Annotated in this window: 100 protein-coding genes, 1 tRNA gene and 1 pseudogene (2 of these 102 only partly in view); 56 read left to right on the forward strand and 46 right to left on the reverse strand. The window is 67.6% G+C overall.

All coding sequences use genetic code 11. The features are described 5' to 3' along the window. On the reverse strand, nt 1-1,630 hold the 5' portion of the coding sequence (locus AC6IW9_RS12905; RefSeq protein WP_497764118.1) for a TonB-dependent siderophore receptor. It extends 524 nt beyond the left edge of the window; the window shows 1,630 of its 2,154 coding nt (coding positions 1-1,630); it begins with the start codon at nt 1,628-1,630; its stop codon lies off the left edge, out of view. A 209-nt stretch (nt 1,631-1,839) separates the two neighbouring features. Here AC6IW9_RS12905 and AC6IW9_RS12910 point away from each other — a divergent pair, with 209 nt between their 5' ends. Continuing rightward, nucleotides 1,840-2,607, forward strand: a complete 768-nt coding sequence (locus tag AC6IW9_RS12910; protein WP_497764119.1) for a TetR/AcrR family transcriptional regulator — start codon at nt 1,840-1,842, stop codon at nt 2,605-2,607. 321 nt (nt 2,608-2,928) lie between these two features. Here the strand turns inward: AC6IW9_RS12910 and AC6IW9_RS12915 are convergent, their stop codons facing one another. After that, a complete protein-coding gene (locus tag AC6IW9_RS12915) occupies nt 2,929-3,240 on the reverse strand; it encodes a hypothetical protein (protein WP_497764120.1) in 312 nt (103 codons plus the stop codon). A gap of 600 nt (nt 3,241-3,840) precedes the next feature. Here AC6IW9_RS12915 and AC6IW9_RS12920 point away from each other — a divergent pair. Further along, nucleotides 3,841-5,244: an outer membrane protein gene (locus AC6IW9_RS12920; protein ID WP_497764121.1), complete on the forward strand. Its 1,404-nt coding sequence runs from the start codon at nt 3,841-3,843 to the stop codon at nt 5,242-5,244. 380 nt (nt 5,245-5,624) lie between these two features. Here AC6IW9_RS12920 and AC6IW9_RS12925 read toward each other — a convergent pair whose 3' ends face one another. The 3 genes and pseudogenes from AC6IW9_RS12925 to AC6IW9_RS12935 form a co-directional block, all read right to left on the reverse strand. After that, a complete protein-coding gene (locus tag AC6IW9_RS12925; protein WP_497764122.1) occupies nt 5,625-5,867 on the reverse strand; it encodes a hypothetical protein in 243 nt (80 codons plus the stop codon). 409 nt (nt 5,868-6,276) lie between these two features. Next, nucleotides 6,277-7,377, reverse strand: a pseudogene (locus AC6IW9_RS12930) (tyrosine-type recombinase/integrase); the annotation flags it as partial. A 187-nt stretch (nt 7,378-7,564) separates the two neighbouring features. Next, nucleotides 7,565-7,649 (reverse strand) — tRNA-Leu (locus AC6IW9_RS12935). A gap of 230 nt (nt 7,650-7,879) precedes the next feature. Here AC6IW9_RS12935 and AC6IW9_RS12940 point away from each other — a divergent pair. Further along, on the forward strand, nt 7,880-8,215 hold the full coding sequence (locus AC6IW9_RS12940; RefSeq protein WP_497764123.1) for a con-10 family general stress protein: 336 nt from the start codon (nt 7,880-7,882) through the stop codon (nt 8,213-8,215). Between the two features lie 39 nt (nt 8,216-8,254). On the opposite strand, the gene AC6IW9_RS12945 is transcribed toward AC6IW9_RS12940, so the two are convergent. Genes AC6IW9_RS12945 through AC6IW9_RS12955 form a run of 3 tightly spaced genes read right to left on the reverse strand, consistent with a single transcriptional unit; the run spans nt 8,255 to nt 11,309 of the window. After that, nucleotides 8,255-9,400, reverse strand: coding sequence for an ABC transporter permease (locus AC6IW9_RS12945; RefSeq protein WP_497764125.1), 1,146 nt, complete (start codon nt 9,398-9,400; stop codon nt 8,255-8,257). After that, a complete protein-coding gene (locus AC6IW9_RS12950; RefSeq protein ID WP_497764127.1) occupies nt 9,397-10,326 on the reverse strand; it encodes an ABC transporter ATP-binding protein in 930 nt (309 codons plus the stop codon). Before AC6IW9_RS12950 ends, AC6IW9_RS12945 begins: the two co-directional genes overlap by 4 nt. Continuing rightward, nucleotides 10,323-11,309, reverse strand: coding sequence for an HlyD family secretion protein (locus AC6IW9_RS12955; protein ID WP_497764128.1), 987 nt, complete (start codon nt 11,307-11,309; stop codon nt 10,323-10,325). Before AC6IW9_RS12955 ends, AC6IW9_RS12950 begins: the two co-directional genes overlap by 4 nt. A 375-nt stretch (nt 11,310-11,684) precedes the next feature. Between AC6IW9_RS12955 and AC6IW9_RS12960 the strand changes: the two genes are divergently transcribed. After that, nucleotides 11,685-13,361: an electron transfer flavoprotein-ubiquinone oxidoreductase gene (locus AC6IW9_RS12960; protein ID WP_497764129.1), complete on the forward strand. Its 1,677-nt coding sequence runs from the start codon at nt 11,685-11,687 to the stop codon at nt 13,359-13,361. 17 nt (nt 13,362-13,378) lie between these two features. Here the strand turns inward: AC6IW9_RS12960 and AC6IW9_RS12965 are convergent, their stop codons facing one another. Further along, a complete protein-coding gene (locus AC6IW9_RS12965) occupies nt 13,379-13,678 on the reverse strand; it encodes a hypothetical protein (protein ID WP_497764130.1) in 300 nt (99 codons plus the stop codon). Nucleotides 13,679-14,057: 379 nt separating this feature from the next. Here AC6IW9_RS12965 and AC6IW9_RS12970 point away from each other — a divergent pair, with 379 nt between their 5' ends. After that, nucleotides 14,058-14,441: a hypothetical protein gene (locus AC6IW9_RS12970; RefSeq protein ID WP_497764131.1), complete on the forward strand. Its 384-nt coding sequence runs from the start codon at nt 14,058-14,060 to the stop codon at nt 14,439-14,441. Nucleotides 14,442-14,520: 79 nt separating this feature from the next. After that, nucleotides 14,521-15,171, forward strand: coding sequence for a DedA family protein (locus AC6IW9_RS12975; protein WP_497764132.1), 651 nt, complete (start codon nt 14,521-14,523; stop codon nt 15,169-15,171). Nucleotides 15,172-15,269: 98 nt separating this feature from the next. Here the strand turns inward: AC6IW9_RS12975 and AC6IW9_RS12980 are convergent, their stop codons facing one another. Continuing rightward, nucleotides 15,270-15,869 carry a methylated-DNA--[protein]-cysteine S-methyltransferase gene (locus AC6IW9_RS12980; protein WP_497764134.1) on the reverse strand — a complete coding sequence of 200 codons (600 nt, stop codon included), beginning with the start codon at nt 15,867-15,869 and terminating at the stop codon, nt 15,270-15,272. A gap of 109 nt (nt 15,870-15,978) precedes the next feature. Between AC6IW9_RS12980 and AC6IW9_RS12985 the strand changes: the two genes are divergently transcribed. Continuing rightward, nucleotides 15,979-17,412 (forward strand): homospermidine synthase, encoded by a 1,434-nt coding sequence (locus AC6IW9_RS12985; protein WP_497764136.1) that lies wholly within the window; start codon nt 15,979-15,981, stop codon nt 17,410-17,412. 360 nt (nt 17,413-17,772) lie between these two features. Here the strand turns inward: AC6IW9_RS12985 and AC6IW9_RS12990 are convergent, their stop codons facing one another. The 7 genes from AC6IW9_RS12990 to AC6IW9_RS13020 form a co-directional block, all read right to left on the reverse strand. Then, the gene (locus AC6IW9_RS12990) at nt 17,773-18,141 is read right to left on the reverse strand and encodes a VOC family protein (RefSeq protein WP_497764137.1); all 369 of its coding nucleotides are present in this window, start codon (nt 18,139-18,141) and stop codon (nt 17,773-17,775) included. 54 nt (nt 18,142-18,195) lie between these two features. Further along, a complete protein-coding gene (locus tag AC6IW9_RS12995) occupies nt 18,196-19,554 on the reverse strand; it encodes an O-linked N-acetylglucosamine transferase, SPINDLY family protein (RefSeq protein ID WP_497764140.1) in 1,359 nt (452 codons plus the stop codon). 128 nt (nt 19,555-19,682) lie between these two features. Further along, nucleotides 19,683-20,753: a sulfate/molybdate ABC transporter ATP-binding protein gene (locus AC6IW9_RS13000; RefSeq protein ID WP_497764141.1), complete on the reverse strand. Its 1,071-nt coding sequence runs from the start codon at nt 20,751-20,753 to the stop codon at nt 19,683-19,685. Nucleotides 20,754-20,775: 22 nt separating this feature from the next. Beyond that, nucleotides 20,776-21,654, reverse strand: coding sequence for a sulfate ABC transporter permease subunit CysW (gene cysW / locus AC6IW9_RS13005; protein ID WP_497764143.1), 879 nt, complete (start codon nt 21,652-21,654; stop codon nt 20,776-20,778). Then, entirely contained in the window at nt 21,647-22,513 is an 867-nt protein-coding gene (cysT, locus tag AC6IW9_RS13010; RefSeq protein WP_497764144.1) for a sulfate ABC transporter permease subunit CysT, read from the reverse strand. The genes cysW and cysT overlap by 8 nt, the downstream gene beginning before the upstream one ends. 10 nt (nt 22,514-22,523) lie before the next feature. Beyond that, nucleotides 22,524-23,561, reverse strand: coding sequence for a sulfate ABC transporter substrate-binding protein (locus AC6IW9_RS13015; protein WP_497764145.1), 1,038 nt, complete (start codon nt 23,559-23,561; stop codon nt 22,524-22,526). Nucleotides 23,562-23,682: 121 nt separating this feature from the next. After that, a complete protein-coding gene (locus tag AC6IW9_RS13020) occupies nt 23,683-24,483 on the reverse strand; it encodes a hypothetical protein (RefSeq protein ID WP_497764147.1) in 801 nt (266 codons plus the stop codon). A 132-nt stretch (nt 24,484-24,615) separates the two neighbouring features. On the opposite strand from AC6IW9_RS13020, the gene AC6IW9_RS13025 reads away from it, so the two are divergent. Then, nucleotides 24,616-26,529, forward strand: a complete 1,914-nt coding sequence (locus AC6IW9_RS13025) for a methyl-accepting chemotaxis protein (protein ID WP_497764149.1) — start codon at nt 24,616-24,618, stop codon at nt 26,527-26,529. Between the two features lie 361 nt (nt 26,530-26,890). Then, on the forward strand, nt 26,891-27,799 hold the full coding sequence (locus AC6IW9_RS13030; RefSeq protein WP_497764151.1) for a hypothetical protein: 909 nt from the start codon (nt 26,891-26,893) through the stop codon (nt 27,797-27,799). A 42-nt stretch (nt 27,800-27,841) separates the two neighbouring features. On the opposite strand, the gene AC6IW9_RS13035 is transcribed toward AC6IW9_RS13030, so the two are convergent. After that, nucleotides 27,842-29,695, reverse strand: coding sequence for a M3 family oligoendopeptidase (locus AC6IW9_RS13035; protein WP_497764152.1), 1,854 nt, complete (start codon nt 29,693-29,695; stop codon nt 27,842-27,844). Nucleotides 29,696-29,960: 265 nt separating this feature from the next. Between AC6IW9_RS13035 and AC6IW9_RS13040 the strand changes: the two genes are divergently transcribed. From AC6IW9_RS13040 to ftsH (AC6IW9_RS13060), 5 genes are all read left to right on the forward strand, one after another. Further along, entirely contained in the window at nt 29,961-31,448 is a 1,488-nt protein-coding gene (locus AC6IW9_RS13040) for a sigma-54-dependent transcriptional regulator (protein ID WP_497764153.1), read from the forward strand. 116 nt (nt 31,449-31,564) lie between these two features. Further along, complete coding sequence (locus AC6IW9_RS13045; protein WP_497764155.1) at nt 31,565-32,044, forward strand: glutathione peroxidase; 480 nt, start codon at nt 31,565-31,567, stop codon at nt 32,042-32,044. Nucleotides 32,045-32,116: 72 nt separating this feature from the next. Continuing rightward, nucleotides 32,117-32,608, forward strand: a complete 492-nt coding sequence (locus AC6IW9_RS13050) for a glutathione peroxidase (RefSeq protein WP_497764156.1) — start codon at nt 32,117-32,119, stop codon at nt 32,606-32,608. Further along, nucleotides 32,605-32,898, forward strand: a complete 294-nt coding sequence (locus AC6IW9_RS13055; RefSeq protein WP_497764157.1) for a hypothetical protein — start codon at nt 32,605-32,607, stop codon at nt 32,896-32,898. The genes AC6IW9_RS13050 and AC6IW9_RS13055 overlap by 4 nt, the downstream gene beginning before the upstream one ends. Nucleotides 32,899-33,343: 445 nt before the next feature. After that, on the forward strand, nt 33,344-35,272 hold the full coding sequence (gene ftsH / locus AC6IW9_RS13060; protein WP_497764159.1) for an ATP-dependent zinc metalloprotease FtsH: 1,929 nt from the start codon (nt 33,344-33,346) through the stop codon (nt 35,270-35,272). A 599-nt stretch (nt 35,273-35,871) separates the two neighbouring features. Here the strand turns inward: ftsH (AC6IW9_RS13060) and ftsH (AC6IW9_RS13065) are convergent. The 3 genes from ftsH (AC6IW9_RS13065) to ybgF form a co-directional block, all read right to left on the reverse strand. Then, nucleotides 35,872-37,797, reverse strand: a complete 1,926-nt coding sequence (gene ftsH, locus AC6IW9_RS13065) for an ATP-dependent zinc metalloprotease FtsH (RefSeq protein ID WP_497764160.1) — start codon at nt 37,795-37,797, stop codon at nt 35,872-35,874. Nucleotides 37,798-37,963: 166 nt separating this feature from the next. Next, nucleotides 37,964-38,992 carry a tRNA lysidine(34) synthetase TilS gene (gene tilS / locus AC6IW9_RS13070; RefSeq protein WP_497764162.1) on the reverse strand — a complete coding sequence of 343 codons (1,029 nt, stop codon included), beginning with the start codon at nt 38,990-38,992 and terminating at the stop codon, nt 37,964-37,966. 9 nt (nt 38,993-39,001) lie between these two features. Beyond that, a complete protein-coding gene (ybgF, locus tag AC6IW9_RS13075) occupies nt 39,002-40,042 on the reverse strand; it encodes a tol-pal system protein YbgF (protein WP_497764165.1) in 1,041 nt (346 codons plus the stop codon). A 160-nt stretch (nt 40,043-40,202) separates the two neighbouring features. Between ybgF and AC6IW9_RS13080 the strand changes: the two genes are divergently transcribed. The 3 genes from AC6IW9_RS13080 (at nt 40,203) to AC6IW9_RS13090 (ending at nt 43,548) form a co-directional block, all read left to right on the forward strand. Continuing rightward, nucleotides 40,203-41,000, forward strand: coding sequence for a thermonuclease family protein (locus tag AC6IW9_RS13080; protein ID WP_497764166.1), 798 nt, complete (start codon nt 40,203-40,205; stop codon nt 40,998-41,000). Further along, on the forward strand, nt 40,963-42,480 hold the full coding sequence (locus tag AC6IW9_RS13085) for a M48 family metalloprotease (protein WP_497764167.1): 1,518 nt from the start codon (nt 40,963-40,965) through the stop codon (nt 42,478-42,480). Before AC6IW9_RS13080 ends, AC6IW9_RS13085 begins: the two co-directional genes overlap by 38 nt. Nucleotides 42,481-42,678: 198 nt before the next feature. Further along, a complete protein-coding gene (locus tag AC6IW9_RS13090) occupies nt 42,679-43,548 on the forward strand; it encodes an RNA polymerase factor sigma-32 (protein ID WP_497764169.1) in 870 nt (289 codons plus the stop codon). A 147-nt stretch (nt 43,549-43,695) separates the two neighbouring features. Here AC6IW9_RS13090 and AC6IW9_RS13095 read toward each other — a convergent pair whose 3' ends face one another. Together AC6IW9_RS13095 and fdxA are read right to left on the reverse strand one after the other, a co-directional pair. Continuing rightward, the gene (locus AC6IW9_RS13095; protein WP_497764170.1) at nt 43,696-44,937 is read right to left on the reverse strand and encodes a CarD family transcriptional regulator; all 1,242 of its coding nucleotides are present in this window, start codon (nt 44,935-44,937) and stop codon (nt 43,696-43,698) included. Nucleotides 44,938-45,692: 755 nt separating this feature from the next. Further along, entirely contained in the window at nt 45,693-46,031 is a 339-nt protein-coding gene (gene fdxA / locus AC6IW9_RS13100) for a ferredoxin FdxA (protein WP_497764171.1), read from the reverse strand. Nucleotides 46,032-46,175: 144 nt separating this feature from the next. Between fdxA and AC6IW9_RS13105 the strand changes: the two genes are divergently transcribed. Continuing rightward, the gene (locus tag AC6IW9_RS13105; RefSeq protein ID WP_497764172.1) at nt 46,176-47,006 is read left to right on the forward strand and encodes an RMD1 family protein; all 831 of its coding nucleotides are present in this window, start codon (nt 46,176-46,178) and stop codon (nt 47,004-47,006) included. An 87-nt stretch (nt 47,007-47,093) separates the two neighbouring features. Here the strand turns inward: AC6IW9_RS13105 and miaA are convergent, their stop codons facing one another. Beyond that, complete coding sequence (gene miaA, locus AC6IW9_RS13110; protein ID WP_497764174.1) at nt 47,094-48,095, reverse strand: tRNA (adenosine(37)-N6)-dimethylallyltransferase MiaA; 1,002 nt, start codon at nt 48,093-48,095, stop codon at nt 47,094-47,096. Between the two features lie 30 nt (nt 48,096-48,125). On the opposite strand from miaA, the gene serB reads away from it, so the two are divergent. Both serB and AC6IW9_RS13120 read left to right on the forward strand, forming a co-directional pair. Then, a complete protein-coding gene (serB, locus tag AC6IW9_RS13115) occupies nt 48,126-49,034 on the forward strand; it encodes a phosphoserine phosphatase SerB (protein WP_497764176.1) in 909 nt (302 codons plus the stop codon). 95 nt (nt 49,035-49,129) lie between these two features. Beyond that, nucleotides 49,130-50,488 (forward strand): S53 family peptidase, encoded by a 1,359-nt coding sequence (locus tag AC6IW9_RS13120; protein WP_497764178.1) that lies wholly within the window; start codon nt 49,130-49,132, stop codon nt 50,486-50,488. A 9-nt stretch (nt 50,489-50,497) separates the two neighbouring features. On the opposite strand, the gene AC6IW9_RS13125 is transcribed toward AC6IW9_RS13120, so the two are convergent. After that, on the reverse strand, nt 50,498-51,658 hold the full coding sequence (locus AC6IW9_RS13125) for a DUF3611 family protein (protein ID WP_497764180.1): 1,161 nt from the start codon (nt 51,656-51,658) through the stop codon (nt 50,498-50,500). 123 nt (nt 51,659-51,781) lie between these two features. Here AC6IW9_RS13125 and AC6IW9_RS13130 point away from each other — a divergent pair, with 123 nt between their 5' ends. Then, a complete protein-coding gene (locus AC6IW9_RS13130; protein ID WP_497764182.1) occupies nt 51,782-53,170 on the forward strand; it encodes an MmgE/PrpD family protein in 1,389 nt (462 codons plus the stop codon). Continuing rightward, nucleotides 53,167-53,988, forward strand: coding sequence for a phosphosulfolactate synthase (locus AC6IW9_RS13135; RefSeq protein WP_497764185.1), 822 nt, complete (start codon nt 53,167-53,169; stop codon nt 53,986-53,988). Before AC6IW9_RS13130 ends, AC6IW9_RS13135 begins: the two co-directional genes overlap by 4 nt. On the opposite strand, the gene AC6IW9_RS13140 is transcribed toward AC6IW9_RS13135, so the two are convergent. The 6 genes from AC6IW9_RS13140 to AC6IW9_RS13165 form a co-directional block, all read right to left on the reverse strand. After that, the gene (locus AC6IW9_RS13140; RefSeq protein WP_497764188.1) at nt 53,989-54,372 is read right to left on the reverse strand and encodes a GtrA family protein; all 384 of its coding nucleotides are present in this window, start codon (nt 54,370-54,372) and stop codon (nt 53,989-53,991) included. It abuts the gene before it with no gap. A 116-nt stretch (nt 54,373-54,488) separates the two neighbouring features. Next, nucleotides 54,489-55,031: a retropepsin-like aspartic protease family protein gene (locus AC6IW9_RS13145; RefSeq protein ID WP_497764190.1), complete on the reverse strand. Its 543-nt coding sequence runs from the start codon at nt 55,029-55,031 to the stop codon at nt 54,489-54,491. A 125-nt stretch (nt 55,032-55,156) separates the two neighbouring features. Beyond that, complete coding sequence (locus AC6IW9_RS13150; RefSeq protein ID WP_497764192.1) at nt 55,157-55,816, reverse strand: pentapeptide repeat-containing protein; 660 nt, start codon at nt 55,814-55,816, stop codon at nt 55,157-55,159. A gap of 89 nt (nt 55,817-55,905) precedes the next feature. After that, complete coding sequence (locus AC6IW9_RS13155; RefSeq protein WP_497764193.1) at nt 55,906-56,940, reverse strand: glycosyltransferase family 4 protein; 1,035 nt, start codon at nt 56,938-56,940, stop codon at nt 55,906-55,908. Then, nucleotides 56,937-57,335, reverse strand: a complete 399-nt coding sequence (locus tag AC6IW9_RS13160) for a 6-pyruvoyl trahydropterin synthase family protein (RefSeq protein WP_497764194.1) — start codon at nt 57,333-57,335, stop codon at nt 56,937-56,939. Before AC6IW9_RS13160 ends, AC6IW9_RS13155 begins: the two co-directional genes overlap by 4 nt. Before the next feature lie 12 nt (nt 57,336-57,347). After that, on the reverse strand, nt 57,348-58,319 hold the full coding sequence (locus AC6IW9_RS13165; protein WP_497764195.1) for a zinc-dependent alcohol dehydrogenase: 972 nt from the start codon (nt 58,317-58,319) through the stop codon (nt 57,348-57,350). Nucleotides 58,320-58,392: 73 nt separating this feature from the next. Here AC6IW9_RS13165 and mdoH point away from each other — a divergent pair, with 73 nt between their 5' ends. Next, nucleotides 58,393-60,168, forward strand: a complete 1,776-nt coding sequence (mdoH, locus tag AC6IW9_RS13170) for a glucans biosynthesis glucosyltransferase MdoH (protein WP_497764197.1) — start codon at nt 58,393-58,395, stop codon at nt 60,166-60,168. On the opposite strand, the gene AC6IW9_RS13175 is transcribed toward mdoH, so the two are convergent. After that, the gene (locus AC6IW9_RS13175; RefSeq protein WP_497764198.1) at nt 60,157-60,543 is read right to left on the reverse strand and encodes a hypothetical protein; all 387 of its coding nucleotides are present in this window, start codon (nt 60,541-60,543) and stop codon (nt 60,157-60,159) included. The genes mdoH and AC6IW9_RS13175 overlap by 12 nt on opposite strands. 170 nt (nt 60,544-60,713) lie before the next feature. Here AC6IW9_RS13175 and AC6IW9_RS13180 point away from each other — a divergent pair, with 170 nt between their 5' ends. Together AC6IW9_RS13180 and AC6IW9_RS13185 are read left to right on the forward strand one after the other, a co-directional pair. Continuing rightward, a complete protein-coding gene (locus tag AC6IW9_RS13180; protein WP_497764200.1) occupies nt 60,714-61,124 on the forward strand; it encodes an NADH:ubiquinone oxidoreductase subunit NDUFA12 in 411 nt (136 codons plus the stop codon). 101 nt (nt 61,125-61,225) lie between these two features. Then, the gene (locus tag AC6IW9_RS13185; RefSeq protein ID WP_497764202.1) at nt 61,226-61,924 is read left to right on the forward strand and encodes a DUF2155 domain-containing protein; all 699 of its coding nucleotides are present in this window, start codon (nt 61,226-61,228) and stop codon (nt 61,922-61,924) included. A gap of 4 nt (nt 61,925-61,928) precedes the next feature. On the opposite strand, the gene aat is transcribed toward AC6IW9_RS13185, so the two are convergent. After that, nucleotides 61,929-62,594, reverse strand: coding sequence for a leucyl/phenylalanyl-tRNA--protein transferase (gene aat / locus AC6IW9_RS13190; RefSeq protein ID WP_497764204.1), 666 nt, complete (start codon nt 62,592-62,594; stop codon nt 61,929-61,931). 272 nt (nt 62,595-62,866) lie between these two features. Beyond that, nucleotides 62,867-64,813 carry an acyl CoA:acetate/3-ketoacid CoA transferase gene (locus AC6IW9_RS13195; protein WP_497764205.1) on the reverse strand — a complete coding sequence of 649 codons (1,947 nt, stop codon included), beginning with the start codon at nt 64,811-64,813 and terminating at the stop codon, nt 62,867-62,869. 417 nt (nt 64,814-65,230) lie between these two features. Between AC6IW9_RS13195 and AC6IW9_RS13200 the strand changes: the two genes are divergently transcribed. From AC6IW9_RS13200 to AC6IW9_RS13230, 7 genes are all read left to right on the forward strand, one after another. Continuing rightward, a complete protein-coding gene (locus AC6IW9_RS13200; protein WP_497764207.1) occupies nt 65,231-66,142 on the forward strand; it encodes a flagellin N-terminal helical domain-containing protein in 912 nt (303 codons plus the stop codon). Between the two features lie 149 nt (nt 66,143-66,291). Continuing rightward, nucleotides 66,292-67,944: a flagellar basal-body MS-ring/collar protein FliF gene (gene fliF / locus AC6IW9_RS13205; RefSeq protein WP_497764208.1), complete on the forward strand. Its 1,653-nt coding sequence runs from the start codon at nt 66,292-66,294 to the stop codon at nt 67,942-67,944. Beyond that, nucleotides 67,944-68,576, forward strand: a complete 633-nt coding sequence (locus AC6IW9_RS13210) for a hypothetical protein (protein ID WP_497764210.1) — start codon at nt 67,944-67,946, stop codon at nt 68,574-68,576. The genes fliF and AC6IW9_RS13210 overlap by 1 nt, the downstream gene beginning before the upstream one ends. Next, complete coding sequence (locus tag AC6IW9_RS13215) at nt 68,573-69,718, forward strand: MotB family protein (RefSeq protein ID WP_497764212.1); 1,146 nt, start codon at nt 68,573-68,575, stop codon at nt 69,716-69,718. Before AC6IW9_RS13210 ends, AC6IW9_RS13215 begins: the two co-directional genes overlap by 4 nt. Further along, nucleotides 69,718-70,854, forward strand: a complete 1,137-nt coding sequence (locus AC6IW9_RS13220; protein ID WP_497772516.1) for a MotC family chemotaxis protein — start codon at nt 69,718-69,720, stop codon at nt 70,852-70,854. Before AC6IW9_RS13215 ends, AC6IW9_RS13220 begins: the two co-directional genes overlap by 1 nt. Continuing rightward, nucleotides 70,851-76,583: a flagellar hook-length control protein FliK gene (locus AC6IW9_RS13225; RefSeq protein ID WP_497764213.1), complete on the forward strand. Its 5,733-nt coding sequence runs from the start codon at nt 70,851-70,853 to the stop codon at nt 76,581-76,583. The genes AC6IW9_RS13220 and AC6IW9_RS13225 overlap by 4 nt, the downstream gene beginning before the upstream one ends. 46 nt (nt 76,584-76,629) lie before the next feature. Next, nucleotides 76,630-77,121 (forward strand): transglycosylase SLT domain-containing protein, encoded by a 492-nt coding sequence (locus tag AC6IW9_RS13230; RefSeq protein WP_497764214.1) that lies wholly within the window; start codon nt 76,630-76,632, stop codon nt 77,119-77,121. 40 nt (nt 77,122-77,161) lie between these two features. Here AC6IW9_RS13230 and AC6IW9_RS13235 read toward each other — a convergent pair whose 3' ends face one another. Continuing rightward, on the reverse strand, nt 77,162-78,364 hold the full coding sequence (locus AC6IW9_RS13235) for an ATP-grasp domain-containing protein (protein WP_497764216.1): 1,203 nt from the start codon (nt 78,362-78,364) through the stop codon (nt 77,162-77,164). A 163-nt stretch (nt 78,365-78,527) separates the two neighbouring features. Between AC6IW9_RS13235 and AC6IW9_RS13240 the strand changes: the two genes are divergently transcribed. Then, on the forward strand, nt 78,528-79,061 hold the full coding sequence (locus AC6IW9_RS13240) for a hypothetical protein (RefSeq protein WP_497764217.1): 534 nt from the start codon (nt 78,528-78,530) through the stop codon (nt 79,059-79,061). Between the two features lie 50 nt (nt 79,062-79,111). Here the strand turns inward: AC6IW9_RS13240 and AC6IW9_RS13245 are convergent, their stop codons facing one another. From AC6IW9_RS13245 to flgF, 3 genes are all read right to left on the reverse strand, one after another. Then, nucleotides 79,112-79,570 (reverse strand): hypothetical protein, encoded by a 459-nt coding sequence (locus AC6IW9_RS13245; RefSeq protein ID WP_497764219.1) that lies wholly within the window; start codon nt 79,568-79,570, stop codon nt 79,112-79,114. Between the two features lie 72 nt (nt 79,571-79,642). After that, complete coding sequence (gene fliI, locus AC6IW9_RS13250; protein ID WP_497764221.1) at nt 79,643-80,983, reverse strand: flagellar protein export ATPase FliI; 1,341 nt, start codon at nt 80,981-80,983, stop codon at nt 79,643-79,645. Then, nucleotides 80,983-81,705, reverse strand: coding sequence for a flagellar basal-body rod protein FlgF (flgF, locus tag AC6IW9_RS13255; protein WP_497764222.1), 723 nt, complete (start codon nt 81,703-81,705; stop codon nt 80,983-80,985). Before flgF ends, fliI begins: the two co-directional genes overlap by 1 nt. Nucleotides 81,706-81,861: 156 nt before the next feature. On the opposite strand from flgF, the gene motA reads away from it, so the two are divergent. The 13 genes from motA to rdgB all read left to right on the forward strand — a co-directional run bounded on the left by motA (nt 81,862) and on the right by rdgB (nt 91,443). Then, nucleotides 81,862-82,731 carry a flagellar motor stator protein MotA gene (gene motA / locus AC6IW9_RS13260; protein WP_497764224.1) on the forward strand — a complete coding sequence of 290 codons (870 nt, stop codon included), beginning with the start codon at nt 81,862-81,864 and terminating at the stop codon, nt 82,729-82,731. 1 nt (nt 82,732) lies between these two features. Further along, nucleotides 82,733-83,752 (forward strand): FliM/FliN family flagellar motor switch protein, encoded by a 1,020-nt coding sequence (locus AC6IW9_RS13265; protein ID WP_497764226.1) that lies wholly within the window; start codon nt 82,733-82,735, stop codon nt 83,750-83,752. A 142-nt stretch (nt 83,753-83,894) separates the two neighbouring features. Beyond that, nucleotides 83,895-84,173 (forward strand): flagellar motor switch protein FliN, encoded by a 279-nt coding sequence (gene fliN, locus AC6IW9_RS13270; protein ID WP_497772517.1) that lies wholly within the window; start codon nt 83,895-83,897, stop codon nt 84,171-84,173. 30 nt (nt 84,174-84,203) lie between these two features. Continuing rightward, a complete protein-coding gene (locus AC6IW9_RS13275) occupies nt 84,204-85,214 on the forward strand; it encodes a flagellar motor switch protein FliG (RefSeq protein WP_497764227.1) in 1,011 nt (336 codons plus the stop codon). A 13-nt stretch (nt 85,215-85,227) separates the two neighbouring features. Then, nucleotides 85,228-86,304, forward strand: coding sequence for a flagellar biosynthesis protein FlhB (gene flhB / locus AC6IW9_RS13280; protein WP_497764228.1), 1,077 nt, complete (start codon nt 85,228-85,230; stop codon nt 86,302-86,304). 71 nt (nt 86,305-86,375) lie between these two features. Further along, nucleotides 86,376-86,759, forward strand: coding sequence for a flagellar basal body rod protein FlgB (gene flgB / locus AC6IW9_RS13285; protein WP_497764230.1), 384 nt, complete (start codon nt 86,376-86,378; stop codon nt 86,757-86,759). A gap of 4 nt (nt 86,760-86,763) precedes the next feature. Continuing rightward, nucleotides 86,764-87,183 carry a flagellar basal body rod protein FlgC gene (gene flgC / locus AC6IW9_RS13290; RefSeq protein WP_497764232.1) on the forward strand — a complete coding sequence of 140 codons (420 nt, stop codon included), beginning with the start codon at nt 86,764-86,766 and terminating at the stop codon, nt 87,181-87,183. Beyond that, nucleotides 87,180-87,503, forward strand: a complete 324-nt coding sequence (gene fliE / locus AC6IW9_RS13295) for a flagellar hook-basal body complex protein FliE (protein WP_497764233.1) — start codon at nt 87,180-87,182, stop codon at nt 87,501-87,503. The genes flgC and fliE overlap by 4 nt, the downstream gene beginning before the upstream one ends. A 17-nt stretch (nt 87,504-87,520) precedes the next feature. Further along, nucleotides 87,521-88,309 (forward strand): flagellar basal-body rod protein FlgG, encoded by a 789-nt coding sequence (flgG, locus tag AC6IW9_RS13300; RefSeq protein ID WP_497764235.1) that lies wholly within the window; start codon nt 87,521-87,523, stop codon nt 88,307-88,309. Next, nucleotides 88,306-88,755 carry a flagellar basal body P-ring formation chaperone FlgA gene (flgA, locus tag AC6IW9_RS13305; RefSeq protein WP_497764237.1) on the forward strand — a complete coding sequence of 150 codons (450 nt, stop codon included), beginning with the start codon at nt 88,306-88,308 and terminating at the stop codon, nt 88,753-88,755. The genes flgG and flgA overlap by 4 nt, the downstream gene beginning before the upstream one ends. Continuing rightward, complete coding sequence (gene flgI, locus AC6IW9_RS13310) at nt 88,752-89,852, forward strand: flagellar basal body P-ring protein FlgI (RefSeq protein ID WP_497764238.1); 1,101 nt, start codon at nt 88,752-88,754, stop codon at nt 89,850-89,852. The genes flgA and flgI overlap by 4 nt, the downstream gene beginning before the upstream one ends. Nucleotides 89,853-90,085: 233 nt before the next feature. Beyond that, entirely contained in the window at nt 90,086-90,799 is a 714-nt protein-coding gene (rph, locus tag AC6IW9_RS13315) for a ribonuclease PH (protein ID WP_497764240.1), read from the forward strand. Next, nucleotides 90,796-91,443, forward strand: a complete 648-nt coding sequence (gene rdgB / locus AC6IW9_RS13320; protein WP_497764241.1) for an RdgB/HAM1 family non-canonical purine NTP pyrophosphatase — start codon at nt 90,796-90,798, stop codon at nt 91,441-91,443. Before rph ends, rdgB begins: the two co-directional genes overlap by 4 nt. On the opposite strand, the gene AC6IW9_RS13325 is transcribed toward rdgB, so the two are convergent. Beyond that, nucleotides 91,430-92,647, reverse strand: coding sequence for an OmpA family protein (locus tag AC6IW9_RS13325; protein WP_497764242.1), 1,218 nt, complete (start codon nt 92,645-92,647; stop codon nt 91,430-91,432). The genes rdgB and AC6IW9_RS13325 overlap by 14 nt on opposite strands. Nucleotides 92,648-92,939: 292 nt before the next feature. Between AC6IW9_RS13325 and AC6IW9_RS13330 the strand changes: the two genes are divergently transcribed. Both AC6IW9_RS13330 and hemW read left to right on the forward strand, forming a co-directional pair. After that, complete coding sequence (locus tag AC6IW9_RS13330) at nt 92,940-94,679, forward strand: MEDS domain-containing protein (RefSeq protein ID WP_497764244.1); 1,740 nt, start codon at nt 92,940-92,942, stop codon at nt 94,677-94,679. 59 nt (nt 94,680-94,738) lie between these two features. Further along, nucleotides 94,739-95,908: a radical SAM family heme chaperone HemW gene (gene hemW, locus AC6IW9_RS13335; protein WP_497772518.1), complete on the forward strand. Its 1,170-nt coding sequence runs from the start codon at nt 94,739-94,741 to the stop codon at nt 95,906-95,908. 250 nt (nt 95,909-96,158) lie between these two features. Here the strand turns inward: hemW and AC6IW9_RS13340 are convergent, their stop codons facing one another. Next, complete coding sequence (locus AC6IW9_RS13340) at nt 96,159-96,485, reverse strand: hypothetical protein (RefSeq protein ID WP_497764246.1); 327 nt, start codon at nt 96,483-96,485, stop codon at nt 96,159-96,161. Between the two features lie 72 nt (nt 96,486-96,557). Continuing rightward, on the reverse strand, nt 96,558-97,328 hold the full coding sequence (locus AC6IW9_RS13345) for a tRNA1(Val) (adenine(37)-N6)-methyltransferase (protein WP_497772519.1): 771 nt from the start codon (nt 97,326-97,328) through the stop codon (nt 96,558-96,560). A gap of 77 nt (nt 97,329-97,405) precedes the next feature. Here AC6IW9_RS13345 and AC6IW9_RS13350 point away from each other — a divergent pair, with 77 nt between their 5' ends. Then, nucleotides 97,406-97,699, forward strand: coding sequence for a YARHG domain-containing protein (locus tag AC6IW9_RS13350; RefSeq protein ID WP_497764249.1), 294 nt, complete (start codon nt 97,406-97,408; stop codon nt 97,697-97,699). Nucleotides 97,700-97,900: 201 nt separating this feature from the next. Further along, entirely contained in the window at nt 97,901-98,917 is a 1,017-nt protein-coding gene (locus AC6IW9_RS13355; RefSeq protein ID WP_497764251.1) for a polyprenyl synthetase family protein, read from the forward strand. Between the two features lie 155 nt (nt 98,918-99,072). Here the strand turns inward: AC6IW9_RS13355 and AC6IW9_RS13360 are convergent, their stop codons facing one another. Further along, nucleotides 99,073-99,573 (reverse strand): Spy/CpxP family protein refolding chaperone, encoded by a 501-nt coding sequence (locus AC6IW9_RS13360; RefSeq protein ID WP_497764253.1) that lies wholly within the window; start codon nt 99,571-99,573, stop codon nt 99,073-99,075. Nucleotides 99,574-99,745: 172 nt separating this feature from the next. On the opposite strand from AC6IW9_RS13360, the gene acuI reads away from it, so the two are divergent. Both acuI and greA read left to right on the forward strand, forming a co-directional pair. Then, nucleotides 99,746-100,735, forward strand: coding sequence for an acrylyl-CoA reductase (NADPH) (acuI, locus tag AC6IW9_RS13365; protein WP_497764254.1), 990 nt, complete (start codon nt 99,746-99,748; stop codon nt 100,733-100,735). 106 nt (nt 100,736-100,841) lie between these two features. Beyond that, the gene (gene greA, locus AC6IW9_RS13370) at nt 100,842-101,309 is read left to right on the forward strand and encodes a transcription elongation factor GreA (protein ID WP_497764255.1); all 468 of its coding nucleotides are present in this window, start codon (nt 100,842-100,844) and stop codon (nt 101,307-101,309) included. Between the two features lie 135 nt (nt 101,310-101,444). Here the strand turns inward: greA and AC6IW9_RS13375 are convergent, their stop codons facing one another. Continuing rightward, the gene (locus tag AC6IW9_RS13375) at nt 101,445-102,257 is read right to left on the reverse strand and encodes a division plane positioning ATPase MipZ (protein WP_497764256.1); all 813 of its coding nucleotides are present in this window, start codon (nt 102,255-102,257) and stop codon (nt 101,445-101,447) included. Between the two features lie 231 nt (nt 102,258-102,488). On the opposite strand from AC6IW9_RS13375, the gene AC6IW9_RS13380 reads away from it, so the two are divergent. Continuing rightward, nucleotides 102,489-103,799 (forward strand): replication-associated recombination protein A, encoded by a 1,311-nt coding sequence (locus tag AC6IW9_RS13380; protein ID WP_497772520.1) that lies wholly within the window; start codon nt 102,489-102,491, stop codon nt 103,797-103,799. 225 nt (nt 103,800-104,024) lie between these two features. Here the strand turns inward: AC6IW9_RS13380 and ftsH (AC6IW9_RS13385) are convergent, their stop codons facing one another. Then, nucleotides 104,025-105,938, reverse strand: a complete 1,914-nt coding sequence (gene ftsH, locus AC6IW9_RS13385; protein WP_497764257.1) for an ATP-dependent zinc metalloprotease FtsH — start codon at nt 105,936-105,938, stop codon at nt 104,025-104,027. 365 nt (nt 105,939-106,303) lie between these two features. Between ftsH (AC6IW9_RS13385) and AC6IW9_RS13390 the strand changes: the two genes are divergently transcribed. Beyond that, nucleotides 106,304-106,897 carry a hypothetical protein gene (locus tag AC6IW9_RS13390; RefSeq protein WP_497764259.1) on the forward strand — a complete coding sequence of 198 codons (594 nt, stop codon included), beginning with the start codon at nt 106,304-106,306 and terminating at the stop codon, nt 106,895-106,897. Between the two features lie 20 nt (nt 106,898-106,917). Then, complete coding sequence (locus tag AC6IW9_RS13395; protein ID WP_497764261.1) at nt 106,918-107,394, forward strand: CYTH domain-containing protein; 477 nt, start codon at nt 106,918-106,920, stop codon at nt 107,392-107,394. Between the two features lie 10 nt (nt 107,395-107,404). On the opposite strand, the gene AC6IW9_RS13400 is transcribed toward AC6IW9_RS13395, so the two are convergent. Together AC6IW9_RS13400 and clpB are read right to left on the reverse strand one after the other, a co-directional pair. Continuing rightward, a complete protein-coding gene (locus AC6IW9_RS13400; protein WP_497764262.1) occupies nt 107,405-107,695 on the reverse strand; it encodes a CCDC90 family protein in 291 nt (96 codons plus the stop codon). Nucleotides 107,696-107,791: 96 nt separating this feature from the next. Beyond that, nucleotides 107,792-110,407, reverse strand: coding sequence for an ATP-dependent chaperone ClpB (gene clpB / locus AC6IW9_RS13405; protein WP_497764263.1), 2,616 nt, complete (start codon nt 110,405-110,407; stop codon nt 107,792-107,794). 219 nt (nt 110,408-110,626) lie between these two features. Between clpB and AC6IW9_RS13410 the strand changes: the two genes are divergently transcribed. Next, nucleotides 110,627-111,859, forward strand: partial view of a hemolysin family protein gene (locus AC6IW9_RS13410; RefSeq protein WP_497764264.1) — the 5' portion only. 75 nt of this gene lie beyond the right edge of the window; only the first 1,233 of its 1,308 coding nucleotides appear in the window; the start codon lies at nt 110,627-110,629; its stop codon lies off the right edge, out of view.

Raw genomic sequence — 111,859 nt, forward strand, 5'->3', positions numbered from 1 at the left:
GGATGTCGAACGCCGAGACGGTCAGCAAAGCGTCGGACCAGGGCGGTTGATACTTGACGCCGATCTCGAACTGTCTGGCCTTCGTCGGGACGAACGTCTTTCCCTGTGCGTCGACGCCTGTCACGGGCTCGAACGAGGTCGAATAGCTCGCATAGGGAGCGAGGCCGTTTTCGAAGAGATAGAGGAGACCCGCGCGATAGGTCATCGCCGAAGAGGACTGGCTGGAGCGTGTCCCGCCTTTGAGGCGGTCTTCCGTCTCCTGTGTCGTCCAGTCGCGACGAATGCCCAAAGTGACGCGCCAATTGCCGAGGGAGAGCTGGTCCTGCAGATAGGCTCCCGTTCGCTCGACGTCTTGAGTGTTGTCGTAGGCGGTAAAGAGCGGGACGACCGGCGTTCCGTAGATCGGATTCGTCACGTCGAGACCGGATGGGAGACCGATATGATAGGCAAAGTCGCTCGTGAACCATTGATGGTCGACGCCGGCCGACAATTTATGATCGAGCGGCCCCGTTCCAAATGTGAACGCCGCCTGATTATCCGTGGCGAGCCCATGAGCTCGCTCGATCGAATTGGCGGCGATGCGCGGAATGACGCCGTCCGGCCCCATCGGCCCGGCCATCTGGATACCCCTGAGCTCGCTCGATACGTCGCCATATCGGGCGGTCGAGCGGAACTCGAGCCAATCGCTGAAGCGATGCTCGAAGCTGTAGCCGATATTCCACTGCGTTCGCTGGTAGCGTTCGTAATTCGGGTCCCCGATATCGAGATTCCATCCCAGGAAGGAACGATATTGCGGGGGAGCGAGGAAAGTTCCGTACAGCGAGTTGAAGTATCCGCCCCGCGGGTCTCTCTGATAATATCCTCGCAGGGTGAAACGCGTATCGGCGTCCGGCCGCCACGTCAACGCCGGCGCGACCGCGAATCGCTGCTCATCGACATTTTCGTAGCGCGTGCCGGATTGCCGGCCAATCGTGGACAGGCCGTATTGCCAAACGCCCTGCTCGTCGAATGCGCCTCGCGTCGCAAAGCCTCCCTGTATCCGACCATGCGAACCGCCCTCGATGCGGAGTTCGTTGTAAGGATCGGCGCTCGTCTCCCTGCTGATCTGGGTCACGATTCCTCCAGGGCTGATTTGGCCATAGAGCAGCGACGAAGGTCCCTTGAGCACCTCGATCCGGTCGAGGAGAAAAGGATCGATCTGAAATTGCGCAAAGGCCTGCCCGCGAGGCAGGCGCAACCCGTCGAGAAAGCCTACGAACGCGGTGGAGAGCCCAAATCCGCCAAATCCGCGGATGAACAAGCTGTCGTAACGATTGGTCGCATCGGGATCGGACAGGACGCCGGCTGTATAGCGGAGCGCATGACCGACAGTCTGGGGGTTTTGATCGTCGATCTGCTTACGCGTGACGACGGAAACGGATTGAGGCGTTTCGATCGTCGGAGTGTCGGTCTTCGTCGTGGATGTCGAACGCTTCGCCAGAATGCCGTCGCCTGCTCCGTCCTTCGCTTTCGCCGCTCCGACATCGATCATATCCAGAACCGTCGGCTCTTCGGCCTGCGCCATCCCGCCGAAGGACAGCGCAAATGCCGCCGTGCTCCATAAAATGGCTGCCCGACCACTGATCGTCATTGTGGCGCTCCCCGACACTAATGCGGATTGAACTGTGTCGATAGGGAGTTAGCAATAACGGGACGTTATCGTCCAGATAAATTCGATCGAGTCCTCGGCCCGGCGGCCGGCGGCGACGCATAACTATACGATTGCGTTTGGTTCTTTGCTTCATTAGAAAATCTGTAAAGATTAGGCTGATTGGGACCGACCTCGGAGGCAGGCGGATCGTGAGACGGAAGACCGAAGGGAAGTCGAACAGAGGCGCGGGCGCTTCGGACTCCCGAGGCGCCGCGAAAAGCGCTCGGCCGCGACCGCATCGCGGCGGGCGCCCGACGAAGCACGCTTCGGAAGAACTCGGTCGACGCATCCTCGACGTATCGGCGGCTCTTTTTGCATCACAGGGATTTGCTGCGACGTCGATGGAGCAGGTCGCCGCGGAATGCAACGTCGGCAAGGATACTGTTTATCGTCGATATCCTTCGAAGGCGGCCTTGTTCACGGCGATGATGGAGCAGTTCCGAACACAGGTCATCCGAGATCTCGACGAGAGCATGAAGGAGGAAGGCGCTCCGCTGGATAATCTGCGTCGCTACGCGAGGTTGCTTCTCTCCATCAATCTGCGCCCGCAACTCCTGTCCCTCAATCGCGTGGCCCTCGGCGAAGCCGTGGCGTTGGGAGGGATGCGGCCGACCCCGGCCGAGAATGATCCATTCATGGTGCGTTTCGCAGCTCTGGTAAGCGAAGCGCAGAGGGACGGATGCATGAGAAAAGGCGATCCGCTGTTCATCGCGGAACAGCTCCTCTACTCGACATCGATCAAGCCGATGATTGCCGCAATGCTCGGGACAGAGCGCTTCTCCGATCCGACGGAGCAGGATCGGTATTTCGATCACGCTTGGAATCTGTTCATGACCGGAGCGGCGCCGCCGGATCGGCATTCGCCGCCCGGTTCGAGCTATGCGTCGTGCGAGGAGACGGCGGGCGTGGGCCCGTAAGAGAATGATGTCCGCTCGACGGTCTAATGATAAATTGCGTCAGGCGGACTGCCTCGGAACTCTTCGAAAGAGCTTGATGGTGCCAAGAGAGACATCTAATTGGCGATCTAAGGCGTTGCTTTATAGTCTATTTTTTGGAAGGCCGCTTTTCTCGCACCCCCAGAAATACCCCCAAATCGCAACGCTGCCCCTCTCGGCCCTCCCGACGCCCCAGTGGGGTGACGCTCGGCAGTTCGGCCGATCGTCGTCGGGCCGGTTGCGCTCAACCGTCGCTGCGCCGCTCTTGTCGAGCATAGCGTGCCGGGAGCCGCCCGGCTCGGCTCACTTCGGCCCTGGCGATGAAACGCTGAGGATTTGCTCGACGCGCCGAATGCGCTGCTCGAGGTCACAAAGGCGCACGCCGTGTCCGATCGCCGTCGCATGGCAATCTGCCAGGGCGCGCGCCAGTTCGTCGATTTCCTCGACTACGCGTTTCTGCGTCCCGCGGAGCTGAGCGCAGAGTTCTTCCATTCCCCTCAGGCGGGAGTCGAAAGCCCCGGCGAAACGTTCGAAGCGGCCACTCGCGTTGTCGAGCTTCGACTCCATCCGGCGCAGCAATCGCAGCACTTCGGTTTCCGTTTCGGCGTCGCTCACGGCTCGCCCTCGTTCAGTCGTCGACAGGCTCGGCGGTTCATCCGCCGTTCGATGGTTCGGCCATGGTTCGACGGCTTGTCCATCAAACGGCAGTTGGTCCGCCTTTCGATGGCTCGGCCATGGTTCGATAGCACATCCGACGGTTCGAACTCCCAAAAGGAGTCCATTCGCGTCGTCGGCAATCGGGCGGAGTCCATTTTCCGATCGGCGGCCATCGGGCCGTTAGGGTCCCCCTTTTTCGGAATCGGGCGGCGGGGCGGGCGCTGAGCCCCGGAGCGACATCTTGTCGAGCGGCCTTTATCATGCCTATTTCCACAAAATTTAGATGTGGAATTTTTCCGGTTCGGCCCTTTATCGATCTTCGGAGTCCGAGTGCCATCGCATTCAAAGCCGGTAGCGCTGTTGCACTGGCGGATATGCCGAAGGCGCGCCACTCGGGTATGTCGGGTATCCCGGATTTGCCTGATAGCCGTAGCCGCCGCTAACGGACTCTTCGGCACTCTCGCCAGCGTTGCCCCTCGATCCGATCGCTCGACTCTGCTTACGGACTCTTAACCATGCCCTCGAATAGTGGAGTCTCCGCTATGGGGGATTTGGATTATGAGAAGAATTTTCGTGTCGACGACATTCATCCTTCTGTTCGAAGGCATGGCGTCGGCAGGTTCGCCCGCGCGTTACAATGAGCCTTCTAACAATCCGATGTTCGAAAGCCGAAGCGGACATGCGGCGACTGCGGCGCGCGGAAGAAAGGGCCATCGTCCGAGCGACGACATTACCGGCTCGATTCCGATCGTCGCCAGCGCGCCGCCTTTCGTCGCCGATGCGCCGCATCCTGCATTCTCTCCGCCCCGCTGGACGGGCCTACACGTTGGCGTGAATGTCGGACCGGGTTGGGCGATTACTCGGCTCGCCGTTCCGGGCGCAGCAACCTTCAGCGGCGTCGGCATGTATGGTGTGGCGGGTGGCGTCACGGCAGGCTTCGACTATCGATTCGGCTCATGGTTCCTCGCCGGCATTGCCGCTGACGGCAACATCAAGAGCACGGCGGCGAACGCCTCGGGCGTCGACGTGACGTTCCGGGAGGCCGCGTCATGGGCGTTGCGTGGAAGGCTCGGCGGGCTCGCGACGGAGGACACGCTCGTCTATGCGACGGCGGGCGTCACACAGGCCGTCACCAAGCTCACCTATCCCACTGGCGACAGCGACGACGTGCGCTATACGGGGGCGATCTTCGGCGTCGGCGTGGAGACGCGCTTGGCCGCCGGCCTCTATGGGCGGGCCGAATATCTTCAAAGCCTCTTCGGACAGCGCAACTTCCTCGGCGGCCTCTACAACGCCCGGCTCGAAAACGCCGTCGCCCGCGTCGGGCTGATCTTCAAGCCCTTCGAGATGGCCGATTGGGGCGGCTCGCCGGTCGGCGTCGCTGCGCCGACTTCCGTTCTGCGTGAGAGCTGGACAGGGCCTCACGTCGGCGCACATGGCGGCTACGCCTTCGGCAGCACGAAGCTCTCTGTGGACGCCGCTGCGGCCGATGGCGTCGGCGGAACCGGCGGCGTCGGCGGCGCGCTGCTCGGCTACGATTATCAGTATGGGCGATCGGTCTTCGGCGTCGAAATCGACGGCAGCGGCGGCGGCGCGCGCTCGACGGCGAGCGTGAACCTTCCCGGCTTCTCGGCGAACGCGCAAATTGCCTACGACTGGGATTATTCCATTCGCGCTCGCGCCGGCCACCTGTTCGGGAACACGCTGCTGTTCGGCTCGGCCGGATGGACGCAGACTTACGCCCGGCTCACGACCTGGGGGCTCGGCGGCATAGGAACGTCTCACCTCTTCTCGGGCGTTCAGTTCGGCGGCGGATTCGAAACCATGCTGACGGCGCACGTCGGCGCGCGAGTGGAATATCTGCACAGCTTCTACGACAAATACGCCAGCGTCCTCGGATCGCCGGTCGACGCGCGGCCGACGACGGGGAAGACGCGCGCGGCCGTCATCTACAAGTTCTGATCGGCCACCACGTGACGCACATTCGCCGTCCCGCCGCCGTAAGCCGATCAAATGACCTGCCGGCGCATCTCTTTGTCGGCGCGTCTCCCGCTCGTAAGCGGCGCGAGCGCGAAGGGCTTCGTCGACAAGCCGGCGAATGGCGCTCGCGGCCGTCTCGCTCTTCTCCTCGGCGATGCGCCGCACGGCTTCGAATTGCGACTTGCGGAACGTGCAAGCGAGCTTCACCGATTCGGGACTGGTGACGGTTCCGCGTCCGACGCCCGTCGAATGCGCTCTCTCGAAATAGGCCATCGTTCTTGTCTCCAACGGTTCGGTCGCGCCAGTGGCGCAGATGACGCGATACGATGAACGCAACTCGAGGGCCGATTGGCCGTCGTCGGTCAAATGACGTCCCGCCGCCGGGCCGTCGCTCGCGCGCTGGTCGCGCTGCTTCCTTCCACGGGCGAACGTCGTCCGTCGCGCCTTGGCGCGATGTCCGGCCGAGGGTCGGCGTCGGGGCGGGTAGGATTGCTGCGCGCCGCGAGCGCTTCCACGATAAGCCGGCCCGCCATGCTCGCCGTGGTCAGCCCCTCGCGCTCGGCCAGTTCGCGAATGCGCTCGAGGTGGGCGTTCTCGATCAGCACTCGCATGGTCGTCGAAAACAGGTGGCTGTGATTCGCGCAAGAGGTCGAGGTCGCCGTTGAACACCTTCGCGGCCGAGGTCGATTGCCGGGCCAGAGAAGCTCCCTGGAGAGCGTCTCTCTTCTCGCGGCCTCTCCCCCTCGCCGTTCGAACCAACGCCAGCGCCGTGCGCCAATCGAAGGCCTCGCCCGGAACGAATCGCATCGCAGGCCGGACGCCTGCCGGGTGGCGAGGCCCGAAGAAGAGGCGAGCGCGGTCGAGCGTATTCTTGTCGGTTTTCAGCCCCGAGTCGTCGGCGAGGGCGAGAACGACAGCCTTCCAAGCCGCATCGGCGTCGTCGTGATCTTGCGAGAGGTCCGCCCACCATTGCGCCATCGTGACGCGCTCTTCCCAATACTCGGCGCGATGGTAGGCGCGGCGAACGCCATCGTTCTCGACATGCGCCAGCGCGCGTTCGATCGCGTCGGCGTTCCACTTGCCACTCTCATTGGCGATGGTCGAGAACGTTGCGCGGAAGCCGTGCGACGTTACCTCGTCACTGGCATAGCCCATGCGCCTCAAAGCGGCGTTGAGGGTGTTCTCGCTGATCGGCCGGGCGGCGCTGCGGACGGAAGGAAAGACCAACTCGCCGCCGCCGGTGAGCGTGTGGAGCCGCCGCAGAATGTCGACGGCCTGCCGAGGCAGGGGAGCGCGATGCTCGCGGCGCATCTTCGTCCGCTCGGCCGGAATCGTCCACACGGCCGCCTCGAGGTCGAATTCCGTCCAGCGGGCGAGCCGCAGCTCGCCAGGGCGGGGCGCCAGGAGCGCCAAGAGCTTCAGCGCCTCTCTGGTGGTCGGTTGGCCGTCGAAGCCGTCCACGGCCCGCAGCAGCCCGCCCAGGGCCTTCCTTTCTGTGATGGCGGGCCGAGCCGTCACCACGGGGCGGGTGAGGGCGCCCTTCAGCGCCCCGGCGGGGTCGTTATCGGCCCGAGCCGAGGCGATAGCATAACGAAAGACTTCGCTGATGTTCGCCCGGAGACGATTCGCCGTCTCATGCAGGCCGCGCTCTTCGACCTTGCGGAGAAGGTCCAGAATCTCGGGAGCCGTGATCTCGCGAATCGGCCGCGCGCCGATCGCCGAATCGGTCAGCCCGAGAAGCCATGTCTTCTTCGCCAGGGTGACGGCGGCGCGCCCTTCGCGCGTCTTCTTCGCGAGGAACTCGTCTGCGATCGAGCGGAAGGTTTCGAGGTTGGCCGCCTCGGCTCGCCTCGCGTCCTTCTTCGCCTGTGAAGGGTCGAGCCCGGCCGCGAGCAGCCCCCTGGCGCTGTCGCGGGCGTCCCGAGCCATCTTGATGCTGACGGCGGGATATGCGCCGATCGACAGCAGCTTTTCCCGGCCGTCGATTCGGTATTTGAGCCGCCAGAGGCGGGAGCCGTTCGGCGTGACGAGCAAATGCAGGCCTTGGGCGTCGGCCAGCTTGTAGGGGCGGTCTTTGGGCTTGGCGCTGCGAACGCTCGAATCGGTGAGCGGCATGGCGGGGGTATCACTCTCGGCAATGACGCGGGGTATCGACCCGCACCCCCGATTTTACCCCCAAAACTCTCGGCTTCAACCGGACCTTATCGCATCCGAGAACTTCCGAAGAATATGGTAACCGATTGAGCTTTTATGGGAAAACAGTGCTTGGTGGACGACCTCGGAACTCTTCGAAAGAGCTTGATGGTGCCCAAGAGAGGACTCGAACCTCCACGGCTTTCACCACTGGTACCTGAAACCAGCGCGTCTACCAATTCCGCCACCTGGGCCCGCCGCTCTCATACGGGCGCAGGACGCGCCTTGTCAATGGCCGCGGACAATGCGCTACAATTGCGCGGCCGTCCGCTCCGCAGCCTTCGCGGCAACCGAACGGCGCGGCCTGCGTATTGTGCTCCAAGATACGAGAAATATTGGTATTTTTCGAAAGGTCAGGCTCGGGGGACGGAACCTTTCGTGCCGGGCGCGTGTTGAGAAGGCGGGGCGATCGGGAGAGAAAACCATGCAGAAAGGCCAGGCTCGGGAACCGACCCGGCACGAGGCCGCCAAGCGCGGCTTCGCCGCCATGGATGAAGCCAAGCAGCGCGAGATCGCCCGCAAGGGCGGCGAAAGCGTTCCCGCCGAGAAGCGGAGCTTCTCGAAAGATCACGATCTCGCCGCGCTTGCGGGGCGCAAGGGCGGACAGAGCGTTCCCGCGCAGGAGCGCAGCTTCTCGAAGGATCGCAACCTCGCCGCCGAAGCCGGGCGCGAGGGCGGCAAGAGGTCGAGCGGCCCGCACGCGAAGCCGGCGGGAAAAGAGAGCGCCCCCAAATCCGGCCGCAAGAGCGGCGGGAGCTGAGGCGCTCGCGCCGCGCCCATGCTCGCCGCGCCCATGCTCTCAGTCGAGCGTCTGCCGAAAACGCATGATGGCGACGCTCATCGCCGCGAGCGTGAAGCCCCCGAGCGCGAGCGTGTCGGCGTAGAGATCGGTAAAGCTCGACCCCTTCAGCATGATCGAGCGCACGATGCGCAGATAATGGGTGAGCGGCAGCGCCTCGCCGACATATTGCGCCCACAGCGGCATGCCGCGGAACGGGAACAGAAAGCCCGAGAGCAGCATGTTCGGCAGGAAGAAGAAGAAGGTCATCTGGATCGCCTGCAGCTGATTGACGGCGATCGTCGAGAATGTGTAGCCGACCGACAGATTCGCGGTGATGAAGAGCAGCGTGAGCGGCGTCAGGGCCGCGAGCGAGCCGATGATCGGCACGTGAAACAGCAGCGTCGCGACGATGAGGATGATCGCCATCTGCACGCCGCCGACCACGACATAGGGCGCGATCTTGCCGAGCATGATCTCGGTCGGGCGCACCGGCATGGCGAGCAGCGCCTCCATCGTGCCGCGCTCGATCTCGCGCGTCACTGAAAGCGCGGTGTAGATCAGCATGGTCATGGTGAGGATCGTGCCGATCAGTCCCGGCACGATATTGCGCCGCGTCTCGCCGGCCGGATTGTAGCGGCGATGCACGCGCAGCTCATAGGGCGGCGGGCCCTGCGCGAGGCGCGCCAGCGGGCCGGTCAGCTCGCGGTCGAGCGCATTGGCGGCGGCGCCGTTGACGGCGGCGACGGCGCCGGAGGTCGCGGTCGGATCGGTGGCGTCGGCGACGACGAGCAGGGGCGGGCGCTCGCCGCGGACGAGGCGCCGGCCGAAGTCCGGCGGAATATCGACGACGAACTGGACTTCGTTGGAGAGGATCAGCCGGTCGGCGTCAGCCTCGTCCGCCGCGGCGGCGACAATGTCGAAATAATCGGTGGCGCGCAGAGCGGCGACGAAGGAGCGCGCCAGCGGCCCGTCGTCCTGCACGAGCAACGCCGTCGGCAGATGCTTGGGATCGGCGTTGATGGCGTAGCCGAACAGCAGCAGCTGGATGAAGGGAACGCCGACGATCATCGCCAGACTGACGCGGTCGCGTCTGAGCTGAATCAGCTCCTTGACGAACATCGCATGGATGCGGACGAGCGCGGAGCGCCAAGCGGAGGACCTCATTCTCGCCTCTTGTCGATATGCGTCATCAGATCGATGAACACGTCCTCGAGCGTCGGCTCGTCATGGACCCATTTCTGCGGCGCGTCCTCGGCGAAGCGGCGGGCGATCTCGGAAAGCCGCGCCGCGTCGCGGCCGGCGACATGCAGCGCCATGCCGAAGGACGCGACCATGTCGACGCCCGGCGTCGCCTTCAGCCGCGCCGCGAGGGCGCCGAGCTCCGGCCCGGTGACCACATATGTCGAGAGGCCCGAGCGCGCGACGATCTCCGCAGTCGTTCCCTGCGCCAGCAGACGGCCGTCGGCGATATAGGCGATCTCGTGACAGCGCTCGGCCTCGTCCATGTAATGGGTGGAGACGAGCACGGTGAGTCCTTGGCCGGCGAGCGAATGGATCTCGTCCCAGAAGTCGCGGCGCGCCTTGGGATCGACGCCCGCGGTCGGCTCGTCGAGCAGCAGCAGCTCCGGGCTCGGCAAGATGCAGGCGGCGAGCGCCAGGCGCTGCTTCCATCCGCCGGAGAGCTCGCCGGCGAGCTGCTCGGCGCGCGGCGCGAGGCCGCAGCGCGCGATTGCCTCCCGCGCCGCGCTCACGGGCGCGTCGAGGCCGTAGATGCGGGCGACGAACTCCAGATTTTCGCGGATCGACAGATCGGCGTAGAGCGAGAAGCGCTGCGTCATATATCCGACTTTGCGCTTGATGTCGTTCTGCTGCGTGCGGATGTCGTAGCCGAGGCAAGATCCGCGCCCGGCGTCCGGCGTCAACAGCCCGCAGAGCATTCGTATCGTCGTCGTCTTGCCGCTGCCGTTGGGGCCGAGGAAGCCGTGGATGCGGCCGCGCTCGACGCGCATGGAGAGACTGTCGACGACCCTGCGGCCGGCGAAGCTCTTCGTCAGCCCCTCGGCCTCTATGGCGATCTCGGGCGCGCTCACGGCGCCGCGCCCTCCGGCGCGAAGCGCACAGAGACAGGCAGGCCGAGCGGCAGATCGAGCGCCGCGCCCTCGAGCCGCGCCTCGACCTTGAAGACGAGCTTGGCGCGCTCGGCATCGCTGAAGATCACCGGCGGCGTGAATTCTTCGCGCGCCGATATGAAGGAAATCCGGCCGTCGAGGCCTTCCTTGCAGCCGTCGCAGGAGACCAGCGCCTTGCCGCCGAGCCGGGCCTGCGTCAGCCGCGTTTCCGGAACATAGAAGCGGACCTTGCGATTCTCGGGCGGCAGCAGCGAGAGGACCGGCTGGCCGGCGTTGGCCATCTCGCCGACCCGGAAAAAGACATCCTGCACGACGCCGGCCGTCGGCGCGACGACGGCCTGGCGGCGAATGCGCGTGTCGATCTGCTCGATCTGCGCGCGCGCCATGCCGATCGCCGCTTCGGCGGCGTCGATCTCCTGATTGCGGCTCGGCATGCGGGCGGCGTCGACCTGCCGCTCGGCCTCGACATAGGCGGCTTTATCGCGCTCGCGCGCCATGGCCGCCTGGTCGAGCGCCGCCTTGGGCGCATGGCCGCGCGAGAAGAGGGCGCCCTTGCGCTCATATTCGGCGGAGGAGAGATCGAGCGCCGCGCGGGCGCGGTCGACGGCGGCCTGCAGCACGGCGATCTGCTGCGGCCGGTTCATGGCGGCGCGGCGGTTCTCGAGCTGCGCCTGCATCTGCACGAGGCGCGCTTCGGCCTCCGCCCGCTGCTGGTCGAGAACGGGCGTCGCCATGGAAAAGAGCGGATCGCCCGCGGCGACCGTGCGGCCGGCCTCGACATCGAGCCGCGCCACGCGCTCGCCCTCCACCGGTCCGATGTAGAGGAGATCGCCCTCGACATAGCCGAGGAAGCCGGCGCGCTCCTCGTCTCTGGCGTGGCGGCTCCAGGTGACGGCGGCGGCGAGAGCGATGAGGACGAGGAGCGGAAGCCAGCGTTTCACCACCTCGAGCTTTCCCAGAAGGGGGGCGCTTCCTTCTCCCGCTCTGCGGGAGAAGGTGGCCCCGCGAAGCGGGGTCGGATGAGGGCGCGAGCCGTCACAACGACCTCGAACCAAATTCGAGCCGGGAGCCACAGCAGCCCTCATCCGACCCGACTGCGTCGGGCCACCTTCTCCCGCGAACGGGAGAAGGGGAGAACGTCGAGAGTCTCGTCTTCCGGGCAGCTCCTAAGTCTCGGCCGCAGCGCGGTCAAGGCCGGGCCGACGGGTGGCGGTGGACGCGGAGCCAAAAAACCGGCGGCAAATCGTCGCCCGAGGGGTTTTCTCTTTCGCCAAAACGTGAAATCGCTCTCGTTCGAAATTTCGCTCCAGGGACAGACGATGGCCGAAATAGAAGAACTCCCCCCGCGCGAAGCCATGGATTACGACGTCGTGGTCGTCGGCGCAGGCCCCGCCGGCCTCGCCGCGGCGATCCGGCTGAAGCAGATTTCGCCGGACCTTTCCGTCGTCGTCATCGAGAAGGGCTCCGAGCCCGGCGCGCATATTCTCTCGGGCGCCGTCATCGATCCGATCGGCCTCGACCGCCTGCTGCCCGATTGGCGCGAGGACCCCGAGCGGCCGCTGAAGACGCAGGTGACGGACGACCAATTCTTTCTGCTCGGCGCGAAGGGCGGGTTTCGCATTCCCAATGCTCTGATGCCCAAGCTCATGAGCAATCACGGGAATTTCGTCGGCTCGCTGGGCAATGTGGCGCGCTGGCTCGCCGCCCGCGCGGAGGCGCTCGGCGTCGAAATCTATCCGGGCTTCGCCGGCGCCGAGCTGCTCTATGGCGAGAACGGCGAGGTGCTCGGCGTCGCGACGGGCGATATGGGCGTCGGCCGCGACGGCCGTCCCAAGGACAGCTTCACCCGCGGCATGGAGCTGCGCGGCAAATATACGCTGATCGCCGAAGGCGCACGCGGCTCGCTCGCCAAGCGGCTCATCGCCAAATTCGGCCTGTCGGATGGGCGCGAGCCGCAGAAGTTCGGCATCGGGCTGAAAGAGCTGTGGCGGATCGACAAGTCGAAGCACAGACCGGGGCTCGTGCAGCATTCCTTCGGCTGGCCGCTCGCGGCCGACACGGGAGGCGGCTCCTTCCTCTATCATTTCGAGGAAGAGTTCGTATCGATCGGCTTCGTCGTGCATTTGAACTATTCGAACCCGACGCTGTCGCCCTTCGACGAGTTCCAGCGCTTCAAGACGCATCCGTTGATCGCCCCGACGCTCGAGGGCGGCCAGCGCATCTCCTACGGCGCCCGCGCGCTGACCGAGGGCGGCTGGCAGAGCGTGCCCAAGCTCGTCTTTCCCGGCGGCGCTCTCATCGGCTGCGCGGCCGGCTTCATGAACGTGCCGCGCATAAAAGGTTCGCACAACGCCGTGCTGTCGGGGATGCTCGCCGCCGAGCATGTGGCCGAGGCGCTGGAGCAAGGCCGCGCCCATGACGAGGTGGCGGGCTATGATGCGGCGTGGCGCGCCTCGGACATCGGCCGCGATCTGAAGCCGGTGCGCAACGTCAAGCCGCTCTGGTCCAAATTCGGCACTTACATCGGCGCGCCTTTGTTCGGCTTCGATATGTGGACCAATGAGCTGTTCGGCGTCTCGCTGTTCGGCACGCTGACGCACGGCAGGCCGGATTATGCGACCCTGAAGCCGCTGAAGGAGGTGACGCCGATCTCTTATCCGAAGCTCGCGAGCAAGGTCGCCTTCGACAAGCTCTCCTCGGTGTTCGTCTCCAACACCAATCACGAGGAGGACCAGCCGGTGCACCTGCGGCTCGTCGATCCCTCGGTCCCGATCGAGAGGAATCTGCCGATCTATGGCGAGCCGGCGCGGCTCTACTGTCCGGCGGGCGTCTATGAGGTCGTCTATGCCGACGAGGCGACGAAGAGCGATCCGCGCTTCGTGATCAACGCGCAGAACTGCGTGCACTGCAAGACATGCGACATCAAGGACCCGGCGCAAAACATCGATTGGGTCCCGCCGGAAGGGGGCGGCGGGCCCAATTATCCGAACATGTGACCAGCCGCGCCTTCGCGTCAGTAGTAATAAAAATAGCGGCGGCGGCGCCAGCGGCGCGGTCGCCGCCAAAAGAAGCGGCGACGACGCCAATAGCGGCGGCGCGGACGCCAGTAATAGGGCCGGTAGCCCCACTGCGTCTTTTCGACCTTGGCCTGCTCGATGTCGGCCGGAGTCGCCACGGCGGCTTCCGGATCGGGAGCCGAGGGCGCGGACGGCGCGGGCGCCGGCAGCGTGGTCAGCGCCAGGGCCTCCGACGAGACGGCGACAGCCGCTCCCGCTCCGGCGATCATGAATTTCAAGAACGCGCGTCTTTCCATGAATCCATCCTCTCCGAACATGCCTTTCGGACGTCGCGGACCGACCTCGACGAGGCGACAAGTCGAATAACTGCGTCGCCGAAGTTTCGTTCGCCGCCTGGAAACCTTTTTTTTGCTGACGCGTTTAGCCTCTGCCCGGGATTGGAAGCCGGCCGATCGCCGGGAGGAGGGAAGGCGTCTTTCCGGCGGCTTATCGCCACGCTTACGCCGTTCGAGCCCTTTAGTCGAGCTCGAGGCGGGAAGGCGAGGAGGCGGGGAGATGGTCCGGCTCTTGCGTAGACGCGGGACCGACACGCTTTCCGCAGCAATTGCGGGTTTTCTTTCATGCGCCAGGCATGTTCGATCGCCGCCGGTTGGTTCGGGATTCGGAGAGAAGGTCATGCTCGTCACCGATCTGATCCATTCATGTTCGAACGACAAGGTCGCGCAGGCCGCGACCTGCTGCATCGGCGGCGCTTTCGCGGAGAGAGTGCGCGCCGCGGCGCGGGAGAATGGCGTCAGCGAGGGACGTTTCGTGGCGGTGATCATGCGCGACTTCGCGCTGCGCGCCGACAATGAGACTCGCGCGGTGCTCGCGCGCGAGATCACCGGCTGCGACCAGCCGATCCTGCACGGGCTGCGGCATGTGGTCGAGGCGGCGCTGGAGGACGGCGCGCTGTTCTCCGACGAGGGAGCGGAGACCGGATCGCCTTTCTACCGGCGTGGCGGCCTCTCCTGCGACGCGATCGCGCGTCTCGAGCGCGCGCGGCTCCAAGCGTTCTGATCGCGCGTTCCGAACTGATTGCCCTTGCCCCGAGACGGGTTTCGGCGCGATGCTGGCGCTCGTCGCGCCGAGGCGGATGATGGCCGGATTGATCGACGAAGCGCAGATTGTCGCAATTCTGACGACCTACGGCTATTGGGCCGTATTCGTCGTGGTGGCGCTGGAGAGCGCCGGGATTCCCCTGCCCGGAGAGACCATGCTGGTCGGCGCGGCGATCTACGCCGGCCATTCGGGCAATGTGCGGATCGAACTGATCATCGCCGCCGCCGCCGCCGGCGCCATCATCGGCGACAATATCGGTTTCTGGATCGGCCGCGAGTTCGGCGTGAACCTGCTGATGCGCTATGGCGGCCATGTGGGCGTCGGCCCGCCGCAATTACGGCTCGGGCAATATCTCTTCATGCGCTGGGGCGGCGCGATCGTCTTCTTCGGCCGGTTCGTGGCGCTGCTGCGCATCCTCGCCGCCGTGCTCGCCGGCGCCAATCGCTTCGATCCGCTCAAATTCCTGTTCTACAACGCCGCCGGCGGCGTCTGCTGGTCGTTCGTCTTCGGGATCGGCGGCTATGCGTTCGGCATTGCGATCAATCGCATCGCCGGGCCCATCGGCTGGGTGGGGCTCGCCGGCGCCGTCATCGGCGTCGTCGCGCTGTGGCGCTATTGGAAGATCAACGAGGAGCGGCTGATGAAAGAGGCCGAGGCGCATTTCGCGAGACCCGAGCGCCGCCGCTAGAGCGCTTTCCGCTCGAACAGCATCGTTCGAGCGATCGGAATTCGCTCCAAACGAAAAGCTAGAGGCAGTTTCCGATCCGATCGGATCGGAAACTGCCTCTAGCGCGCGGCGCCGCGCTCGAAGGCGAGCATCGCCCGCTTGCGGGGAAGGCCCCAATGATAGCCGGTGAGCGCGCCTCCCGCGCCGATCACCCGATGGCAGGGCACGACGAAGGCGATCGGATTGCGCCCGACCGCCCCGCCGACGGCGCGCGCCGCCGTCGGGCGGCCGAGGCTCCGTGCGATCTCGCCATAGGTCGCGGTCGCGCCGGGCGCGATATCGAGCAGCCGTCGCCATACGTCGAGATCGAAGGGCGAGCCGATCGGCGCGAGGAGGAGCGGCCGATCGCGACGCCATTCGGACGGGTCGAAGACGCGGCCGGCGAAAGGCGCGGTCGCGGCCGGATCGGCCGCAAAGCGCGCCTTCGGCCAGCGGCGGCGGAAATCTTCGAGCGCCGCCTCCGGCCCGCCGTCGGCGAAGCCGAGGCCGGCGAGCCCACGCCCGGCGACGAGCAGGAGCGCCTCGCCGAAAGGCGAGGGATGAAAGCCGAAGGCGAATTCGAGCCCTGCGCCGCCCACTCGCGCGCGCGGCGCCTCGAGCAAGGCGAGGGGCGCGCGCCGGCCGGCGGCAATCTCCTCATGGTCCATCGTCATGGTCATGTCTCGATCTCCCATGCCTGCGATCTCCACGAAACTTTCCGGGCTTGATTATGTCCGCCGCTCTTGCTGTAACGCGCCGCATAATTTCTCGAGCTCGGAGAGTAACGAAATGACAGAATGGCCCGTCCACGCCAAGATCACCGGCCCGATCGTGCTGATCGGCTTCGGCTCCATCGGACGGGGCATTTTGCCGCTCATCGAGCGCCATTTCGATTATGACAAGAGCCGCTTCACTGTCATAGACCCCGTCGACACCCATCGGGAGATGCTGGACATTCGCGGCGTCGCCTTCGAGAAGGTCGCGCTCACCCGCGACAATTACCGCGAGGTGCTGACGCCGCTGCTCACCAAAGGCGAGGGTCAGGGCTTCGTCGTCAACCTCTCGGTCGACACCTCTTCGCTCGACATCATGAAGCTCGCGCGCGAGCTCGGCTGTCTCTATGTCGATACGGTCGTCGAGCCGTGGACGGGCTTTTATTTCGACTCCAAGCTCGGCAACGAGGCGCGCACGAACTATGCGTTGCGCGAGACCGTGCTCGAGGAGCGCCGCCGCAATCCCGGCGGCCCGACCGCCGTCTCCTGCTGCGGCGCCAATCCGGGCATGGTGTCCTGGTTCGTGAAGCAGGCGCTGCTCAACATCGCCGCCGATATCGGCCTTTCGGTCGAGGAGCCGAAGACGCGCGCCGACTGGGGCCATCTCGCGCTGAAGCTCGGCGTGAAGGGCATTCACATCGCCGAGCGCGACACGCAGCGCGCCAAAGAGCCGAAGCCGCTCGACGTCTTCGTCAACACCTGGTCCGTCGAGGGCTTCGTCTCGGAAGGCCAGCAGCCGGCCGAGCTCGGCTGGGGCACGCATGAGAAATGGCTGCCGGAGATCGCCGGAACCCATTCCTCCGGTTGCGGCGCCGCGATCTATCTGAAGTCGCCCGGCGCCAACACGCGCGTGCGCTCCTGGACGCCGACGCCGGGCCCGCAATACGGCTTCCTGGTCACGCACAACGAGTCGATCTCGATCGCCGATTATCTGACCGTGCGCGACCCTTCCGGCGCGACGATCTATCGGCCGACCTGCCATTACGCCTATCATCCGGCCAATGACGCGGTGTTGTCGCTGCACGAGATGTTCGGCCGCGCCGGCAAAATGCAGCCGAGCTGGAAGATTCTCGACGAGAACGAGATCGTCGACGGGATCGACGAACTCGGGGTGTTGCTCTACGGCCACGCCAGGAACGCCTATTGGTACGGCTCGCGCCTCTCGATCGAGGAGACGCGCGAACTCGCGCCCTATCAGAATGCGACGGGTCTGCAAGTGAGCTCGGCGGCTCTCGCCGGCATGGTGTGGGCGCTCGAGAATCCGACGGCCGGCATCGTCGAGGCGGACGAGGTGGACTTCCGCCGCTGCCTCGAAGTGCAATTGCCCTATCTCGGTCCGGTGGAAGGCTTCTACACGGATTGGACGCCGCTCGAAGGCCGTCCTGGTCTCTTCGCCGAGGATCTCGATCTCGAGGATCCGTGGCAGTTCAAGAATATTCTGGTGCGCTGAGGCGACGCTGCGCTCCTTCTCCCGCTCGCGGGAGAAGGTGGCCCGACGAAGTCGGGTCGGATGAGGGCTCGAGCCGCTACGACAATCTCCGACATATCACGAACCGCAGCGACTCTCATCCGGCCCCCGCTTCGCGCGACTCCTTCTCCCATAAGTGGGAGAAGGAGTCGCGCGACGGGGTTGCGCTAAATGGCCGCGTCGTCCCCCATCGTCTTCTCGGACGTGGGAAAAATCCGCACGTTGCGCCGGTTCCCCGAGGACCTCGACCTCGGGATTCCTAGCAATTCAAAAATCTTCTGGTGGAATGACGCCGCGCCGAGAGATCGTGCAGCCTCATCATCGAAAACGCAATCATCTTTATTACGCGCTCGGCTGAGCCATGAGCGTCAGCACATTTCCGGATGGATCCTCGAAATGCGCCAGCGTTCCGCCCCAATCCTGTTTTTCTGGCGGCGCGACGAACCGCACGCCCTTCGTCGAGAGTTCGGCGTAGATCGCCTCGACATCTTCCACTTGCAATGAAAATCCGGTGAAGCGGCCGACGGTCGCGCGGTCTTCGGGATCGGCGTCCTTCGCGACTTTCTCGACGATCAGTGTCGCGGGGCCGACGTCGAATCCGATCGCAACCTCGCCATATTCCCACAGGAGCTTCAGTCCGAGCATTTCGGCGTAGAACGCCCGAGCGGCCTCGAGATCCGAAACGAACACTCTCACCGCGCCGATACGCATGCTCGTCCTCCGAGAAGCCGGGATCGATCATGGGAGTCGCGCCCTGCGGCCCCGCTAAGACGCCGGAATGAGCATCGGCGGCAGGCCAGCCGCCCGCCGGCTCCACATGGACTGGAACAGCCTTTCGAGATCGCGCGTATAGGTCGCGACATCGAACAGCGGCGCGTTCGGACGGTTGTGCGCGAGCTTCGCCTTCATCCGCGCGAGGCGGACCGGTTCGGTCGCCAACTGTTGGGCGAGATCGAAATAGCCGGCGATGTCTTCTGTGATCAGTTCCGGCATTCCGACCGCGTGCAACAGACTCCCCGCGACGCGCGAGGGAAAGGTCGATCCGCTGCAGGTGACGATCGGCACGCCCGCCCACAGGGCGTCGCTCGCCGTCGTATGGGCGTTGTAGGGCGCCGTGTCGAGAACGAGATCGGCGAGCTGCAGCCGCGCGAGATGATCGCCCTGCGCCATATCCGGCGCGAAGACGAGGCGGCTCGCGTCGACGCCCCGCTTCCACGCCTCATTGCGCAGATTGCCCTCCGCCATGGGCGCGGCGAGCAGCCAGAGCACGCTGCCGGGCGCGGCGTCGAGCAGCCGGCACCAGACGTCGAAAACGTCCGGCGTGAATTTATAAGCCTGATTGAAGCAGCAGAAGACGACCCCATGCTCCGGCAGTCCCACCGCCGAACGCCGGGGTTTTGGTCCGATCGGCCCGGCGTGGCCGCGCGGCTGATAGCTGTGCGGCATATAGGCGAAGGATTCCGAATAATCGGCCGCGGCCGCCGGCGGCGTCACATAGTCGTCGGTGACGATGTAATCACAGAGCTCCGCGCCGAGCGTGCCTGGATAGCCGAGATAATTCACCTGCACCGGCGCCGGACGGAGCATCAGAATGCCGCTGCGCGCATTGGCGGTGAAGCCCTTGAGGTCGATGAGAATATCCACCTCGTCGCGATGGATCGCGCGGGCCGCGTCGCCGTCGGAGAGCGCGCCGATGTCGACGAAGGAGTCGAAGGCGCCGACGAGGCGGCGCCGCATGGCCTTGCCGTCGTCCGCCCCATAGGAATAGGCGTTCACCGAAAAGCGGTCGCGATCATGCGCCTCGAGCGTCTCGATCAGCAGCAGCGCCGTCGCATGATCGTGGAAATCATTGGAGAGATAGCCGAGCTTGATCTTCCGTCCGTCCGGGGCGCGGAAACGGAAGGCGAGCGATCGCCGCTCCGCCTCCGCGGCGGCGCGCCGGTCGCGGGTCCACAGCTCGGAGCCGCGCCGCTGCTCCTTCGCTCCGATATTGGGTTGCGAGAGCAATAGAAAGGGCGGAAGCGCGCCCGAGTCCCCGGCGTCGAGAAGCCGTTCGAGCGCTTTCGCATCTTTTACGAAATCGTCCCATTCGCACATGCTGCGGTTGCGGCCGGGCGATCGCATCGCCGTCTCCCAGGTCGAAGTTGCATTCGCCTGGGCATGAAGGCGCGTGTCGCCTTCCGGATCAGACTTTGGTCTGGAAGCAATCCTCGCGCCAGCCCTTCCGCCTGTGGGACCTGGAGCTGGTCGCGCTAAATCCCCGCGCCGTCGCCGAGCGTCTCCTCGTCGGTCGAGAAAATCCGCACATTATTGAGCGACAGCGGCACGCTGCTGCCGAGCTTCGCGCCCTCGCGGTCATCCGTGTCGACTTCGAGCGTCTGGTCGTAGCCGGGAATGGAGATGGAGGCGCGCAGCCCGGCGGCCGTGCGGCGCACGGCCTCGACACGTCCCTCGAGCGCGCCGATCGTGCCGCCGTGCAGAGCGATGTCGGCGGGGCGGAAATAGACGCGCGCCGGCCCGTTGCGCAGATTTTCCGCGGCGACATGCAGCTCTTTGCCCTGGAAGATGACCTTTCCCTCCGCGACCTGCACCGGCAGCGCCAGCGCCTCGCCGACGAAGGACAGCACGAAGGGCGAAGCCGGCCGGTCGTAGAGTTCGTCCGGCGTGCCGATCTGCTCGATGCGGCCCTTGTCCAGCACGACGACACGATCGGCGAGCTCCATCGCCTCGTCCTGGTCATGCGTCACGAAGACGGTGGTCAGGCCCGTCTGGCGATGCACGTCGCGCAGCCAGCGGCGAAGGTCCTTGCGCACGCGGGCGTCGAGCGCGCCGAAGGGCTCGTCCAGCAGCAGCACGCGCGGTTCGATGGCGAGCGCGCGGGCGAGCGCGACGCGCTGGCGCTGGCCGCCCGAGAGCTGCGCCGGATAGCGGCCGCCGAGCCCGTCGAGCTGCACGAATTCGAGGAGCCGCGCCGCCCGCGCGGCGATTTCCGCCCGCGGCGGGCGAGAGCGGCGCGGGCGCACCTTCAGCCCATAGGCGATATTGTCGGCGACGGTGAGATGCTTGAACAAAGCATAGTTCTGGAAGACGAAGCCGACGCGCCGGTCCTGTACGGCGAGCCGCGTCGCATCCTCGCCGTCGAAGAGGATGCGGCCGCGTTCGGGATTGGAGAGGCCGGCGATGGCGCGCAGCAGCGTCGTCTTGCCGGAGCCCGACGGGCCGAGCAGCGCGACGAGCTCGCCCGGCGATATTGTGAGATTGACGTCGCGCAGCGCCGGATAGTCGCCGAAGTCCTTCTCGACGCCTTCGATCCGAATCTCCACGCCATGCGGGCGGTGGGCGTCGTCAATGGCGGCGCCGACCGGCGATCTGACCGGCGTAACGCCATTCGAGTAGCGTCTTGACTCCCAGAGTGACGAGAGCCAGTCCCGCCAGGAGGGAGGCGAGCGCGAAGGCCGAGACGATATTGTACTCATTGTAGAGGATCTCCACCTGGAGCGGGATCGTATTGGTCAGTCCGCGAATATGTCCAGAAACGACCGACACTGCGCCGAACTCGCCCATGGCGCGGGCGTTGGCGAGAAGCACGCCGTAGAGCAGGCCCCACTTGATGTTGGGCAATGTGACCGTGAGAAAAGCGCGGAAGCCGCTCGCTCCGAGCGTCAGCGCCGCCTCCTCTTCCACGGTGCCCTGCTCCTGCATCAAGGGAATGAGCTCGCGCGCGACGAAGGGAAAGGTCACGAAGATCGTCGCCAGCACGATGCCCGGAACGGCGAAGATGATCTGAATTCCGTGCGCCGAGAGAGTGGGCCCGAGCAAGCCTTGCGAGCCGAAGGCGAGCACATAGACGAGGCCCGCGACCACCGGCGACACCGAGAAGGGCAGATCGATCAGCGTGATCAGCACGCTCTTTCCGGGGAAGGAGAATTTGGCGATCGCCCAGGCCGCGCAGAGGCCGAAGACGGCGTTGAGCGGCACGACGATCGCGGCGACGAACAGTGTGAGCCGGATCGCCGCGCGAGCGTCCGGCTCGTCGAAGGTCGCGAGAAAAGCGTCGGCGCCCTTCGCGAAGGCTTCCGTGAAGACGACGGCGAGGGGCAGCAGCAGAAACAGGCCGAGAAAGACCACCGCGACGCCGATGAGAAAAAGGCGCGTCAGCGGCGCTTCGTCCGTCACGCTGCGCGGCGCCGCGACCGCGACGGCGGGAGCGAGCGCCTCAGACATAGCCGTATCTCTTCCGGCTCCACGCCTGGATCAGATTGATCGCCAGCAGCACGGAGAAGGAGATGGCGAGCATGATGGTCGCGATCCCCGTCGCGCCGGCATAGTCGAACTGCTCCAGCTTCACGATGATCAGCAAAGGCGCGATCTCCGAAATATAGGCGAGATTGCCGGCGATGAAGATGACCGAGCCATATTCGCCGACGCTGCGCGCGAAGGCGAGGGCGAAGCCCGTGAGCAGCGCGGGAACGAGCGGCGGCAGCAGCACGCGCCACACGGTCTGCGCGCGGCTCGCCCCGAGCGTCGCCGAGGCCTCCTCGAGCTCGGCGTCGATCTCGGCGATCAGCGGCTGCACCGTGCGCACGACGAAGGGCAGGCCGACGAAGACCAGCGCGACGAGAATGCCCCAGCGTGTGAAGGCGATCTTCACGTCGAACTCGGCGAGCGGCGCGCCGATCCAGCCGTTGGGCGAGTAGAGCGCGGCGAGCGAGATGCCGGCGACCGCCGTGGGCAGGGCGAAGGGAAGATCGACGATGGCGTCGAGGAAGCGCCGGCCGGGAAATTCATAGCGCGACAGCGCCCATGCCGCGACGAGGCCGAAGACGACGTCGATCGCCGCCGCGGCGAAGGAAATGAAGAAGCTCGTGCGCAGCGCCGCCGCCACGCGCGGCTCGGCGGCGACGGCGAGAAGACCCGAAAGTCCGAGCGCCGAGGCGCGGACGACCAGCAGAGACAGCGGAAACAGGACGAGGATGCCGAGATAGAAGATGGTGAAGCCGAAGGTCGGACCGAATCCGGGAATGACGGTCGGAGCCTTGAAGCTCCGACTCTTCTTCTTCGCGACGGCCGCAGGCGCGTTCATGTGGGGACTCTCAGTTCGAATCCGGCTTCTGCAGCTCGTCGAAGACCCCGCCGTCGGCGAAATGGGCCTTCTGCGCCTTGGCCCAGCCGCCGAAGTCCTTGTCCACCGTGAGGAGCTCGATCTTCGGGAAACGCTTCAGATCCGCCTTGGCCGCGAATTCGGGATGCGCGGGCCGGTAATAGTTCTTGGCGATGATCGCCTGGGCGGGCGCCGTGTAGAGGAAGTCGAGATAGGCCTCGGCGACCTTGCGCGTGCCCTTGGCGTCGACATTGGCGTCGACGAGCGCGACGGGCGGCTCGGCGAGGATGGAGACCGCCGGAACGACGATCTCGAACTTGTCCTTGCCGAACTCCTCGGAGGCGAGGAACGCCTCGTTCTCCCAGGTGATCAGCACATCGCCGAGGCCGCGCTGGGCGAAGGTGATGGTCGAGCCGCGCGCGCCGGTGTCGAGCACGGGCGCGTTCTTGTAGATGGCCTTGACGAAGCTCTTCGTCTTCGCCTCGTCGCCGCCGAAGCTCCTCAGCCCGTAGCCCCAGGCCGCGAGATAGTTCCAGCGCGCGCCGCCGGAGGTCTTCGGATTGGGCGTCACGACGCCGACGCCGGGCTTGGCCAGGTCGTCCCAATTCTTGATCTTCTTCGGATTGCCCTTGCGGACGAGAAAGACGATCGTCGACGTGTAGGGCGAGGCGTTGTTCGGCAGCCGCTTCTGCCAGTCGGCCGGAATCTTGCCCGTCTTCGACGCGATGGCGTCGATGTCGGCGGCGAGCGCCAGAGTGACGACATCGGCCGCGAGACCGTCGATCACCGCGCGCGCCTGGGCGCCCGAGCCGGCGTGCGACGCCTGAATCTCGACCGTCTCGCCGGTCTTCGCCTTCCAATCGGCGATGAAGGCCGGATTGATGGCCTTGTAGAGCTCGCGCGTCGGATCGTAAGAGACATTCAGCAGCGCGGTCGCCGCCTGTGCGGCCTCGGCGACGAAGATCGACGCGCTCGCCAGGATGGCGAACGCTCTCCCGAGACCCCTCCGTGACAATCCTGCGCGCAGCATGTTTTCTTCCTCTTTGTCTATAAATTCACTCATATAATGGACTAATATATTCCACGCCGCCTGTAAACCGGCGGGCGCCCGACTCTGCGCTTTTTTCAGCGCGGACGATCGTCTGCGCGCATCAGCGGCGCGCGCTCTCCCGCCGCCGTCTCGCCGACCCGTCGCCGCGGCGGCTGGTGACGAACAGCAGGACCGCGAGGAGGCCCGCCGCCCCGATGAGCAGATAAGGCGTCAGATCGAAACGGCTCTTCCCCACCGAAAAGGGAAAGCGGGACGTCCAATGCTCGCCGGCGGAGCCGTCGACGGTGAGAAGTCCGACATAGTCGCCCCGCTCCACGAACACATGCGCAAAGGAGAAAGTGCCCTTCGGATAGACCTGCGGCGGCAGATAGGCGGCGGTCGCGGCCTCGAGGGCGGCCGCGTCATCGGTCTCCTCCATATCCTTCAGAATGCGGAAGGACACATTCATCCCGCGCAATTCCGGCTCGGCGTAGTCGAACACGAAGATGGTCTCGCCGACCGCGGGCGCGTCCTCGCAGAACTTGCGATGCGAGGACGCGGGCTGATAGCCGGCGAAATAGATCAAGTCGGGCCCGACCTTCAGGACGCAGGCGTCGTGATCGACGCCGAGGTCGCCGCGCGACGCCGCGGGCGCTGCATGGAAGGTCAGGGCAAACGCCATCGCGACGAACAGAAAGGCGCGAAACGGCATGCGCTTGTCCCCTGGTCGATGGTCTGGAGCGGCGGTCCCGCCCTGTTCGCCTTTAGGCGCGCGGCGGCGCGAAGGCAAGCCGTCGCGACGAAGCGCGAGGCGCGCGCAGCGTGAAGGGATTCTTAAACCGCCTCGGCGCAGAATTGCCATATGGCGGATCGAAGCGGCGCGTGGCGGGGCGCCTTCGAGGACATCATGTCGCGCCGCCATGCCGGTTTCGACCCGGCCGTTCCGACAGGCCTTTCCGCGGCGCCCGCCCGATCGGTCCCGTTTCTCTTCTCCCTTCTCTCGCCCGCGGAGTCCTCTCGGCGCTCCGCACAGCCGCGCCCGGAGTCTCGCGCAATGACGTTCTCCATCTCCCGCGCCGTTACGACGCTCGCCGTCGCGACGCTTTTCCTTTTCCTCGGTTTCGCCGCCGCCAGCCGTCTGGCGTTCGAGGAGTTGCGGATCGGCGGTCCGTCGTATCTGAAGATCGTCGCCGGCAAGGACTTCGTCTCCGATCTGCAGCCGCCCGCGCTCGATCTCCTCGAAGCCTATCTCGACATCGAGCTCGCCGCCGCGGGCAAGATCGACCCGCAGGAAGCGCAGACGCGCCTCGCGCGTCTGCGCAGCGGCTTCGACGAGCGCGAAGCGTTCTGGACTCGCTCCGACGCCCTGCCCGCGGACGTGATCGCGCAGTTGCGCGGGCCGGCCGCCCAGGAAGCCGGGAATTTCTGGCGCGAGGCGCTCGATGTCTATCTTCCCGCTCTGCGCCGCGGCGACGCCGCCGCCGGCGCCGCTCTGCGGCGGATCGAGGCGAGCTTCACGGCCCATCGCGCGCAGGTCGAGCGCCTGATCGAAGCGAGCGCCGTCCTCGCCCGGGCGACGGAGCAGGACGCCGCGCTGTTGCGTTGGCGTCTCGACGCCGCGAGCCTCGCCGGCGTGCTCCTGATCGCCGCTTTTCTGGCCGGCGGCTCCGTGCTCCTGCGCCGGCGCCTCGTCACGCCGATCGTCGCGCTCGCCGATCATGTGACGCGCCTCGCGCGGGGCGAGAGGGCGGAGCCCCCGTCCTTCTCCGGACGGAACGACGAGATCGGCCTCATCTGCGGCGCCGTCGCCGTGTTTCGCGATTGGATGGAGAAGACCCGTCTCGCCGAAGCGCGCGCAGCCGAAATGAGCGCCGAAGCGGCCGCACGCCAGAAGGAAAAGGAGGCGGGGGCCAAATGGTATATCGAGAACCGCGACTTCTTCTTTTCCGAATACACCGCCGTCATGGATCGTCTCGCCGCCGGCGATCTGGAGGCGCGTCTCGAGAAGGAGTTCATCAAGGATTACGAGGCGCTGCGCGCCCGCTTCAACTCCGCCGCCGAGCGCATGCAGCAGGCGATGCGGGGGATCGCCGCGACGAGTGGCGCGATCGGCGAGAGCACGCGGGAGATCGCCCGCGCGGCGGAGGATCTCTCGCAGCGCAACGAACAGCAGGCGGCGACGCTCGCGCAGACGGCCTCCGCCGTCGACAGCATCACCGGCACGGTCAAGAAGACCGCCGACAGCGCGATCGAGGCGCGCGAGATCGTCGGTGCGGCTAAGACGGGCGCCGTCAAGAGCGAGAAGATCGTCGGCGACGCGATCGAGGCGATGAGCGGGATCGAGAAATCGTCCTCGCAGATCGGCCAGATCATCGGCGTCATCGACGAGATCGCCTTTCAGACCAATCTTCTCGCCCTCAACGCCGGCGTCGAGGCGGCGCGCGCGGGCGAGGCCGGCAAAGGCTTCGCCGTGGTGGCGACGGAAGTGCGCGCGCTCGCCCAGCGCTCGGCCGAGGCCGCCAAGGAGATCAAGGATCTGATCGCCGCTTCCGACGCCAAGGTGCAGGACGGCGTCTCCCTCGTCGCCGAGACCGGCTCGTCGCTGCGGCTCATCGTCGAGCAGGTGAACAAGATCGACGCCGTCGTGACCGACATCGCCTCGAGCGCCGAAGCCCAGTCCCGGAGCCTTCGGGAGATCAACACGGCCGTGCAGGAGATCGATCAGGTGACGCAGAAGAACGCCGCAATGTCGGAGGAGACTCATGCCGCGAGCCGCGCGCTCGCCGAGGACAGCGTGGAGCTGACGGCGCTCGTCTCCCGTTTCAAGATCGGCGAGATCGAGCCCGCCCGCCGCAAGGCCCGGTCGACGGCGCGGCCGGCGCCGGTTCGCGCAGCGATCGGCCGGAGCGGCGCGGCGGCCGCAGCCCGCAAGCCGGAAGCGAGCGCGGACGAATGGGCCGAGTTCTAGCTCGAGCCGCTCGCCGGGGCCGCCGTCGATCGTCGCGGCGGCCTCCATTCGCGATCGCGAAACCCGCCTTCCGCTTCGCGGAACGATGCTCGCGCAATTGGCGTGTCCGGCGGTCAGGGGACTGTCTCGATCGCCGGTCTGCGCATCGGACTCGAACACGTAACGATCAGGCGGAATCTCCGGGCGCCGGCGTGCGGGCGCAGAGATCGCCTCCGCTTGTCGCGTGCGGCCGGCCCGCGTCACGCGCTCTCAATTGCTCATGGAACGGTGGCTTGACAGGCAGATTCCATAAGAAGATATAAGGCTTAATTACAATCGTGATGTATGACGGCCTCGGCCGTGATCTCGCGCGATGTGGAAGGTGGTAAAGGTTACCGCGATGATGATGATGTTTTTCGGCGACTCGCACTCAAGGCAATTTCAAGCAGATAATCCAGGCATATGGGCGCACATATCGTTTTCCGGCGCGACGATGAAGGGACTTAGGCGCGACAAGTCCAAGGTCGGGCACAGCCGCGCCATCCGAACAATGTCGATGATCCCCGTGCAGAAAATTGTTTTTATAATGCTTGGGCAAGTCGACCTGGATGTGACATTTTACCGAGATATCGCGACGCGTGGCATCTTCGATGAAGAGGAGTTTTTTACGGAAAGAGCAAAAATCTATCGCGATTTCGTCGATAGTCTCTTGTTGATGACCGAACCGTTCGTCACCCGAATCTGCATTCTCGCTCCGCAGGTCACGACGCTCAACGACAATGTCTTCTGCTCTGTGACCGCGGCGCTGGCGCGCGTGCCTCAGGAGGATTTCAGAAGAGAAGTATATAAGATCGATTGTAGTCATGTAGAAAGATGTCGGCGACTGAAGAAATTCAATGATATTATTTCGAGAGAGTTCAGAAATCAAGATAAAGTGTCGTTTCACAGAATCGACAATGACATGGTGGATGAAGATTATCTGATTCGCAATGAATTCATCAGGCCCAGAAAAGCGGATCATCATGCGAGGAACGAAATGACATTGCCGCTATGGTACGACAGGCTGCAGGACGTCGTTCCGCGTTATAAGTACATAATTAAATTGAAGAAAGAACAAAAAATGGCGGCATTGGCGGCGGTCGCCAACTCTAGCTTTGAGGCGCCGGAGACCAATGCGACAGCGGTTCTGCGGAAAGCCGCCGTTTCTCAGCCGCCGGCAACTGCGCCGACCGCGGCTCTGCAGGACGACAAAGCCGCTGTCGGTGGTTGGCTCAAGCGGTGGGGGCGATAAGTCCGCCGCTCAGATCGGCCGGGTGCGCCTCGGGACGGGAACTCAGGCCCCCTCCATCGCTTCCAGCTCGGCGATCAGCCCTTCGATCATCTCGAGGCCGATGCCCCAGAAGGCCGGATCGCGCGCGTCGAGGCCGAAGGGCGCCAGCAACTCGTTGTAAGGCTTCGCGCCGCCCGCCTCGAGCAGAGCGAAATAGCGCTCGGCGAAGCCCGTCTCCGCCCTCCGGTACACGCCATAGAGCGAGTTCACCAGGCAATCGCCGAAGGCGTAGGCGTAGACATAGAAGGGCGAATGCACGAAATGCGGAATATAGGCCCAGAAGGATTCATAGCCTTCGCCGAGGCGGATCGAGGGCCCAAGGCTGTCGCCCTGAACGCTCATCCACAATTCGCACAGGCGTTCGGCCGTCAGCTCGCCGGTCTTGCGCTCGGTATGGACCTTGCGCTCGAAGCTGTAGAAGGCGATCTGCCGCACCACCGTGTTCAGCATGTCCTCGACCTTGGCGGCGAGCAGGGCGCGCTTCTTCTCGGGCTCGCTCGTTTCCGCGAGCAGAGCGCGGAATGTCAGCATCTCGCCGAACACGGAGGCGGTCTCGGCGAGCGTCAGCGGCGTCGGCGCCATCAGTGCGCCCTGCGCTCCCGCGAGCACCTGATGCACGCCATGGCCGAGCTCATGCGCCAGCGTCATCACATCGCGCGTCTTGCCCTGGAAGTTGACCAGCACGTACGGGTGGACGGACGGCACGGTCGGATGGGCGAAGGCGCCCGGCGCCTTGCCGGGGCGCACCGGCGCGTCGATCCAATTGCGCTCGAAGAAGCGGCCGGCGATCTCCGCCATGCGCGGCGCGAAGCCCGAATAGGCGGAGAGCACGATGTCGCGCGCCTCGTCCCATGAATAGACATGGCTCGGAACCGAGGGCAGCGGCGCGTTGCGGTCCCAATAATCGAGCGCCTCCTTGCCGAACCATTTGGCCTTGAGCTTGTAATAGCGATGCGAGAGCCGCGGATGCGCGGCTTCGACGCTCGCGACCAGCGCCTCGACCACCTCGCGCTCGACGCGATTGGAGAGATGGCGCGCGTCGGCGACATCCTGAAAACCGCGCCAGCGGTCGGAAATCTCCTTGTCCTTGGCCAGGGTGTTGGCGACGAGCGCGAAGACGCGCAGATTGGCCTTCAGCGTCGCGCCGACCGCCAGCGCCGCCTCGCGCCGCACCTCCGCATTCGTGTCCTGCATCAGATTGAGCGCGGGCTCGAGCGTGAGCTCCTCGCCGCCGATCGTGAAGCGGAGCGAAGCGATCGTCTCGTCGAACAGGCGGTTCCAGGCCGCGCGGCCGGTCATCGATTTCTCGTGAAAGAGACGCTCGAGCTCGTCGGAGAGCTCATAGGGCTTCTCCTTGCGGATGTCCTCGAGCCAGGGGCGCCAGCGCGCGAGCGGAGCCTTCGCCGCCGCCGCGTCGAGAGCGGAGTCGTCCAAGCGGTTGAGCTCGAGCTGGAAAAACAGCAGCTGCGTCGAAATGTCCGTTATTTTCCCCTGCATGTCGCCATAGAATTTGGCGCGTGCGGGGTCGCTGGTGTCGCCGCTGTAGACGAGTCCGGCGTAGGACATGATTCGGCCGAGGAGTTCCTGTAGCGCCTCGTAGCGCGCCACAGCCTCGCCGAGCGTCTCGCTCGCCGCGGCGCCGTCGGCGAGCTCCTTCAGCCTGCCGCGATAATCGGCCGCAAAATGCGCCGCGTCTCGCTCGGCCGCGGCGAGATCCGCGGCGAGGGCGGGAGAGTCCATCGCCGGATAGAGATCGGCGAGATTCCATTCGGGAAGTCCCCCACCGCCGGGCGTGGCGGCGCGCGCTTCGGCGGCGTCCCGAACGATAGCGGCGGCGAAGGCGAGGTTTTGCGGCATGGCTCGAACCAGGAGTTGAGTGTGGGAAGGGTTTGGCCGAATATCGGGTCCGAATGGAGAAAATTGCAAGGCCGTCCGGACGCCCTCCGCGGGGCGCGCGTCGTCGGCGCGATGCTTTGTTTATCGGACCGTTTCCGAACGGCGGGCGCCGCGACGAGGATGTTAACGACGCCTTTACCCTGATCCGGGAGCATGGGCCGAAAGCAGAGTCGGCTCGCGCCCGAGGCGGGCCGGCGGAGCGATGATAGAAAATTCAAGAGGGTCAATGTCTTCCACGATACTCATCGCCGACGACGATCCCGTTCAGCGCCGGCTTCTCGAGGCCGCGGTGCGGCGGTTCGGCTATGACGCCGAGACGGCGGAGGGCGGCGAGCAGGCGCTGGCGCGGCTGACGCGCGCGGGCGCGCCGCCGGTCGATCTGCTCATTCTCGATCTCGTCATGCCAGATCTCGACGGCATGGGCGTGCTGACGCGCATGCACGACCTCAAGCTGACCATTCCCGTGATCGTGCAGACCGCCAATGGCTCGATCGAGACGGTGATCTCGGCGATGCGCGCCGGCGCCAATGATTTCGTGGTGAAGCCGGTCGGCGCCGAGCGGCTGCAGATCTCGATCAAGAACGCGCTCTCCGCCGACGCTCTCGCCGGCGAATTGCGCCGCGTCAACCGCCGCAGCCAGGGCGCGCTGACCTTCAAGGACCTCGTCTCGCGCAGCGAGGAGATGGCGCGCGTCATTCGTCTCGGCGAGCGCGCCGCCCATTCCAGCATTCCGGTGCTGATCGAAGGCGAGTCGGGCGTCGGCAAGGAGATCGTCGCCCGCGCCATTCAGGGCGCCTCGGAGCGGCGCGGCAAGCCTTTCGTCACGGTGAACTGCGGCGCGCTGCCGGCCAATCTCGTCGAATCCATCCTGTTCGGGCATGAGAAGGGCGCCTTCACCGGCGCGACCGAAAAGCACGCCGGCAAATTCCTAGAGGCCAATGGCGGCACATTGTTCCTCGACGAGATCGGCGAATTGCCGCTCGAAACGCAGGTGAAGCTCTTGCGCGCGCTGCAGGAGGGGGAGATCGATCCCGTGGGCGCCAAGCGCCCGGTGCGTGTCGACATCCGCCTCATTTCGGCGACGAACCAGAATCTGATCGAGCTCGTCAAGCGCGGCCAGTTCCGGGAGGATCTGTTCTATCGCCTCAACGTCTTCCCCATCACCATTCCGCCCTTGCGCGCGCGCCGCGACGATATCGGCGATCTCGCGCGGCGCTTTGCGACGCGCTTCGCCGCGGAAGAGGGCAAGAAGCTGCGCGGCGTCACCCATGAGACGATCAATCTCCTGTCGAGCTATGATTGGCCCGGCAATGTGCGCCAGCTGGAGAACGCCGTGTTCCGCGCCGTGGTGCTCGCCGACGGCGACGAGTTGACCGTCAATGAATTCCCGCAGATCGCCGCGCATGTGGAAGGCTTCTCCGTGCGCCTGCCGCCGCTGCCGTCGCCTGCTCCCGCGGCCGGCCCCGCGCCGGAGCGCGAGATCGTGCGGGTCGAGATCCGCGATCCCAATGTGCTGCCGCTGCTCGGCCAGCACGGCGAGATGCGGCGGCTCGAGGATCTCGAAGCCGAGGTCATCAAATTCGCGCTGATTCATTATCGCGGGCAGATGTCGGAGATCGCCCGCCGCCTCGGCATCGGCCGCTCGACGCTCTATCGCAAGATGAAGGAGTATGGTCTCGGCGAAGCCGAGGACGAGAGCGTCGACGCGGCATGAAGTGACGCATTTTTAGGCGAGTTGCGGCTTGCCCGGCGCCGTCCTCGTCGCCATTCTGGGGCCAGCCGCGGGCGCAGAGGGGCGCTTCGCGAAACTGTTCGAAAGGTCCTCAGGCAATGGCCGAACTTTTTGATATCCCGGTGAAGACCATCGACGGCGACACGAAGACGCTCGCCGAATACGCCGGCAAGGTGCTGCTCATCGTCAATGTCGCGAGCAAGTGCGGCTTCACGCTGCAATACAACGGGCTCGAGGCGCTCTGGAACGAGAACCGCGACAAGGGGTTCGTCATTCTGGGCTTCCCCTGCAATCAGTTCAGCAATCAGGAGCCGGGCACGGATGAGGAGATCAAGACCTTCTGCTCGACCCGCTTCGTCGTGACCTTCCCGCTGTTCAGCAAGATCGAGGTGAATGGCGAGAACGCCCATCCGCTCTATCGTCTTCTCAAGGAGAAGGACCCGGCGTCGGCGGAGGACGTGAAATGGAATTTCACCAAATTTCTCATCGACCGCAAAGGCAATGTGGTGAAGCGCTTCCAGGCGACCAACACGCCGCGTTCGATGGAGCCCGACATTCTGGCGCTGCTGTCGGCTTGACCACTGCCGGCGAGACGCGTCGACGCGCGGCGAGGCCCTGCCCCGCCGCCGCGATTCCAGAGGCGCGCCGTCATGACGACGGTCTATGACTTCGAGGCCCGCGCCATCGACGGGACGACGCGTTCGCTCGCCGATTTCGCCGGAAAAGTCCTGCTCATCGTCAATGTCGCGAGCAAATGCGGCTTCACGCCGCAATATGCGGGGCTCGAGGCGCTCTGGCGCGACTATCGCGACCAGGGGCTCGTCGTGCTCGGCTTCCCCTGCAATCAATTCGCCGGCCAGGAGCCGGCCGCGGAGGCGGAGATCGCGCAATTCTGCTCGCTCGGCTATGGCGTGAGCTTTCCCCTCTTCGCCAAGATCGAGGTGAATGGCGAAAGCGCACATCCGCTCTACCGCTATTTGAAGAAAAACGCGCCCGGCCTCCTCGGCTCGGAGGCGATCAAATGGAATTTCACCAAATTCCTGGTGAATCGAAAGGGTGAAGTCGTGAGGCGCTACGCTTCTTTCGCGACGCCGTTCTCGCTCGCGGCCGACATCGAGGCCGCATTGGCGGCGCCCGCGTGACCCGCTTCATCGAGATCGCGCGGCGCGACGACGGCGGCGCCAAGGCGCTCGCTTTCGACGTCGTCGTGCGCGAAGGAGCGAGCGAGACGCGCCATCGCGTCACCATATCGCGCGATCTCGCGCAAAGACTTGGCGGCGGCGTGTTCGATCCGGAGCAATGTCTCGACGCGGCCTTTCGCTTCCTGCTCGACCGCGAGCCGAAGGAGCAAATCCTCGGCCGTTTCGACGTGAGCGTGATTTCCTTGTATTTTCCGGAGTTCGAGCGGGAACTGTCGAAATATCTGGGGTGAGCGATGGCTGGCGGATAGTGAATGGAAAACGCTATGTTTCCTCGCCCCTCACCGCCGTCACGATCTCGGCGCCCGGCACAGCCGGCTCGCATCTCGGGCGTAGTCGCGGTCGGGTCATATTCGATTTCGACCCGGTCGGTCGGATAGTCCGGCTCGAGGCGATCGACGCCCCGCGGCTCGCCTCTCGCTCACGCCCCCTCTCGAATATCTGTGCCGGGAGCGAGGCGAGGAAGACAGCAGGCGCCGTTGAATCTGCAACGCTTTGTCCCGATGCCTCGGCCGCAGCCGCGATTCGCGGGTCGGGGGAATCGAAAATCGGAACGCGCGCATTAATGTATTTAATTTGGCGACCGAGAAATGCTGTCGTAGAGTCACGAAAGCGACACAGGTCCTCGCCGCGAGAGAAGAGGCGGCCGCGACGGGGCGGGTCCATCGGAGGTCGGCGATGAAGATCAATTACAAGCCGTTCGTCATATTCGCCATCGTCGCTTTGCTCGCCGTCGCGCTGGCCATGCTGTTCGATCAGCGCAGCCAGCGCACGGCCGGGCGGGACATAACCTTCAGCGAGCTCCTCGCGCAGATCGAGCTCGGCCGCGTCCATGACGTGACCATCGCCGGAAACGAGATCTCCGGCCATTTCATGGATAATCGGTCCTTCGTCACTTATGCGCCCAATGATCCGACGCTCGTCCAGCGCCTCACCGCCAAGAACGTGTCCATCAGCGCCAAGCCCTCGAGCGAGGGCGGCAGCTGGTGGATGACGCTGTTCCTGAACGCGTTGCCGCTCGTCGCCTTCATCGGCGTGTGGATCTTCCTCTCGCGCCAGATGCAGGGCGGGGCCGGCGGCCGGGCTCTGGGCTTCGGCAAGTCGAAGGCGAAGCTTTTGACCGAGACGCAGGGGCGCGTGACCTTCGAGGATGTCGCGGGCGTCGACGAGGCGAAGGAGGATCTGCAGGAGATCGTCGAATTCCTGCGCGATCCGCAGAAATTCCAGCGCCTCGGCGGACGCATTCCGCGCGGCGTGCTGCTGGTCGGCCCGCCCGGCACGGGCAAGACGCTGCTCGCGCGCGCCATCGCCGGCGAGGCCAATGTGCCGTTCTTCACCATCTCGGGCTCGGACTTCGTCGAAATGTTCGTCGGCGTCGGCGCGAGCCGCGTGCGCGACATGTTCGAGCAGGCGAAGAAGAACGCGCCCTGCATCATCTTCGTCGACGAGATCGACGCGGTCGGGCGCCATCGCGGCGCGGGCCTCGGCGGCGGCAATGACGAGCGCGAGCAGACGCTCAATCAGCTGCTGGTCGAGATGGACGGCTTCGAGGCGAACGAGGGGATCATCCTGATCGCCGCGACCAACCGTCCGGACGTGCTCGACCCGGCTCTGATGCGTCCGGGCCGTTTCGACCGTCAGATCAATGTGCCGAACCCGGACTTCATCGGCCGCGAGAAGATCCTGAAGGTCCATGCGCGCAAGGTGCCGCTGGCTCCGGATGTGGATTTGAAAGTGGTCGCGCGCGGCACGCCGGGCTTTTCGGGCGCCGATCTCATGAACCTCGTCAACGAGGCGGCGCTGCTGGCGGCGCGGCGCAGCAAGCGCATCGTGACACGCCAGGAGTTCGAGGACGCGCGCGACAAGATCATGATGGGCGCCGAGCGCCGCACTCTGGTGATGACGGAGGAGGAGAAGCGCCTCACGGCTTTCCACGAGGGCGGTCATGCGCTGGTTCAGCTGAACATGCCGGGGGCGATCCCGATCCACAAGGCGACGATCATCCCGCGCGGGCGCGCGCTGGGCATGGTGCAGGGCCTTCCGGAGCGCGACCAGATCTCGCAGACCTATGAGCAGCTGAAGGCGATGCTGGCCCTGGCGATGGGCGGCCGCGTGGCGGAGGAGCTGGTGTTCGGCCACGACAAGGTGACGTCGGGAGCGGCGAGCGACATTCAGCAATGCACGCGCATCGCGCGGGCGATGGTGACGCAGCTCGGCTTCTCGGACAAGCTCGGCACGGTCGCTTACGCCGATCCGCAGCAGGAGCAGTTCCTGGGCTATTCGATCGGGCGCACGCAGACCCTCTCCGAGGCGACGCAGCAGACGATCGACGCGGAGGTCCGGCGGCTGGTGCAGGAGGGCTATGAGGATGCGCGTCGCATTCTGACCGAGAAGCGCGCCGATCTCGACACGCTGGCCAATGGGCTGCTGGAGTTCGAGACGCTGACGGGCGAGGAGCTGATGGGCCTGCTGCAGGGCAAGCGCCCGGTGCGCGAGGACGTCCCGCCTGCGGCTCCGCCAGCGCGTCCCTCGCCGGTCCCGTCCACAGGCCGCACGCGCCCGACGCCCGAGCCCGACGCCGGCGGCTTGGAGCCGCATCCGGTGTGAGGCTTTTTGTTATAAAAGAGGCAAATCGAAAAAGTCCGGCGGGTCCACCCCCGCCGGACTTCGTTTATGGCGGTCGTCAACGGAAGAGGCCGCGGCTGCAGCGCGTCTTCTGGAGCATCCTTCGAGACTTTTCGCATTCCGCGAAAAGCGCCTCGGGGGGATGGGCTCGTCTTGGTCGCCGTGCTCCCGCGCCGTTGTCGATTATTCGTCTCGAAGAACAACCCCCTCGCCCTGAGCAGCCCGCGCAGTGGGCGTCTCGAAGGGCATCCTTCGAGGCTTTTCGTATTCCGTGAGAAGCGCGCGTCGGAGTAAGGGGCTTGTCGTCTCGGTCGTGCTTTGCTCCTGCATCGCTGTCGATTGTTCGTCTCGAAAACACCCCTCGCCCTGAGGAGCCCGCATAGCGGGCGTCTCGAAAGGCCGGAGCCGCAGCGCCTCCTGGAGGCTTTTCGCATTCCGCGAAAAGCGCCTCAGGATGAGGGGATTTGTATCCTCTGGGCTTCGCTCTGCGCCTTATGTGTCTCGGTGCGACGGCAAAAAGAAAAACCCGGCGGGGGAGGGTGCCGCCGGGCTTTCTTGGATTTCTTGCTCGTTCCCGGGGATCACACCGGATGCGGCTCCAAGCCGCCGGCGTCGGGCTCGGGCGTCGGGCGCGTGCGGCCTGTGGACGGGACCGGCGAGGGACGCGCTGGCGGAGCCGCAGGCGGGACGTCCTCGCGCACCGGGCGCTTGCCCTGCAGCAGGCCCATCAGCTCCTCGCCCGTCAGCGTCTCGAACTCCAGCAGCCCATTGGCCAGCGTGTCGAGATCGGCGCGCTTCTCGGTCAGAATGCGACGCGCATCCTCATAGCCCTCCTGCACCAGCCGCCGGACCTCCGCGTCGATCGTCTGCTGCGTCGCCTCGGAGAGGGTCTGCGTGCGCCCGATCGAATAGCCCAGGAACTGCTCCTGCTGCGGATCGGCGTAAGCGACCGTGCCGAGCTTGTCCGAGAAGCCGAGCTGCGTCACCATCGCCCGCGCGATGCGCGTGCATTGCTGAATGTCGCTCGCCGCTCCCGACGTCACCTTGTCGTGGCCGAACACCAGCTCCTCCGCCACGCGGCCGCCCATCGCCAGGGCCAGCATCGCCTTCAGCTGCTCATAGGTCTGCGAGATCTGGTCGCGCTCCGGAAGGCCCTGCACCATGCCCAGCGCGCGCCCGCGCGGGATGATCGTCGCCTTGTGGATCGGGATCGCCCCCGGCATGTTCAGCTGAACCAGCGCATGACCGCCCTCGTGGAAAGCCGTGAGGCGCTTCTCCTCCTCCGTCATCACCAGAGTGCGGCGCTCGGCGCCCATCATGATCTTGTCGCGCGCGTCCTCGAACTCCTGGCGTGTCACGATGCGCTTGCTGCGCCGCGCCGCCAGCAGCGCCGCCTCGTTGACGAGGTTCATGAGATCGGCGCCCGAAAAGCCCGGCGTGCCGCGCGCGACCACTTTCAAATCCACATCCGGAGCCAGCGGCACCTTGCGCGCATGGACCTTCAGGATCTTCTCGCGGCCGATGAAGTCCGGGTTCGGCACATTGATCTGACGGTCGAAACGGCCCGGACGCATCAGAGCCGGGTCGAGCACGTCCGGACGGTTGGTCGCGGCGATCAGGATGATCCCCTCGTTCGCCTCGAAGCCGTCCATCTCGACGAGCAGCTGGTTCAAGGTCTGCTCGCGCTCGTCATTGCCGCCGCCGAGGCCCGCGCCGCGATGGCGCCCGACCGCGTCGATCTCGTCGACGAAGATGATGCAGGGCGCGTTCTTCTTCGCCTGCTCGAACATGTCGCGCACGCGGCTCGCGCCGACGCCGACGAACATTTCGACGAAGTCCGAGCCCGAGATGGTGAAGAACGGCACATTGGCCTCGCCGGCGATGGCGCGCGCGAGCAGCGTCTTGCCCGTGCCGGGCGGGCCGACCAGCAGCACGCCGCGCGGAATGCGTCCGCCGAGGCGCTGGAATTTCTGCGGATCGCGCAGGAATTCGACGATCTCCTGCAGATCCTCCTTCGCCTCGTCGACGCCCGCGACATCCTCGAAGGTCACGCGCCCCTGCGTCTCGGTCAAAAGCTTCGCCTTCGACTTGCCGAAGCCCAGAGCCCGGCCGCCGGCCCCCTGCATCTGGCGCGAGAGGAAGATCCACACGCCGAGGAAGGCGATGAGCGGAAGGCCGTTGATGAGCAGCGTCATCAGCCAGCCGTTGCCGTCCGCCGCAGGCCGCGCGGTGATCGAGACGTTCTTGGCGGTGAGGCGCTGGACCAGCGAGGGATCATTGGGCGCATAGGTCGAAAACGGACGATTGTCCGAGAAATGGCCGGTGATCTCATTGCCCGCGATGGTCACGTCATGGACGCGGCCCTGATCGATCTGCGTGAGCAATTCGCTGAAGGAGATGTCGCGGATCGGCGTGCGCTGACCCGGTTGCTGGAACAGCATGACGAGCGCCACGACGAGCAGCCCGATGATCGCCCACAGGGCGATGTTCCTGAAGTTTGCGTTCATGTCGAACCTGCGAAAGACGTTTCCGTCCGAGGCCATCCTCGGCGACGGACGCCGTTTCGAGTAATCTAGGCGCGTCGCGACCGATTGCCAAGTGAAGGGCGACGAACGGTCCGAGCGGCGCTTCGGCCACGCGAGACAGACATTGGAGCGCATTTTCAGCGCGATCTCATTCGATCGGCGCCGCATGGCTTTTTTGCGGCCGACGCCCGGCGCCTCGCGGCGGCTCCGGGCGGATCGTCAGCGCGTCCGCCGTCAGCGCGATCGACGCCCCGCCGAGCGTTGTTTTGAAGGATGAACCGGCGGCGAGCGCCTCGCAAAGGCGATCGCACGCCCGCTCCTGGCGCTCGAGCCGGGCCGCCGATCCGCCGATGCGCTCGACCTCGGCCGCGACCACACGTCGCAGCAGCTCGCGCGGCAGCGCGGCCATGGGGCCCGCGGCCGCGCGGAACGAAAGCGCGTCGCGCTCGGCCGGCAGAGCGGCGGCGGCGCGCGCGGCGGCCTCTGCGAGCGCCTCCTCGGCCCGCGCGGCGCGGCCGCCGAGGCGCAGCAGCGCATCGACGCCGAGCCCCTGCTCGGCGAGCAGCGCGGAAAGGCGCCGCAGCCGCGCGCGCGCAAAGGCCGGATTTTCGTTCGAGGGATCGCGAAAGAACGGCTGGCCTCGCGCGGCGCAGAGCGTCTCGAGCGCCTGCTTGCGCAGGCCGAGCAGCGGCCGCAGCAGAACGAGGCCGTCGAGGCGCGTGGCCGGCGCCATTCCGGCGAGGCCGGCGATCCCGCTGCCGCGCGTCAGCCGGAACAGGATCGTTTCCGCCTGATCGTCGGCGTGATGCGCCGCGACGATGGCCGACGCGCCGATCGCGCGGGCGCGCTCGACGAGCAGCCGGTAGCGCGCTTCGCGCGCACGCTCTTGGATGCGCGTTCGCGGCTTCTCGCCCTCCCAGCGCAGAATGTGATGCGGAAAGCCGAGGGCGCGCGCCCATTCGCCGACGAGGCGCGCCTCCTCGGCCGCCTCGGCGCGCAATCCGTGATCGACCGTGGCGACGGCGATCCGCTTCGTCTCGCACAGCGACCATCGCGCGGCGAGCAGCATCAGCGCCGTCGAATCCGGTCCGCCGGAAACCGCGAGCAGCATCGAATCATGCTCCGCCAGCGGCGCCAGCGTGCGGTCGGGATCGGGAAGCAGGTCGTCAGCGGGCATGGCGGCCCGTCAGCACTGGTCCTTCCGGCTCTCGCGCTGCGCGGCCTCCTTCACGCGCGCCGGCGCGCCCGGATATTTCACGGCGATTTCGTCGAAGGAGGCGCAGGCCTGCTCCTTGGCGCCGATCGCATGCAGCGATTGCCCGAGGCGCAGCATCGCCTCCGGCGCCTGCGGCGAAGTCGGATATTTGGTCGAGACTTCGAGGAATTTCTCCGCCGCCTCGCGGTGGCGCTCGCGCAGGAAGAAGCTCTCGCCGAGATAGAAGGTCGCCTGCGGGGCGAGCCTGCTCTTGCCGTTCCTGGCCAGAAAGCCCGCAAAGCCTTTCTCGGCCGCCTCATATTCGCCGAGCCGGAGACGCGAGAGGGCGACGTCGAACTCGTCCCGCGGCGACTGGGGCGCGGTGGGGACGCCGGCCGCCGCCGCGGGGGGCGTCGGCAGGGGCACCGGCGCGCCGCTGGAATAGCCGTGGGTGAGATCGAGGGGCGCGCCCGGAGAGCGCAGCTCCGCGCCCGGCGTTCCGGCCGCGAGCGGCGCGCTGGGCGGCGTGCTGCCGAGCGGGCGTGGCGCGCCCGGCGCATTGGGATCGTGGTTCGGGTCGAAGGCGTCGCCCCGCCGCAGGGAGCCGGCGGCGCCGACCGCCGCGGGGCCGGGGACGGACGGCTCGGGCGCGGCGCTCGCGCCGCGCGGCGGCGCGGCGCTCGCGCCGCGCGGCGGCGCGGCGGCGCCCTCCCCAGAGCGGCGCAATTGCTCCTCCAGACGGCGGACTTGGTGCTGCAGCTCCTCGACCTGGCCATTGAGCGAGCGGATCTGGCTTTCCAGCCGGTCCATGCGCACGCTCGCCGCCGCGGCGTCGCGCGCCGGGGTCATCCCTTCATCCTCGGCGTCGCGTGGCTGGTCGAACAGCTGAGTCACGTCGAGACGCCGGCCCAGCGACTGCAGCCCCTGGCCCAGCCGTGTGACGCCGTCGGTCTCGGCGCGCGCGGCGTCGGCGGAGAAGGCGGCGCCGAGCGCCGCCGCGGCGAGCAGTTTGCGCAGAAGCGGAGAGGCCATGATCGAATCCGCAGGATGAAGGCGAGGGGTGACGCGCCGAGGAGCTTAGCATAGGCGGCGTTTCGGCCAAAATCGGGCGTGGGCCCGCCGGCGGCTTGCCGAGCGCGTTGCTCGAGGCATTATGCGCGTTCCGCTGTTCCTCCCGAGCCGAGGCGAACTCATGCACAAAGGCATCGTCGCGGGCGCGCTGGCGCTCGCCGCCGTCTGCCCGGCGCACCCCGCGTCCGGGGCCGAGGCCTCGCTCTGCTCGATCGAAGAGGCCGCGCCCGTGGAGATCGCCGGCGTCGACGCCGATCTCGATCTCCTGACGCAGGACGGGCGGCGTATCGCTCTCGCGGGGCTCGAATTTCCCGCCGAGCCTCTGCGGGCCCGCTCGCGCACGCGGCTCGAGGCGCGGCTCGCGCCGGGCCGCCTCGTCTTTCTCTCGACCCCCGCCGCGGCTCCAGATCGTTGGGGGCGTCTTCCGGGCGGCGTCTATGTCGAAGGCGAGGGACGCGAAGGGGCGCTCGCCTCGCTGGCCGAGGCGCTGCTGCGCGAGGGGCTCGCGCGCTTTCGCCCCGATCCGGCCGCATTCGCTTGCCGCAATGGCCTGCTCGCGGCGGAAGCGGAGGCGCGCCGGCGCGGGCTTGGACTTTGGGCTTCGGGCGAGTATGTCGTCGTCGACGCCGGCCGGCCCGATCTGCTCCAGGGGCGCAAGGGCATGGTCGTCGTCGAAGGCGTCGTCGGCGGGATCGGCGAGGCGGGCGGATCTCTCTATTTGAATTTTGGACCGAGACGATGGGCGGACTTCGCCGTCGTGATCTGGAAAGGCAATCTCGAGACATTCGAGCGGGCGGGGCTTCGCCCGCATATGCTCTCGGGCCGGCGCGTGCGCGTGCGAGGATTGATTGACACAGTTTACGGACCGCGCATGGAGCTCGTTGCTCCCGCGCAGATGGAGATCGTCGGCGCGCCCTGACCGGAGCCGGAAGCGCTTCGCGCCTCGGCTCCTCGCCGCGGCGCTCGCGCTCGCCGCCGGAGGCTGCGCGCAGCTCGAGCGGCAGGGCGAAATGCTCAACGCCGGCGCGGCGAATCTCGGGCGGCTTCCCGCCGCCGTGCCGCGCGTGGTCGGCGTCGAGACCCAGTCGAGCGTCGAGCACAAGGAGCTGGTGGCGCAGTTCGGCGGCGAATATCGCTTCCCTGCGGCGGAACGCTATCTAGACGACATATTGGTCAAGCTGGCGCAGGCGAGCGATACGCCGAACCAGGCCGCCTATAAGGTGACCATTCTCAACACGCCCGTGGTCAACGCCTTCGCTTTGCCGAGCGGCAATCTCTACATCACGCGCGGCCTTCTCGCCCTCGCCGGCGACGCGTCCGAGGCGGCGGCGGTGATGGCCCATGAGATCGCCCATGTGACCGCCCGCCACAGCGCCCTGCGAGCCGAGCGCGAGCGCGAGGCCGAGGTGATCAGCAAGGCCGCCGCCGTCATCCAGAGCAAGCAGAAGAGCGAGGACGTGCGCGCCTCGCAGCGCCTCTCCTTCGCCAGCTTCTCGCGCCAGCAGGAGCTCGAGGCGGACGCCATCGGGGTGCGCGTGATCGCCAAGGCGGGCGTCGATCCTTACGGAGCGTCGCGCTTCCTCGCCGCGCTCGGCAAATCGGCCGATCTGCGCGCCGCGCTCTATGGGAAGAAGCAGACCGCCGACCTGGACATATTGGCGACCCATCCCTCGACGCCCGACCGTGTCGCAAAGGCGATCGCCGCCGCCCGGCAGATCGGCGCGCCGGGCGTCGGCGCGCGCGATCGCACCGGCTATCTCGCGGCGATCTCGGGCCTCGCCTATGGCGACGACCCCAACGAGGGCTTCGTGCGCGGACGCAAGTTCACCCATCCGCGGCTGCGCTTCACCTTCACCGCGCCCGAAGGCTTCCTGCTCGAGAACTCGAACGAGGCCGTGTTCGGCGTGAAGGAGCGCGACGACGAGGCGGTGCGGCTCGACAGCGTGCGCGCGCCGGCCGGCAAGACGCTCGAGGCCTATGTCGAATCGGGCTGGGTCGACGGGTTGCTGCGCTCCTCGGTGCGGCGCGTCGAGATCAACGGCCTGCCCGCCGTCATCGCCAGCGCACGCGCCGGCGAATGGAACTTCAAGCTCGCCGTGATCCAGCTCGGCGACGAACTCTACCGGCTGATCTTCGCCGTGCGCGCATTGAACGAGGACGCCGAGCGCCGCTTCATGGCGTCGGCGCAAACCTTCCGGCGGCTCGGCTGGGAAGAAACTCTGGACGTGCGCGGCCTGCGCATTTCCATCGTGACCGCGAGCGCGGCGGATGCGTCCGAATCCCTCGCCGTCCGCATGGTGGTGCCCAATCGGCCGTTCGAATATTTCCTGCTGCTCAACGGCCTCGAGCCGCAGGACCGGCTCGTCCCCGGCGAGCGCTACAAGCTCGTCACCGAATAAACGGGCCGGCCGATGGAACCCCCGCGCCTCGGAATCGTTGTCTAACCGCTAGAATTCTCACGGGTTGGGCGGGCCTCGGGGCTAGCGCGTCCGTCGAGATTCTCTTCGATCCGAACGTCGATAGCGCGAATTGTCGTCGGTCGATTGAATTTCGGTCGATCCCTTCGGCGCGCGTCGACAGGCCCCGCGGAGGCGTTGATGGCGTATTTGCCCGGAGTTGGACGCGAACTCGTCAAGGCCGCGATGGAAGCGCCTTTTCTCGAGCGCGAGGAAGAAAAGCAACTGGCGATTGCCTGGAAGGAGCAGCGCGACGGCGTGGCGCTCCACAAGCTCGCCTCCGCGCATATGCGCCTCGTCATCGCTCTGGCGGTGCGGTTTCGTCACTACGGATTGCCGGTCGCAGATCTGGTGCAGGAGGGGCATGTCGGCCTGCTGGAGGCCGCGGCCCGCTTCGCGCCGGAGCGCGACGTACGTTTCTCCACTTATGCGACCTGGTGGATACGCGCTTCGATCCAGGACTATGTGCTGCGCAACTGGTCGATCGTGCGCGGCGGCACCAGCTCCTCGCAGAAGGCGCTGTTCTTCAATCTGCGCCGGCTGCGCGCCAAGCTCGCCCATGCGCCGCAGACGGCCGCCGAATCGGGCGACGCCTTCGAGGCCATCGCCGGCGCGATCGGCGTCTCGCGCGCCGACGTCGAGCTGATGAACTCGCGGCTCGCCGGCTCGGACATCTCGCTCAACAGCCAGCTCATCGAGGACGATTCGGCGACCTCGGCCGAACGCATGGATTTTCTCGTCGACGACCGTCCGCTGCCCGACGAGATCGTCGAGGACCGGCTCGATTCCGACCGCCGGACGCGCTGGCTCGCCGACGCATTGAAGCTCTTGTCGGAGCGCGAGCTGCGCATCGTGCAGGAGCGGCGCCTCAGCGAGAGCCTGGTGACGCTGGAATCGCTCGGCGACCGGCTCGGCATTTCCAAGGAGCGCGTCCGTCAGATCGAGAACCGCGCCTTGTGCAAATTGCGCAAGGCGCTCGTTCGCGCGCAGGACCAGGCCGCGGCGGAATAGTGGCGCACGGCGACTCCGTTTATTTGCGAGGAGCGACTCCAGAGCCTGCCCACGGTTCTGGCGCGTCCGTCCTGCTCATGATGAGCGTAACGAAAAGCGCGGCCCTGCGAGGGGCCGCGCTTTTCGTTTCCCCCGGATCCCGCTCGCTCAGGCGGCGCGCTCGACGTCGTCTTCGTCGCCGTCCACCGGCTCGCTCCCGCCGTCTTCGCTCTTCTGGCCGCGGCGCGGGCTCCTGGCCAGGAAGGATTCGATCAGCTTGAGCGATTCCGAATCGATGAGCTTGCGCACCGCCGCCACTTCCCGCGCCATGCGGTCGAGCGCCGCCTCGTAGAGCTGACGCTCGGAATAGGACTGCTCGGGCTGCGTGTCGGAGCGATAGAGATCGCGCACCACCTCGGCGATGGTGACGAGGTCGCCGGAGTTGATCTTGGCCTCGTATTCCTGCGCGCGCCGCGACCACATGGTGCGCTTGACGCGCGCCCGACCGGTCAGCGTCCCGAGCGCCTTGTCGACGACCTCGGGCTCGGCGAGCTTGCGCATGCCGACGGCGGCCACCTTGCTGGTCGGCACCTTCAGCGTCATCTTGTCCTTGACGAAGTGGACGACGAACAGTTCCAGGCTGAAGCCCGCCACCTCCTGCGTCTCGATGGCCATGATCTGCCCGACGCCATGGGCCGGATAGACGATGAATTCATGCGTCTTGAATCCCAGCTTGGCGGCGGCGGGCGCCTTGGCCTTGGCGGCCGCCGCCGGCCTGGCGGGGGCGGCCGCCGCAGCGCGCGCCGCGACCATGGCCTTGGGCGAAAGGGCCGGGCTCGCGGCGACCGCCGGAGCGGGGGCCGCGGCTCTCTGCGCCGGCGAGGTTTTGGCGTTGACCGCCTTTCCGGGTGTCGTTTTTGCCACTGGAATGGTTTCGCTCGAAGCTGGAGGTGAAACGGGCGTCGCCGCCGCGCTTTCGCTCTTCTCCGCGGCGCTCGGGGCGGCGGGCGGAACGGAGGCGACGGGCGGTTGGACGGTGGATGGGGTCGAGTTGTCCCGCGCGGGTTTCGTTCGAGAACCCTCCTCTGTTGCGCCGGGCGTCGCCGCGGCCGGAAGCTGATCGCGGATATCCGCGCGCGGCGTCTCCACGCGCTTCGTTTCCGTGCGTGACTTCGCCGCGGCGCTCTTGCGCGGCGCGGCTTTTTTCGCCGCGGCCGGCGCCGCCGCCGCGCGCTGCTCGACGGGACGGGCTTCCGCCACCGTCGTCTGCGCGGCGCGCTCGGCCTTGGCGCGCGTCTTCGCCGTCGCGTCCGCGGGCTTCGCCGCGGCGCTCCGCGCCTTGCGGGCGGAGGCGGCGCTGCGCGTCGGAGCGGCAGTTCCGCGCTTGGTCCGCTCGGCGGATCTGGACACGGCTCGCGCCTGTTCCGTCGTCCGGGCCGCAGATCGCTCGCCGTTCGACTTCGCCGCGGTCCGGGCTCGGGCCGAGGTCTTGGAGGCGGCGGTTTTCGCTGTCTTGGCGGCGGCCGCCTTAACGATCCGGCTCGTCGCGCCCGCGCCGGCCTTCTTCGTCTTGGCGCTCGCGCTCGCATTCGTCTTCGCGGCCGCGTTGGTCTTGGCGCTCGCATTCGTCTTGGCGCTCGCGCTCGACTTGCTCGCATTCGCGCCCCCCGTGCTCGTGGCCCGGGACCGGTTCGATTTTGCGTTCGCGTCCCTCGCGCCGTGTCTCGCGCTGCCGGCCGACGCCTTGCGGTTTTTCGCGGTCTTCCTGTTGGAGGGCATACGCGGTACTCCTTGTCTTGTCCCGCTGTGGAGACGGGACGGAAAGCCACATGGCCTGGGAGCGAAACCACGCCCCGGCCAGGATAGCGCAACGACCGCGCATAACTTTAGGCTGGCGAAAGCCCGACGCTTCACTCTTCGGAACCGACGCGCCTCGACGCTCTCCGACGTCGTTCCCATTCAGTTCCCGACGCCACGGCGATACGCGCGTTTTCCCGATCGGCAAAACGCGACCTTTGCGCCCGAACGCTATTCGTTAATGCTTTGTATATCACGCCGGACGGCGAAAATCAAAGGGAACCCGTCGACGCCTGACGACATGGTTACCCCGGTCGAGCCGGTCGCGCTTGAAATTGCTGGCGAATGCGAGGTGTTCTGGCGCGCGCTCAGTCGCCTTGGCCAGGCTCGGGAGAGAAGCACGTCTCGAGCTTGCCGGGCTTGCCGTCCCACTCCTTCGCGTCCGCCGGCGGATCGCGCTTGATCGTCACATTCGGCCAGACCTGCGCATATTCGGCGTTGAGCGCCATCCATTTCTCGAGGTCCGGCTCGGTGTCGGGCTTGATCGCCTCGGCCGGGCATTCGGGCTCACACACGCCGCAGTCGATACATTCGTCCGGATGGATCACCAGCATGTTGGCGCCTTCGTAGAAGCAGTCCACGGGACAAACTTCCACGCAATCCATATATTTGCATTTGATGCAGTTTTCCGTGACGACATAGGGCATGGGGGTCCTCGACCATCGCGGGCTAGCTAGCGGTTTTGCCGCAATCGCGCAAGCGGTTCGACGAGCGCGGGCGTTCGCGGCCGGCCGGCTCGCCTCGCTCGCGCGCGGCATGATATCCTCAACGAGGTTGGAAGGGAATCGCTCATGGCGGATTTGCAGTCGATGTCCGAGGCCGCGGCGGCGCCTGCGCTACGCTGCGTGACGGCGCGCGCGCTGCTGCTCGGCGACCGAATCGACACGAGCGGGCTCGAGCGCGCCGATCTCGTCTCCACCTCGCCGCTGGCTTTTCCCGCCGGCCAGTCCGGCTTCGTCGTGCTCTACCGATTCGGCGTCGCGGTGCTGTTCGGCCTGACGCCGCTCGAGGAGGACGAGATCGTCGCCAGGGTCGGCGCGCGCGTCGCGGGCGCCGCTGAACAGAGCGACGACGAGACGCTGGTGCTGGAGCTTTCTCCCGAGAGCGACGACCGTCTGCTCGCCAATGGCCGTCTCGCCGTCAAGGACACGTCGGGCGAGCGCCTGCTGGTCATTGCCGACGCGCTGGCCAAAAGTGTCGCGCTGGCGCGCGACGAGCGGCGCGTCAACGCCGTGTTCGACACGATCGAGCCTTTCGCCGCCGAGCTCGCCGGCAAGGGCCGGCCGCCTTCGGGCCGCCGCGCCATGCTGGAGCTGATCGGCCAGACGCTGCTCGTGCGGCATCGCGTCTCCGGCCGCGTCGCGGTCGAGGACAAGCCCGACGTGCTATGGGATCGGCCCGATCTCGAGCGCCTCTATTCGCGCCTCGAGGACGAATACGAGCTCGAGGCGCGCGGCGAGACGCTGAGGGCGAAGATCGAGGTGATCGGCGAGACCGCGCGGGCCTTGACCGAGATCATCGACGTCGACCGCTCCGTGCGGCTCGAGGCGACGATCATCGTGCTCATCCTCGCCGAGATCGTGCTGTCCTTGTTCCAGATATTCATCCTGCGGGGGCATTGAGGCGTGACCTTCGGCCGGCTCGCGAATCTCGCCGGCCCCGAGGTCCCGCGACGCTCTCGCGGACAGAGCGCGGCCGCTCGGCGTCTTCTATGCGCTCGTCGGCGGCGTCTCCTTCTTCGGCGCGTCGCTGCTCGCGATCGCTGCTCTCGCCGAACGCCGGGAAAGCGACGAGGACGCGGCGAATCGCGCGGCCGTTTCGATCGCCTCTTCCGTTGCGCCCGAGGCGATCCAGCGGAACGACGGCAGCTGATGGCGCGCGAAGGTGAATTGCCGCTTGGCGTAACGGCGCGTATCGAGCTTGCCGCGCGCCGCCGCCTCGTCGAGCGACATCTCGCCGCGGACGAAGCGCAGGAGATGCGGCGCGCCATGCGCGCGCATCGCCGGCAGAGCCGGATCGAGCCCGCGCGCGCCGAGCGCGCGGATCTCGTCGAGCGCGCCTCGCCGGACCATGGAGTCGAAGCGCGCGTCGATGCGCGCATAGAGTTCTTCACGCGCCGGCGCGAGGAAGAAGGCGAGGCATGAAGCTTCATCCAGTAGAGGCGCCATGCGCGCGCCCTGGAAGGAGGCGAGCGGCCGGCCCGTCGCCTCCAGCACTTCCAGCGCGCGCAGGATGCGCTGCGGGTCGGTCGGGCGAAGCCGCGCCGCCGTCTCGGGGTCCCGCTCGGCGAGACGCGCGTGCAGAAACGCCGGCGCGCGTCCTTCGGCTCGCGCGCGAACCGTCTCGCGGATCGAGGCGGGAATCGGCGGAATGTCGGAGAGGCCATGGAGCGCGGCCTTGAAATACATGCCCGTGCCGCCGGCGACGACAGGCGTTGCGCCCTGGCGATCCAGCTCGCCGAGACAAGCGCGAAAATCCTCGAGCCAGCGGCCGACGGAATAGTTCACGCTCGCGTCGACATGGCCGAACAGGCAATGGCGGACGCTCTGCTCCTCTTCCGGCGTTGGGCGGGCGGTGAGAATGCGAAGGTCGCGATAGACCTGCATCGAATCCGCATTCACGATCACGCCGCCGATGCGCCGTGCGACGGCGAGCGCGAGAGCGGACTTGCCGCTCGCCGTCGGTCCTGCGATGAGAATGGGGCGCCTCATGGGCTCCTTCGCAACGACAAAACGAGCGAAATGTCAAAAGCGCCTGTCGAGCATGTCGCGACATTCGTCGCCGCCGCGGACGGCCCGCCGCTCTCGGCCGAGGCCGTCATGCAGTGGAGCGTGGCGGTCGGCGCCGGCCGGATCGACTGGCTGGAGTCGGGCGTCGCGGCGGGTGTGACCTTTGCGCTGGCGCCGTCCGACTTGCCGCGGGCGCGCGCGGCGCTGCAGGCGGCGGCCGACGCGGGCGGCGTCGACGTCGTCGTGCAGGAGGCGGCGGGGCGGCGCAAGCTGCTGCTCGTCGCCGATATGGATTCGACGATGATCGAGCAGGAATGCGTCGACGAACTCGCCGCATTCGCCGGGCTGCGCGAGCGCGTCGCGCCGATCACCGCCCGCGCCATGCGCGGCGAGCTCGATTTCGAAGCCGCCTTGCGCGAGCGCGTCGCGCTGCTCGCCGGGCTCGACGCCGCGATCGTCGAGACCATTCTGCGCGAGCGCGTGACATTTACGCGCGGCGCCCGGACGCTGGTCGCGACGATGCGCGCCAATGGCGCCTATGCCGCGCTCGTCACCGGCGGCTTCGCCTGTTTCGCCGAGCCGATCGCGGCGCGGCTCGGTTTCGACGAGGCGCGCGCCAACCGGCTGGAGACGCGCGACGGCCGGCTCACGGGCGCGGTGACGCCGCCGATCGCCGGCGCTCGGGCCAAGCTCGCGGCGCTCGAGGCGCTGCGGTCCACGCGCGGGCTGCCGCGCGAGGCGACGCTCGCCGTGGGCGACGGCGCCAATGACCTCGACATGCTCGCCGCCGCCGGCCTCGGCGTCGCCTATCACGCGAAGCCCAAGGTCGCGCGCGCGGCGTGCGCGCGCATCGACCGCGCCGATCTCGCCGCCCTGTTGTTCGCGCAAGGCTATCGCCGCGCCGATTTCGTCGAGGCGTAGGCCGCGGCGCTCCCGTCGCCCCGGCGGCCGAGCCTTGCCTGTAACGGAGCTTTGAAGCAAGGTCCCGAATGTTCCGTGTCTTCGGGAGGGACCTCGTGAGATTGTCCGTCGCTTTTGCCGTCTTCGCCGCGGCGCTGTCGTTCTCCGGAGCCGGGCTTGCGCAGAGCGCCGCGTCCGGCTCGCGGGTCTCTCGGGAGGGCGACGGCTTCGCCGCCGGCCGCATGGTCCGCGTCCCGCCTTCCGCGATCATCCTTCCCAAATCGAGCGTCGCCGAGCAATCCGGCTCCGCCCACACCAACATGCGTTTCGTCTCGCCGGCGACGCTGCGCTCGCTGAGCAGGCAGGCGGGCGAGGGCAAGGCGTCGCCGCTCGTCGGGCCGCCATTCGCAGGCTATGGCTACGAGACCCCCGGCTCGCTCGCCTGCCTCTATGGCCTCGTGGCGCCGACTCCGGGCTGCAATCCCTATCGGGCGAAGGCCGTCCCTTCCGGGCTCGGCGGCAAGGCCATCGCCATCGTCGACGCCTTTCATTACGCCGGCGCCCGCGCCAACCTCCAGGAGTTCAGCCGGCAGTTCGGCCTTCCAGCGCCCAAGTTACAGGTGAAATATGCGACGGCCGCGGGCGGCTGCAACGGGCCGGTCCCGCCTTCCGATCTCGGCTGGGCGGTGGAGGCGGCCCTCGATCTGCAGATGGCGCATGCGATGGCGCCCCGTGCGGCGCTCTTCCTCGTCGAGGCGCGGTCGAACGCCTATGCCGAGATGATCGGAGCCGTGAAATGCGCCAACGCGGTTCTCGCGGCGGTCGGCGGGGGCGAGGTGTCGATGAGCTGGGGCGGCGACGAGGTCGCCTCTTACGAGAGCGTTTTCGCTTCGGACAAGAACATCGTCTATTTCGCCGCCAGCGGCGACGCGCCGGGCGTCAGCTGGCCGTCGACCTCTCCCAAGGTCGTGTCGGTCGGCGGCACGAGCGTCTCGCGCTCCATTCCGGATTTCGACTTCCAGCGCTACGCCAGCTGGGCCGACGCGGGGCAGGGCGCGAGCGCGATCTTTCCGCTGCCGCCCTATCAGCGGGGCGTGCATGGAATTGTCGGAACGAAGCGCGTCACGCCGGATGTTTCCGCCGTCGCCAATCCGGAGACCGGCGTCTGGGTCCTGTTCGACGATCCGAATTATCCGCAGGACGCCGGCTGGTATGTCGTCGGCGGAACCAGCGTGGCGGCGCCGGTCGTCGCCGGCGTGACCAATGCGCGCGGCGTGTTCCGGCGGAATTCGACGGAGGAGCTGACGGCTCTCTACAATTCGAAGAAGCGCGATCCGGCCGGCGCCTTCGCGACGACGACGGTCGGCTATTGCGGGCCTTACGCGTCCTATGTTCCGAATGCGGGCTGGAACTTCTGCCTCGGGCTCGGAACGCTCCAGGCGCCGCGCGCGTCGCATTTCGCCGCTTCGAGGTAGCGCGCGGCTTCACGCTCTCCGCTCCGCCGGCAGTCGCGTGGTCGCGTAACGATAGCGCGCCTGCGACGCGCCGGCCGCGAGCCAGGCGGCGACGCCCGTGCCGATGAAATGGGCGAGCAGAAGTGCGAAATTCACCAGCAGCACGAAGACGTCGAGCGCGCGGATGATCTTGTTGGGATCGGTGATGGCGATGCCGGGCGGCTGCGACACGGTCTTGGCGATCAGCAGCGAAATGCTCAGCGACACGCCGACGAAGGAGACGATCGTGCCGGCGAGGCCGATGAGAAGTCCGGCCGAGAGAAACCAGAAGGCGCGCGCGCGTCCCTCTTCGAGATAATCCGTGCTCCGAGACACGCTCCGCGCCGCGCGCGTGTAGTAATAGGCGAGCGCGGTCGCAGCCATGAGCAGAATGAACCCGTAGAAGCTCCAATAGATCGCGTCTCCGAAGCCCGACACGCTCGGGCTGAAGGCCCGGCCCGCGGTCGAGAATTGCAGCAGCACGCCGCTCGCGAGCGCTATGGCGAGCTGGATCCAGAACTGCAGCCAGCCGAACAGGCGCATGCGGCCCGCGAGGCCTGTCGCCGCCGGCGCGAGCGCGCCCGCCGCCGCGACCGGCGCGGGAAGGGCGGGCTGTGGCGGCGCCCGGAAGCGGCTCGGCGCTCCGACGGCCAACTGCGCCACGATCGCCGCGGCGAGGACGTAAGCGAAGAAGCGATGGGCGGCGAGCAGCGCTTCCGACGCCGTCGCGTCGCCGACGCCGAGGGCGCGGGCGAAATCGCCGAACGCCTGCGCGAGCGTCGGATCGGCGAGATCGGAAACGGGAAGCGGCGCGCCGAACACATGCAGCGCGGCGCCGCTGAACGCCGTCCATAGCGCCCCGGTCGCCACCATCGCCGCGAAGGACAGATAGAGGGCGAGCTCCGAGAGGACGCCGACGGCGCGCCGCCAACTCGACCAATGCGCGGGATAGGGCGGCGGCGGCGTGACGATCCGCAACACGATCGCCGCGAGAAGCGCGGCCGCGGCCACGACGCCGAGCGAGACATGAAGGGCGGAGAGCGTCGTGCGCATCGGCGGCGGCGATGCGGCCGCCAGCCAGCCGAGCGCCAGCAGCAGGACGCTCGTCAGAAGCAGCAGGACGAAAACGGCGCGGGCGACATTTGAGCGCATTCAAACATCCGATCGAAATCGCGCGTCGCGGCGACGCTGGCGTTACAGTCTCAGATAGATCGCCGCCGCCTTGATTTCGAGGCCGGCCGGAGCCAGATTCGCTGGCGCGAGAGGTCGCTCGCCATGACGAAGGTTCAGGCGCTCGCGGATTTCGTGGCCGGCGCGCGGCTCGGCGACATGAGCGAAGCCGCGCGGCGCCAGCTGAAAATTCGCGTTCTCGATACGCTCGGCGTCGCCATCGGCGCGCTTCGAGCGCCGCCGCTCGAGGCTATTCGCCGCATGACCGAGGAGCAGGGCGGCGCGCCGCTGGCGACGCTCGTCGGCGGCGGCCGCACGGCGACGGATCGCGCCGCCTTCTACAATGGCGCGCTCTCACGCTATCTCGATTTCATGGACAGCTATCTCGCTCCCGGCGAAACCTGCCATCCGTCCGACAATCTCGGCGCCGTTCTGGCCGCGGCGGAGACGAAGGGCGCCGGCGGCGCCGATTTTCTCACGGCGCTCGCCGTCGCTTATCAGGTGCATACGCGTCTCAGCGACGCGGCGCCGGTGCGCGCGCGGGGCTTCGATCACACGGTCCAGGGCGCTTATGCGGCGGCGGCCGGCGTCGCCAAGGCGCTCGGCCTTTCGCCCGAGCAAACGGCGAATGCGATCGCCATCAGCGGAACCGCCAACAATGCGCTGCGGGTGACGCGCACCGGCGCGCTCTCGCATTGGAAGGGCCTCGCCTTTCCCAATACGGCGATGGCCGCGACGCACGCCGCTCTGCTCGCCGAGCAGGGGATCACCGGGCCGCCGGAAGTGTTCGAAGGAAACAAGGGATTCGAGGAGACGATCGCCGGTCCCTTCGACATTAACTGGCGCGAGGAGAATCTCGAGCGCGTGCTCATGACCATCGTCAAGAAGCACAATGCCGAGATCCATTCGCAATCGGCGATCGACGCGGCGCTCGACATTCGCGCGAGGCCGGGCTTTCGCGCCGATCGCGTGAAAGAGATTCGTCTCGAGACATTCGCCGTCGCCTTTCAGATCATCGGCGGCGGCGAGGAAGGCGACAAGCGCGTGGTGCGCAACAAGGAGGAGGCCGATCACAGCCTTCCCTATCTGCTCGCCGTCGCGCTCCTCGACGGCGAAGTGCAGCCCGAGCAATATGCGCCGCAGCGCATCCTCGCAGAGGATGTGCAGACGCTGCTGCGCAGGGTGAAGATATCTCCTTCCGCGGAGTTTTCGGCGCGGTTCCCGCAATGGCTGCCGGCGCGGCTCGAGGCGGAGCTCGAGGACGGCGTGGTCTTTTCCGCCGCGCGCGCCGATTATCACGGCTTCTTCACCGATCCCTTCGATTGGGACGCCGCGCGCGAAAAATTCGACCGCGTGGCGCGCGGCCATGCGGAGGCGGCGTTGCGCGACAGGATCGCCGATGTCGTCGCCGGTCTCGAGCGGCGCGAGATCGCCGAGCTCACCGCGCTGCTCGGAAAGGTCGGGCCTGCGCAAGACGAAAGGACGACGCCATGAGCGAGACGACCTTCTCTTTCATCCCCCGCGCCCTGCGCACGCAAAAGCCGCGCCGGCGCGGCCTCACCGAGATACGCGGGCCCTATTACAGCGCCTATGGGCGTCGTCATCTCGCCGATCTCTTCGAGACCATGGGCGCGTGGATCGACGGCGTGAAATATGCCGGCGGCTCCTTCGCGCTGATGCCGCCCGACGCGGTGAAGAGCTTCAACAAGACCGTCCATGACCATGGCGCCTATGTCTCGACCGGCGGCTGGATCGAGAATGTGCTGCGCTTCGGCCCCGACGCCGTCTCCCGCTATATCGAGGAGGCGAAGGCGCTCGGCTTCGACGTGATCGAGATTTCCGCGGGCTTCGTCAGCCTGCCGACCGAGAGCCTGCTGCGGCTCGTGCGCATGGTGAAGAAGGCGGGGCTGAAGGCCAAGCCCGAAGTCGGCATTCAGTTCGGCGCGGGCGGAAGCACTTCCGCCGAGGAGCTCGCGGCCGAAGGCACGAAGGACGTCGGCTGGCTGATCGCCCAGGCCGAGCGCGCGCTCGACGCCGGCGCCGACATCGTGATGATCGAGAGCGAGGGGATCACCGAGAATGTCGCGAGCTGGCGCACCGACGCGGCGGCGCGGATCATCGACAAGATAGGCCTCGAGAATGTGATGTTCGAGGCCGCCGATCCGCCCGTGTTCGAATGGTACGTGAAGAATTACGGAAACGAGGTCAATCTCTTCGTCGACCACAGCCAGATTGTGCAGCTCGAGGCGCTGCGCCAGGGAATATGGGGCACGATGAGCACTTGGGGCCGCATCCAGAACATCGGCGGATGATCACGCCGCGGAACCGAAAGTCCACAGGCGATTGGCGAGGAAGGACCAGAAGAAGACGACGGCCGTCGTCGCCATCTGCGCCGGGAGGTAGGGCGCGCCGAGCCGTGCGACGAAGACGTCCATGAAGACATAAGTCAGACAGAAGCCGACGAAGGCGACGAGGGCGAAGCGCCATGTCGCCTCCTCATGCGGGCGGTCGCTCGCGAAAGTATGGCGGCGGTTGAGGCCGTAGGAGACGATTCCCCCGACGACATAGCCGCTGAGCGCCGCCATGACCGGCGGGCGATGGGCGAATTCGACCAGCGCGACCAGCACGCCGTAATGGAGCAGCGTCGCGACGACGCCGACGAGCGCGAAGACGGTGATCTGGCGGGGCAGCGACATGCCCCCTCATGTCGCATGTTTCGCGAAAAGAGGCGAGAGGCGGCGGCGCTCCGAACAGTCGAGCGCGCACCGTGAACCTCGCCCTCATGCCGAGGAGCCCGCAACCGGTCGCGGTGTTATTGACGCAGGATCATGCGGCCGGACGCCGCCTCGAAATGCGACAGGCGCGAGAGGAAGGTCATGCCGAGCAGGCTCGCGCCCAGAGCGCCGCGATCGGCGACATAGGCGTCGACGTTATCGAGCGCGATCGCGCCGAGCCGCATCTGGCGCAGCCGCACGCGCGCCATGCGCGAGACGCCATTGGCGGTCTGCGCCGAATATTTGAATTCGCCGGGCCCGGGATAGAAGCCGGCGGCGGCGGCGTCGTCATAGGAGAGCACGACCGAGCTCGCGCCCGTATCGACCAGCATATGCACGCGCGCGCCATTCACCTCGACCTCGGTCGCATATTGTCCGAGCCGGTCGGCGGCGATCGTCGCTTCGCCGCGCAGCGGCGACGGCGCGGCATAGGAGGCGGAGGGCTGTCGCGTCGGCTGCGCGGCGGAGGCCGCCCGAGCGGGTTTGTCGTGAGCGCGCGAAATGAATTGCATGGAGAATTGGGCGACGACGAAGGCCGCGATCACGACGCCGATCGCGGATTTCAACACGGATGCGAACATGGGCGAAAGCCTCTGGCGGAGCGCAATGAGGCGAAGAGGCTAAGGCGCGGAGCCTGCGTCTCCTTTAAACCGATGCGTCGAATTGTTCGCTTCGTGAAAAATGACCCGGCGCGGTTCGCGAGGACTCAGCGCGCCAATGTCATGTTCGCGCCGTCGAGCACGGCGTAGTCGAAGCGCGCGTCGGTCACGATCGTGTTCGTGAAGCTCGCGGAGGTCAACACCGCATGGGTGAGATTGGCGCGGGTGAGATCGGCGCCGTCGAAATCGGCCTCGGGCAGCTCCGCCCGCACGGGGACCATTCCCTGATTGGCCGGATCGGCGCCGAGATCGGCGTCCGTCAGCTTCGCCTTGGTGAATTTCACGCCGCGCCCGCCGCCGATGACGCGCGCACGCGTCAAATTCGCGCCGGTGAAGTCGGCGTTGTCGAGCAGCGCCGCATAGAGCGTCGCGCCTTGGAGATCGGCGCCGCGGAAATTCGTCTTCTGCAGATCGCTGCGGGTGAAATTGGCGCCCGCCAGACGCGCGCCCTCGAGATCGGCGCCCGTCAGCCGCGCCGAAAAGAAATCCGCGCCGGAGAGGTCGAGGCCGCGCAGGTCGGCGCCGGAGAGGTCGAGATCGGCGAAATCGGGCGCGCCGTTCTTGCGCTGCGCCAGCCGCTGCTCGATCTCGGCGCGCGTCAGCTCGGACGCGGCGGCCGCGCCGGCGGCAATCGGGAGAAAGCAGCAGAGGAGGGCGACCGGCCGCAGCGCGAGCGACATCCGGCGTAATGGCGGAGTTTTTCTCATGAAAGGAAACATCGACCGCCTGGCGGACCCGTGCAATGGGAGAGATTTTCCCGATCGAGGGAAAAATCGGGAAGAGCAGGGCGACGGCTTCACGCCGCGGCCCGCGCCGCCTCGCCGACGAGTCGCGCCGTGTCCTCCCAGCGCGGAAGCTCGGCGGCGGCGGCCCATGCGGAATCGGCGAGCTGCGCGCGCAGGCGGGCGTCGATCAGGACGAGTCGCAGCGCGGCGCGCAAGGCCCGCCGATCGCCGGGCGGGACTTTCAGCGCCGCGGCGTCCGGAACCGTCTCGGCCGCGGCGCCGCCCGTGGCCGCGATGATCGGCAGGCCGCGCGCCATGGCTTCGGCGAGCGCCATGCCATAGCCTTCGTAGAACGAGGCGGAGACGAAGACGTCGCTCGCCGCATAGAGCGCCGCGACCTCGGCTTCCGGCAATTCGCCCGTCAGAACGACGCGGTGGGCGAGGCCCGCTCCGTCGACGAGCCGGCGGAGCGCCGCCGCCGCCGCGGGGTCGGCGCGCAGACTGCCGGCGATGGTGAGGCGCCAGTCGAGATCGGCGAGGTCGGAGAGGGCCTCGATCAAATGGTCGAAGGCCTTTCGCGGAATGATCGATCCCACCGCGAGCAGCGCCGGCGCGCCGCCGGAGCCGCGCGCGCGGGGCGCCGCATCCGTCCCGGGAGGCGCGACGACGATTTTTTGCGGCGGCGCGGCGAAGTCCGCGGCGAGCAGGGCGGCCGTATGCGCGCTGGTGACGATGACGCGGGCGGCGAGGGCGAGCGCCTGCGTCTCGCTCTCGCGCAGCGCCGCCGCCGTCTCCGCGTCGAGCCCCGTCTCGAGGCAGAGCGGGTGATGGCAGAGCGCGAGGATCGGCGCGCCGAGCCGGCGGATCGCGTCGGCGGGCAGGGCGCCATAGGCGAGCCCGTCGATCAGCAGAACGTCGCCCGCTCGCCGCGCGCTCTCGATCGTTGCGACAGCGGCCTCGACATCGGCCGCGCTCGGTCGCGGGAAGGCTCCGGGCAAGGGCAGATGCGTCGCGTCGGCGAGCGCGGCCAGCACGCGGCGGTCATAGCCATAGCCGCCGCTGCGGGTCTCGATGTCGCCGGGTATGGCGAACAGAATGCGCGTCACACCGGCCCCTCGAACCAGGCGCGGGCCACATGGCTCTCGTGCAGCGTGACGCGGATGCGGGAAATGCCGTCGCCGCCCGGCCCCAGCGCGCCCGTGCGGGCGGCCTCCGCCATGGCGTCGAAGATATGCTTCGACAGGAACTCGGTCGTCGTCTGCTTGCCCGTAAATTGCTCGAGCTCGTCGAGATTGCGATAGGCGAGCGGGGCGAGCGTCGCCTTCAGCGCGTCATGGGCGCGGCCGATGTCGACGACGACCGCATCCTCGGTCAGCGTCTCGCGGAAGAAGGCGACGTCGACAACGAAGGTCGCGCCATGCAGTCTCTGCGCCGGGCCGAACAGCTCTCCGCGGAAACTATGGGCGATCATGATGTGGTCGCGCACTTCGACGGCGTACATTGCGTTTTTCCTTCAGTAGCGGATGAGCGTGGCGAGGCCGCTCGCATTGGGCGCGAGCACGCGCGGCAATTCCCGCGGCGCGTCCTCGAAGGCGATCTCCTCGGTGATCAGCGCGTCGAGACGGCTGTCGGCGAGCAGCTCCAGCGCCTTGTCGAGCCGGCGGGCATAGCTCCAGCGGGGCCGGCGCGAGAGCGAGACCTGCCCGACCTGCGAGGAGAGGAGACGCAGCCGGCGGACATGAAAGGCGCCGCCGAGCGGCGCGGCGACTACGCCCTTGCCATGCCAGGAGAGCTCGACGATCGCCGCCTCCGGCCCGGCGGCGTCGAGCGCGAGGGCGAGGCCTTCCGATGAGGCGCTGGTGTGGAAGACCACATCGGCGTCGCCTGCGGGAACGAAATCCCGGGCCGGTGCGAAGCGCGCGCCGAGGCGTTCGGCGATATCCGCCCGCGGCTCGCGGTCGACGACCGTGACCTCGGCGCCGGGAAGCCGCGCGGCGAGGGCGGCGACGAGCAGGCCGAGCACGCCGGCGCCGACGACGACGATGCGATCGCCCGGACCGGCGCCCGAATCCCACAGGCCGTTCAGCGCCGTCTCCATATTGGCGGCGAGCGTCGCGCGGCGCGGCGGCACGGCTGCGGGGACAGGCCGCAGCATATCGAGCGGCGCGACGAAACGATCCTGATGCGGATGGAGGCAGAACACGATCTCGCCGAGCCGCTCCTGTGGGCCGTCCTCGATCTCGCCGACCGCGCAATAGCCGTATTTCACCGGAAACGGGAAGTCGCCCTCTTGAAAGGGCGCGCGCATTCGCGTCCATTCGGAGGGCGGGACGCGGCCTTCGAAGACGAGTCGTTCGGTGCCGCGGCTCACCGCGCTCCACAGCATGCGCACGCGCGCCTCGCCCGGGCCGGCGGACGCCAGCGGCAGGCTTCGGATCGCGGCGGCGCGCGGCGCTTCGTGCCAGAGGGATCGCGCATGACTCATATTTGCCCTATAGGCTCAGTTTCGGCATAAGGCCAGCGCCCGATTTCTCCCGTCCCGGCACATAAGGCGAAAAATGGCGACCGACGTCTCGCGCACCCCCGCCGGCATTCAGAGCCGGGCGGAGCTCATGATTCGACGCGCGCTCGCCGGGCTCTTCTGCATCGCCCTCTGGGGCGCGCTTCTCTATTGGCTCGCGGCGATTCTCGGCCATGACGGATGGAGCCCGATCGGCCTGCTCATCCTCGTCTGCTTCGCCGTCGCTTCGCCCTGGACCACGCTCGGCGCGGTCAACGCCGCGCTCGGCTTCTGGCTGATTCATATTCGCGGCGACGCGCTCGCCGCCGTCGCGCCTTTCGCGCCGGCCGGAGACGTCGCCCGCCCGCTCGCCTCGCGCACCGCGGTCCTGCTCACCATCCGCAACGAGGACGCCGATCGCGCCTTCGCGCGCGTCACGGCGGTGAAGAGAAGCGTCGACGCGACGGGCGAGGGCGCCGCCTTCGACTGGTTCGTGCTGAGCGACACCGCCGATCCCGACATCGCGGCGCGGGAAGAGGCGCTGTTCGACGCCTGGCGGGAGGCGGACGCGGCGCGGACGGGGCGCCTCCATTATCGCCGCCGCGCCGCGAACCGCGGCTACAAGGCCGGCAATATCGCCGATTTCTGCGAGCGCTGGGGCGAGACTTACGAATTCATGATCCTGCTCGACGCCGATAGCCTCATGGACGGCGAGACGATCGTCGGCCTCGCGCGGATCGGCGAAGCCTATCCGAAGATCGGCATTATCCAGAGCCTCGTCGTCGGCGCGCCGTCGCGATCGGCGTTCGCGCGCCTGTTCCAGTTCGGCATGCGGGCGGGGATGCGCGCCTATTCCATGGGGGCGGCCTGGTGGTCGGGCGATTGCGGTCCCTTCTGGGGCCATAACGCGCTGGTGAGAGTGGCGCCCTTCGAGCTTCATTGCCGGCTGCCGAGGCTGCGCGGCGGCGCGCATATTCTCTCCCATGATCAGATCGAGGCGGCGCTGATGCGCCGCGCCGGATATGAAGTCCGCCTGCTCCCGGCGGAGACGGGCAGTTTCGAGGAGAACCCGCCGACCCTGCCGGAGTTCATCCGCCGCGAGCTGCGCTGGTGCCGCGGCAATATGCAATATGTCGAGCTGCTGGCCCTGCCGGGCCTGCCGCCGATGAGCCGGTTTCAGCTCGTCTGGGCGATCAGCATGTTCCTCGGCGCGCCGGCCTGGACCGCGATCATCGCGCTTTCCTTTCTGCTTCCGCATGTGGAGGACGTGTCGGACTTCCCCGTGGCCGCGGCCGGCGATTTTTATCTGGTTTTCCTTCTCCTCCATCTCGCGCCCAAGCTCGCCGGCTATGCCGACGCGGCGCTGGCGCCGGGCGGGCTGCGGCGCTATGGCGGCCGCGTCCGCTTCCTCGCTGGCGCTCTGCTCGAGATTTGCGCCTCCTTCGTCATCGGCGCGGCCACGACGCTGGCGATCGCCGGCTGCCTGTCGAAGCTCGACGGGGGCTCCGGCCGCGAATGGCGCGGACAGAAGCGCGAGGCGCATCGCCTGTCCTGGCGAAGCGCGGCGCGCGAGCTCTGGCCGCATCTGTTGTTCGGCGCGCCGCTCCTCATGGCGGCGGCCGAGGCCTCGCCGGCCCTGCTCGCCTGGTCGCTGCCGCTCACCATCGGTTATGTGGCCGCCATTCCCTTCGCCGTGGCGAGCGCGTCGCCCCGGCTCGGCCGTCTCTTCGTCCGGGCCGGGCTCTGCGCCACGCCGGAAGAGCTCGACCCGCCGCCCTTGCTGCGCGAGGCCGCCCGCGCCGAAAGCCCCGAACCGAGTCGCTCACTGGCGTGACGCGCCGGCGGGAGGCGGCGCTTCGACCAGTTCCGTCAGTCGCGTCGCGAGATCGGCGGCGAGGGCGAGCGGCAGAGCGAAGCTCGCGCTGTCGCCGTCGGGCGAGACCAGCGTCAGCAGCACATGGCCGCCGAGCATTTCGCGGGCGAGCGTCGCCTCGCGGACCGGGGACGCCAGCACCGCCTCGACATCGCCGCTCGCCGGCTGGCGCGCGGCGAGGCTCTTCTCGCGCAGCGCCAGCGCCGCGCGCGTGAGCGAAAGAATATCGGCGGCGGTGAGAGGAATTCTGGCCGTCGCGCCGTCGACGCCGGCGCGGCTGAGGACGAATCCCTCGCCGTCGGCATCGAGGTCGAGGTCGAACGACGCCTCGGACATGGATAGGCTCCCCAGCGCAGCCGCTCGCGGGTGCGGCTTCTTTCGAAGAAGGTTTATGCGCAAATGCGGCTTCGGCCAAGTCCGGAGCGCCAGTCCGAAAGTCGTCTCGACTGGACATCGCGCGCGAGTGACGCAATAAGGAGCCACGCAATCTCGAGGACGCTCGCGACATGTCCTACATCATTCGCTTCTTCACTTGGTGGAACCGGGCGACGCTCAGCACGAGCCTGTGGACGCTGCTCTACGGCGAGCGTGTCGGCTCGGACGAATTCGGCAATGTCTATTACCGGCGCCGGGGCGGCAAGAAGGACAAGGCGCTCGGCATCGAACGCCGCTGGGTGATCTACAAGGGTTATGCCGAGGGCTCGGCGACGCCGCCCGGCTGGTATGGCTGGCTCCATCACACGGTCGACACGCCGCCGACCGAGGAGAAATACCAGCCGAAGGAGTGGGAGCTGCCGCATCTGCCCAATCTGACCGGCACGCCCGCCGCCTATCGGCCGCCGGGATCGATCCTCTCCACGGGCCGTCGCGCGCCGGCCGGCGGCGACTATCAGGCCTGGACGCCGGAGGAGGGCTGAGCGCGCCGCGACCATCGATCCGCCACGCTTCTCTGCTCGTTGTCGAGCGCAGGAGGGCCGGGCGCTTCGCTCGGGCCCGAGATCGCAAGCCGCTATTCGACATGATGTTCCCCCGCCTTCGCGCGATTTTGTATCGTCTTCCGCTCGGCGGGGCGATCGCCCTCGCTTTTTGCGCCGGCGCGGCCGCCGATCCGATCCGGCATCCGACCGCCGTCTTCGCCGGACTCGACAAGACCACCGGCCGCATCATCAATTTCGACGTGGCGATCGACGAGACCGTGCAGTTCGGCTCGCTGCAGATCACGCCGCGCGTCTGCAACACCAGGCCGCAGACCGAGGCGCCGCAGACGACGAGCTTCGTCGAGGTCGACGATCAGGACTCGACCAAGAACGAGGCCAAGCGCATCTTCTCGGGCTGGATGTTCGCTGCGAGCCCGGGCCTGCACGGCGTGGAGCACTCCGTCTATGACGTGTGGCTGACCGATTGCAAGGGCGGCAAGGAAGTCGTGCAGGCGCCGGCCGCGGCCGATCCGGCGGCCGCGGATACGGGGGCCGCCGCGCCCGCCCCGGCGGAGAAGAAGCGCGCACGCTCGCGCAAGGTGGAGCCGGTCGCGCCGACGCCGATCGAGGCCGCGCCGATCGGTCCGCGCGATTCGGTCGCGCCCGAGGCGCAGATCGACGAGGACGGCGCCGCGCCGCCACCCGCGCCCGAGAAGAAGAAATCGAAGAAAAAGTCCCGGAACCAGCCGCCGCCCGCGCAGGAGCCGCGTCCCGCGCCGTCGCCGCTGTTTCCGTTCTGAACGGCTATTTCAGAATCTCCAGGATTTCGCGCCCCGAGAGACGAAGATCGTCGCGCCATGGATCGGCGCGGGGAGGGACGGCGAGCGCATGCTCCAGCAGATCGTGATAGGCGTCGCGGCTGATCTCGACCGCGCCGAGCGAAGCGAGATGCGTCGTCATGAACTGCGTGTCGAGCAGGCGGAAGCCGCCGCTGCGCAGCCGCGCGACGAGATGGGAGAGTGCGACCTTGGAGGCGTCGGTCTCGCGGTGGAACATGCTCTCGCCGAAAAAGGCCGCGCGGAGGGCGACGCCATAGAGTCCGCCGACCAGCGCCCCGGCGCGCCGGCATTCGACCGTGTGGACGAAGCCGAGATCGAACAGCTCCCTGTAGAGACGCCTGATTTCGGTGTTGATCCAGGTGTTCTCGCGCTTTGGCGCCGTGGCCGCGCAGGCGTCGATGATAGCGTCGAAGTCTCGGTCTATGCTTACTTCGAAACGATCCGAGCGGATGGTCTTGGCGAGCGAACGCGAGACTTTGAACGCGTCGAGCGGAAACACGGCGCGATCCTGCGGGTCGACCCAGAAGAGTTGCTCCTCCCCGGCGCTCTCGGCCATGGGGAACAGACCGATCGAGTAGGCGCGCAGAAGTATCTGCGGCGTGATCGCATAGCTGGCGCTCGGGCGGGACATCCTGAGGATTGTAGCGCATCGCGCGGAAGAATCGAGAGCGTCCACGCCTATGGTCGGAGCAATCGGGTGAATGCGAGAAAGGGCGTTTCACCCTCCCCTTCGAAGGGGACGGCCGGCCGGCGAAGCCGGACCGCCGAGAGGGCGCCATTTCTCGTTCACACGATTGCCCTGCGCCCATGGTCGTCGTCATTGCGAGGAGCGTCGCGACCAAGCGAGCCAGAGGCGGCCGGCGGCCCTGGATTACTTCGCGTCGCTCGCAATGACGGAAGAGGTCAGTCCTGTCCGATCACCTCGAGGAAGGTTTGCGCGTCTTCCTTGCGCTCGAACACATGCGGGGCGATGCCGCGCTTGCTCAGCGCCTCCTTCAGCTTCAGGCGCAGGAAGGCGCTCGTCGTGTAGCGCGTCGTCGTCAGATAATAGTTCTCCAGCATATATTGGATCATCTCTGCGTAATAATCGTAGAGATGCTCGCTGATGCGGAAGTTGTCCAGATTGACGACCTGATTGACGCGCTTGCCGATCTGCTGGCAGGCGTCGATCAGCATCTTGCGCAGATCGTCGATGTCGCGCTTGGAGCGCGCGCTCCATCCCTCGAGATTGAGGAACTGGATGTTGCGGTCCGCGTCATAGCTGACGCGATCCTGCAGATCGAGATTGAGCAGATCGGAGATGAGCCCCATAGGCTCGTCGACGAAGATCCGCTTGTCCATCGGGATCGGCTCTTTGATGATCGGCTTGAAGTCCATATGCGCGAGAATGTCGCGCTCGATATCGACTCCCGGCGCGACCTCGATCAGCTCGAGGCCCTCCTTCTTCAGCTGGAATACGCAGCGCTCGGTGACATAGATCACCGGCTGCTCGCGCTTTTGCGCATATTTGCCGCTGAAGGTCACCTGCTCGACGAATTTCAGGAATTTGCGCGCGCGGCCCTCTTTGAGGACTTTCACCTCGCCGTTCTCGATCGCCACGTCGAGGCCGCCGGCGGTGAACGTGCCGGCGAACACGACGCTGCGCGCGTTCTGGCTGATGTTGATGAAGCCGCCGCAGCCGTTGAGGCGTCCGCCGAAGCGGCTGGTGTTCACATTGCCCTGCTCGTCGCATTCGGCCATGCCGAGGCAGGTCATGTCGAGGCCGCCGCCGTCGTAGAAATCGAATTGCGTGTTCTGGTCGATGATGGAATCGGCGTTGGTCGCCGAGCCGAAGGAGGAGCCCGACGCCAGCACGCCGCCGATCGCTCCCGCCTCGGTGGTGAGCGTGATGAAGGGCGTGAGCTTCTCCTCATTGGCCACGGCGGCGATGCCCTCCGGCGCGCCGACGCCGAGATTGACGACGCCGTTCGGTGGCAGCTCGAAAGCGGCGCGGCGGGCGATGATCTTGCGCGCGTCGAGCGGCATCTTGGCCATCGTCTCGACCGGCACGCGGACCTCGCCGGCGAGCGCCGGATTGTAGATCACGCCGTAATTCATCCGATGCATCTCGGGCGGATCGGCGACGACGACGCAGTCGACCAGAATGCCCGGAACCTTCACGTCCTTGGGACGGATCGAGCCGGCCTCGACGATGCGCTCCACCTGCGCGATGACGATGCCGCCATTGTTGTGCGCCGCCATGGCCTGGGCGAGCACGTCGAGCGTCAAGGCTTCCTTCTCCATGCCGATGTTGCCGGAGGGGTCGGCGCTGGTGCCGCGGATGAAGGCGACGTCGATCTTGGTGGCGGTGTAGAACAGCCACTCCTCGCCCTCGATCACGACATGCTTGACGATGTCCTCGGTGGTCGCCTCGTTGACGCGGCCGCCGCCGAAACGCGGATCGACGTAAGTATAGAGGCCGACCTTGGAGAAGAGGCCGGGCTGGCCGGCGGCGCAGGCGCGGTAGAGCTGCGAGATGACCCCTTGCGGCAGATTATAGCCGAGGATCTTGTTCTCCTGCGCGGCCTGGGCGACCTTGGGCATGCGGCCGAAATTGCCGGCGATGACGCGGCGCAGCAATCCCTCGTGATGCAGGCGGCCGGTGCCGAGCCCTTTGCTGTCACCGGCGCCGGCGGTCATGATCAGCGTGAGGCCCTTGGGTCCTCCGCTCTCGACGAAGCGCTTCTCCAGCGCGGCGTGCAGCGCCTCGGGAATGCAGCTCTGGACGAAGCCGGTCGTGGTCAGAACATCGTTCTCGCTGATCAGCGCAATGGCCTCGTCGGCGGTGATCACCTTGTTGTTCTTGTTCATTTCCTGCGCGTTTCCCCTCGTCGTCTCCCCGATCGTGCGAAGCGGGGGCGAGCTCTTTCGCCGCGTCTTCGTCTCGGGCGGCCGCCGGCTCGTCGTCTCCGAGCGACACTAGAGTTCGCGCCTCTTTTTCGCAATAGCGTCGCCGAAACCCGCCGCCGCAGGGGTGGGGCGCCTGCGCTTCGTCCGCTTCGGCGACACAGAGTCAAGCATTAGCCCTTCGTTAAGGTTATCCCGTTAACTGTGACGCCAGCGCTGCTCGTGCCGCAGCCCGTCTAGTCCTCGAGGCGCCGGCGCTCCGGGTGCGTTGTTCTCGGATAGGGCGAGCCGCCCAAGGCATGATGCCGCTTCCGTCGAGCCGGTGAAAATCCGGGATGCCCATTCGTCATAGGTTCCACCCCATCCAGGGATCGATGAGTCATGTCCAGTATTCTGACCAACTCTTCCGCCATCACCGCGCTCCAGTCGCTGCGCTCGACGCAGGCCTCGCTGGCGACGACGCAGAAGGAAATCTCGACCGGCCTCAAGATCTCCAGCGCCGCGGATAACGCGTCCACCTGGGGCATCGCTCAGACGATGAAGTCGGACCAGGGCGTCCTGTCGACCATCAGCGACTCGTTGAACGTCAGCTCCTCCGTGCTCAACATCGCGGCGACGGCGATCACCAACACCATCTCGGTCATCAACAACATCAAGTCGCAGGTCGCGCAGGCGGCGCAGCCCGGAGCCGATCTCGCCAAGATCGGCACGACCCTCGAAGGCCTCAGCAGCCAGCTCAGAAGCATCGTCGCCTCGGCCAATTTCAACGGGCTCAATCTGCTCGACGGCTCGGCGTCCGACTTCAACTTCATCGCCTCCTATTCGGACGGCAAGGGCGTGGTAGCTTCGGCTCTCAACACGATCGACCTCTCGGCGATCGCGCTGATCGGCGGCGGCGGCTCCGCGCCCGCCGTCGCGGCCGGATCGGGAATTCTCGAGGCGGAGCAGGCGACCGGCGCGAGCGCGGCGACCGACTTCACCAATCTCGACGCCACGAGCGTCGCCGACGCGACCGCCATCGCCGACACCCTGTCGAACGCCGACAAGGCGATCGCCGACCTCACCCAATACGCCGCGCAGATCGGCGCCGTGCAGACGAGCGTCACAGGCCAGGCGAACTTCATGAAGACGCTCAACGAGGCGCTGACGAACGGCGTCAGCTCGCTCGTCGACGCCGACATGAACGAGGCGTCGACGCGCCTGCAGGCGCTGCAGACGCAGCAGCAGCTCGGCGTCCAGTCGCTGTCGATCGCCAACCAGAACAGCCAGATGATTCTGAAGCTGTTCGGCTGACGCGCAAACCCCGCCCGACGGAGAGAGGCCTCGCCGGTCGGCGGGGCCTTTTTGCGTTTTCGCCGGACGAGTCCGGCCGACGGCAACGTTCGCGCAAGCCACGGGCGCAAAATTCGGGCGCCGCTCTCGCAACCCGATGAAACGCGCTCATGGATCGCTTCAATCAGCTTCGCGACAATCTGATCGGGCTCGGACCGAGAAAGCTCTCCGCTCTCGCGCTCATCTTCACGCTGGTCCTGGCGATCACCGGGCTCGGGGCCTATTATTTGTCGCGGCCCGATTTCGAGGTGCTCTACGCGGGGCTCGACCGCGAGGACGTGAGCCGCATCGGCTCCGTGCTCAAATCCTCGGGCGTCGCCTTCGACATCAGTCCCGAGGGCAACGCCGTGCTCGTCCGTTACGGGCAGACGGCGCAGGCGCGCATGCTGCTCGCCGAGCGCGGCCTGCCGCAGAGCGCCAACGCCGGCTATGAGTTGTTCGACAAGGTGGGCTCGCTCGGCCTCACCTCCTTCATGCAGGAGGTGACGCGCGTGCGCGCGCTCGAGGGCGAGCTCGCGCGCACCATCCAGCTCATCCGCGGCGTCAAGGCCGCGCGCGTGCATATCGTGCTCCCCGACGAAGGCTCGTTCCGCCGCGCGCGCCAGCCGCCCTCGGCCTCCATCGTGATCCGCACCGAGAGCCCCGACGATTCGAAGGCGGCGCAGGCGATTCGCCATCTCGTCGCCGCCTCCATTCCCGGCATGACGGTCGACCAGGTGACCGTGCTCAACACGGACGGCATGCTGCTCACGGCCTCGGAGGGCGACGAGACCGACGCCGTGCCGGCGAAGACGATGACGCTCGAGAAGATCGTCGCCAAGGACATACAGGACAACATTCGCCGGACGCTCACCCCCTATCTGCGCCTCGCCAATTTTCAGGTCAGCGTGCGCGCGCGAATCAACACCGACCGCAAGCAGACCAACGAGACGATCTTCGATCCGGAATCGCGCGTCGAGCGCTCCGTGCGGGTGGTGAAGGAGAACTCGACCTCTCAGAACAACAGCACGAGCCAGACCACCGGGGTCGACCGCAACGTGCCGCAGCAGGACAAGCCTCCGGCGGGCGAGGGCAAGCAGTCGAACGACGAAAACAAGAAGAGCGAGGAGCTGACCAATTTCGAGCTGTCGTCGAAGACGGTCACCACGGTCAGCGGCGGCTACACGCTCGAAAATCTCTCGATCGCCGTGCTCGTCAACCGCGCGAGCCTCGCCGGCGCCGGCAAGGATGGGCCGAAGCCCGAGGCGCTCGAGCGCCAGCTGAGAGAGATCGAGCAGCTCGTCGCTTCCGCCGCCGGCGTGCGCAAGGACCGCGGCGACAGCGTCAAAATCTCGGCCGTCGATTTCGCGATCAACGAGAACGACCTCTCGCCGGTCGAGCCGGCGGGCTGGAGCGAGGCTCTCACCCATCAGCTCGGATCCGTGATCAACGCCGGCGCGCTGATCGTCGTCACCGTTCTGCTCGTTCTGTTCGGCCTGCGTCCGGCCTCGCGCGCGCTCCTCGCCGAAGCGCCGGCGCCGGCGGCGATCGCCGAGGAGGCCGCGCCGGCGCTGCTCGGCGCCGAGCCCACCGTCGAATTGCCCTTCACGCCGATGATGGAGGCGCCGCAGTTCATGGGGACGATGGACATGGGCCTCATCGAGGACATCGGCGGCCGCGAGAAATTCAGTCAGCAGAAGAAGCTCGAGCAGCTCATCGAGGCCGACGAGATGCAGGCGGCGGCGATCCTGAAGCAATGGATGTACGCCGAAGGGAGCGTGTGATGGCGCGCTCTGTCGCCGATGTCCTGATGCGCTTCGACGAGCCGCGGGTCCTTGCGCCCCTCGCGCCGCCCGAACCCGTCGCCGAGACCCACGTCGAGGAGGAGTTCGTCCCGCAGGAGCCGAGGATCGAGCTCACCGAGGAGCTGCGCGCCGAGCTCGTCGAGGAAGGCCGCGCAGCCGCCAAAGAGGAATATGAGGCGCTGATCGCACGCGAGCGGGCGGCGTCGCTGCTGCGCCTCGAGACCGAGCGGCGCCGCTGGGCGCGCGAAGAAGGCGAGCGGCTCGGCGAGCGGTTCCGCGCCGCGCTCGATGGATTCGTCGACCGGATCGGCGAGGATGTCGGGCGCGTGCTCGAGCCTTTCGTGACGGGCGAGGTGCGCGAGCGCATGCTCGAGGCGCTCGTCGATCGCCTGCGAGTCATGATCGCCGATCGGGATCAGCCGGTCGTGCGCCTTTGCGGACCGACCGATTTGCTCGACGCGCTCTGCGAGAAGCTGAACGGCGAAGGCGTCGCGACGCGCATCGAGGATGTGGGCGGCGTCGACGTGCGCGCGCGTCTCGAAGCGACGACGATCGAGACGACCGTCGAGGAATGGATGCGTGAGCTTCGTGACGAGGACGACGCACAATGAGCGACGAAGAGGAAAGCGAGATCATCTTCATCCGCAAGCGCCACGGGGACGACGAGGACGGTCATCACGGCGGTGTGTGGAAAATCGCCTTCGCCGACTTCATGACGGCGATGATGGCCTTCTTCCTGGTCATGTGGATCATCAACTCGACCTCGAAGGAGACCAAGGCGGCGATCGTCCAATATTTCAATCCTGTCCAACTCGTCGACTCCAACCCTGCGCACAAGGGCCTGCGCGATCCGAAGGAGGCGGGGCAGGGCAAGAGCGCGAATATGACGACCGCTGTCGACAAACAGCAACCGGCGCCGGTTGCGAACGAGAAGGACGAGCCGCAGCGCGAAGCGGCGCTGCTCTATGATCCGATGACGACGCTCGACGAGATCGCCGGCTCCGCGAGCGCCGCGAGTTCGACGGAGGCCTCCGGCAAGCCGGGTCAGGCGCCGCCGACCTTCGGCGATCCCTTCGACCGCAGCGTGCGCGGAGTCGGCTATGTCGAGCAGCGCGTCGAGGAGAGCGGGTCGCCCGACAGAGCGAGCGAGGCGGAGCCGGCCGAAGAGCGCGCCAAGCCCGCGCCGGCGACTCCGCCGACCAACGCCAAATCCACGACGCGCCAGCAGAGGCAGACGGCCGCGTCCGCCGCGGCTGCGGCCGAGGAGAAGGCGAGGGCCGAGGCCGCTCAAGTCGCGGCGACGCGCGCCGCGATCGACAAGATCGTGAAGGCGGAAAGCTCGAACGCGCAGCCGGGTCCGCATATCGAGGTGGCTCAGACCTCGGAAGGCCTGCTCATCAGCCTCACCGACGAAGCGAATTTCTCCATGTTCGCGATCGGTTCGGTGAAGCCGAAGCCGCAGCTCGTGCGCATCATCGGCCAGATCGGCGGCGTCCTCTCCAAGCAGCCCGGGGAGGTCGAGCTGCGCGGCCACACCGACGGCCGTTCATACAAGTCGAAGGTCTACGACAATTGGCGCCTCTCGGCCGACCGCGCCAATATGGCCTATTACATGCTCGTGCGCGGCGGTCTCTCCGAAAAGCGCGTCGTCGAGATCGCCGGCTACGCCGACCGAAACCCGAAGGAGCCGAAGGAGCCGCTCGCCGCCGTCAACCGCCGCATCGAAATTCTCGTGCGCAAGAGCGGGACGTGATGCGCGCCGGCCTTCTCCTCGCCGCGGCGCTGTCGCTGTGGAGCGCCGCCGCCGCCGCGCAATCGGACGGGTTCGTCGAACTGGTGCGCAAGCTCACCAGTCTGCAGGATGGCATGGCGCGCGGCGCCGCGGCCGCCCGCGCCTCTATTCCTGCGCAGGTCGAGCAGATCGAGGCGGCGATCGCGACGGCCGAGGCCGATTCCTGGAAAGAGCGCGCCAACGCCCGCGCGGCGGCGACCTTTCTCCTGTGCGGAGGATCGCCGCGCGCCATCCGCAGGGTCTTCGACGCCCGTCTCTTCTCGGAGGCGGACCGGCCTCTCGTCGACGCCAGCCTCGCTTATGCGGAAGGCCGTAGCCGCGAGGCGACTTCGATGTTCGCGCAGATCGATCCGAAGACGCAGCCGGCGACGCTCGGCGGTCATCTCGCCCTGGTCCTCGGCGGCCTGATGATCGGCGTCGACAATGCGCGGGCGCGCGAGCTGCTCGATCTCGCCCGCCTGCTCGTGCCGAGCTCGCTCGTCGAGGAGGCGGCGCTGCGGCGCGAGGTCGCGATCATCGATCCGCTGCAGGACACGAGCAAATTCCTGTTGCTCGCGCGCCGCTACGTCGCGCAATATTCGCGCTCGCCTTTCGCGCGCAATTTCTGGGGCGAGGTTCGCGCGGCGACGACGCGCGTCGCGTCGAACATCGCCGAGGAGCAGCTCGGCGAATTCCTGGCGCTGTTCGACGCGCTGCCGCCGGCGACGCGTTTCGATCTCCATATGACGATCGCGCAGAACGCCATTCTGCGCGGACGCCCCGGGCTCGCGGCGCTCGAGACCGATCGCGCCGCGCTGCTCGCCGACACGCCGCGAGCCAAGGCGCGCGTCGCCCTCAATCGCGCGGCGCTGACGGCGCTCGGCGGCGATTTCGACGCGTCGGCGAGCGAGTTCGCCGAGATCGACCCCAAATTCCTCGAACCGCGCGACATGGAGCTGCGAGCCGTCGTCTCGGGCGCGGTGGGTCGGCTGCGGTTGGAGCCGGACGTCGTCGAAGCCTCGGCCATGTCGGCGCGGGACGAGTCGCCGGCCGAAAAAGCGGCGCGGCAGGCGCTCGCCGATTCCGAAACCATGCTGCAAAGGGCGGTGGAAAAATGAATCTCGCTTCGCTGCTGTCGAGCGTCGCAGCCGATCGGCTCATGCGCTCCCGAGCGTCCGCGTCCTCTCGCGGCGCGCTCGACGACGGTGCGGCGGGGCCGTCCGAATTCGCTTCCGTTCTCTCCGAGGTCGACGGCTCGGCGCGCGCCGGCGAAGCGCAGGGCTCGGCGCCGGCCGGCGAGTCCGCGACCGAGACGGAGGACGGATCATCCGACTCGGCGAAAGCGGCGGACGACGCCGATCCGCCCCCGCCCCAGGGCGCCCCGCCCTCGCCGTTTCCGCTCGAGAGCGGACGCGAGCTCGCCCTCGTGTCGAGCGCGCTGGCGCCGCCCCTCTCCCAGGCGCCGCCCGCGTCCGATGGCGACGCGCCTGCCGGGTCCGCCGCCGACGCGAACGTGTCCCCGCGCGCTCCGGCGCCGGCGCCGATGCGGGCGGTTGCGCTCGCAGGGCCTCCTTCGACCGCATCCGCCCCGGTCGCAGCTACGCCGCGCCCGCCGGAGACGCCGCGCGCCGCCGCCCAGGCTGCGACAGCGCCGGCCAGCCTCGTTCCCAGCGAGGAAAGCGCCCCCGAACGCTCCTCTCTCTTTTCGGTTTCGGCGCCGCCGACAAGCGAAGCGGGCGCCGGGCGGCCGCCCTCCGAGCCTCCCGCCATGGCGAAGGCCGCCGACGCAGCGCCGGCCTCGGCCGAAGCCTCGCGCCACGCCGAAGGCAAAGTCACAACGAACTCTGCGCCGACGGCGGGCCGGTCCGAGACCGCCACGGTCCGCCCTTCGACCGCCCCGGCCATGGCGGCGGTCGCCGCGCCGACCCCGCTGTCCGGCGCGAGCGCATCCGATCTCCCGAGCGGGCGTTCGGCGGACGCCGAAGCACCGCCCCGGCGCGTCTCGTACGCCGCGAGCGTCGGCGAATCGCGAACGGCCGCGGCGTCTTCGTCCGCTGTTGCGTCGGAGCGCGGCGACGCCGCGGCGACGGCCCCGCGCGCGTCGGCGCCCGCATGGCCGCGCCTCGAGACCGTTCGCGGCTTGACGATCGCCGAAAATGCGGAGCCGGAGTCCGGTCCGCCGCCGGCGCGGCCGATGGCGGAGCGTTTGGACATCGACGCGCCGGGGACCGCCGCTTCCGTGCTCGCCGCCGCGTCATACCCGCAGCGCGAAGCGTCGCCGCCGCTCGAGGTCGGCGACGCGGCCGCGGCGCGCTCGACCGCCGCAGCGGATCCCATCGCCGTTTCTGCGCCCGCGCAGCCCGCCACGGCGCATGTGGAACCGACGCGGCGCTCGGCCGCTCCCGTGACGATGCCCCCCGACCTCGCCGCGGCGCCGACGCCGAGCGAAACAAAGGCTTCGAATGCGCCCGCCGCGAGATCCGTGATCTCGACGAGCGCGCGGGGCGAGAGCGACTCGCCGGCGCGCGTCGAGGCGGAGGCGGCGGGCCTTCGCCGTTCGGCGACGCCGGGCTCTGCATCGGTCGGAAGCAGCTCGCAGCCGCTGGCCGCAGCCGCCGACCCGCCGGCGGCCGCCCCGGCCGATGATGAAGCGCTTCCAGCCTTGGTCGCTCGCTTCCCCTCCGCCGCCGCGCCGGCGCGGGCGCATGGCTTCGACGTTGCGCCCGAGGGCGCCGTCGTGGAAGCGCCTGTCGCAATGCGCGCCGGGGCTCTCGATGCGAGCCCGCGCGGCTCCACGCCAAACGCCATTCCGTCGGAGCGCGGCGAGGCGGCCTCGCGAGCCGCGCCGCCGAGAGGTGCGGATGCGCCGACGCCGGCGCTCCGAGGCGATCGCATCGGCGTCGCGTCGGCCATATCTGGCGCCGACCGCCCGTCGTGGCGCGCGCCGTTTCCCGGCGCTGATCGCGGTTCCGCATCGATCGCCGTCTCGACTCTCGCAGACGCCGCGGCCGCAGGCGTGCGAGCGGCGGCGGAGCGTCCGATCGAGCATAGCGGCGGCGGAACGGGCGCCGGCCCGGCGGCAGTTCGCCTCGGCCCGGCTCGAACCTCCACGCTCGGCGTCGCCGAGAAAGCGCCCGAGCCTGTTTCTTTCGCAGAGTCGCCGGTCGCCGCGTCGGCGGCCGATCCGCCCATGCCCTCCCGGCCCGCAGACCCGACGGCGCAGAGCGACCGCAACGGCCGCGCGCAAAGCGCAGCGAGCGGGCCGCAGACCTCCGCTCCGTCGCCGGCCCGTGACTCGCGACCGAACACGGGCGACGTGCAATCCGAAGGCGCTTCCGGCGCCCCGTCGACCGAGGCGCCCGAGCCTGCTTCTCTCGCAGGTCTCGCAGGGTCGCCGCCGCCGGTTGCCGCGCCTGTGGCCGATCGGCCCATGGACCCGGGGCTGGGGGTCGGCCGCCGCGGTCGCGCGCAAAGCGTCGCGAGCGGTTCGCTCGCTTCGCCGCCGAACTCGGCCGCTCGGTCGCCGGCCAATGACGCGCGGCCGACCACGGGCGACGCGAGCTCCGAAGGCGCTTCCGGCGGCGCGTCGACCGAGGCGGTCCAGCGCGGAGGCCCCGCCGGAAAGAGCGATGCTCCGAAGCTCCAGGATTTCGCGCCGGATCCGGCCGCCGTCCGGCCTTCCCGGACGCCGCCCGTCGCGAGCGCCGCATCGGCGCTTGCCGACCCTCCTGTCGATCGAGAGGATGAAACGCCTCGGGCGCCTCTTGCGGCATCGTCCGCGCCGGCGCCCGCTCGCGAACGGACAGTCGGCGCAAGCTCCTCCGCCGCCGCGCCGACCACATCGGCTCATACTCCGGCGCGCGCGATCGCTCCTGCGCGGCGTCCCGCCGTTTCGGCGGCGCCCGAACAGGAGGTCCGCGCCGACCTTCCGCGGCCGGCCGTCGCGGTCCCGCCCGCATCGCAGGGTCGCCTCGTCTCGACCGGTTCGCAAGTGCAGGGGCAGGCGGGCGTCGGCGCGCTTCGCCCGACCCTGCCAGCCGCGTCCGAGCCGCCAGCCGACCTCACGCCGGGTCCAGACGCCGATTCCTTCGAACGTCGTTCGGCGCCGCCAGCCGCGGGACCGACGAACGTCGAACCGGCCGCCGCGGCGAAATCGGCGCAGCCTCCGGCAATGCATTCCGTCTCGGTGGCAGCTCCGGTCCAAGCGGATGGCGCGCGGCGGGCGTCTGCCGAAGATGGACCCCGCGCCGATGTGGTTGCGGCCGGCGCCGCTTCCCCTGCGGCTTCGACAAACGACGACGGCGCCGACAGGCGGACGGCCGCGAGCCTGAAACCGGCCGCGCCTTCGACCCCGGCGGCGCCCGAGACGGCGACCGATGTCGGGCAGCCGAACGCCCCGCCGCTCCGCGAAGCGCGCGCCGCGCCACGATCGGAGCCCGATGTCGCCATAAGCTCCGCGGCGGCGGTCGCCGCGCCGCGGCGCGAAGAGCCGACTCGTTTGGCCGATGCGCCCCTCCGGGCGGATGCGGCGCGATTTGTCCCGTCGAAGGAGGAGCCGACCATCGCCGGGCGGCCTTCCGTGACCGGCCGCGAGTCTCCGTCGATCCCCGCCGGCCGCGAGCCGCCCGCGGCTTCGCTGGCGGCGGTCGCGAGTCCACGCGGCCCGGGCGCCGCGGCAAGACCCGCGCGCCAGGATATGACGTCTGCGCCGGTCGGCGCCGAAACGCGCGCCCCGGAGCAAAGCGCCGCTTCGACCTCCGCAGCCGAAAGCGGAGAGAGCGCATCCTTCGCAGCAATTCGGAGCGCGGCGCCGGTCTCCGATCGTGCGCCTGCCGTCATCGCCGACGCAGTGGAGACCTCTCGCGGTCCCGTCGCCGATCCGACGCTCGCCGCGCCGCGCCCGGTTTCCGGCCGATCCATTGCGCCACCCCTCTCGCATCCGGACATTTCGCTGGACGTGGCGAGCGCCGCGGAAGGCGAGGCTCCGACGCGGGCCGAGGCGTCGAATGCGCCGCGAAACGAAAAGCCTCGGACAGCGCTCGCCGCACGTCCGGCGCCGCAGGCGCCCCCCGCCGCGGCCGACGCTCCTCGCGCGCCGCCTCGGGAAAAGTTTGTCGTCGCCACCTCCGTTCCCGCCGACGATCCGACGCTCGCCACGCCGCGCGCTGTTTCCGGCCGGGCCGATGCGCCGGCCGTCCCGCGTCATGCGGCCGTTTCGCCGAGCGCGGCGGGCGCCGCAGAAGGCGAGGCTTCGACGCGAGCAGAGGCGTCGGATGCGCCGCGAAACGAAAAGCCTCGGACGTCGCCGCCCGCGCTCGCCGCCGTCGCGCGTCCGGCGCTGCAGGCGCCTCCCGCCGCGGCCGATGCTCCGCGCGCGACGCCGGCGACCGCGCCGCCTCAGGAGAGATTTGCCGCCGGCTTCGTTCCGACGCAGGGGGGCGCAGCGCCCGACCAATCGGCCTTGGTCGCGCCTGCCGCACGCGTTTCCGAGCCCGAGGCGGCGTCCACGCCATCCATTGCCGCGCGCGCGCAGACGAGCGCCGTCGGCCTGTCGCGCGAGGCGACGTTCTCCGCGCCGGTCGAGAGGCATTTTGAGTCGAAGCCGTCGCCCGCCGCAAACGCGGCCCCTCGAGACGAGATTGCCGCCAAGAGCGCGGGCGCCGCGAGCGGCTCTCCTCTGCCTCTGCCGCCGCCGTCCGCCGCCGGCGCGCCCCCTGCGCCCGAGACGGTTCGCGACGACGGGCTTTTCGCCCTGCTTCGCGCGATCCCGGCCGGGCGGCTCGCCTCGTCCATCGTCGCCGCGCGCGCGCCGACCCGGGGGGAGGACGCTGCGCGCTTTGCGCCGCGCGCCGGGGGATCGGCCGGCGACGCCGTGAGATCATTCGACATCGCCGCCGCTCTTCCCCCGACGCTCGCCGCCGAAGGCTCGCGCTCGTCGTTCGTCGAACCCGTCGCGACTTTCGTCCCGGCGTCCGCGCCGAGCGAATCGCTCCCGGACGAGAACGCGAAGCCGGCGCAGACGGCGGCGCCGGCGTCGTCGGGCGAGGGCCGCCGCATCGACGTCGCCGCGACGTCGTTCGCCGTTCAGCCGACGTCCCAGCCGGCGGCCGTGTTCCCGCGGCCGCCCGAGCGGCTCGCGGCTCGCGGTGAGACGCATCCCGCCGCCGTTTCCGCATCGCGCGCCGCCTCGGCGCCGGCGGCGGTCGAAACGAGCGCGCCGGCTCCGGCCGAGGAGGAGATCGTCGCCGCGCCGATCGGCCGCATCGATCTCTCTGGACCGGCGCCACATCCCGCGCCGGCGATGGCGGCGATGCTCATCCCGCAGGCGCGCGGCCTGCTCGGCCTCGCGCAGAGCCGCGGCCCCGGCGGCGCGTCCGGCTCCACGTCGCGCGTCGTGTCCGACGCGGCGCCGCGCTCGGGCTCGCTCGCCGTCAAGACGATGACGATCGAGCTCGCCCCGGAATCGCTCGGCGCGGTGGTCGTGAAGATGAAGCTCGCGCATTCGGGCGTCGAGATGAAGATCAGCGTGCGTTCCTCGGAGGCGCTGCGCGAACTCGAATCGTCCCGCGACGCGCTCGTCGCGACGATGCGGTCGGCCGGGTGCGCGATCGACGGCTGCACGATCCAGATTTCCGCGCCGGATGGCGCGCAGGCGCCGGCCGGCGGGCAGGGCTTCGACGCCGCGTCCAATGGCGCGCAGAGCGAGCGGCGCGAGATCGCAGGAGAAGGAGCGGGCGATGGCCAGGGGACGGGCGGACGGCGGCGCGAGACCGCACGGGACGAAAGCGCGCCGGAGGCCGGGGCGCCGCGTCCTGCCGGTCGTCGCGGCGGCGGTCTTTATCTCTGACGCCCGCGCCGCCGGCGCGCCGCCGCAGAACATCTGCGAGCGGGAGATGATCCAGGCGGCGAACGAGCATTCGGTTCCGCTCGCCGTGCTCTACGCCGTCGCGCTCACCGAGACGGGCCAGAGAGGCGCGCTCAACGCGTTTGCGATGAATGTGCAGGGGCGTCCCGTATTCAGCGCCGACTTGCGCGAGGCGCTGGAGCGCTTCGCGACCGCCAGGCGCGCGGGCGCGGCGCTGATCGACATCGGCTGCATGCAGGTCAATCACCACTTTCACGGCGCCAAATTCACGTCGGTCGAGGCGATGTTCGATCCGCGCCTCAATGTCGGCTATGCGGCGAAATTCCTGAAGTCGCTGCGCGCGAGCGAGGGCAGCTGGACGGCTGCGGTCGCGCGCTATCACGCCGGGCCCGGCAACGCCCCGGCGCAGAAGACCTACGTATGCGCCGTGATCGCCAATATGGTGACGAGCGGCTTCGGCTCCTGGACCGACGCCGCGCGCGACTTCTGCCATCCGCGCGACCGGGCGGCGGCGCGATAGGGGGCTTCGCGAAGCGCGCGGAGAGTCGGGACCCGTGCGTCTACGCGACGCGCGGGTGGCCCGCGGCGCGATAGAGATAGCGCGAGAAGGCGTCGAACATCTTGCGCATCTGCGACGGCTTGTAGGGAAAGACGTCGACCGGGTCCATGTCGTGGACGAGCAGAGTGTGGTCCGCCTTGAAGACGACGAGCTCGCCGGACGCGGTCTCCGCGCAGTCGACCCCGAAATAAGTGAGGCCGACGCGATCGACCAGAGCGGCGAAGGTCTTCGCATGGCGCGCGGCGAAATCCGTGTCGAAGGTCGCAAAGAAGCGCTCCTCCTCCGCGCGGCAGGACGCGTCGGCCTGCATTCGCGCGTCGACATGCGAGGCGTTCCAGCTGTCGGAGACGGCGAGATGGCAGGCGTAGGCGCGGCAATCGATGAAGATCACCCGGGTGGTGCGATAGAGTCCGTCGGCTCCGCGGCAGTCGATGAAGGGCGCGACGCGAAAGACGGCGTCGCCGCGGCGCGCGAGCAGCGCAGCGAGCGCGTCGGGGCCGTCGATCTTCTCCGCCTCCCATTCCGCCCGCTCCGCGGGCTTGACGACGAGCGGGAAGGGCGTGCGCGTCTCGATCGCGGCGGCGAGTTCGTCGCGGCGCCGCTGGTCGAACGAGGGCATGCGCAGCCCCGGCACGCCGCGCAGATGATCGCCGAGATCGTCCGGCTCCAGCATCGACACGCGCGCGGGAAGGTTGACGACGGGCGCCGGCCAGAATGCGAGGCGCTCCTCGAGATCGGCGAGCAGGCGGCGATTCGTCGGCGTCGCGGCGATGGCGACGAAGGCGAGATCATGGTCGGGCAAATCCTGCGGCAATGCGCGGCCGGGCTGCGCATAGGCCATGGTCAGCGCGATGTCGGAGCCCTCGAGCAGGAATTCGAGCGGCGTGTTGGAGCCGATGTCGGCGGCGGCGACGAAGGCGAGCACGCGCAGGCGCGGATTGGCGCCGCAGCAGGTGCTGTGGAACACGCGCTGCTGGCGGAGCGCCAGCGCCTGGCGTTCGAGGCCGACCACGAGATCGCCGTTGAGCTGGTCGATGACCGAGAGATCCATCAGCGCGCCCGCATGCGCGGGGTCCCGCTCGAACATGCCGAGCAGCCGTCCGGCGATACGGCCGAGATCGACGCCGGCGAAGGCCAGCCGCGTCAATTTCGCAAGGCCGATCGGCAGAGCGTTGCGTTGGACCATCCCATCGTCGATACGCATCGAATTCACCCTCTCGAGGGTCGTTTCGACCCGGGAGACTATTGACGCGCACATTGCTATCTTTCAGACATTTCCCGAAGCTTGTCGTGATTTTGCGCGCCGATTTGCCTCGCCTGCGATTTGCGCTATCCAATCATCTGTCGACCGATTCGGAGATGATCGCATGCGCAATGGTACGACATCGCGAACCGATGCTGCGCGGCGCGCGCCGTCCGGGCCGGCGCTCGCGCCGGGACTTTTCGCCGAGCGCCGCACCCCGCCGCGTCCGCATAATGTGGGAGAAACCGTCGTGCGCTCGCTCGGCGTCGGCCTCGCCGTCGCCTCCGTCGCTTTCGCCGGCTATATGATCTCCGACACCGAGCGGCGGCCGGAGTTCGCCGGCATCGAGCATCTGTCGATCTACAGCCGGCCCGCGACCCTCGCCGCGCAGCGCGCGCAGACGCAGGTGGCGCAGGCGCAATCGAAGGTCGACTATTCGCCGGTCGGCTCGATCGGCGAAACACGCCAGGAGCCGACCATTCCGGGCTTCCGCCTGCTCGAGGTGCGCGCCGGCGCGGCGCTGCTCGAGACGCCGAACGCGATCGTGCGCGTATCGCCTGGCGACGTCGTCGCGGGGCTCGGGCGCATCACCGCCTTCGAGCGCCGCGGCGACAAATGGGTGCTGGTCACTCCGAGCGGAATCGTCACGGGGAATTAACGCGGGAATCTGGACGCGCGCCCTTCTCCCGCTCGCGGGAGAAGGGCGCGCTATCTCGATGCGTCGGCGCGACGGAGATTCTTCTGCCATGGCGCGCGGGCGACCGCCGCGTCGATCTGCGCATTGAATTCGGCGAGCAGGCGCTCCGCCTGGCGCGCGCCGGACTTCTCGCGGCGATCCGGATGGCAGAGCCAGGCGATCCGACGCCGCAGCGCGCGCAATTCGTTCAACGACCCCTCCGCACGGCGCAGCTCGGCGAGAAACTCCTCTCTGTCGGGCAGGCGCTGATCGCGCTCCTCGCCGCCGCGCGGGGCCGCCGGCCTCGCTTCGGACGAGACGCCATAGACGCGCGAAGCGAGCGCCGCGCGCTCGTCTTCCACCGTCTTCGGCGCCGCCGTGTCGAGACGCGCGAAGACGCCGAGAAGCGAAGCGAGGGCGCCGCCGCCCATACGTTCGGCGGAGCGGGACGCTTCCTCGAGCCGCGTCAGGATCGTCGCGAAATCATTCATGGGCTTCTTCCGCCGCTGTGACGGCGGAAATCATGCCCGCGAAGGAATGAAAGATTGGTTGATCGCGCGGCGTCAGCCCTGTGCGGCGGCCTGCTGCAGACGATCCGCGACCTCGCGGAACGGATCCGCGCTCGGAGGCGATTGCGGCGACTGGCAGAGCGCCTCGTAGAGCTTGGGAACGAGCTGCACCGCCTGATCGAGCTCCGGGTCGCCGCCCTTCTGATAGCCGCCCAGCATGCGCAGATCGCGCGTGTCCTCATAGCGCGACACGAGCGCGCGCAGTTTCTGGACGAGATGCCGCTGCTCGGGGCGCCAGGCGTGATGGGCGAGGCGCGAGATCGACGTCTTGAGGTCGATCGCCGGATAGCGTCCCTGCTCGGCGATGGCGCGGTCGAGCACGATGTGTCCGTCGAGCGTGCCGCGCACGCAGTCGGCGATCGGATCATTATGGTTGTCGCCGTCGACCAGCACGGAGAAGACGCCGGTGATCGTTCCCTTGCCTTCCTCACCCGGCCCGGCGCGCTCGAGCAGGCGCGGAATGTCGGCGAACACGCTCGGCGTATAGCCGTGCGCGACCGGCGGCTCGCCGGCGGCGAGCGCCACCTCGCGCGACGCATGGGCGAAGCGCGTGACCGAATCGACGATGAGCAGCACATTGCGGCCGATGTCGCGGAAATATTCGGCGATCGTCGTCGCCGTGAGCGGCGCGAGACGGCGCATCATCGGGCTCTCGTCGCCGGTCGCGACGACGGTGATCGAATCGCGCGCATGCGCCGTCGACATCGCCTCCTCGAGGAATTCGCGCACCTCGCGGCCGCGCTCGCCGACGAGGCAGACGATCGCGAGATCGAAGCCGGGCGCGCGCGCGAGCATGCCGAGCAGAGTGGATTTGCCGACGCCGGAGCCGGCGAAGACGCCGATTCTCTGGCCCGCGCAGATCGGCGTGAAGCAGTCGACCGCCTTGACGCCGGTGCGCACCGGCGTCGTCACGCGCGCGCGGCGCATGGCGAGCGGCGCGCTCGCGTCGATCTGCAGCGCGACGTCGCCTTCGGCGACGGCGCCGCGATCGTCGACCGGACGCGCGAAGGCGTCGAGCACACGCCCGACCCAATCTTGATGCGGCGCGACCTCGATCGGCCCGGCGCGAAAGGCCGGCGTGTTGAGGCCGATGCGCGCGCGGTCGTCGAAGGATTTGACGATCGCGCCGTCCTTGCCGACCTTCACCACCTGGCCGAGGCGCTCGTCCGCCGGCGAGCCGAAGCGCACGCATTCGCCGAGCTCGACGAAATCGGAGAGGCCGAGGACGCGGCAATGCGAGGCGGAGACCTCGGTGACGAAGCCGGACACGCGCGCGAGATCCTTGCATCGTTGATGGCGCTCGACCGCTTCCCGCAGACGTCGCAGAGAGGACATCAGCCGCCGCCGATCGTGCGAATGGCGTCGCGCTGCGAGCTGTCCAGCAGATCGTTCATCGAGCTCACGCTGTCGAAGGCGCGCGAGGCGGCGATGAGCTTGACCATCTCGCGAACGGGATTGACATTGGCCGCTTCGACGACGCCCTGCTCGACGCCGTTGCGCACGAAGTCGAGCACGGCGGTCGCGGGCTTGTCGGGGATGACGCTGGCGCCGGGGCCGCGCGCCAACTGGGCGTCCGTGTCGATCATGAACAGGCCGAGCGCGCCGATCTGGCGGCCCGCCTGATTGATCATGCCGTCGCGCGAGATCATCGGCGGCCCGGCGGTGGGGTCGAGCACGACCGGCGAATTGCCGGCGTCGAGGATCGGAAAGCCGCCGACCGTCTGCAGATCGCCCGTCTCGGTCATCTTCATGCGGCCGTCGCGCGTATAGGCGACTCCGTCCGGCGTGCGGATGGCGAAGAAGGCGCGGCCGACGACGGCGACATCGAAAGGATCGCCCGTCCGCTGCATGTCGCCCGCCGCGCGTGAGATGTAGTCGCGGCCCGCCGACGCATAGGCCACCGGGTCCGCTCCCGTCTTCGAAACGACGCTCTCGAAGCTGACGCCATTGGCGCGATAGCCCGCCGTCGCGGCGTTGGCGATGTTGTTGGCGATCGTCTCCATGCGCTTGTCGATCGACATCTGCGCGGAGAGCGAGACATAAAAGGCCGATTGCATGTTGCGAGCATTCCGTCGTGGCGAAGCGGCGGCGCGCGCCGCGTCGATATGCTGCAAGAGCTGGCTTGCGTGAGGCTGAAAGGCCCATGTCAGCTTCGCGCAAGCGAATAAACCTAATTCCAATCGTGTAGATTTCCATCGGGAGAGACCGTCGTCATGGGATTTTTCGTCGGCCTGATCATTACGATGGGATGCATGTTCGGCGGCTTCGCCGCGCTCGGCGGACATCTCGTGGTGCTGTGGCAGCCCTGGGAGTTCGTGATCATCATGGGCTCGTCGCTCGGCACCTTCGTCGTCGCCAATCCGACCAAGGTGATCATGGACACCGGCAAGGCGATCGGTCAGGCGATCATGGGCAAGGGCCCCAAGCATCGCGACTATCTCGACGTGCTCGGCCTGCTGCACGCCTTGATGCGCGAATTGCGCAGCAAGCCGCGCAACGAGGTGGAGGCGCATGTCGACAATCCGGCCGAGTCGAAGATTTTCACGGCCTTTCCGAAAGTGCTCGAGAACAAGGAGATGACCGCCTTCATCTGCGACTATTGCCGGTTGTTCATCATCGGCAATGTGCGCACCTTCGAGATCGAGGCGCTGATGGACGAGGAGATCGCGGCGATCCGCTATGATCGCCTGAAGCCCTATCACGCGCTGACCTCGGTCGGCGACGGCCTGCCGGCGCTCGGCATCGTCGCGGCGGTGCTCGGCGTCATCAAGGCGATGGGCGCGCTCGACCAGTCTCCGGAACTGCTCGGCGGCCTCATCGGCGCGGCCATGGTCGGCACTTTCGCCGGCATCTTCGTCTCCTACGGCGTCGTGACGCCGCTCGCTTTCAAGATCAAAGTGGCGCGCAGCAAGGAGTGTCACCTCTACGTCATCATCAAGCAGACGCTCCTCGCCTTCATGAACGGCGCCATGCCGCAGGTGGCCGTGGAGCACGGCCGCAAGTCTATCCCGTCTTACGAGCGTCCGACGATCGACGAGGTCGAGAGCGAGACGCTGTCGAGCGGCGCGGCGGAGGCTGCGTGACATGGGCGCGGTGGATGTCGCCGAAGCGCCTGCGCGGGCCGGTTTCAAGGGCAAGCGCCCGGCGCCCGCCGCGCCGAAGAAAAAGCGCGACGAGGCGCCGGAGCAGCCGGGGCTCGCGGTCAAGGAGCGGCTGCTCGCCGGCGGCGGGCTCTCGCCCGATCGTTTGCCGATGCTGCGCGTCGCGCTGGACGACGCCGCTTCCGCTTTCGAGGAGGCGTTGCGCAGGCTGGGATTTCCCGCGCCTCGGGTGGTGGTGGAGAGCGTCGCCGTCGCGCGCGCGGCCGAGGCGCAGAGCGCGCTCGACGCCTGTACGCTGACGGCGACCTATGGCGGCGCCGAGCCCGATGCGCGCGTCACGCTCGGCGCCGAGCGAAAATTCGTCTTCGCCATGGTCGAGGGACTGTTCGGCGCAGACGGCTCCGAGCCGCTCTACGAAGAGGAGCGCGCGCTCACCGGCGTCGAGGCGCGGCTCGGGCGGCTCGTTCTCGACCGGCTCGCCAATGCGTTGCAGACATCCTTCGTCTCCATCGTCGGCTCCGCGCCGGCGCTCGCCCCCGTCGAGGCGAAGCCGGAGCCGGCGGGCGCCGCGCGTCGCAACGGATCGGCGCTGACCTGCCGTTTTCGACTCGCGGCTTTCGGCGGCGAGAGCGAGGCGATCGCCGCGTTTCCGCAAGGCGTCATCGAGCCGCTGCGCGAGGCGCTGGCCGCCGATCCCGCAGCGACGATCCAATCCGTCGATCCGCTATGGGCGCAGCGGATGAAGGCGCGTGTGACGCAGACCGAGCTGTCGCTCGCCGCGGTGATGGAGCGGCGCGATTTGACGCTCGGCGACATCGCGCGTTTCGAGATCGGTCAGATCGTCGAGCTGCCGGTCTCTCCGACCGGCCTCATCGCGCTCGAATGCGAGGGGCAGACGCTGTTCTGGTGCGAAATCGGCCAGAAGGACGGCGCCTATACCATCCGCATCGCTGAATTCGTCGACAAGGAGCAGGAATTCATCGACGACATGCTCGGCGCATGACCGCGCCGCAGCCCGTCTCGATGGCGCGGCCATCTGGGAGAAATCGAGCATGGAAGGCTCAAAGAGCGAGGAACTCGAGAGATTGATCGGCGGCGGCGCGCGCATGGAGGCCGAAAGCTCGCGCGAGGAGCCGCGGGACGCGATGGAGATCGACTCGCGCAAGCTCGAATCCATTTTGCGCATACCCGTCGTCATGCAGGTCATCGTCGGATCGGTCACCATGCCGGTGTCGAACCTGATGAAGCTCGGGCGCGGCGCGATCGTGCCGCTCGATCAGAAGATCGGCGAGCCGGTCGACGTCGTCGTCAACGGCCGGCTGATCGCGCGCGGCGAGGTGGTGGTGGTCGAGGACGACAATACGCGCTTCGGCGTGTCGCTGACGGAAATCATCGAGCCGCGGAACGCCGAAAGGCGCGTGTGACGGCGGCGAAGGGCTGCGATGACGAGCGCAATGACCACAGAGCCGACACGTGTGCTCAACGGCCCTGAAAAGGTCGCCGCGCTGCTGCTGTCCGTCGACAAATTCGTCGCGCAGCGCGTGCTGAAGCATTTCGATCAGAGCGAGCTGCGGCAGATCACCAAATTCGCCGCCGGCCTCGGCTCGGTGCCGGCGAGCGCGATCGAGCCGCTGATCGAGGAGTTCATGAACGAGCTCGCGAGCGGCGGCGGCGATCTGCGCGGCACGGCGGGCGAGGCGGAGCAGCTCATCACCGGCGTCGTGCCGCCCGATCAGGTCGCGGAGATCATGTCCGAGGTGCGCGGCAGCCCCAATGGGCTCGTCTGGGAGCGCGTCGGCGGAGCGCCCGAAGGCGCCTTCACCGAATTCGTCGCCAAGGAGCACCCGCAGACTGCGGCGCTGATGCTCTCCCGCGTCGACCCCGGACGCGCGGCCAAGACGCTCGGCGCCCTGCCGCTGCCGCTGCGCGACGAGATCGTGCGCCGCATGCTGGCGACGCGCAACGTCGCCGACGAGACGTTGCGCCTGCTCGAAACCGTGCTGCAGGTCGAGCTCCTGCAGAACGCCGAGCTCACGGCTTCGGCCGCCAAGAATGCGAAGCTCGCCTCGATCATCAACAAGATGGAGCGTGAGCAGGCGGAGGGCGCGCTCCGCAGCCTCTCGGAGCGGCGGCCGCGTGACGCCGAGGCGCTGAAGAGCATGCTGTTCACCTTCGAGGATGTGACGCGCCTCAATGTCCGCGCGCGCATGATTCTGTTCGACACCGTGCCGACCGATCGCGTCGTGCTGGCGCTGCGCGGAGCGGATGTGGACATCCGCGACTTCATCCTGGCGGCGCTCTCCTCGCGCATGCGCCGCATGGTGGAGAGCGAATTGGCGACGGGGGCCTCGCCGCCGCGCCGCGACATTCTGGAGGCGCGCCGCTTCATCGCCGATACGGTGTTGAAGCTCGCCGAGCAGGGCAAGATCGATCTGTCGAGCCCGGCGGAGAGCGAGGCCGAGTGAGCGCGACCGCGCCATGAGCGACTCGGAAGACCACGAGTCGCGAACAGAAGAAGCCACCGAGAAGAAGATTCTCGACGCGCTGGAGCAGGGCAAGACCCCCGTCTCGCGCGATGTGGCCGTCGCCACGCTGTTTCTCGGATTTCTGCTCTGCATGAGCTTCGTCGTCCAGACGGTCGGCCCGCGGCTCGCCCTGGCGATGGAGCTGATGCTCTCGAACGTCGGCCAGTTCTCGCTCGCCAATGGCGCCGACGCCTTCACGCAGTCGCGCGCCGTCGCCGAAGAGGTCGGCCGATTCCTCGCGCCGACCCTGACCATCTTCATGGTCGCGGGACTCCTCGCCGCCGCGATGCAGGGCGCGCCGCGGCTCGTCTTCAAGCGCATCGAGCCCGATGTCTCGCGCATCTCGCCACAGCAGGGGCTGAAGCGCATTTTCGGCTTGTCCGGACTGGTCGAGCTGCTGAAGGCGATCGCCAAGATCGCCGTCATCGGCGGCGCGGTCGTCTTCTCGCTCACCGTCGACCGCGACCTGATCATCGACGCGATGCGGATGGAGCCGGCGCATCTGCCGTCGCTGCTGCTGAAGCTCCTGATTCGGCTGACGAGCGTCGTGTGCATTCCGGTCGTGCTGATCGCGCTCGCCGATCTCGCCTGGACCAAATTCAAATGGCGGCAGGACATGCGCATGAGCCGGCAGGAATTGAAGGAGGAGCTCAAGCAGTCGGAAGGCGACCCGTTCGTCAAGGCGCGCCTGCGCTCTCTCGCGCTCGAGCGCTCGCGCAGGCGCATGATGGCGCAGGTGCCGCGCGCGACGCTCGTGATCGCCAATCCGACTCACTATGCGATCGCGCTGCGCTATGTGCGCGTCGAGGGCGGCGCGCCGCTCGTCGTCGCCAAAGGCAAGGACCTCGTCGCCCTCAAGATCAGGGAGATCGCCGAGGCGCACGGCGTGCCGGTGCTCGAGCGTCCCGAGCTCGCGCGCGCGATGTATAATCATATCGATGTCGATCAGATGATTCCGCCCGAATTCTACCGTCCCGTCGCGGAGCTCATCCACTTCCTGCACAACGCCGGCGGGTCCGCCGCGCGATGACGCGCGGCGTCCTCCAGCCTGACGCAAGACGCGACACGTAGGACAGACGGCGAAGGATCATGCGAGGTCCCATGGTCGAGCCTGTCTATCTCTTCGATCTCGTCGAGCGCCAGCGCAGTTATCTCACGGCGCGGCAGGCGCTCGTCGCGCAGAATGTCGCCAACGCCAACTCTCCGGGCTATCGCGCCGTCGACCTCGCGCCTTTCGCCAAGGTTCTGGACGAGAGCGCGCTGCAGCTGACGGAAACGAACAGCCTGCATGTCCAGACCGCGGCCTTCGATCCGCAATCCGCTTCGCCGAAGGAGCGAACCGCCTGGGAGACGACCGTCTCGGGCAATTCGGTCAGCCTCGAGCAGGAGATGATCAAGGCCGGCGAGATTCGCGGCGCCTTCTCGGTCGACACCAGCATTCTGAAGGCCTTCCACGGAATGTGGATGGCGACGTTGAAGGGATAGCGAGATGGATCCGCTCCAGGCCTCGATGAAGATCGCCGGCTCCGGCCTCTCGGCGCAATCGGCGCGTCTGCGCGTCGTCGCGGAAAACATGGCCAATGCGCAATCGACCGCCAAATCCGCCGGCGGCGCTCCTTATTCGCGCAAGACGATCAGCTTTCAGAGCGAGCTCGACCGCGCCTCGGGCGCGTCGCTCGTCCAGGTCGGCGCCATCGGCGTCGACCGCGCGCCTTTCCGCGTCGAGCACGATCCGGGCAATCCCGCCGCCGACGCCGACGGCAATGTGAAGTATCCGAACGTCAATCTGCTGACCGAAGTCGCGGACATGCGCGAGGCCAATCGCTCCTACGAGGCCAATCTGCAGGTGATGAAGCAGACGCGCGAACTGTTCGCGATGACGATCGATCTGTTGAAGGGAAGTCAATGATTCCGCTCGCTCCTTCCATCGTCTCCTCCGTCGCGGCCGATCTCGGCGTCTCGGCGCTCCAGGGCGTCACGGGCAAGTCCACGCTCACGCCGAAAATCGAGGGCCCGTCCTTCTCCGAAGTGCTGGGCCGGCTGACGACGGATGTCGTCGACACGTTGAGATCGAGCGAAGCGACCTCGATCGCCGCGGTGCAGGGCAAGGCCTCGGTGCAGCAGGTCGTCGATCAGGTGATGGCCGCCGAGCGCACGCTGCAGACCGCGATCGCCGTGCGCGACAAGGCGGTCGGCGCCTATCAGGAAATCAGCCGAATGACGATCTGAGAAGGATTCGTGAGATCATGAGAGCTCTTGCGATCGCCGCGACGGGCATGAACGCCCAGCAGCAGAATATCGAAGTCATCTCCAACAACATCGCCAACATCAACACGACGGCGTTCAAGCGCTCGCGCGCCGAGTTCACCGATCTGCTGTATCAGGCGGATCGTCTCCAGGGCGTTTCCAACCGCGGCCGCGACGCCACCATTCCCGAGGGCGCGCAGACCGGCCTCGGCGTGCGTCTCACGTCCATCCGCAGCCTGCAGACGCAGGACCCGCTCGCGCACACGGGCAATCAGCTCGATCTCGCGCTCAACGGCCGCGGCTGGTTCCAGATCACCGGGCCCGACAGCGAGACGCTCTATACGCGCTCCGGCTCCTTCAGCACCAACGCCAATGGGCAATTGGTGACGGGCGACGGCTATCTGGTGACGCCGGCGATCGTCATTCCGAACAATGCGGTCAGCATCACGGTCAGCCAGTCGGGCGTCGTCTCTGCGCTCATCGGCGGCCAGACGCAGCCGCAGCAGCTCGGGCAATTGACCATCGCCAATTTCGCCAATGAAGCGGGTCTCGAGGCGCTCGGCGGGAATCTGTTCCGCCAGACGCTGGCCTCGGGCGCGCCGGTCGTCGGCGTGCCGGGCGATCCGGGCTATGGCGTCGTCAGCCAATATTATCTCGAGAGCTCCAATGTCGATCCCGTGAAGGAACTCGTCAATCTGATCTCGGCGCAGCGCGCCTTCGAACTCAACTCCAAGGTCATCCAGGCCGTCGACGAGATGGCCGGCACCGTCTCGAAGGGCATCAGATGATGCGCGCGCTCGCGATTGTCATCGTCGCGGGCGTCGCCGGCGCGGCCGCGGCCGGCGCGCAGGAGCGCGTCCTGCCGACGCCGCGCTCGGTCATCTATCCGGGAGAGGTGATCCGCGAATCGATGATCGGCGAGCGCTCCTTCGGCGGCGGGGCGGAGGGCGCGGTCGTCGATTCGAAGAACGCCCTCATCGGCAAGATCGCGCGGCGCACGCTCCTGCCCGATCGGCCGATCCCCGTCTTCGCCGTCGATTCGCCCAAGGTCATCGTGGTCAATGCGCAGGTGAAGATCGTGTTCGAGGAGGCGGGGCTGGTGATCGTCGCTTACGGCGCGGCGCTGCAGGCGGGGGGCGTCGGCGACCTCGTTCGCGTGCGCAATCAGGACAGCGGCCTCGTCGTCACCGGCCGCGTGCAGGCCGACGGCTCGGTGCGGGTGAGCGAGGGATGATGCGTCGTCTCGCCGTCGTCGTCCTTCTGCTGTTCGCCGGCGCGCCGGCGCTCGCCGCCGTCCGCATCAAGGACATCGCCTCGGTGCGCGGGCTGAGGGAGTATCAGCTCGTCGGCTATGGACTGGTCGTCGGCCTGCAGGGCACCGGCGACACGCTGCGCAACGCGCCGTTCACCGAGCAATCGGTGTCGTCCATGCTCGACCGAATGGGCGTCAACGTGCGCAATATTTCGCTGCGCACGCGCAATCTCGCGGCGGTGATGGTGACCGCTTCGCTTCCGCCTTTCGTCGGCTGGGGATCGACGATCGACGTGACCGTGTCGGCGATGGGCGACGCCACGTCGCTGATGGGCGGCACCTTGATCCTCACGACGCTCACCGGCGTCGACGGCAATGTCTATGGGATCGCCCAGGGTCCGATCGCGGTCTCCGGCTTCGCCGTCTCCGGCCAGAACGAATCGCTGACGCATGGCGTCGCGACCGTCGGGCGCGTGCCCAATGGCGCGACGATCGAGCGCGAGCCGCCGCGGCCTTCGTCGGACAATGGCGCGCTGGTGCTCGAGCTGCGCAATCCCGATTTCCAGACGGCGGTGCGCGTCGCCGACGCCATCAACCATTTCACGCGGGAGCGCTACGGCCAGCGCCTCGCGCGCGAGCGCGACAATCGCAGCATAGCGGTGAGCGGCGCGCCCAATATCGGCGCGACGCGGCTGCTCGCCGAAATCGGCGAATTGCGGGTCGATCCGACGACTCCGGCGCGCGTCGTCATCGACGAGCGCACCGGCACGGTGGTGATCGGCCAGGATGTGCAGATCCTGCCGGTGGCCGTCACGCAGGGCGGGCTCACCGTGCGCATCAACGAGACGCCGGAAGTGTCGCAGCCGGCGCCCTTCTCCAACGGGCGGACGACCGTGACCACGCAGACGCGCATCACCGCGACGGAGCAGGTCGGGCAGGTCGGAACGCTCGAGGGAACGACGCTGAAGTCGCTCGTGCGCGGCCTCAATCAGATCGGCTTGAAGCCGACCGGAATCATCTCGATATTGCAGGCGATCAAGACCGCGGGCGCGCTGCAGGCCGATCTCGTCATCCAGTGATCGCCGCCGCCGCCGGCCATCCGAGCCGTCATCGCGAGAAACATAGCGACGAAGCGATCCAGGCCGTGGGGCGGCCCGGATCGCTTCGCTTCGCTCGTGATGACGGCCGCACGCGGCGCGGCTTCCCCTCTCTGACGAACCGGGCTAAAAGCCCTCTTTCGCGATCCCCGGTCGACCGGCCCGCGGAGCGAACGGGGTTCGTCTCGGCCGGAGACGCTTTTTTCGGAGTCTCCATGCGTCCGAGCAAACGCGCGCCAGACGAAATGCGTCCCGTCAGCTTCGAGAGAGGCGTCGCCCGCTACGCCGAGGGCTCGTGCCTCGTGAAATTCGGCAATACGCATGTTCTGTGCGCGGCCACGCTCGAGGACAAGCCGCCGCCGTGGCTGCGCGGCCAGGGGCGTGGCTGGGTGACCGCCGAATACGCCATGCTGCCGCGCGCGACCCATACGCGCACGCGCCGCGAATCGAGCTCGGGCAAGCCGTCCGGACGCACTCAGGAAATTCAGCGCCTCATCGGCCGCTCGCTGCGCGCCGTCACCCATCTGCCGGCGCTCGGAGAGCGGCAGGTCGTCGTCGACTGCGACGTTCTGCAGGCGGACGGCGGCACGCGCACCGCGGCGATCTCGGGCGCCTGGCTCGCGCTGCACGATTGTTTCCAATGGATGCGCTCGCGTTCGGTCATCAAGGAGAATCCCCTCCGCGATCATGTCGCCGCGGTTTCCTGCGGGGTCTGCGACGGCGGCCCGGTGATCGATCTCGACTATGACGAGGATTCGACCGCGAAGACCGACGCCAATTTCGTCATCACCGGCGCGGGCGGCCTCGTCGAGGTGCAGGCGACGGCGGAGGCGGCGGCATTTTCCGAGACCGATCTCTCGGCCATGCTGTCGCTGGCGCGCGCCGGCGTCGAGAAGCTCATCGAAATGCAGAAAACGGCGCTCGCGTGAGCGCGCGCAAGGTCGAGGGACGCCTCGTCGTCGCGACGCATAATCCCGGCAAGCTCTGGGAGTTGCGGCAATTGCTGGAGCCGCACGGCGTCGACGCCGTCTCGGCCGGCGAGCTCGGCGCGCCGGAGCCGGAGGAGACGGAGACGACTTTCGCCGGCAACGCGCTGCTGAAGGCGCGCGCGGCGGCGGCCGTCACGAATTTGCCGGCTTTCGCCGACGATTCCGGGCTGTGCGTCGACGCGCTGGGCGGGGCGCCGGGCGTCTATTCGGCGCGCTGGGGCGGCGAGAACCGCGATTTTGCCGCCGCCATCCGCAGGGTCGAGCGCGAGCTCGCCGAGCGCGGGGCGACGGCGCCCTTCTCGGCGCATTTCGTCTGCGCGCTGGCGGTGGCCTGGCCCGACGGGCATGTCGAGCAATTCGAGGGACGGGTGGACGGCGTATTGGTTTTCCCGCCGCGTGGGGAAAAAGGTTTCGGCTATGATCCGATCTTCCTGCCCGACGGGCTCGACCGCACTTTCGGCGAAATGATGTCGGCGGAAAAGCACGCCCTCCCGGGCGACGGTTCGCACGCGCTCTCGCATCGCGCGCGCGCGTTTCAGGCGCTGGCGCGGGCGTGTCTCGCCCGAGCGGCTATTTCACCTTGAATTCGACGCGTCGGTTCTCGGCGCGCGCCGCGGGCGTATCGCTGTCGGCGATGGGCTTCTCGTCGCCGAGGCCTGCGCTCACGAGACGTTCGCGCGCCACGCCCATGTGGCCGAGATAATCGGCGACCGCGCGCGCGCGGCGCAGCGACAGCCGGCGGTTCTTCTCCGCCGTCCCGAGCGCGTCGGCGTAGCCCCTGATCTCGAGAGCCGCCTGCGGGCATTGCTTCAGCAATTCGGCGAGGCGCACGAGCAACTTCTGGGAATCGGCGCTAAGAGTGGCGCTCGCCTGCGCGAAGCGGATGGTCGCGGCGGCGGCGAGCGTGGCGAGCGCGCCTTCGCACGAGGGCGGCTCGGCGGGCTGCGCCGCGGGCGGCTCGGACGCCCGGGTCGCGACGGAAGGTAGGGTGGGGTCGCGCGGCGCGCTCCACACCAGTGATTCGGGCGGCGCGCCGCGCGCCGCCTCGGCCATCGCGGGGCCGGCGCGGGCCTTGCTCGCGGCGCGGGAATCCGCTGCGCTGCGGCGTTCTTGCGAGGCTGGGCCGGCGGCCTGCCCGGCGAGCGCCGCCTGCCGCTTTTTCTCCCATTCGGCGAGCGCCGCTCTGCCCTCGGCTGCGCGCGTCTCCTCTTCGGCGAGCTTACGCTCGCGCAGCGCGACGGCTGGCGGCGACAGCGCGTCGACGGTCCAGACCGAGCGCACGCGGCCGGTCCGAGCGAGCCGCGCGGCGGCTGCGGCGCGGCCGGGCGTGTCGCTGGGCAGGAACACGTCGCGGCCGCTGACCTCGAAATTCAACGGATCGCCGCCCTCGCGCGCGAGCAGCGAGCCGAGCCCATGGCGCAGATCCGCTTCGAGGCTGCGCGCCGCTTCCAGATTGGCCGCGGCGCAGATCACGGCGAGCGCGCCGGCGCCCATGCGCCACACGAGGCGGTCACGTGCGATCGGCCCGAACCCGGCCGCGGTCGCGCCGAATCCGGCCAGAAAGGCGGCGAGCAGGAGCAGCGCGCCGTCGAAGTAGAGCGTGACGCGCCCGAGCGTCACTTGCGCGACGGCGACCGCGAGGCAGAGCCAGACGGCGATGGTATGATCGCTGTGGCGGAGCAGACCGGTCGCCTCGGCCGACTGGGATCGGCTGCCGAAGGCGACGAGCGCGCCGACGAGAAAGGCGATCGCGGCGAAAACGCCGTAATGAGCCAGGAGTTCGATCATCCTCGGGAATCGTCGGCGGGCATCCGGGGGCGCGACGAAAGGAAGCCGTCGCCGGCGCGCTCGGGCAATTAACGCCGCCCGCGTCGGTTTCAAGCGCGCGGCGCGGCCGCGGCCCTCGGCGAATCGGCGCGTCTTCGTGGAAGGAGGCGATCCGCGCTACTAGCGGATTCTACTTAGTCAAGATCCCTCGAAGCCGCCTTGATCCGTGGTATGATGTACTGTGAATCGGCCATATTCGAGCGGTCCGTTTCAACATCGCGAGTTTCTAGACAGTGGAATTTCTGACATCTCCATGAACCGACATTGTAGCGCTGCGAAGGTCGCCGTCGCGCCGACGGCCGCTGATCGCGAAACAGCGAGGCCGTCCGGAATCGAAGGAATCGACCACCTTTTCTGGGGTGCGCATCTCTGCCAATTCTATCGAGACGACAGCGAGTTGCTCGAGATTCTCGTGCCTTACTTCGCGGCGGGCCTCGCGGCCGGCGAATTTTGCATGTGGATCACCTCCGAGAGGATCGGCGCGTCCCGGGCCGAGCTGGCGCTGCGCACGGCCGCGCCGGAGCTTCCGCGGCTCATCGAGCGAGGGCAGATCGAGATTCTCGACTATCGCGACTGGTACAAGATCGCCGGCCGTTTCGACGCCGGCCGCGTCTGCCGCGCCTGGTCGGTCCGATATGCGAGGGCTCTGGCGCGCGGTTTCGAAGGCATGCGCGTCTCGGGCGACGCGTCCTGGGTGACCGACGACGAATGGGATGATTTTCTCCATTACGAAGCGCAGGTCGATCCGATGATACGCGCGTCGCGCATGATCGCGCTCTGCACTTATCCGTTCGCCGACCGCGCCACGACGAAAACCTGCGACGTGCTGGGCGCGCATGAACTGACGCTGGTGAGGCGCGGCGGAGGATGGCGGGCGGTCGAGAACGATCGAAGCGGGCGCGCCGAGCAGGCGGTTCGCCAGAGCGAAGCGCGGCTGCGCGCGACGATCGAAAGCGTCACCGACGGCATCGTCACGGTCGACGAGGACGGCGTGGTGATGTCGGCCAATCCGGCCGCCGAGGCGATGTTCGGCTACGGCCTCGGGGAGCTTCCCGGCGAGAATATCGGCCTGCTGCTCGGGCGCGGCGCGCGCGAGCGTCGGCCGCGCGATCTCCTGGCGATCGTGGATCGCGGCTATTTCCGCAAGCGACGCGAATTGAAAGGGCGTCGCCGGGACGGCTCGACGGTGGCGGTCGAATGCGCGATCAGCGAGATCGGCTCCGATCATCCCTTCCGCTTGTTCGCCGTCTGCCTGCAGGATCTGACCGAGCGTCGGCGCACCGAGGCCCGCATCCGGCGGCTGCACAGCGATCGGCTGCTGGCGATGGGGGGCGTCGCGCGCACGCTGGCGCATGAGATCAACCAGCCGCTGACCGCGACCGCCGCTTATCTGAAGGCCGCCAAGCGCATCGTCTCCAAGGGCGGCGAGAACCGATCGAGAGAGGCCGAGGAGGCGCTGGACCGCGCATGCGAGCAGGTGTTGCGGGCGGGCGACATCGTCCGGCGCATCCGCGAATGCATCGCCCATCGCGAGCCGGACAAGACCTGCGAGCGTCTCCATCGCCTGATCGCGAAGGTCTGCGCGCGCACGGCCCCCCGCGCGCACGGCGCGGGCGTCGAGGTCATCGTCGATCTGCGCGCGCAAGCCGATCTCGTCATCGCGGACGCAGGGCAGATCGAGCAGGTCATGGCCAATCTGATCGGCAATGCGATCGAGGCGCTGCAGGCGGCGGAGGCGCGTCGGCTCTCGATCGCGACCGTGACCTCCGCGGCCGGGATGATCCGCGTCGACGTCGCCGACAGCGGGCCGGGGCTGTCCGAGGCGGCGCGAACGCATCTCTTCGAGCCCTTCGCGACCACCAAGCCGCGCGGTCTCGGCGTCGGCCTGTCGCTGTCGCGCTCCATCGTCGAGGCGCATTATGGTCGGATTTGGGCGGAGCCCAATGAGGGCGGCGGGACCGTGTTCCGCTTCACACTGCCGCTCGCGGAGTGAGGCGCGCGAGCGCCGCCATGCAGCGTGACCTTCTCGGCCCGCCGTGGCATAAAGGCCCCATGGCTGCGACGATTCGAAACGCGTTCGACCCGGGCTTCGGCGTCTATGTGCATTGGCCGTTCTGCCTGTCGAAATGCCCCTATTGCGACTTCAACAGCCACGTCCGCAAGGGCGAGGTCGACGAAGATCGCTTCATCGACGCCTTTCGCGCGGAGATCCGTCACCGGGCCACGCTCGCGCCGGGACGCGAGACGCGCTCGGTTTTCTTCGGCGGCGGCACGCCCTCGCTGATGTCCGCTTCGACGGTCGAGGCCATATTGCGCGAGATCGCCGATTACTGGCCGCTCGCCCCCGACGTCGAGGTCACGCTCGAGGCCAATCCCACCAGCGTCGAGGCCTCGCGTTTCCGCAGCTTCAAGGCGGCAGGCGTCAATCGCGTTTCGCTCGGCGTGCAGGCGCTCAACGACATCGAGCTGCGCGCGCTCGGCCGTCAGCATACGGTGGCCGAGGCGCTGGCGGCGCTCGACGTCGCCAATAAGGTTTTCGAGCGCGCCTCCTTCGATCTCATCTATGCGCGCCCGCAGCAGACGCCCGCCGCCTGGCGCAAGGAGCTCGAGCTCGCGCTCGCCCGCGTGACCGAGCACATCTCGCTCTATCAGCTGACGATCGAGCCCGAGACCATGTTCGAGCGCATGTACGAGGCCGGCAAGCTCGACCTTCCCGACACAGATACGCAGCGCGCACTGTGGGACGTGACGCAGGAAATGACGGCGCGCGCCGGCCTTCCGGCCTATGAGGTCTCCAATCACGCGCGTCCGGGCGGCGAGTGCCGGCACAATCTCGTCTATTGGCGCTATGGCGAATATGCGGGCGTGGGCCCCGGCGCGCACGGGCGGCTAATCACGCCGCGCGGCCGCAGAGCGCAGGCGGCCGAGCGCCACCCGGAAATGTGGCTCACTGTCGTCGAATCGGAGGGCCATGGGCTCGTCGAGGACGAATTGCTCTCCGCCGAGCAGGAGGGCGACGAGTTCCTGCTGATGGGCCTGCGCCTGCGCGAAGGCATCGACCCGGGCCGCTTTTTCGCCCTCACCGGCAAGAAGCTGTCGCAATCGCGCGTCGCCGAGCTCGTCGGGGACGGGCTGGTGGAGCTGACGCGCGACAATCGGCTGCGCGTCAGCTCGCAGGGCTTTCCGGTGCTCGACGCGGTGGTCGCCGATCTCGCCGCGTGAGTGCAAGCCTGAAGGCTCATTCCACCGATATGCGCCGCTGAGGCGCTCCCTTCTCCGCTCTGGCGGGAGAAGGTGGCCCGGCGAAGCCGGGTCGGATGAGGGAGCCGCCGGCCATGCGCGGTCGTCACGAACGTCAGATTGTTGAATTCCCGACAGTTTCATGCAGGGTCAGCGACCCTCGCTGACGCGAGGGCCACCTTCTCTCCCACAAGTGGGAGAAGGGACGCGCGTCGAGGGTCGGCGAATGAAGCTAACGCGCCACCCGATATTCGTCGGCGAGGCCGCCGCGCAGCAAAGTGACGATCTTCTCCTGCCCCCCGCGCGCGAACCATCTGGCGTGGCAGATCTGCGGGCCACACAGCACTTCGGGAAAGCGATAGAGCGGCTTGCCGGATGCGACCTTGAGGCCGAAATTCGCGTCCGGCGTCCAGCCGTCGGAGAGCAGCGAGCGGCGAAAGGCGGAATAGGGCGGCAGATGCGAAATATCGGCGTCCTCCTGCGCGAGCGATGCGCGCGGGACGACGAGGCAGGCAAGGCCGATCAGCGCGGTGCGGGCGGCGGCGCGTAGGGCGGTCATCAATCCATCTCCCGGTCGGTCGGGAGGAATATCTACCTCGGCTCGAGCCGGGATCCCACCGCTTTTTGCGCGTCACCAGGGCAGCGCGCCCTCGCCGCGCGCGAGCGCTTCGGCCTGCGCCGTGAAGGCGCCGTCCGCTTCGTGCAGCACGAGCGGCGGCAGCAGCGCGAGCGGCGCTCTCGAGCCTTTCACGCCGCGCAGGAGAACGCGAATCGCCGGCTCCCCGGCGCGCGGGGCGACCGGCAGAATGCGCAGGGCGCCGAGCCGCGCGCCGAGGCTCGCGAGGCAGTCCGCCAGCGCGTCGGCGCGATGAATCACTGCCAGTTCGCCGCCGGGCCGCAGCAGAGCGAGGCACGCGCGCAGCCAGGGCTCGAGCCCGCCCGCGGCGACATGGGCGAGCGCGCGGCGCGCATCGGGCGAGACGCGCGAGCGGGCGGGATCGAGAAACGGCGGATTGGTGAGGACGAGATCGGCGGCCTCTTCGAGGAGGCCCGCCGCGCGGCGGGAGGGGGCCGAGAGCAAATCGGCTTCGTGGACGCTCACGCGCGCCGCGAGCGTGTTGTCCAGTATGTTCTCGCGGGCGAGCGCCACGGCCTCTGGATCGATCTCGATCAGCGAGACTTGCGCCGCGGGCGCGCGCAGCGCCGCGGAGAGGCCGACGGCCCCGGTCCCGGCGCCGGCGTCGATCACATGGCCGTGCGCCTCGACCGTCGCCGCCGCGGCGAGCAGGACGGCGTCCGTTCCCGCCCGATGGCCGCGCGAGGTTTGCCGCAGACGCAGCCGTCCCGCGAGGAAACTCTCGCTCGTCGGCGCGCGCTGCTCCGAGCTCGGCGGAACATTCATCGGCCGGTAGACGTTCATCACCCACGAAAATGTCACAGAGCCGTCGGCCCGACAAGCATTCGAGCAGGAGAACCGATATGACATCGACCCGCGACATGATTCGGATCGTCGCCGCAGCATGCGTTTTGTCTGCTGCTTCGGGCGTCGTCGCGCCGGCTCCGGCGGACGCGCAGCCGGCGAGGCGACTCTCCTGCGAGCAGCTCTGGCGCCAGCGCAATGCGATTTACGCGCGCGCAGGACATTGCTTCAGCACCGATCGCGGGCGTGCATCCTTCGGCGAGGGATGTTTTCCGCCCTATGGCCGGCTGAGCGGCGCGGCGAGCCGCGAGGTACAGCGGCTTCAGCGGCTCGAGCGCATGAACGGCTGTTGACGGGCTTCTCCGGCATGGCTCGACCGGCCTTCGTTCGAGCCTTGTTGCGACGGTGACGCGCGTCTGTCTCGATTTGGAACGGCAAATCCGGATCGGCGCTGATGGTGACACGCGGCGGCCGCGCCCCCATCCCGGCTTGCCGCCCGCGCTCCAAGGTCTTAAGTTCCCACCGCATTCGCAAAGAGCAGGCGAGGGGGCTACGTGGGTATCGTCATTCCACTGGAAGAAAGAGAAGAGAAAGCCGCCGGCCTCGACAGTCTGCTCGCGCTCATCGGTCCCGATCTGCAGCGCGTCAACCAGTTGATCCTGCAGCGAACCGGGTCGGACGTCACGACGATCCCGGAAGTCGCGAACCATCTCATCTCGGCGGGCGGCAAGCGGCTGCGGCCGATGCTGGTGCTGGCGACCGCCGGCATGTGCGGCTATCGCGGCGACGGCCACATCAAATTCGCCGCCGGCATCGAGTTCATGCACACGGCCACTCTGCTGCACGACGACGTCGTCGACGAGAGCGACATGCGCCGCGGCAAGATCGCGGCGCGCATGCTGTGGGGCAACGAGACCTGCGTGCTGGTCGGCGACTTCCTGCTCGGCCACGCCTTCAAGATGATGGTCGAGCCCGGCGTGCTGCCCTGCCTCACCGTCGTCTCGCAGGCGGCGGCGGTCATCGCCGAGGGCGAGATCCTGCAGCTCAACTCGGCCAAGGACACGCAGACGACCGAGGACGCCTATATGGCGGTGATCCGCTCCAAGACGGCGGAGCTGTTCGCGGCGGCGGCGGAGGTCGGACCCATGCTCGCCGGCCGCTCCAAGGGCGACGAGGCGGCCTGCCGCAGCTACGGCATGAATCTCGGGATCGCTTTCCAGCTCATCGACGACGCGCTCGATTACGGCGGCCAGTCGGCCAAGCTCGGCAAGAATGTCGGAGACGATTTCCGCGAGGGCAAGATCACTCTGCCTGTGGTGCTCGCCTTCCGGCGGGGCGCCGAGAGCGAGCGCGACTTCTGGCGGCGCACGCTGGAGAAGGGCGAGATCGTCGACGGAGACGTCGAAAAGGCCTGCGCCTTGATGAAGAAGCACGATGCGCTGAAGGACACGGTCGAGCGCGCGAGCCATTATGGCGCCATAGCGCGCGACGCGCTGGAGATTTTCCCCGCGTCGCCGTGGAAATCCGCGCTGCTCGAGGTCGTCGAGTTCTGCGTGCAGCGCGCCTATTGACGTTTCGAGCCCCGCGATCGGTGAAGGGTGGGGCGTTCTCGAGACCGTGGCGCGGGGGACGAACCCTCATCCGACCCGCTTCGCGGGCCACCTTCTCCCGCGAGCGGGAGAAGGGAGAGCCCTTTTCGGCGAGGCGTCGCAGGGAGCGCTCGTCGTCAGCGGGATTCGACGCCCCCGCGCTCCTCGTGGTCGTGATGTCCCCAGTGATGCATGTGACCACGGGCGATCTTGTGCAAGAGCAGGGCGAAGCGGCGCTTCTGCGCGTCGTCGAGGCTGTCGTAGAGGGGCTTCGCCGCATCGGCGAGCTTTTCCGCCTCGGCGGAGCGGGCGGCGAGCGCCTTGGAGCGGAAATGCAGGCCTTCGATGACGCTGCGATGCTCCTGCAGGTTCTTGAACTTCTCCTTCGCCTCGGCGAAACGCGCCTCGCGCGCCTTGCCGATCTCGCGCAGCGCCGTCTCGACGGCGGGCCAGTTCTTTTCCTGCGCGGGAGTGAGCTTCAGGCCCGCTTTCAGCGCCGCGATCTTGGCGTCGGCGAAGGCGGCTTGGTCTTCGGCCGATATCTCGTGATGGCGATCGGGCTCGGCGAAGGCGACGAAGGAGAGGGCGGGGAACGCCAGCGCGATCGCCGTGGCCGTAACGAGAAGATGCTTCTTCATGGTTGTCACCGGATTGTTGAGGAGACGCCGACAAATTTCGTTCGCCGACGTCGAAAATCAACTTAATGTTTGGCAATCTCCCGTGCGAGAAACATTGCATTTATTTAATTTCTCGAAATAGACGCGAGGCGACGCTCTAGACTTGTTCTCCACACATGCCGGGAGCCCGAATATGGCAAGCGTGTTCCGAGCCATTCGCATCGACGAGGACGAGGCCGGCTATCGCGCCGCCTATGCCGAACTGAGCGAGGCCGACCTGATGGACGGCGACGTCGATGTCGCCGTCACGCACAGCACGGTGAATTACAAGGACGGCCTCGCCGTCACCGGCAAGGCGCCGGTGGTGCGCCGCTTTCCGATGATTCCGGGCGTCGATTTCGCCGGCCGTGTCATGCGCTCGGCGCATCCCGATTTTCGCGAGGGAGACGCGGTGATCGCCGGCGGCTGCGGGCTCGGCGAGGTTCATTTCGGCGGCTTTTCCGAGCGCGCGCGCGTCAGCGGGGACTGGCTCGTGCCCCTGCCGGAGGGGCTGACGGCGGAGCAGGCGATGGCGATCGGCAGCGCCGGCTATACGGCCATGCTCTGTGTGCTCGCGCTGGAGCGGCACGGGCTCGAGCCCGCCCGTGGGCCCGTGGTCGTCACGGGCGCCGCCGGCGGCGTCGGCTCGGTCGCCGTGGCGCTTCTGGCGGCGCTCGGATGGCATGTCGTCGCATCGACTGGACGTCCCGAGGAGAATGCCTATCTGAAATCTCTGGGCGCCGCCGAGATCATCGATCGCGCCGAATTGTCCGCGCCGGGCAAGCCGCTGCAAAAGCAGCTGTTCGCCGCGGGCGTCGATACGGTCGGCTCGATCACGCTCGCCAATGTTCTGGCCCACACCATGTGGGACGGCGCGGTGGCGGCCTGCGGCAATGCGCAAGGCATGGAGCTGCCGGCGACGGTCGCGCCATTCATCCTGCGCGGCGTGTCGCTCATCGGCGTCGAGAGCGTGCGTCCTTGCATACCCCTGCGCCGCAGAGCGTGGGAGCGGCTCGCGCGCGATCTCGACAAGGGTACGCTCGCGGCGATGACCGAGACGGCGCCTTTCGACGAGGCGCTGGAGCGGGCCCGATCGATCGTCGCGGGGAAAATTCGTGGCCGGCTGGTGATCGAGATCGGCTGAGCAGGAGGCGGAAGCCGGCTTTCCGACCAAATCCTGCCGAACGAGAAACTTCGAGAGAACGTGCGCCGGCGCACGTCTGCTCGCAACACCGCGTGACGGGGGAAATATGAGCGGAGCTTTCACGAAAGAACAGGACGACGACGAACTGCGCGAGGAATTGCCGGATCGTCCGATCAGCCCGCATCGCAATCTCGTCACGCCCGAGGGCCTCGCGCAGATCGAGGCCGAACTCGCGCGCCTGCAGGCCGAGCTCGACGCCGCGCAGCAGAGCGACGACAAGCACGCCATCGCGCGCGTGACGCGGGATCTGCGCTATTGGAGCGCGCGCCGCGCAAGCGCCGAACTCATTCATCCGATCGCCGATGTGGGGCAGGTGCGCTTCGGCCATCGGGTCGTCGTCGAGGACGAGACCGGCAAGCGGCGGAGCTATCGTCTGGTCGGCGAGGACGAGGCCGATCCGTCGAAGGGCCTCATTCCCTATGTCGCGCCCCTCGCCAAGGCGCTCTTGGGCAAGAGCGTCGGAGAGAGCGCCGAGGTCGGGAGCCACAGCTCCCGCATCGTCGAGATCGCTTGACGCATCGGCGAATGCGCGCAGGAGGCCGTCATTGCGAGCGAAGCAATCCAGAGCCGCGGGGCGGGGGCTGGATTGCTTCGTCGCTTCGCTCCTCGCAAACGACTGCTCAGAGGGCCGCGCGGTTCGGCTGAAGTCTCACGCCGCCTTCTTCACGGCCGGCTTGGCTTGCGGCTTGGCGGCGGGCTTCTCGGCCGCGGCCGGCGCGGCGGCCTCTTTCGGCGCCTCCGGCTTGGGCTTGGACTCGGCCCTGGCGGCGATCTTGGCGGGCTTGGCTTTCGCCGTCTCGGGCTCGGCTTCGGCCTTGACGGGCTTGGCCGGCGCGGCGCCCTTCTTCAGGCGCTTCTTGATCGAGGCCCAGAGGTCGCGCATCTCCTGCGCGGCGACTCCGTCGGGATGGAGCTCGCTGACGCCGAGGCCGAGGCGCGCCGCCTCCTGATAGTCGACGCGGGAGGAGACGAGCGGCGTCAGCAGCGCGCCCATCGCCTGCAGCATCTGCACGCCCTGATCGACGCGCGAATTCTGCTGGGCCGGCGGGCATTGATTGAGCAGGAAGGCGTAGTCCTTCTTCTTGTCCTTGATGCTCGCGCGGGTGAGTTCGCTCGCCCAGAGATCGAAGACATTGGGACGCGCCGGAATGATGCAGAGATCGGCGGCGCGGATGGCGGCGTCGGAATTCTCCGAATCGGCGCCGGGCGCGTCGATGACGACGAGCGTGACGCCTTTCTTCTCCAGCGCGGCGAGCGCCTTGCCGAGCTTGACGGGGGGCACGTGCTCGACCGGCACATCCGCAGCCTCGCGGGCCTGCGACCATTTGACCAGCGATTGCAGCGGATCCAAATCAATGATGAAAACGCGCTCTCCCGCCCTGCGGGCGGCGACGGCGATGCTGCTTGCGAGCGTGCTCTTTCCGGCTCCGCCCTTTTGCGTGACGAATGCGATAGTGCGCATGCGAGTTGACCTGTGTTGAAAAGTTGGGCTCCTACGCCGCCAGGGACGCCACGCAACACAAGGGAGGATCGTGAAATTTTAACGCTTCCTCTTACTCTGCGAAAGGTTAATCCCGAGTTAATCCGGCCCCACCATGGTTAAGGTTCCGCAAAGGGGCGGGCGGCCGCTCGGCATCGGCGCCGCCCGCAAAGGCAGGACGCGCCGTTCGGCGGATGTCCTATAATGAGCGCCATGGCCGACCTCTTCTCCGCCGCTTCGCTCGACCGCGACACGCCCCATCCGCTCGCCGACCGGCTGCGGCCGCAGCGGCTCGACGAAGTGGCGGGCCAGGAATGCCTGCTCGGCCCGGACGGCGCGCTGACGCGGATGATTCGCTCGGGCTCGATCGGCTCGCTGATCTTCTGGGGTCCCCCCGGCACGGGCAAGACGACGGTCGCGCGTTTGCTCGCCCACGAGACCAATCTCGCCTTCGTCCAGATCTCCGCCATCTTCACCGGCGTCGCCGATCTGAAGAAGGCCTTCGAGACAGCGCGCGCCCGTCGCGCCGCCGGGCAGGGGACGCTGCTGTTCGTCGACGAGATTCATCGCTTCAACCGCGCCCAGCAGGATTCTTTCCTGCCGGTGATGGAGGACGGCTCCGTCACGCTGATCGGCGCGACGACGGAAAATCCTTCGTTCGAGCTCAACGCCGCCCTTCTGTCCCGCGCCCGCGTGCTCCTGTTCGAGCGGCTCGGCGCGGAGGCGATCGAGAAGCTCCTCGCGCGGGCCGAGCAGACCGAGAACCGGCCGCTGCCGCTCGACGCGGATGCGCGCGCGGCGCTCGTCGCCATGGCCGACGGCGACGGACGCGCCGCTCTCACTCTCGCCGAGGATATTTGGCGCGCGGCGGCCGCGGGCGAAATCTTCGACCGCGCGCGGCTCGCCGAGGTCGTGCAGCGGCGCGCCCCGCTCTACGACAAGGCGCAGGAAGGGCATTACAATCTCATCAGCGCGCTGCACAAATGCGTGCGCGGCTCCGATCCGGACGCGGCGCTCTATTATTTCGCGCGCATGCTCGACGCCGGCGAGGACCCGCTGTTCCTGGCGCGGCGCATCGTGCGCATGGCGGTGGAGGACATAGGGCTCGCCGATCCGCAGGCGCTCGTCGTCGCCAACGCCGCCAAGGACGCCTATGATTTTCTCGGCAGCCCCGAGGGCGAGCTGGCGCTCGCAGAGGCGGTGATCTATGTCGCCTCGGCGCCCAAGTCCAACGCCGCCTATTCGGCCTATAAGGCGGCGCGTCGCGTCGCGGCGGAGGCTGGCTCGCTCATGCCCCCCAAGATCATCCTCAATGCGCCGACACGGCTGATGAAGGAGGAGGGATACGGCGAGGGCTATCGCTACGACCACGACGAGCCCGATGCCTTCTCCGGCCAGGACTATTGGCCGGAGCAACTCGGCCGCAGGAGTTTCTACCGGCCGGTCGAGCGGGGCTTCGAGCGCGAGATCGCCAAGCGTCTCGACTATTGGGAGCGGCTGCGTCGTGAGCGGCGGAAAGCATGAAATGTGGCCCGGCGTTAGCCGGGTCGGATGAGGGCGGCTGCGATTCTCGGAATCGCATGAGATCACTGGCGCTGGGGTCGTTCCCTCATCCGACCTCGCTTCGCGAGGCCACCTTCTCCCATGAGTGGGAGAAGGGAGCGCCCTTTTCTTCGATGAACGGATTCTCGATTCACACCCATCGCAGAGCGAAACATCACGCAGGAGCTCGTGAGGAGCGCTCGACGATCAACCGCCGCTCGCCACGGAATGCGAGCTTGAAGGCTCGGCGTTCGACGCGCCCCCTGGACCGCGAGCCTTCAGGCTCGCCGCCACCTCCGCGCGGATCGGCTCCAGTTCTTCCTCCGCAAACGTCTCCTTGTCGAGCAGCCGCTTCGCCGATTCCTCGTGAATGCTCGCGCATTGCTGCAAAATCTTCGTCGCGCGCGCGAAGGCTTCGTCCACCAGCTCACGCACGGCGCGGTCGATGCGCGCGCTCGTCTCCTCGCTCGCCTCGGAGCGGCGCTGGCCCAGATCGGCGACGTCGAGATAGCGCGGCCGCTCGGCGATATAGGACGCCTGGCCGACCGACGGCTCCATGCCGTAGCGAGTCGCCATGGAGCGCGCCATCTCCGTCGCGCGCTGCAGATCGTCGGCGGCGCCGGTCGTCGCCTCGTGGAACACGACCATCTCCGCCGCGCGCCCGCCGAGCAGAACGGTCATGCGGTTCAGCAATTCGGTGCGCGTCATCAGATAACGGTCCTCGGTCGGCATCTGCATCGTATAGCCGAGCGCGCCCATGCCGCGCGGAATGATCGAGACCTTCTTGACCGGGTCCATGTCGGGCAGCGCCATGGAGACGATCGCATGGCCCATCTCGTGATAGGCGACGATGCGCCGCTCGCGCGGATGCAGCAGGCGCTTTCGTTTCTCCGGCCCCGCGATCACGCGCTCGATCGCGGAGGTGAAATCGTCGAGCGTCACCGAGGCGGCGCGCCGGCGCGTCGCCAATGTCGCCGCCTCATTGACGAGATTGGCGAGATCGGCGCCGGTGAAGCCCGGCGTCATGGCGGCGATCTGCGCGGGATCGATATCGGCGCCGAGCTTGATCTTCCTCAAATGCACTTTCAGAATTTCGACGCGCCCGATCTTGTCCGGCCGATCGACGGAAATCTGCCGATCGAAACGGCCCGCGCGCAGCAGAGCCGGATCGAGCACTTCCGGCCGGTTGGTCGCGGCGAGCAGAACGACGCCGGAGCTCGGATCGAAGCCGTCCAATTCGGCGAGCAGTTGATTGAGCGTCTGCTCTTTCTCGTCATGCCCGCCGGAGAGGCCGGAGATGCCGCGCGCGCGGCCGAGCGCGTCCAATTCGTCGATAAAGATGATGCAGGGCGCCGAGGCGCGCGCCTGGGCGAAGAGATCGCGCACGCGCGCGGCGCCGACGCCGACGAACATCTCGACGAATTCCGATCCGGTGATGGAGAAGAAGGGCACGCCCGCCTCCCCCGCCACGGCGCGCGCGAGCAAGGTCTTGCCGGTGCCGGGCGGGCCGACGAGCAGAATGCCCTTCGGGATGCGCGCGCCGAGCCGGCCATAGGTCTTCGGATCTTTCAGAAAGGCGACGATCTCCTGCAATTCCTCCTTCGCCTCGTCGACGCCCGCGACATCGGCGAAGCCGACCTTCACGTCGGTCTCGACGAAAACCTTGGCTCTGCTCTGGCCGATCGACATCATCGAGCCGAGGCCCTGCGTCATGCGCCGAGACAGGAAACTCCAGACGAGGAAGAACAGCGCGATGGGAATGACCCAGGAGAGCAGCGTGGAGACGAAGGTGTTCTCCATGACGCCGGAATATTTGACGTTCGCCGCCTGCAGCTCGGCGGCGACGTCGGTCGGCACCCGCACGGAGACGACCTGCTTGCGCCCGTCCTGCATCGGCTCCTTCAGCGTCGCATGAACGAGCTGGTCGCCGACCTGGACCGAAGCGATCTTGCTCTCGCGCAGCAGGTTCTGAAATTCGCTGTAGGGGACGACCTCGGTCTGGCGATAGGCCGTCCATATCTGCTGCAGCAGGAGGACGCCGATCAGCGCGAACAGCAGATAGGCGACGTTGAATCCCCAGCTCGTTTCTTTCGTCGGCTTTCCATTCGACGGCTTCGCCATGGTCGACGCCCCATGCTCGCGACATCTATGCGTTCGATATAGGCGCCGACGCGGGCTTATCCATATCCGATGGGAGGGCAAAATGGACGAAGCCGCCCGCTGGAAATATTTCCCCTCTCCCGGTGACGCCGCTTCGGGTTCGGCCGCTGCAATCGACCTTCACCGAGCTCGCCGTGGTCGGGACGCGTCCGGCCTCGGGCTCGCGCAATGCGTCGGCGACGCGTGAAGGCTCGCGCGTTCGTCATCCGCGCGCCCTATATCCCCTGTGCCTTTGCGCTCGGCCATGACGCCGAGGCCGCCGGCCTCGCGCGCAAGGTCGCGTTTCTGCGGCCGCTCGTTTGCATCGAAGGAGGAGGAGGCGGCGCATGAGCAATCCTGCGACCCAGGAGCCACGCTGGGAATGGCGCATCTTCGGCGCCGACCTCGCGGCGCTGGAGGCGCGGCTCGGTCCGCCGATCGACGCTCCGCATCGCAGCGACGAGATTTATTTCTTGAACTCGGCCACGCCGCACAGCGCGAAGATTCGCGACGGCGCGCTCGAGGTGAAGCGGCTTCTGCAGGTGGACGGCGACGGCCTCGAATTATGGAGCCCTGCCTTCCGCGCCGAATTTCCGCTCTCTGCGGCGCTCGTCGCGAAAGCCGCCGCCGCTCTGGCGCTTCCCGCTCCCCCGCTGCGAGCGGAGGCCTATGATCGAGACGGCTTCCTCTCCGAGGTCGTCGCCGACTGCCGCGCTTTGCGGCCGATCTCCATCCGCAAGACGCGCCGGCGCTACGCCTTCGGCGGCTGCGCTGCGGAAAGCGTGCGGGTGCAGATCGGCGCTGTTCCGTTCGACAGCGTCGCCGTCGAGAGCGCCGACGAGGCGCGACTCTGCGAGGCGCTGCGCGCGCTCGGCGCCGACGCACGGCTCAATGTCAATTTTCCCAAGGGCGTCGAGCGCGCCGCGGCGCTCGTGACCTGATTGCCGCAGAGGAGCCGACGATGGCGCTGGAGATCGAACGCAAGTTTCTCGTGGACCGCGACCGCTGGCGGCCGCGCAATGACGGAGCCTTCCACCGGCAGGGCTATTTGTCACGCGTCGAGGACCGCGTCGTAAGAGTGCGCGTCCTCGCCGGCCGCGCGGCGTTTCTGACCATCAAGGGACGAAGCTCCGGCCTCGGCCGCGCCGAATTCGAATATCCGATTCCTGTCGAGGACGCGGAGCTGATGCTCGATCGTCTCTGCGAGCGCCCGCTCATCGAGAAGACCCGCTATGACGAGACGGTCGGCGGCCGGCTCTGGACCGTCGACGTGTTCCAGGGCGAGAACGACGGGCTGATCCTCGCCGAAATCGAGCTGTCCTCGGAGAGCGAAAGCTTCGAGCGCCCCGCCTGGCTCGGGCGCGAGGTCTCGGACGATCCGCGCTATTTCAACTCCGAACTGTCGAAGAAGCCGTTCGGCTATTGGAATGCGCCGTGACGGCCGGTGGTCAGGGATGCGCGAATTTCGCCAGCGCCAGAACAGCGCCGAGAATGACGAGCGTCTGAAAACCGATCGTCCCGAATTGCCATTTGACGATCTCGGCTTTGGTCGCCTCGATCTTTGCCTCGAGCTCTGCTTTGGCGAGACCCAGATCCGCCCGCAGCAGCGCGAGATCGGACTTGGTCGCCAGCTCCTGGCTGGTCGCCTCGGCGAAGGCTTCGGCCTGAGCGTGCGGAACGCCCGCAGCCTCGAGCTTCTCGACGAATTTCAATGTATCGAATGCGACCGCGGCGCTCATGAATGGTCCCCGCCAGACCGATGCAATATGGCGCAGCTCCGCTTGCGCGTCCAGCACCGCAGTCGAGCCTCGAGTTTCGAGGCTCGACTCTCGAAGTCACGCCGCCTTTTCGGCGCCGAAACCGCGCCGGCCGGTCGGCCGACCGTTCAGCGTCAGCCCGTGCGCGTCGGTCGAGACGCGCACGGTGGAGCCGTCGGCGATGTCGCCGGCGAGGAGCGCTTCGGCGAGCGGGTCCTGCAGCTCTTTCTGGATCACCCGCTTCAGAGGCCGCGCGCCATAGGCCGGATCATAGCCCTTGGCGGCGAGCAGCGCTCGCGCCTTCTCGTCCAGCTGCAGCGTGATCTTGCGATCGTCGAGCAGCTTCTGCAGGCGGCGGATCTGAATGTCGACGATCGTTCCCATGTCCTCGCGCCGCAGGCGATGGAAGAGGATGATCTCGTCGACGCGGTTCAGGAACTCCGGCCGGAAATGCGCGCGCACCACCTGCATCACCTCGCCATGGACGGCGGTCGAATCTTCGCCCTCCTGCTGCATCACCAGGAATTCGGCGCCGAGGTTCGACGTCATGATGATGAGCGTGTTCTTGAAGTCCACCGTGCGGCCCTGGCCGTCGGTCAAGCGCCCGTCGTCCAGCACCTGCAAGAGGACGTTGAACACGTCCGGATGCGCTTTCTCGATCTCGTCGAACAGCACGACCTGATAGGGCCTGCGCCGCACGGCCTCGGTCAGCGCGCCGCCCTCCTCATAGCCGACATAGCCGGGAGGCGCGCCGATCAAACGCGCGACCGAGTGCTTCTCCATATATTCGGACATGTCGAGACGAACCATCGCCTGCTCGTCGTCGAACAGGAAATCGGCGAGCGCCTTGGTCAGCTCCGTCTTGCCGACGCCGGTCGGGCCTAAGAAGATGAAGGAGCCGATCGGGCGATTGGGATCCTGCAATCCGGCGCGGGCGCGGCGCACCGCCGTCGAGACGGCGGCGACCGCCTCCTTCTGGCCGACGACTCGACGCGAGAGCTCGTCTTCCATGAGGAGGAGCTTCTCGCGCTCGCCCTCGAGCATTTTATCCACGGGAATGCCGGTCCAGCGTGAGACGACCTGCGCGACATGCTCGGGCGTCACCTCCTCCTCGAGCATTTTCTGCGCGCCTTCCGTCTCGCTCGCCGCGAGCTTGCGCTCGAGATCGGGGATCACGCCATAGGCGAGCTCGCCGGCGCGCTGGAATTCGCCGCGCCGCTGCGCCTGCGCCAGCTCGTTGCGCGCGGTCTCCAGCTGCTCCTTGTATTTCTGCGCCTGGCCGAGCTTGTCCTTCTCGGACTTCCAGCGCTGCGTCAGCGCCGCCGATTTCTCGGTCAGCTCGGCGAGCTCCGTCTCCAATTTGGCGAGCCGGTCTTTCGACGCGGCGTCGGTCTCCTTGCGCAGCGCCTCCTGCTCGATGCGCAGCTGGATGATGCGGCGGTCGAGCTCGTCCAATTCCTCCGGCTTCGAATCGATCTGCATGCGCAGGCGCGAGGCGGCCTCGTCGACGAGATCGATCGCCTTGTCGGGCAGGAAGCGGTCGGCGATGTAACGGTTGGAGAGCGTCGCCGCCGCGACGATGGCGCCGTCGGTGACGCGCACGCCGTGGTGCAGCTCGTATTTCTCCTTCAGACCGCGCAGAATGGAGATCGTGTCCTCCACCGTCGGCTCGTCGACGAAGACGGGCTGGAAGCGCCGCGCGAGCGCCGCGTCCTTCTCCACATGCTTGCGATATTCGTCGAGCGTGGTCGCGCCGACGCAATGCAATTCGCCGCGCGCCAGAGCCGGCTTCAGGAGGTTCGACGCGTCCATCGCGCCATCCGCCTTGCCGGCGCCGACCAGCGTGTGCATCTCGTCGATGAACAGAATGATCCCGCCCTGCGCCGCGGTGATCTCGCTCAGCACCGCCTTCAGGCGCTCCTCGAACTCGCCGCGATATTTCGCGCCGGCGATCAGCGCGCCCATGTCGAGCGCCAGCAGCTTCTTGTCCTCGAGAGATTCCGGCACGTCGCCATTGACGATGCGCAGCGCCAAGCCTTCGACGATCGCCGTCTTGCCGACGCCGGGCTCGCCGATCAGCACGGGATTGTTCTTGGTGCGGCGCGACAGCACCTGGATCGTGCGGCGAATTTCCTCGTCGCGGCCGATCACCGGATCGAGCTTGCCCTCGCGCGCGGCTTCCGTCAGATCGCGCGCATATTTCTTCAGCGCGTCATAGGCGCTCTCGGCGGACGACGAATCGGCCGTGCGGCCCTTGCGCAGATCCTCGATCGCGGCGTTGAGCGTCTGCGGCGTCACGCCGGACTCGCTCAAAATGCGCGCGGCTTCGGTTCCTTTCTCCAGGGCGACGGCGAGCAGCAGGCGCTCGACCGTGACGTAGGAATCGCCGGCCTTCTGCGCGATCTTTTCGGCATTGTCGAAGAAGCGCGCGGTCGCCTGGGACAGCTGCGGCTGGCCGGCGCCGCCGCCGGAGACTTTCGGCAGCTTGGCGAGCGCGGCCTCGGTCTTGGCGAGCGCCTCGCGCGAGCTGCCGCCGGCGCGGTCGATGAGTCCGGCCGAAAGCCCCTGCTCGTCGTCGAGCAGAACCTTCAACACATGCTCGGGCGTGAGCTGCGGATTGCCCTCTCTGGTCGCGAGCGACAGCGCCGCCTGCACGAAGCCCTGGGCGCGCGTCGTATATTTCTCGAAATTCATGACCCCCTCCGGCCGGCGAGGCGCCACGCGAATCGGCGCGCCTCCCCCTCACATGTGGCGTGAAATCGGCCCCTTCCGGCGACCGCTCAGGCCGATATGGGAAGGCGCGGCGGCGCCGGAAAGAGGGTGCGACGAACTGGAGCGCAGGGTTTTTTCGAAACGAGCCGATGACGCGAACGGGGACTCGCGAGACTTCGGTCGCGCGGCTATGGTTCGCGCATGCTGATGACCGAACTGGCGATCGTCCTCGCCCTGATCCTGGTGAATGGCGCGCTCGCCATGGCCGAGCTCGCCGTCGTCTCGTCGCGTCCCGCGCGATTGCGCGCCATGGCCGAGCGCGGCGTCCAGGGCGCGCGCGCCGCCTCGCGCCTCGCGTCCGATCCTGGAAAATTCCTCTCCGCCGTGCAGATCGGCATCACGCTGATCGGCGTTCTGTCCGGCGCTTTCTCGGGCGCGACCCTCGGCGCGCGGCTCGCCGAATGGATCGCCGCGCGCGGCGTGGCGCCGGCGATGGCGGAAACGCTCGGCGTCGGCCTCGTCGTCGCGGCGATCGCCTATGTGTCGCTGATCGTCGGAGAGCTGGCGCCCAAGCAGATCGCGCTCCGCGATCCCGAGCGCATCGCCGCTTCGGTCGCTCCGGTCATGAGCGCGCTCGCCCGGCTCGCCTCGCCGCTCGTCTTCATTCTCGACGCCTCGTGCCGCGCGCTGATGCGCGCGCTCGGCTATGGCGCCGTCGCGGAACAGCGCGTCTCGGACGAGGAGATTCGCGCGCTCGTCGCCGAGGCCGAGACCGCCGGCGTGCTGGAGCCCGGCGAACGCGCCATGATCGCCGGCGTCATGCGTCTCGGCGATCGTCCGGTCCGCGGCGTGATGACGCCGCGCGGCGAGGTCGACATGATCGATCTCGACGACGAGCCCGCGGCGAATCGCGCCAGGATCGTCGCCAGCGTCCATTCACGCCTGCCCGCCTATCGCGGCAGGACCGAGAACATGCTCGGCGTGCTGCAGGCGAAGGATCTGCTCGACGCTTTTCTGCGCGGAGAATGTCCGGACCCCGCCGACCATGTGCGTACGGCGCCGATCGTGCCCGACGCCGCCGACGCGCTCGACGTCGTCGAGATGATCAAGCGTTCGGCGGTGCATGTGGCGCTGGTGTTCGACGAGTTCGGCCATTTCCAGGGGATCGTTACCGACGCCGATATTCTCGAGGCGATCGCCGGCGGCTTCGGGACCGCCGAAGGTCCGCCCGAGCCCCACGCCGTTCAGCGCGACGACGGCTCCTGGCTCATCTCCGGCTCGATGCCCGCAGACGAGATGTTCGACCTCCTGTCCCTGCCCGCTTCGGAGGATCGGAGCTACCAGACCGCGGCCGGCTTCGTCCTCGCCCATATCGGCCATCTGCCGGAGATCGGCGAGAGCTTCGACGCACATGGCTGGCGCTTCGAGATCCTC

The sequence above is a fragment of the Methylosinus sp. shoA genome (assembly GCF_059718125.1).

Coding starts and splice junctions, on each gene's coding strand:
- fliI (WP_497764221.1), bottom strand. CDS start 80,983: ATGTCCTCTCTGCGACGTCTGCGGGAAGCGGTCGAGCGCCATCAACGA.
- AC6IW9_RS13165 (WP_497764195.1), bottom strand. CDS start 58,319: ATGAGTCATGCGCGATCCCTCTGGCACGAAGCGCCGCGCGCCGCCGCG.
- AC6IW9_RS13360 (WP_497764253.1), bottom strand. CDS start 99,573: ATGAAGAAGCATCTTCTCGTTACGGCCACGGCGATCGCGCTGGCGTTC.
- flgB (WP_497764230.1), top strand. CDS start 86,376: ATGGTCGAGCCTGTCTATCTCTTCGATCTCGTCGAGCGCCAGCGCAGT.
- AC6IW9_RS13185 (WP_497764202.1), top strand. CDS start 61,226: ATGATGTTCCCCCGCCTTCGCGCGATTTTGTATCGTCTTCCGCTCGGC.
- AC6IW9_RS12995 (WP_497764140.1), bottom strand. CDS start 19,554: ATGCGATCGCCCGGCCGCAACCGCAGCATGTGCGAATGGGACGATTTC.
- cysT (WP_497764144.1), bottom strand. CDS start 22,513: ATGAACGCGCCTGCGGCCGTCGCGAAGAAGAAGAGTCGGAGCTTCAAG.
- AC6IW9_RS13230 (WP_497764214.1), top strand. CDS start 76,630: ATGATCCAGGCGGCGAACGAGCATTCGGTTCCGCTCGCCGTGCTCTAC.
- tilS (WP_497764162.1), bottom strand. CDS start 38,992: ATGCCCGCTGACGACCTGCTTCCCGATCCCGACCGCACGCTGGCGCCG.
- fliN (WP_497772517.1), top strand. CDS start 83,895: ATGGAGATCGACTCGCGCAAGCTCGAATCCATTTTGCGCATACCCGTC.
- flgC (WP_497764232.1), top strand. CDS start 86,764: ATGGATCCGCTCCAGGCCTCGATGAAGATCGCCGGCTCCGGCCTCTCG.
- flgF (WP_497764222.1), bottom strand. CDS start 81,705: ATGCAATCGGCCTTTTATGTCTCGCTCTCCGCGCAGATGTCGATCGAC.
- flgI (WP_497764238.1), top strand. CDS start 88,752: ATGATGCGTCGTCTCGCCGTCGTCGTCCTTCTGCTGTTCGCCGGCGCG.
- hemW (WP_497772518.1), top strand. CDS start 94,739: ATGGCTGCGACGATTCGAAACGCGTTCGACCCGGGCTTCGGCGTCTAT.
- AC6IW9_RS13150 (WP_497764192.1), bottom strand. CDS start 55,816: ATGAGAAAAACTCCGCCATTACGCCGGATGTCGCTCGCGCTGCGGCCG.
- AC6IW9_RS13330 (WP_497764244.1), top strand. CDS start 92,940: ATGAACCGACATTGTAGCGCTGCGAAGGTCGCCGTCGCGCCGACGGCC.
- clpB (WP_497764263.1), bottom strand. CDS start 110,407: ATGAATTTCGAGAAATATACGACGCGCGCCCAGGGCTTCGTGCAGGCG.
- AC6IW9_RS12945 (WP_497764125.1), bottom strand. CDS start 9,400: ATGAGGTCCTCCGCTTGGCGCTCCGCGCTCGTCCGCATCCATGCGATG.
- greA (WP_497764255.1), top strand. CDS start 100,842: ATGAGCGGAGCTTTCACGAAAGAACAGGACGACGACGAACTGCGCGAG.
- AC6IW9_RS13265 (WP_497764226.1), top strand. CDS start 82,733: ATGGGCGCGGTGGATGTCGCCGAAGCGCCTGCGCGGGCCGGTTTCAAG.
- AC6IW9_RS13380 (WP_497772520.1), top strand. CDS start 102,489: ATGGCCGACCTCTTCTCCGCCGCTTCGCTCGACCGCGACACGCCCCAT.
- AC6IW9_RS13200 (WP_497764207.1), top strand. CDS start 65,231: ATGTCCAGTATTCTGACCAACTCTTCCGCCATCACCGCGCTCCAGTCG.
- fliE (WP_497764233.1), top strand. CDS start 87,180: ATGATTCCGCTCGCTCCTTCCATCGTCTCCTCCGTCGCGGCCGATCTC.
- AC6IW9_RS13375 (WP_497764256.1), bottom strand. CDS start 102,257: ATGCGCACTATCGCATTCGTCACGCAAAAGGGCGGAGCCGGAAAGAGC.
- AC6IW9_RS13020 (WP_497764147.1), bottom strand. CDS start 24,483: ATGGCGGCGCGACATGATGTCCTCGAAGGCGCCCCGCCACGCGCCGCT.
- AC6IW9_RS13390 (WP_497764259.1), top strand. CDS start 106,304: ATGAGCAATCCTGCGACCCAGGAGCCACGCTGGGAATGGCGCATCTTC.
- AC6IW9_RS13220 (WP_497772516.1), top strand. CDS start 69,718: ATGCGCGCCGGCCTTCTCCTCGCCGCGGCGCTGTCGCTGTGGAGCGCC.
- AC6IW9_RS13135 (WP_497764185.1), top strand. CDS start 53,167: ATGAGCGAGACGACCTTCTCTTTCATCCCCCGCGCCCTGCGCACGCAA.
- AC6IW9_RS13050 (WP_497764156.1), top strand. CDS start 32,117: ATGACGACGGTCTATGACTTCGAGGCCCGCGCCATCGACGGGACGACG.
- motA (WP_497764224.1), top strand. CDS start 81,862: ATGGGATTTTTCGTCGGCCTGATCATTACGATGGGATGCATGTTCGGC.
- AC6IW9_RS13035 (WP_497764152.1), bottom strand. CDS start 29,695: ATGCCGCAAAACCTCGCCTTCGCCGCCGCTATCGTTCGGGACGCCGCC.
- AC6IW9_RS13340 (WP_497764246.1), bottom strand. CDS start 96,485: ATGACCGCCCTACGCGCCGCCGCCCGCACCGCGCTGATCGGCCTTGCC.
- AC6IW9_RS13045 (WP_497764155.1), top strand. CDS start 31,565: ATGGCCGAACTTTTTGATATCCCGGTGAAGACCATCGACGGCGACACG.
- AC6IW9_RS13015 (WP_497764145.1), bottom strand. CDS start 23,561: ATGCTGCGCGCAGGATTGTCACGGAGGGGTCTCGGGAGAGCGTTCGCC.
- AC6IW9_RS13105 (WP_497764172.1), top strand. CDS start 46,176: ATGGCGGATTTGCAGTCGATGTCCGAGGCCGCGGCGGCGCCTGCGCTA.
- fliF (WP_497764208.1), top strand. CDS start 66,292: ATGGATCGCTTCAATCAGCTTCGCGACAATCTGATCGGGCTCGGACCG.
- AC6IW9_RS13325 (WP_497764242.1), bottom strand. CDS start 92,647: ATGATCGAACTCCTGGCTCATTACGGCGTTTTCGCCGCGATCGCCTTT.
- rph (WP_497764240.1), top strand. CDS start 90,086: ATGCGTCCGAGCAAACGCGCGCCAGACGAAATGCGTCCCGTCAGCTTC.
- acuI (WP_497764254.1), top strand. CDS start 99,746: ATGGCAAGCGTGTTCCGAGCCATTCGCATCGACGAGGACGAGGCCGGC.
- AC6IW9_RS13175 (WP_497764198.1), bottom strand. CDS start 60,543: ATGTCCGAGGCGTCGTTCGACCTCGACCTCGATGCCGACGGCGAGGGA.
- AC6IW9_RS12985 (WP_497764136.1), top strand. CDS start 15,979: ATGACAGAATGGCCCGTCCACGCCAAGATCACCGGCCCGATCGTGCTG.
- cysW (WP_497764143.1), bottom strand. CDS start 21,654: ATGTCTGAGGCGCTCGCTCCCGCCGTCGCGGTCGCGGCGCCGCGCAGC.
- AC6IW9_RS13240 (WP_497764217.1), top strand. CDS start 78,528: ATGCGCAATGGTACGACATCGCGAACCGATGCTGCGCGGCGCGCGCCG.
- ftsH (WP_497764160.1), bottom strand. CDS start 37,797: ATGAACGCAAACTTCAGGAACATCGCCCTGTGGGCGATCATCGGGCTG.
- AC6IW9_RS12965 (WP_497764130.1), bottom strand. CDS start 13,678: ATGGAAAGACGCGCGTTCTTGAAATTCATGATCGCCGGAGCGGGAGCG.
- AC6IW9_RS13130 (WP_497764182.1), top strand. CDS start 51,782: ATGACGAAGGTTCAGGCGCTCGCGGATTTCGTGGCCGGCGCGCGGCTC.
- AC6IW9_RS12990 (WP_497764137.1), bottom strand. CDS start 18,141: ATGCGTATCGGCGCGGTGAGAGTGTTCGTTTCGGATCTCGAGGCCGCT.
- AC6IW9_RS13040 (WP_497764153.1), top strand. CDS start 29,961: ATGTCTTCCACGATACTCATCGCCGACGACGATCCCGTTCAGCGCCGG.
- AC6IW9_RS13275 (WP_497764227.1), top strand. CDS start 84,204: ATGACCACAGAGCCGACACGTGTGCTCAACGGCCCTGAAAAGGTCGCC.
- AC6IW9_RS13090 (WP_497764169.1), top strand. CDS start 42,679: ATGGCGTATTTGCCCGGAGTTGGACGCGAACTCGTCAAGGCCGCGATG.
- mdoH (WP_497764197.1), top strand. CDS start 58,393: ATGGCGACCGACGTCTCGCGCACCCCCGCCGGCATTCAGAGCCGGGCG.
- AC6IW9_RS13400 (WP_497764262.1), bottom strand. CDS start 107,695: ATGAGCGCCGCGGTCGCATTCGATACATTGAAATTCGTCGAGAAGCTC.
- AC6IW9_RS13225 (WP_497764213.1), top strand. CDS start 70,851: ATGAATCTCGCTTCGCTGCTGTCGAGCGTCGCAGCCGATCGGCTCATG.
- AC6IW9_RS13350 (WP_497764249.1), top strand. CDS start 97,406: ATGACATCGACCCGCGACATGATTCGGATCGTCGCCGCAGCATGCGTT.
- AC6IW9_RS13395 (WP_497764261.1), top strand. CDS start 106,918: ATGGCGCTGGAGATCGAACGCAAGTTTCTCGTGGACCGCGACCGCTGG.
- AC6IW9_RS12975 (WP_497764132.1), top strand. CDS start 14,521: ATGGCCGGATTGATCGACGAAGCGCAGATTGTCGCAATTCTGACGACC.
- miaA (WP_497764174.1), bottom strand. CDS start 48,095: ATGAGGCGCCCCATTCTCATCGCAGGACCGACGGCGAGCGGCAAGTCC.
- AC6IW9_RS13145 (WP_497764190.1), bottom strand. CDS start 55,031: ATGTTCGCATCCGTGTTGAAATCCGCGATCGGCGTCGTGATCGCGGCC.
- fdxA (WP_497764171.1), bottom strand. CDS start 46,031: ATGCCCTATGTCGTCACGGAAAACTGCATCAAATGCAAATATATGGAT.
- aat (WP_497764204.1), bottom strand. CDS start 62,594: ATGTCCCGCCCGAGCGCCAGCTATGCGATCACGCCGCAGATACTTCTG.
- AC6IW9_RS12940 (WP_497764123.1), top strand. CDS start 7,880: ATGCAGAAAGGCCAGGCTCGGGAACCGACCCGGCACGAGGCCGCCAAG.
- AC6IW9_RS12960 (WP_497764129.1), top strand. CDS start 11,685: ATGGCCGAAATAGAAGAACTCCCCCCGCGCGAAGCCATGGATTACGAC.
- AC6IW9_RS12970 (WP_497764131.1), top strand. CDS start 14,058: ATGCTCGTCACCGATCTGATCCATTCATGTTCGAACGACAAGGTCGCG.
- AC6IW9_RS13140 (WP_497764188.1), bottom strand. CDS start 54,372: ATGTCGCTGCCCCGCCAGATCACCGTCTTCGCGCTCGTCGGCGTCGTC.
- AC6IW9_RS13080 (WP_497764166.1), top strand. CDS start 40,203: ATGCACAAAGGCATCGTCGCGGGCGCGCTGGCGCTCGCCGCCGTCTGC.
- serB (WP_497764176.1), top strand. CDS start 48,126: ATGTCAAAAGCGCCTGTCGAGCATGTCGCGACATTCGTCGCCGCCGCG.
- ybgF (WP_497764165.1), bottom strand. CDS start 40,042: ATGGCCTCTCCGCTTCTGCGCAAACTGCTCGCCGCGGCGGCGCTCGGC.
- AC6IW9_RS13025 (WP_497764149.1), top strand. CDS start 24,616: ATGACGTTCTCCATCTCCCGCGCCGTTACGACGCTCGCCGTCGCGACG.
- AC6IW9_RS13235 (WP_497764216.1), bottom strand. CDS start 78,364: ATGCGTATCGACGATGGGATGGTCCAACGCAACGCTCTGCCGATCGGC.
- AC6IW9_RS13215 (WP_497764212.1), top strand. CDS start 68,573: ATGAGCGACGAAGAGGAAAGCGAGATCATCTTCATCCGCAAGCGCCAC.
- AC6IW9_RS13160 (WP_497764194.1), bottom strand. CDS start 57,335: ATGTACGCCGTCGAAGTGCGCGACCACATCATGATCGCCCATAGTTTC.
- AC6IW9_RS12980 (WP_497764134.1), bottom strand. CDS start 15,869: ATGACCATGACGATGGACCATGAGGAGATTGCCGCCGGCCGGCGCGCG.
- AC6IW9_RS13245 (WP_497764219.1), bottom strand. CDS start 79,570: ATGAATGATTTCGCGACGATCCTGACGCGGCTCGAGGAAGCGTCCCGC.
- AC6IW9_RS13345 (WP_497772519.1), bottom strand. CDS start 97,328: ATGAATGTTCCGCCGAGCTCGGAGCAGCGCGCGCCGACGAGCGAGAGT.
- ftsH (WP_497764159.1), top strand. CDS start 33,344: ATGAAGATCAATTACAAGCCGTTCGTCATATTCGCCATCGTCGCTTTG.
- AC6IW9_RS13180 (WP_497764200.1), top strand. CDS start 60,714: ATGTCCTACATCATTCGCTTCTTCACTTGGTGGAACCGGGCGACGCTC.
- flgG (WP_497764235.1), top strand. CDS start 87,521: ATGAGAGCTCTTGCGATCGCCGCGACGGGCATGAACGCCCAGCAGCAG.
- AC6IW9_RS13210 (WP_497764210.1), top strand. CDS start 67,944: ATGGCGCGCTCTGTCGCCGATGTCCTGATGCGCTTCGACGAGCCGCGG.
- flgA (WP_497764237.1), top strand. CDS start 88,306: ATGATGCGCGCGCTCGCGATTGTCATCGTCGCGGGCGTCGCCGGCGCG.
- flhB (WP_497764228.1), top strand. CDS start 85,228: ATGAGCGACTCGGAAGACCACGAGTCGCGAACAGAAGAAGCCACCGAG.
- AC6IW9_RS13195 (WP_497764205.1), bottom strand. CDS start 64,813: ATGAACAAGAACAACAAGGTGATCACCGCCGACGAGGCCATTGCGCTG.
- AC6IW9_RS12920 (WP_497764121.1), top strand. CDS start 3,841: ATGAGAAGAATTTTCGTGTCGACGACATTCATCCTTCTGTTCGAAGGC.
- ftsH (WP_497764257.1), bottom strand. CDS start 105,938: ATGGCGAAGCCGTCGAATGGAAAGCCGACGAAAGAAACGAGCTGGGGA.
- AC6IW9_RS13125 (WP_497764180.1), bottom strand. CDS start 51,658: ATGCGCTCAAATGTCGCCCGCGCCGTTTTCGTCCTGCTGCTTCTGACG.